Here is a 115,343-nt window from a genome sequence, read left to right as displayed (position 1 = left end):
CTGCCCTATAAAGCATCCTAAATATTTTAATGGCAAAAAGCATAGAGGCTGTACTAAGTATGCTATTATATCTTCTGATTATAGGTCTTCTATTAATAGAGACTCCCTATATTTTAAGGCTGTCTATAGACTAAGAGTAGAATCAGAAAGATATAATTCTCGATTTAAAGCTCTAGATTTTGAAAAGGCTTATGTTAGAAATATTAATTCTGTCAGCAACCTTAATACTTTTGGCCATATTACTTTGCTTACTGTCGCTATTGTAGCTATTAAACTGGGTAAATTTGATGAGTTTAAGTCTCTTGTTGCTTTAATGCAATCGGCTTAACTTTTGCTGAATTTAGCTCATGCCATTTTTTAACATTTGACTTCTACAGGATATTTATGCCCTTCTTTAGCTCCTCTTTTTGTCTTTTCTTTTCCCTTACCACTTCCTTTATGTTTGATTGTCAGTGTTGATTACTATATATTGTATGTCATACATATTTTGGTTTTTGTTCGTGATTATTTTAATTAATTTTGCACATCCCTATATTTATAAAAAGTATACCACAGAAAAGTAAAAATTTTTAGAGGAAAGTTAAGCTAGTTTGTAAATCAGACTTTCTCTAAATCATCAGTTGTTTCTGTTTTCGCTAAAATTAAAGACATAAATACGACTAAAATCATAAATATCAATATAGCTGAAAATCCAATAAAAACTCCAAAAATGTCGTTTAATCTTCCAATTAAAAAATTTGCCAACATATTTATTGTTGAACTTATTGTCAAAATAATGGCGATTATAATAGTTACATGTTGTTTAAATTCTTTCATGACTATAGCAATTGTCGTTGGGAAAATTATTGAATAAAAAAATCCTGCTACTGAAATTAAAAATGCAAAATTTCTTCCGGCCATTCCAGATGCAATAAGTATTGAAGAAACCAAAGAAAATATAAACAAACTTTTTATATAACCAATTCTTTCAACAATAAACCCCCCAACTAATCTGCCAAAAGTGAATGTCGCAAAGAAAAGCCCAAGATAGAGAGAACTTATTGTATTGTCCATTTTATATTGTGCGCTAAAAAATGTGACAGCCCAATTGCCTATGCCAAGTTCAGAGGCAACGTAAAATCCAAGCATACTTGCAAAAAGCCACATGCGTTTGTCACTTAGGATTTGTATGTAATCTATTTTATCTCTCGCAATATGTTTTTCCTCTCCATGCATCTTAATCTCAAGTGCAGCTAACATTAGTATAAAAACTATTGCTCCAACAGTTAAATAAACTTGTTGCCACGAAAAATTGATATGTAACAGTTTTGCTGTCATATTTGGGGAAATAATAGCTCCAACTCCGTAAAAAAAGTGAAGCAAATTCATCATAAGTGCTTGGTTTACTATAAAAACTATTGAAGCAACTGCATTTATGCCAATCTCCAATAGTCCCATCCCCATGTTCATCACAAAAGCAAAAATAAGAAATACAATAAATTTACGAGCTGCAAAAATTCCAAGTATTCCGGCTATTATAAGGATTAGACCACTTATTAATACTGACTTACGGCCTATTTTATCGGCTAAAAATCCTCCTAGAAAAGTTGATAAAATAAATCCAAAACTTCCAGCTGACAAAAATAAGCCCATCATAGTATAGTCAACACCATAAAAAGTCTTGATATTTATTATCAGCGGTCCTTTGACATTTTCTACTATTCCTATTAACATCATTAAAAGGTAAATTATTGCAATTGTATACGCGTTTTTTCTCAACAAAATATCCTCCCCTGTCTTGTTTATCCTGCACATTAATTATACAGAAACAGGGGAGGAAAAACAAATTTGGTTATTTACCATTAACTTCTTTAAACGCATTTACGAATGCTGCAGCTCTCTTTGTTATTTCATCAAACTTTCCTTCCTCGACAAGCTTATTATTTACAAGCTCACTGCCTATTCCTACAGAACATGCTCCAGCTTTTATAAAATCTTTAAAATTGTCAAGATTTACTGCCCCAACTGCCATCATTTCTATTTGCGATAAAGGTCCTTTTAACTGTTTTATATAGTTTGGCCCAAAGACTCCAGCAGGAAACACTTTAACAATCTGCGCTCCATTTTCCCACGCTGTTACTGCTTCTGTAGGTGTCGAAATGCCCGGAACAGGTAGTACATTGTACCTTTGGCATATTTTTATCATTTCTAGATTTAAAGAAGGTGATAATATAAATGATGCTCCTGACAGTATAGCAATTCTCGCAGTTTCAGCATCTAAGACAGTACCTGCACCTACTAATACCTGATCACTATATTTTTCAACAAGTTTTTCTATCATCTTAGCAGCACCAGGGGTATTAAATGCAACTTCAATAGCTTTTATTCCCCCTGCAATCAGTGAATCTGCAATTCTATATAATGAATCAACGGATGTACCCCTTACAATTGCACAAATTCCTACTTCCTTAATCTTATTTAATACCTCATAGCTTTTCATAATCATTCCCTCCTAAAAATTATTCGCCATTAACTATGTGTGCGCCTTGCTTTTTATTTAACACTAGTACAACATTTTTTGCAGCCACAATTCCCATATTAGTAATGGCCTCACATGTGTATCCTCCAATATGGGATGTTATTACAACATTGTCAAGCTGAAGAAGTGGGCTATTAATGGGTGGCTCTTGTTCCATAACGTCAAGTGCAGCCCCTGCTATTTTCTTATTCGCTAAAGCATTGTATAGTGCGCGTTCATCTACAATACCACCTCTTGATGTATTTATCAAGAAAGCAGTTGGTTTCATCATGCCAAGTTCTCTTTCGCCAATAAGACCTTTTGTCTCCGGTGTCAATGGAACATGGATAGTTACAATATCTGACTGCTTCAAAAGTTCCTCAAATGAGCAATAAGTTACTCCATATTCTTCTGAAAATTTTAGATCTGGATAAACATCATAGCAAAGTACATTCATATCAAAACCCTTAGCTCTCTTTGCAACACCTTTCCCTATCTTTCCTAAGCCAATTATGCCCAGAGTCTTTCCGTAGATTTCAGTACCCATTATTCTCTTCCATCCGCCAGATTTCACAATTCTATCTACAGCAAGTAAATTCCTTGCAAGCACGAGCATGAGCCCAATTACCAAATCAGCCACGGAGTTATTATTAGCGTTTCACAGTCATTCCCTTTTAATATATTGAACGGCTCATCACTGCTCTCACCAAACGATCTAGCAGTAATCACAACTTTATACTTAGACATTGTATCACCCCTTGAAAATCCAATGTTATTTACTGTTTAAATTGCTTTTTAATTATCCGATATATGCGTTATTTACTGCTTAATAATATTACCACTCAGCTACCGTTCCATCGTAATTCCTCCACTTTGGGTTAGTCCAATGTAATCCTTCCATATCAACTTTTTTGACTAATTCTTCATCGATTTCAATACCAAGTCCTGGGCCCGTTGGAATATCGACAAAGCCATCCTTATACGCAAAGATTTCTTTATTCTTTACAAAATCAAGTAAATCAAAACCTTGATTATAGTGTATGCCTAAGCTTTGTTCTTGTATAAACACATTAGGTGTACAGATATCTAATTGTAATGTAGCAGCAAGTGCAATTGGACCATACGGAGCATGTGGAGCTACAGCTACATCAAACGCTTCTGCCATAGCAGATATTTTTTTAGCTTCAAGAATACCCCCTGTTAATGCTACATCGGGTTGAATTATATCTACAACACCGCTTTTTAATACATCTTTGAATCCCCACCTAGTATATAATCTTTCACCTGTCGCAATAGGTATGGATGTATGACTTGCTATTTCCTTCAGTGCTTCATTGTTTTCGGGTAGTACAGGTTCTTCTATAAACATCAGCCTGTATTTTTCTAATTCTTTAGCTAAAACTTTAGCCATTGCCTTATGAACACGTCCGTGGAAATCTATCCCTATCTCCATTTCATAACCAACAGCATCTCTTATTGATGCCACTCTTTCAATAACAGCTTCAATTTTTTTATATGAATCAATATAATGAAGTTCCTCTGTGGCGTTCATTTTTATTGCCTTGAAACCTTTATTCTTCCTATCCAAAGCTGCTTCCACTACATCTGAGGGTCTATCTCCACCAATCCATGAGTAAACCATTATTTTGTCTCTTGCTTTTCCGCCCAATAATTCATATACTGGCACATTATAATATTTGCCTTTTATGTCCCATAATGCCATTTCTATGCCTGATAAAATTGTCATATTTATAGGACCGCCTCTAAAAAAAGACCTATACATTACTTGCCACATATCCTCAATTTGTCTCGGGTCTTTATCAATAAGATACTCTCCCATTTCATATGCGCCTGCAACAACTGTTTCTGTTTTAGTACCCGAAATCAATTCACCCCATCCACTAATCCCTTCATCTGTATCTATCTTTAAAAATATCCATCTTGGTTTTACCTTATATACCTTTAATGATGTAATCTTCATCCTTATTTCTCCCCTCCTCATTTTAAATATCTTACTTACGTTGAACCTTTTTATACTTCCTTCTTACTTTTAACTTCTTATAATCTAAGAAATGTTTTATTAGCTTACCATGAACACCAAATCTCTTGATTTCTATATATACACGTTTCTGAAAATCCATATATTTCTGCTTTTGTTAATTTACCATTACATACATCTATTATCTCTTGTAAAAGCATTTCACCACATTCTTTAATGCTTTTTTTCCCTTCAATTATATCCGAAACATCTAAATCAATATTATCCGACATTTTTTCATACGTTTGTTTATTTCCAGTTATTTTAATTAAAGGTATAATAGGATTACCAATAGGAGTACCTCTCCCTGTGGTAAATACACATATCTGCGCTCCTCCAGCTACCATACCCGTAACAGATTCAATATCATAACCTGGTGTATCCATTATAATGAGACCTTTTTCTTTCGGAATTTCTCCATAACGTACAACTTCATTAATAATACTTGTTCCACCTTTCATAATCGAACCTAATGATTTTTCTTCTAAAGTACTCAATCCTCCTTTAATATTTCCCGGTGAAGGATTCGCGCCCCTAACATCTATTCCTAATCTAATAAACTCGTTTTCTAAATTTTTAACTATTGTTAATAAGTTATTCCTAACTTTTTCATTTTTTGCTCTTCTGGCTAATATATGTTCCGCTCCAATGAATTCTGTAGTTTCACCCAAAAATACTGTAGCCCCTTCTTTTATTAAAATATCACTGCAATATCCTAATGTTGGATTAGCAGCTATTCCAGAAGTAGCATCAGAACCTCCACAATTAGTTGCTAATGTTATATTAGAAATGTCAACTTCTTCACGCTCTATTTTTGACATCTCTTCTACCATTTTTCGTGCTAATTTAATTCCCTTCTGTATAGTTTTTAGTGTTCCTCCTTCTCTTTGTATACTTATGACTTCTACTGGTTTATTACTCCTTTTTTAATTTCTTTATATAAATCATAAGCTTGAATAGTTTCACATCCCAATCCAACTATAATGGTTCCATATACGTTAGGATTTAAAGTCAACCCTATTAAAGTCCTGTGCATAAGTTCCACGCTACTTCCAATTTGCCCGCATCCCTTTGGATTATTTATATATGTCGTACCTTGAACTTGTTCTGATATTAATCTCGCTGTTTCATTTGCACATCCTACAGAAGGTAAAATTAAAACTTTATTTCTTATTCCATATTTACCATCTGGTCTTTTGTATGCCTTAATTTTCATTTCTTACCCCTCACGCTCTCTATATTATCTATATGAACACACTGGCCAATTTCTATAGATTTAATAGCTTTACCTATAACCTCCCCATATTTATAAACGTTATTTCCGGATTGAATAGGTACTACTGCGATTTTGTGGTATATTTCTATATCATCTAATGCAATTAGTCTATTAACTGTTTCATTATTATAGATAATATCTACAACATCACCCTTTTGAATCTGTGACAATGCCGTTGCAACACTATCCGCTTTATTTAAAAGAATTGCTTTTTTTATACTAGGCATTTAATATCTCCCCTCATTTACTTTAGCTTAGCTCTAATCAACCAAAACAATATTAGGAGGAGTTTCGCCTTTTAAAACTGCAATTACATTATCAACGGCAGTATTACCCATTCGTTTATTTGATTCAACAGTTGTTCCACCAATATGAGGTGTTAATATAACATTAGGTAAATCAAAAAGAGGCAAATGCATTGGAGGTTCAAAATCATATACATCAGTAGCATACCCCTTTAAAGTTCCATCTATCAAAGAGTTGTAAAGAGCTTCATTATCAATAAGTTGACTCCTAGCAGTATTAATCATAATAGCACCTTTTTTTATTAATTTAAATTTATCTGCATTAAGAATATTTAATGTATCGTTGGTTAATGGTAAATGCAAACTTATAAAATCTGCTTCTGATAAAAGTTCATCTAGCCCCACATACTTTACTCCTAGCTCCAAGGCTAATGGATTTTTCTTGATATCATATCCTAAAATATTCATATCATATCCAGTAGCTCGTTTTGCCACTGCAGTACCTATTGTACCAACTCCGATAATTCCAATAGTTTTTTTGCTTAAACTTATACCAACTGGCTTAATCCACTTACCATTTTTTGTATCAGTATTTGCTTGATAAAGCCCACGAGCAAGCATATGAAGTAATCCAAAAGCTAAATCAGCAACTTCTTCGCTGTTAGTGCCAGGGGCATTAGTAACAACAATGCCTAATTGATTCGCAGTTTTAACGTCGATGCTATCTACTCCTACTCCATGTTTTGCAATAATCTTGAGTTTCTTACATTTTTTGATAACATCCCCTGGAACTTTATCATTTCCTACTATCAGTGCATCCGCATCAGAAGCATATCTTATTATTTCTTCATTTGTAAAAGGTCTTCCAAAAGGATTAAGTACAACTTCACAACCAAATTCTTCGAGACGTTTTACTGGTTCTTTATTAATTTTTCCAAATGTAACTGCTGTACTAACAACTTTCCATTTTTTCATTTGCAGAGTGCCTCCTAATGCTCTATTTTAGATTTGTACATATTTTAAAAAATCTTCATTTAGGCTATTTCAAATAAGGCCTACGTTTCCCCCAGATATTTCTTATATCGATTTTATGAATCTAGCCGAGAAACACTTACAATATTTTTAATACTCTCTCTAAACTTAGCATCAAACTCTTCTTGACTCATTAATCCTGCATACGCTGTTGGTATAATTAATACCTGGGAGTTTAACTCAATGTTAACTGGAGCCGGGCTTATCACAATAGAAAAATTTGAGTCCCAGTTAATTACATCAAAATAATTTATCTCAAAAACATCTGCATCAAAAATATTCAATTTTTCTAAACTACTGTTGACTAGGTTTATTATTCTAGTATTATTAACAATACATGAAGTTTGCACCACAAGTACCCTCAATCTAACCAATGGTATAACCTCCATCCACTGGTAATATAACTCCGGTAATAAAAGACGCTTTATCTGATGCTAAAAAAACCACTGCCTCTGCTATTTCTTCAGGTAATGCATATCTTTTTAAAGGAATTTTATTAATACGCTCTTGTTCTTGTTCTAATAAGCCTTTGTCTTCAAATCTGCTTTTTACTTTTTCTGTTAGGGTAGGTCCTGGTGCCACAGCATTTACACGTATACCATATTTTGCTAGATCCAGTGCGAGAATTTTAGTCATGGTGTGGACGCCAGATTTTGTTATAGTATAGTGCATTTTATCATTTTTTATTTGAAGTGCACTAGAAGATCCAATATTAACTATAGACCCCTTGATACACTTTTCTTTCATATATTTGGCAAAAATTTTTGTACAATAAAATATACTTAAAAGATTGGTTTTTATTGACATATTCCAGAGGTCGTCGGTAATCTCCTCCCACTGTATTTTATTCGTAAATCCGCCTGCATTATTAATCAAGATTTCAGGAATACCTACCTCAGTTACAATGCTATAACTAACTTTTTTGATGTCTTCATAATTACTTACATCGCAAACATATCCGCAAACCTTACCCCTACCATTTGTTGCGTTTTTTATTTTCTTAACCGCGGAATCCAGTTTTTCGGTGTTTCTGCCTATTATAAGAACATTGGCATTCTCTTCTGCAAATTTTTTAGCTATTGCAAAACCTATCCCGCTGCTTCCACCTGTTACAATCACATTTTTACCATAAAACATATTCAACTAAATCACCACCCTTAAATGATTCCAAAAGTTAGATTTTATTTTCCTCAAGTAACTCCTCTAATTGACTCATAATGCTTTCAGGAATAGGAATACCATTTTTTAGACGAATTTCCTTCGTCATATATTCTTTTTCTCCTGGTAACAAAATAAATTCAGTTCCATCAGCAGTTTGACATGATTTAATCTTTCTTCTAAGTTCTTCTATTGAGCTATAAAATTTGTCTGCATCAAGAATTAGAGAGGGATTAAGACACATAAGCAAAAAGCCAACATTTTGCGGTTTATCTATTTGATTGTGCAATGACAAAACTTTATCCAAAAAGCCTGCTCCTGATAATAATCCAGCAAGTATATCTACTATAAGTGCTAGGCCATAACCCTTATGGCCTCCCATCGGTAGCAGAACACCATCCAATGCTTTCTTTGGATCATCGGTTGGTTTCCCTTCTTTATCCAAAGCCCATCCGATTGGGATTTTTTCTCCTTTTTCTATTGCCAAATAGATCTTAGATTTTGCTGCCGCACTGGTAGCCATATCCAATACAATAGGCTTGTCATTTTTTACAGGAATAGCCACTGATATTGGATTTGTCCCTATGAGAGGCTCTTTCCCTCCCCATGGCGGCATGCTTGGTGGTGCATTACATATTGCTATTCCAACCATTCCCTTTTCTGCAGCCAGAGAGCTGTAATAAAAGGCTGGGCCGAACGTGTTACTATTTCTACAAAAAGAAGCAAACAACCCTTTGCTCCTTGATTCTTCTATAGCCTTTTCCATCGCCTTTTTGGCAACTACAGCCCCCAAAGCATTATCTCCATTGAATACACAAAATGAAATACCTTCTTTTTCAATTTTCACATTTGGGTTGGGGTTAGCACCACCATTTCTCAGTCTCTTTAAATATGTAGGCAATATTGCAACACCATGAGTGTCTACCCCTCTTAAATTCGCCTCTACAATTGTATCGGCTATTGTTTCTGCATCATCTTTTGGCACAGACCATTTCATAAGTAACGTAACGCATATTTTACGAAGTTCATTTTCTTTTATTAGAACAGTTCTCATACTCTACCTCACTCACTTTCCTTATATTTAGTATTTAGGTTGACCACACAAAAATGTGTGATCAACCTATTAATCATATAATTATTTAGACTTTCGTCGATTCTGACTTAATATTTTCTCCTGAGTAGTATTTCTTCAACAAATAAAAGCTAATGATTGCTAATACAACTATTATTACTACAACTCCTATATTTTTCTTTGCCATCTCTACAGCGCCCCAAATTATTGGCGATGTTTTTAACCAGGTAATCTGGGATACGTTTTCTGGTATTTGAACTCCCGCTTCTTTTGCAAGCATTGTGAATGAAGGCGCTACTGCACTTGCTCCCCATAAACTAATAGCTAATACAAATACACCTATTATCAACGTCTTAATCAGGTCGCCGCTTGTTATGGCAACTACTGGTGCCATTAAGCACCCAAAGTTTCCTAAATCACCAAATGGCAAAGTAGTGTTACCTGGCAAAATTACTGATAGCAACACAAGTACAGGAATCAATAATATAGCAGAAGTAATTGTTGTTGGATGTCCAGCTAAAATTGGCCAATCAAGCCCGATATAGAATTCTCGGCCAGGATATCTACTTTTCATAAAGTCCGATGCTGCTTCTGATATTGGCATAAGTGCTTCCATAAATATTCCAACAATTCGTGGCAACATTACCATTACAGTAGCGGTTGCAACGCCAAGCTTCAATATATTATCAAATGAATATCCGGCCAAACCTCCAATCAAAAGCCCCATTATTAATCCAATTATCAAATTTTCACCTAAAAATCCAAATTTCTTTTGTATTGCAGCTGGATCTGCTTTTAGTTTATTTAAACCAGGTACCTTATCAAGAAGATATGCTACTGGCGTCACCATTACTAACCATGTTGCACACGCATGTGGAACTGATATTCCAGGTACTCCGCTGACTTCTTGTACCCTCTTAGCAGTTAAATCACCTAATTTCAATTCAATTATTATTATCGCCACTGCCAGAACATATGACCAGAGTAGATTCCCTGTAATTCCATATATTATTGCACCTGCAAAAACTTTTTGCCAAACATTCCACAGGTCTACATTTAATGTCTTAGTAAAGCCAACCCACAAAAGCAATAAATTAAGTAAAATCTGCACAAGAAACATACTTGCTGCGTATGGCCAGGCCCAACTTATTGTAGAAGCTGCCGGCCAGCCTATATCCATTGCAGTTAATTTTAAACCTGTCCGATTAATCATTGCCTGTGCAGCTGGCGCTATCTGTCCAACCAATAACTGAGAAATAAATAGATTTATGGCTGTAAAAGCAACGCCTAATGTTAAACCTGCTCGTAACGCTTTCCCTGGTTTCAATCCAAAAATTAATCCAAGTAGGAACATTATAACTGGAAGAAATACATTGGCACCTAAACCCACTATATATTTAACAATCCCAAGGAGATTCATTTGCTTCCCTCCTCTAAAATCTTAAAAATTTCATCCAAGACATTTTTTTCGCCCACCCCTGTGAGGAATGGCACACCATTCACAACGGGAACATTGTTTACTTTTAACCCCGGTGTTATGCTAATAATCAGGTCGGCGTGTACTATCTCGCCTTGTAACTCACGAAAGGCAATTGGTTTAACCTCTACATCAATTCCCTTCTCTTCACACGCTTTCTTCACTTTTTGAGCAACAATTGTTGAACTTGCAATACCAGATCCACATAAAGTAATTATTCTTTTTTTAGCCATTTAAAATCAGCTCCCTCATTTTTGGTAAATCAAGAATCAACAAAGCCTATCTTTTAATATCGATACTACATATGACCTATCATCGGCGGTCAAAATTTTCTCTATTGTTTGGGAGTCACATATAAACTGAGAAAACTTTGATAAAAATGTTGCTTGCTCTTCCTTCTTGTTCACTGCTAAAGGAAAAACTGTTTTAACGTCTACTGTTTCCTTATCATCCCCCTCAAACCAAGTTTTACTGGTTCTGCTAACATTGCAACTGTTATTGCCGATCCCTTGCAATGTTCAGCATCTGTGTTCGGTAGAGCAATTTTAACCGGTTCCGTAAGCAACCCGGTTAAAAGTCTTTTTTCCTTTCTTTACCACCTCCCTTTTTCCAATAAAAGTTTGCATGTTTTATAATTATTCTTTTTTTGTTTTGTCTCTGTTAAGTAAAATAATTTCTTATCAATTTTCACTGATTTTGTCTTTCCATAAAATTGCCATATATGGAAAGCATGTAGCTATTCCATGAAAGTTTTAATCTTTTCTACAAATTTCTTTGCTCTCTCGGTTACAGATTTGAAATCACCATTTTTAGCTCCCGCGGTTAAAGATCCACCAACTCCAACAGCCACAGCTCCAGCTTTAAACCACTCAATAACGTTATCCAGATTTACACCACCGGTAGGCATCATCGGTACATAGGGAAGTGGACCTTTTACAGCTTTCAAAAACGCAGGTCCAAGAGATTCTCCAGGAAATATTTTTACAATATCTGTTCCATATTCTATTGCCTCTATTATTTCTTTTATTGTCATAGCACCCGCCATAATTGGTATCTGATACCTATTACATAGTTGGACTGTCCTTATATTCAAAGAAGGTGTGACTATATATTGAGCTCCAGACATGATAGCAATTCTCGCAGTTTCTGAATCCAGAACAGTTCCAGCCCCGATCAAAAGAGTGTCCCTATCATATTCATTACTAAGAGTTTCTATTACTTTATCTGCATGTGGTACTGTAAACGTTATTTCTATCGAATGTATCCCACCCTCCAAGCAGGCATCCACTGTTTTTCTTGCTTCTTCAGGATTATCAGCTCTCACTATAGCCACTATACGATCTTTTAATATTCGATTTAAAATAGCTATTTTATTTACCATATATAAGCCCCCATTCTTATAAATTTTTAAGATATTACATATTTGGATGAATGACTACTTTAAGCGCATTTGCCATCTGAGCAATTTCAAACCCTTTTAACGCCTCATCAATTGATAATTCTACAGATATAATATCTGAAACATTTTTTGCCACCGAGCTTAGAAAATCTATCGTTGCATCATAGTCTTTTGGTCCAGAACCATTGGCACCAAATACCCCGATTTGTTTATAGTGTATAAGATTTGTATCCAGCTGTACTATCGAATTATTATGTGGAAGCCCAGCGAAAAAGCTTACTCTACCGCCTTTTCTGACAATTTGAAGAGCCTGTAATTGTGCAGTACCTGAGCTGCAGCTTACAATTACAACGTCAAATCCTTTACCTTTGGTTATTCTATCAGCTTCTTCAAGCGGATTTTTAATAGCCGAATTAACAATAAAATCAATATCAAACTTCTCAGCCATCTTACATCTGTCTTCTGATAAATCAAAAAGTGCAATTTTGCTTGCTCCTCTATAACGCGCTTGAATCGAATGCATTAAGCCGATAGGGCCTCCCCCAATTATTGCCACCGAACTTCCTATAGAGATATTTAGTAAATTTTGTCCGTTATAAACTGCAGTAAATGGTTCAATAAGGCATGCATTTCTTAAGCTCAGGCTATCAGGGATGTGCTTGACATTGCCCATTTTGACGGCAATTTCAGGTACCTTCACATATTCAGCAAATCCTCCATCGAAGTCAAAACCAATTATTTTTCGATTATCACACAGGTTTTGTAGTCCGTGTTGACAGTAATAGCATTTTCCACACGGTATCCCAGGTACTACTATCACCCTGTCCCCTACCTTATAATCACTTATATTTCCACCCACTTTTGCAACTATGCCAGAAAACTCATGCCCCAGGATTCTTTTTCCCTTAATTCTTGGATGACCGAATTTGTATGTCCTTACATCTGTACCACAAATTGAACATGAATCAACCTTAACCAAGATTTCGTTATCATCGATTTCTGGTTCTGGTACATTCATAATGCTTATTTCATTAATACCTTTAAAAACCAATGCTTTCACACGAATCACTCCTTTTTATATCTTCATTTATAGACTTGTGCATAATTTGAAAGCCTTAATTTAAGCCATTCCCAAGATGTACTTTTTTGCTCTCACTCTTAAATTTTTTTATCTTTTATGTAGGATTTCCTCCCTTATTTGTCGAATTATTGTATATACACCATAAAATACTTATAAGGAGGAAATCCCACATGTACCAGCTTCAATTACTCTTAAATATACCTGAACTCTTTACTTCTCAATCTAAAATTTGTTTCTATTCTTCTATGTTTGAAAATCTCGATCTATCTTCAATACCTGAATTCCTTTCCTCTGGCCCTGGCCGTAAGGGTTATTCTCATCATGCAATGTTTAGAGCTTTTATTGTTATGCAAGCTGAAAGATTCGGTACAATTTCTGACCTTTTAGATTATCTCCGCAATAATCTTATCATTGCTTATCTTTGTGGCTTCAACATTTTTAAACCTCTTCCTTCTTATTGGACTTTCCGCCGTTTTATTAATGACTTCTCTCATGATTATTTGACCTCTATCTTTCAAAATCAGGTTAATATCCTCAAAAATATGAGCATTATCTCAGGTGAGTTTATTTCCATGGACTCTACCCCTATTAAAGCTAACACTAAGTTAAATAACCCTAAGTCTTTTTCTAAAAATAAATTCTCTAAAGATAATCAGCCTAAGTCTGATAAGGATTGTAAATTAGGCGTTTATTCTGCTTCTAATGATTCTTCTAATAAACGATATAAGTTTTATTGGGGCTATAAAAATCACATTATTGTTGATGCTATCTCTGGATTGCCTATCGCTGAAACTACTACTCCCGCTAATGTCCCTGATTTTGATGTCGCTTTGTCTTTACTTGCTGATACTAATAAATGATTTAAACTAATTGGTACTAATTTTATCGCTGATAAGGGTTATGATGTTAAGAGACTTTATAATTATGTTAGAAATACTCTTCATGGTCATTGTTTTATTCCTCTTAACAAGCGTAATTCTAAAAATCCCCCACTGACTGATGATGGTTATATCGTTTGTGAAGCGGGTATTAAAATGCTCAAAGACGGCAAGCAATATTTTGATGGTTTTATTAAGCCAAGTTCTGCAATTCTAAAGATGACTCTGCTTGCCCTATTCAGCATCCTAAATATTTTAATGGCAAAAAGCATAGAGGTTGTACTAAGTATGCTATTATATCTTCTGATTATAGGTCCTCTATTAATAGAGACTCCCTATATTTTAAGGCTGTCTATAGACTAAGAGTAGAATCAGAAAGATATAATTCTCGCTTTAAGGCCCTAGATTTTGAAAAAGCTTATGTTAGAAATATTAATTCTGTCAGCAACCTTAATACTTTTGGCCATATTACTTTGCTTACTGTCGCTATTGTAGCTATTAAGCTAGGTAAATTTGATGAGTTTAAATCTCTTAGTGCTCTGATGCAATCGGCTTAATTTTCACTGAATCTAGTTCATGCCACTTTTTAACATTTGACTTCTACAGGATATTTATGCCCTTTTTTAGCTCCTCTTTTTACTTTCCTTTGGATTTTTGTGTTCAACTGAAGTTTTGATGGTAGTATATTACATATAATATATATTTTGGTTTTTGCTTTTGATAATTTTACTTACCTTTGCACATCCCTATATCTTCATTTCTTAATATGTTAAATAGTTTTTAATGTTTAAAATAAAATCTCCTTCCTAACAAATTGTGTAAATGTTTCAATACTATGTGTGTTATACTATATATCTCTCATCTCTGCAACATTTTCAACACCACTTCTCTCTTTATGTCAGCTTGGATTGACAATAAACTAGCAATGATGCATTTCATTACAAGCTTTATATAATATTGCTTATTTGTTGTAATAAGGCACAAAAGCACTTATATATTCCTCACTACTCAAACTAAGAGGTTGAAAGGATACACCTAACAATTTTAAATTAAAAAATTCTTTGGCATTTTCCTCTACATATACAAGCTTAATCAAAGCATCTTCTGCATTTTTTCCTACAGTAACTACACCATGATTCCTTAACAAGCAGCAATCGTATTGTCCTAAAGTTTTTACTACATTATCTGCCAGTTCCTCTGACCCCGGTGGTGCATAATCTGCTACAGGAATCGTTATTGCGCCGTAATGTACAGCTTCTCTACTAACGGGTGGAATCTCTATATTGGCAATTGCAAATGTCGTAGCATATAATGAATGGGAATGGCAAATAGCAAATACATCACTCCTGTTTTGATAAATTTTAACATGCATTAAATATTCAGCTGATGGCTTATACACAGACGAGAGTATTTTACCACTCCCATCTAATACTGAAATTATTTCTGGTGTAAGCTCTTCTCTTGGAATCCAAGAAGGTGTAATATATATATATCCGCTATATTTATCCCGCACACTGAAATTACCTGATTTGTATTTGATAAGTCCATATTTCTCCGCTTCTTGTGCCATTTTCACTACTTCTTGCCTAATATCCATTTTAAATCCCCCTATCTCAATATTTTGTGATTAACTCAATCAAGCTTTAAAAATCTCATTTTTTCGCTAAATTTAAAATAATTGTCAGTTAAGGTTTAAAACCCTACACAGGAAATTTTAAACCTTCAAATAAATTATTCTTTGATAAGCTAATACACCATTATTTAAAATGACCTTGAAGGTGCTGATAAGTTAATCGCTGATATTATTGTCTATGCTCTTAAAATAGATGCCTCCTCTATTAAAATTGGGATGGAGTCTACTTCTAATTTTGGATGGCATCTGCACCTTCATTTAGCCTCATCTTCCAGTCTCCTTGCCTTTAATCCTCTGTTTTATGTGCTAAATCCGAGTGTAGTCAAGGGCTTTAAAAAGTCGTACACTCATTTGCCTAAAACAGATGAAGCTAAGTGTGGCAACTTCTATTTAAGATACTATCTTGTAGAGGCCTCTAATCTACTTAGGATGCATGTAGATGAGTATACAGCCTTTTACTACAAGAAGTATAAAGAAATTAACAGGCATCAGCATAAAAGAGCCCTCGTCCTCACGGCACGTAAACTTTGTCAGGCTGGTCTTTGCATTGCTGAGCAAAGGCCAAAAATATATAGACCGCGAGGTATGGTAACTAACACATAGCATGATTAAACATAGTTAATATTCTCCCAATTATTACCTGTAAGCCTGCGCTGTTTATGGGTTTATTAAGTGTTGCCTTTTTTGGGCTTATTGAGTGCAGTTTTTTTCTTAATTTCCAATTTTGCTACTTGACATTACACCGTATACCATTTATGAAATCTTTCTTTTTAACCTTTTGATTTTTTAATTTTTTATTAAATCATTTTTATTAAATCAATTATTTCCTCACCACCTTTAGCATTTAAAATACTTTTTAAAAAGTTTTTATTTTGAATAAGTTCTACTAATTGTTGCAACATCTCCACTTGACTATGGCTTTCATTTAAAGCTATCATAAATACTATATTTACCTGTACATCTTCTTCTGGATTAGCCATATTTTTAAATACAACCGGTCTGCAGAGTGTCGCTACAGCAATTGCTGGCTTTAAAACGTGTTCCGCATCAGTATGAGGAATTGCTACGTTATTGCCATTAAGAAGCAATCCTGTGGGAAAAGTTTTTTCCCTATTTATAATTCCTTCTAAAAAGCTCTCTTTAACATAGCCATTTTCTAGTAACTTCCTATAAAGTATTTCAAATACTTCTTCTTTACTTTTAGCTTCTAACTTAGTTACGATTAATTCTTTATGAAAAAACTCTGTAAGTTTCATTGAATATTACCTCCTCGTTGAGTCACTATATTTCTCTTGCAAGAGCCGTGCCAACTATCTGACATGTTTTGTGCTATTTTATAATAATATTTTTTATTTCTTGGGAACTTTTAGCTTTTCTTATGGCATTGATGCTTTGTTCTTCAGTTAAAATTTGATACAAATACATAAAGTAATCCTTTGAATCTTCCTTCAGCGCTATCATAAACACCAAATCTGCCTTAAGCTCACCTTCCCAATAAATAGGCTCTTTCAATTTTGCAACAGCTATGGCAGGTTTTGTGACATGTTCTGGGTAACCATGAGGTATAGCAATCCCTCCTTTTAAAATAGTAGCCCCCATTGACTCTCTTTTATATACACTTAGTAAAAACCTTTCATCTACATAGCCTTTATCTTGCAATATCTCCACCAATTTATCTATAACATCACTTTTCATAGAAGTATCTAAATCATGAAAAATAAGGTCTTCCTGTATTACTTCTTTTAAAGGATTTTCTTTCTCTAAATTGACAATTTTTTTGAATTTTTCAATCCCTGTGCCATGTAAAATATCTTCAACAGATATAAAAGGTATACTTTTTATGCCGGGATTTATTGTACCAACAAAAGCTACCACTTCATTTTCTTCTCTTATTTTTGAAATTTCTTTTTCAATATCTTCCTGCCTGAGCATTCCAACAGGTATTATTTTGTAATCATCTTTTAGTTGTGGTAAGACATCTTCAATATATTTCTTTATTTTTAACGCTGTTCCCTCTCCTGTAATACATACAGTTACAATTGCTTTTGGAAGCTTATCTTTACTCTTTATACCTTCAACTCTTCCTATATATGTTTTATCTACGTCTAACGCATCTGCTATTTCATCTAAATTAGTATCCGGTATAATAGCTCTTCTGACAGCTTCCAACACCATAACCGTATCTACTCTTCCTACCACTCTTGTAGGTATCCCTGTCCTTTTGGTTATAATTTCACCAAAGGTAATTAATGAACCCATGTCAACCAAAATAATGCAGCCTTTGCCTTCGTCTATTCTTTTCACTACTTCAATTGTCCTCTCAAGAACAGATTCTGGGCTTTCATCAAGAGCCATATCTATACCGACTGCATGATTTACCCCTAAGAGTTTATTTGCCACCTCTGCCATGCCACTTGCAACATGGCCGTGCGTAAGCACAACTACGCCCACTCTGCCTTTAGTTATTTCTTTGTCCCCTGAGAATGTCCTTAGATACATAGCAATAAAGCCCACTTCTTCATCAGGCAGCTGTATTTCTAATTCTTTGTTAATTTGTTTTGCCATAATTTTAGCAATAGAATACTCAACAGGATATTCTTTCACTATGTTTTCAAGTTGAGGATTAATTATTGGTTTGCCGCTTAATATTCTTTCATAAGCAGCACTTAAGTGTATAGCAAGGGAATAAAAGAGATTATCCTCTAAGTTTTTAAAACTTTTTTTAGCAATCTCGTATGCTTTTTCAACAGCATTTACAATTTTTTCTCCTACTATGTTTGTCAATTCTTTTTTTGAAATTGTTATGTTAGATTTTACATTTACAGCAAATTTCTTCAGCTCCGCCTCTATCTCTTTCCCGAGAATTTTATCTATCTCCTCTTTTGTAAGTCCTTGTCTTTTTAAGTCAATAAACCTTTCTTCTATAAATTGATATATTTCATCAGGCAGCATATATCTATCTTCTTTTGGATATAACTTAATTTCCTTGTCAGGATACACCATAATGTCTTCATTTGAATATCTTTCTATTTCGGGATCTCTTTTATTTACTCTGATTATCCCCATTTTTACGTGGTTAGGTAAATCTGAAAGGTCTATTGTCAATGAAGAGCTTTTACCCCCTAATGAATTTAAAAAGCTCCTCGCACAAGCAACTTGAATATCGCTCCTTAGCTGCCCTATATTCCCCGGACAGTCATAAAGCATAAGAGCTCTTACTGCCTCTTTTTTTACAATAATCGATTTATTAATTCTAAAAGACTCTTTTGAGAAAAAATGATGTATAATTTCATATCTTTCTTGGGGAGGTCTTTCTGAAAGAGAAGGAAGTTCTATCACCATAGGAATTCTTCTCCTAAAAGTAAGTAATAGCGAAGATTCAGGATTTTCAGTAGTAGCAGCAATAAGCATAATTTGTGCCTCTCTAGTACTTTCTGTTTCCCCTAATCGTCTGAATTTTCCTTTGTCCAACAAATAAAAGAGTATCTCTTGTCCTTCACTTGGAAGCCTGTGGACTTCGTCCAAAAACAAAATTCCACCATCAGCTTTTTCTACCAATCCCGCTTTTGCAGTATCAGCCCCTGTGAAAGCGCCTTTTACATAACCAAAAAGTTGCGCCATGAGTAGTTGTGGATTATCCGCATAATCAGCACAGTTAAAAACTACAAAAGGCGCATTTTCATTAAATTTTCCAGACTCTATTGCATAGTTGTACATTGCTTCAGCCAACTGGCTTTTTCCAGATCCTGATGGTCCTACTATTAAAGTATGCAATCCATGGGGAGGATAAAGTACTGCAGCTTTTGCAAGGCTTATCTGCACTTTAAGGCTTCCTTCGCTTCCAATAATCTCTTTAAATGAGAGTAAGCTTTTAGCTGTTTTAGGAGTTTCAAAATTTACATTATCGTTTTTAATAGTACTTTGTTGCACTAAATTATCTGCAATTTTATCTTTTAAAATTTCCTTTTTTATTTGTGTAGCTACAAAACGAGAAATATTATATCCTAAATTATTTAATTGTTTTGTCAAATTTCTATCTGAAATATTTGGGTCCTTTGAAATTATTTTTTTTGCATCTTCTAAAAGGTAAGGTTTTCTTCTTTCTCTTGAGTCAGGAATATTATTTTTCAGTCTAAATTGTGTCACATCTTCTCTTTTAATATTGAGAATTGCGGCTATTTGGTCATCTGTTAAAGGATTCTTTTTATCCTCTTTTTGTATAATTTCAAAAATCCTTTCAATCATAGTGACAAGCCTCCCTTCAATGTATATTATGCAAAAAATATACCATAAATATGGCAGGAATTGTAGCGGAATATTTAGTAAATTGCATAAGTTGTGAACAAAAGTTTTTAGATAAAATAAAAAAGACCTTAATAGGTCTTATGGCATAAAAAGTATGGTAGCATTTGTATTAGTTTTTAATTTAAGCTCTCATTGGATAAAAAATCTTTTGGTGATATTGCTTTATTAGTTATTTTTTGGAATTCCTCATCTCTTGTAATAATCAAATCACCCTTTAACTTTTTCAAACATTGCATTTGTAAAGCATCTTCTAAATCTCTAAACTCCTTAAAATTCATTGCTTTCTTTATATCATGTTTTGTTATACTCACTACTTCTACTATACTTAACAAAGCTTCTAATGCTTTTATGCTTTCATTGTGAGAAAGGTTTTTATTTATGAAATAATATATATCCGTAATTGAAAAAGCAGCTAAATAAGCATTTATCTTTTTTTCTTCCGCTAATTTTAATATGTTATAAGCATCTACGTCAAAGGGAGTTCTTTTTAATAAAACATCAAGAATAACGTTAGTATCAATTAACACTTTCATCATTTAACCTATTATACCCATATTGTTATTTAACGGGTAATCTTCCCTCCCCTTTAATTGTATTTATTTCTTATTCTTTCTTCCCGTATTTGCTCAGCAGATATATTTTTGTTAGGATAGTCAGATAAAATTCCATACAAAAAATCTGCATTTGGAGTACCTTCTTTTTTTGCTGGAATAAGTTTTGCAACTTCACGTCCATTTTTCGTTATAATAATTTCTTCTTTATCAACTAATTCTAAATATTTACCAACTCTTGTTTTGAATTCTGTAGCATTTACTCTCATTCTTACCACCTCTTTCACTATTTTTATTTACTATATTATCATATTATTCAATTTGATTATATTATCCAATATAGAAATAGTCAATATGCAAAAAACATAAATAACCATTTCTTTAACTTATATATTAGAACAAATATCATAAAAGAAAAACTACTTAAGTTCCATAAAAGCTGCCATACTGCCTGTCATGCCTTTGTCTCTTCTATAGGAATAAAATTCACTATTGCAATGGGTGCACATTTGGCTTACTGTAATGTTTTCATCTGGTATGCCAGTATTTATAAGTTCAATGTGGTTGGTAAGCTGTAAATCCAGCATCCATTTGCCCCCCGCCTTTTTCACAAGAACTTTTTCCCATTCATCAATAACATCTTTAATTTTATTCGCAACATCATCACCTACTTCATAGCAGCATTTGTATATAGAAGGGCCTATCCCTACAAGTATATCTTTGGGATTTGAGCCGTATTCTTCTTTCATGGCATTAACTATTTTAGGCCCAATGTAGGCTACTGTGCCTCTCCATCCTGCGTGTGCAAGGGCAATAACTTTTTTGACAGGGTCTAAGAAAAACAAAGGCACACAGTCGGCATAAAATGTAACAAGAGGAATGCCTCTTTCATTAGTCATAAGGGCATCTACACCAGAGATATCACTTCCACCAAAGTTTTTGCGTTTATCTTCGTAAGTCACCTTTTTTATAACATCACTATGAACTTGGTCTGAAAAAACCATATCTTCATATGAAAAACCGCCAATATCACATATTATTTTAAAATTTTCATAGACTTCCTCTTTAGTGTCATATCTTTTTAAGCTTAAATTCAAGGAAGCGTATTTGCCTTTACTTACACCGCCAATCCGAGTAGTAAAAAGGTGTTTGACAAGCCCCGTCCTTTCAAAAGAAGGTATTGTGTAAAAAACTACTCCTTTTACCTCATTCCTTTTAAAACCTATTTCCAAAGTATCAGCCCCTTTTTATGCCATATTAATTATTTTTTTCTTTTTTATCTTTGTCATTTTTCCCTTTTTTCTCATTTTCAATTCCAAAAATTCTATCCGTCCATTTAACAAAAGCTATCAGAACTAATAAAAGCAATATTAGTGTTACCACCGAAATTATGGAAATTATAACAAAATACTTTTCCATTAAATTTCTCTCCTTTATCTCCCGTTGATTTCTCTAATAATATAATACTATAAACGTTGTCAAAAATCATTAAAAATTTTAAAAAAATAGCAGGATTAACCTGCTATTTTAGTTCAATAAGTTCATAATCTCTTGTACCCAAGCCAATTTCTTCGCCGTATTTTAATTGTAGTTCTCCTTTTGTTTCAGGGTGCAAAGCTTTAAATTTGTCTTCTCCAGGATTCATGCCATATCCTGCTTCTTCTAAAGCTGTGCCTTTGTGACCAAATTGCTGATTCACAAGGTCATAGCTTGCCTGATCTATAGCAACAGGGTCAAAGGAAGCTAATATTCCTATATCAGGAACAATAGGAGCATCACTCCAAGGCGTACAATCGCAAAGTGGTGTAACATTCATGACAAAATTTATAAACGCAATTTTGCCTTTTTTTGTAGAATAAGCGCCATATGCGTATTCCGTCATTCTCTCTACAAAAGCATCCATATCAGTTCCCCATTGAGGCTTTATGACACCATATTGACAAATAGACACGCATTCTCCACACCCTATACATATAGAAGGGTCAATATAAGCTGAACCATTGACCAAAGATATCGCATTTACGGGGCAATTCCTGATGCACATTTGACATGCAGTACATCCCTTTCCTACGATAGGCTGCACTGTTGAATGCTGCTGTTGTTTTCCTGCTGCAGGTGCACACCCCATAGCTAAGTTTTTGATAGCTCCTCCAAAGCCAGCCAATTCATGACCTTTAAAGTGTGACATCACAATCATTGAGTTTGCAAAGAAAATATTTGAAGCAATCTTTACAGTGTCAAAATGCTTTTTATCAATTTTCACTTCTACAGAATCTTTGCTTAAAATACCGTCAGCAATTATTATTGGTGCGTTCACAACAGCATATGCGAAACCATTTTCAATCGCTGTCACCAAATGGTCAACTGCATTTGAACGACTGCCTTTGTAAAGAGTATTTGTATCTGTTAAAAAAGGCTTTCCCCCATAACTTTTAATTTTGTCAACCACTTTTCTTACATATATAGGGTTTATGTAGGCGTTGTTTCCCTTTTCTCCAAAGTGAATTTTAATAGCTACCAAATCATTTTTATCAATAATGTTTTTAAAACCCGCTACATCAAAAATTCTCGCTACTTTGGAGGGCAAACTGCTGCTAGCTTTGTTTGCCCTCAGATTGTAAAAATATACTTTTGATTTCATAATACCACCTCATTTACAAAATTAATTTCGTACAAGTTTAGAATTTAGAAATTTTATGCCTTTTTTGAGATAAGAAAAAGCAGACTTATCAGTAACCAATACAATAGTAGAGTAAATTATAGCCCCCACTAATATAGTTATAAACAGGACTATAACCTCATAAATTCTTTTATCTGACGGCATCTTAACAATTAAATTATTATACATAAAATGCACTATCACCCCCATTACAATTGCTGCAAACATTGCCTTTATAAAACTCATAAACATGTATTTCCCGCCTATTTTCCCAAGTTTTCTTTTTAAAGAAGTAAATAAAAGAAAAGTAACAAATATGGCTGCAATAGAAGTAGAAAGTGCAAGTCCACCTAATTTTAAATATCTAACCAAAATTAAATTAAGTGCAATATTTAGTAATACAGCCATAGCACCATTTATCATAGGAGTTTTTGTATCTTTCATAGAGTAAAAACTTCTACTTAAGACATCTCTAAGGCCATACGCAGTCATTCCTATGGCAAAATAAAAAAGGGCAATTGAGGTAAGATATGTCGACCTCTCATCAAAAGCTCCTCTTTCGAATAATACTTTTATTATAGGCACTCGGAGTACCATTGCACCAACTGATACAGGTATTAATACGTATAAAATACCACTTACCGCAAAATTTAAACTCTTTAGAAAGCCTTCTTTGTCGTCCGCTACTGAATGTTTCGATAAAACAGGGTATATAACAGTTGCAATTGCTGTTGAAAAAATCCCCAATGCAAACATGTTAAGCCTATTGGCATAATTCAATGCTGCAATACTCCCATCAGGCAAAAAAGAAGCTATCACTCTATCCACATAAACATTTATAGTCTGTATCCCTGTTCCCATAAGTACAGGCATTGCCAATAAAATGACTCTTTTTACTCCTTCATCTTTAAAATTCACTCTTAACTTGATTTTGTAACCTAATTTGTATAAAACAGGCAACTGCATTAATGCTTGTATGAAAGTAGCAATAATTATAGAATAAGCTACTATCGTAATCCCAAATTTGCTCCCATATAAAATTGCTACTGTTATTACGATAATATTGTAAGGTATACCTATCATAGCAGGAACAGTAAAATGTTCCATCGCCTGAAGAGCACCAGTGAAAATATTAGATGCAGCTATTAACACCATTGTAGGTAATAATATAGTCGTAAGTTTTACTGTCAACTCAAATTTTTCCCCTGTAAAAGCTGGCGCTACAAATTTTACAAGATAAGGTGCAAATATAAAACCCAAGAAAGTTAAAACTACTGTCGCAATTAATACCACACCTAAAAGGTTATTTATAAAATCAAAAGCCTTTTGTTTCCCCTCTTTTTGTAAATATTCGGTAAATATTGGCACAACAGTAGTAGCTATTGAAGCAGTTACTGCTGCAAAAAGTATCATAGGTATGACAATCGCCATATTATATGCATCCATGGAAACAGATGTACCAAATTGGGAAGCTAAAGCCATATCTCTCAAAAATCCAAATACTTTACTCAGTAGAGTTATTATCATTATGACGCTAGCCGCTTTTACAGTTTTTTTAGCCGTCGACATACATACAACTCCTTAATTTTCTTCAGTCATTATAAACATAAGCTCTGCAGTAGCTACAACTTCATCTCCAACTTTTGCAACACCTTTAGCTTTTACAAGCCCCATCTTTATAGAATCTATTAAAACTTCTAAAACAAGTTGGTCACCAGGCCTTACCACTTTTTTGAAGCGACATTTATCAATACCTGTAAAAAGCCCTAATTTACCTTTAAACTCTTCTATATTCATAACAGCAATCCCGGCTACTTGTGCCAATGCCTCAACAATAAGAACTCCTGGCATTATAGGATTGTCTGGAAAATGCCCTTGAAAAAAAGGTTCATTAGCGGTCACATTTTTTATTCCAACAGCTTTTTTACCTTCTTCAATTTCTATTATTCTATCCACTAATAAAAAAGGATATCTATGAGGAAGAATTTTTCTTATGTCTTTATTTTCCACTCTATTCTTCACCTCTTTTTAGCGGAATTTGAAGATATGCCAAAACCGTGGCTTATCATTGATTATATCACAAAAAAATGAAAAATAAAAAGGGCAAGCGCCCTTTCACACTTTCTTAGAAAGTTGATTATATATTTGGTCAGCCAGTCCAAAAGATCCATTTTGAGCCAACATTTCAGCATATTTATCATATAACATAGAAGTAAAAATATCATTTGCTAGGCTATCTCCCGTCAATGGGTCTTCTGGAATTGTCTTTATCATCTCATTTAACATAAGCCCTATAAAAGTTGCCTCTAATTGCTGACATGCTTCTTTAAGCTTTTTACTGTCTTTGTATTTTATCGCCTGTTGTATTATTCGTTCAAAATCACTTCCATCTTTTTGCAAATCAATTTGAAATTTATTTATGTCACTGTTATTTATAGGATTTATTTCCATGCAAGGTCATCCCTTTCAATAAATTATCTTCTCAGATTATTTGCAATTCCCAGCATTTCATCAGCTGCTTGTATAGCTTTTGAATTTATTTCATAAGCTCTTTGTGCGGCAATCATGTCCACCATTTCCTTTACAACTTGGACATTTGAGGTTTCTAAAAATCCTTGCATGACTTTGCCCATTCTTCCTTGAAAGTCATCTCTTGTACCAGGCTGCCCTGAGGCTTCTGTTGGCTCATAGAGATTACTACCCACACTTAAAAGTCCCTGAGGATTGACAAAATTATAGATTCCTAAAGTAGCTACTTCTTGAGTAGTTCCATCAGGATTTTTTACGCTTATTACACCCATTGGCGATACTGATATATCTTTTTCAGTGCTGTCAAAAACTATGGGATTACCGCTGTCATCTAATACAGGATAGCCGTCAGCAGTTACAAGCATTAAAGTGTTACCGTCAGCACTTAATTTAAAACTTCCATCCCTCGTGTAATAAACTTTGTCATCTGGTCCTAACACAGCAAAAAAGCCTTCTCCATCCAATGCCAAATCCAAAGGATTCTCTGTCTGCTGGAGGCTTCCTTCCGTAAAATCTTTTACAATTGCTGAAGGTCTCACGCCTACCCCTACTTGCATATTGACAGGTTTACCTTGTCCACCATATACGTTTTCTCTTTGTAAAGTTTGATATATTAAATCTTTAAATTCGGCCCTATCTCTTTTAAAAGCAGTAGTATTTACATTCGCAAGATTATTCGCGATAACATCTACGTTAAGTTGCTGAGCAGTCATGCCAGTTGCTACAGACCACAATGCCCTCATCATAATTTTCATCCTCCTTATACTTTTCCAACTTCGTTGACAGCTTTTCCAAGAGTCTCATCAAAAGCAATTACAACCTTCTGATTTGATTCATAATTTCTCATCACGCTTATCATATTTACCATTTCTTTAACGGAATTCACATTTGACTGTTCTAAAAAACCTTGCTTTATTTTCCCTGTTGCAGGAATAACTTGTACATTGGCACTGTTATCTATAAAAAATAAATTATTGCCCTCTTTTCTTAAACCATCATAATTATCAAAATCCACAATTCTAAGCCTGTCCACCAATTGACCATTGTTTATAATATTGCCCATCTCATCAACAGAAATGTCTCCTTGTGACAACTGTATAGGCCCATTTTCCCCTTCTACAATATATCCCTCTTGTGTGACTAAATACCCATCTTTGGATAAAGTAAAAGAGCCATCCCTTGTATACCTTTGACCATTAGGGGTATTTACCACAAAAAACCCATTGCCATCTATCGCAAAGTCTAACTTACCATTTGTTTGAGAAAAAGCACCTTCTTCAAAATTTGTATGAAAAGTGTCAACTAACACGCCGTAATCCATTCTTCCAATTTTCCCGTTAGGCGGTGTGTTATCGCCACCATGTCTTGTTACTTCAAAATTTGGGAAAGAGGAAGTAACTACCACATCTCTTTTATATCCTACTGTATTAACATTTGCAAGATTATTCGCCAAAACATCCATTATCTTAGTTTGGGTAATCATCCCCGAAGAGGCAGTGTAAAGCCCTCTTAACATAAAATCACCTTCTTACTTATTGATTTTGTATACGTCTATTACAGTTTCTGATTTTTCTAATAATTCAAGAGAATCCAATGCTTTCCCTGCACCTAAAGCCACACAACTTATAGGGTCATTTGCAAGATATACAGGTGTATTCATCCTTTCCCTTAAAAGCCTGTCCATTCCTTTTAGCAATGCTCCGCCACCCGTGAGTACTATCCCTTTGTCACTTATGTCCGCCGCTAATTCAGGAGGTGTTCTTTCTAATACACTGTGGACAGCTTCAACAATTTCTTCAAGAGGCTCTTTTAATGCTTCACATATTTCACTGGAAGTCACTTCTACATTCTGAGGCAAACCTGACATTAAACTTCTCCCTTTTACTAGCATTTTCTCTTCTTTACCGTCAAAGTAGGCAGTACCTATATTTATCTTTATTTCTTCTGCCATTCTTTCTCCTATTATTATATGATGTTTTTTTCTCATATGCCTTATAATTGCCTCATCAAAATTGTCCCCCGCTACTTTAATATTTTTAGACACCACTGAACTCCCCAAAGAAATTACGGCTATGTCAGTGGTGCCTCCCCCAATATCTACAATCATATTTCCACTAGGCTGTGATATATCTAATCCTGCTCCTATGGCTGCCGCAATAGGTTCTTCGATTAGATAAGCTTTTCGCGCTCCTGCTTGTAATGCTGCATCAATGACAGCTCTTTTTTCTACCTGTGTTACGCCACTTGGAATACAAATCATTATTTTGGGTCTTAATAAAAACCTTCCCCCGCAGGCTTTGTTTATAAAATACCTAAGCATTTTCTCTGTAACGTCGTAGTCAGAAATTACTCCCGCCCTCATAGGCTTCATGGCTAATATATTCCCTGGCGTCCTGCCTACCATTCTTTGTGCTTCTTCGCCAACTGCAAGAATTTTATTAGTATTTCTATCAATTGCTACAACTGATGGTTCTTTTAAAACAATTCCTTCCCCTTTGATGTAGACCAGGACAGATGCCGTGCCAAGGTCAATTCCGATATCCTTAGAGATCGCAAACATCCAAACACACCTTTCTTATGTATTTCGACAAAAATGGCATCCACTTAAATTATCGACATTGATGCCGAAATGTTTAATTTATTATCAATTTATTAATTCGCTACAAATTTACAAAATCCTCTTTTATTTTCTTAAAATTTATTGTTCGTTTTTTGATATTTTATTTTAGTTGCTTTTCCTCCTCTTATATGCCTTTCCGCTTTATTTTTGCTTAGAATCTCTCTCACTTCTTTATATAATTCAAAGTTTATATCTGGAAGCCTTTCTGTCACATCTTTGTGAACTGTGCTTTTGCTAACTCCAAAAACCTTCGCAGCTTCTCTTACAGTTGCTTTGTGTTCTACTATATATTTTGATATTTCTAGTGTTCTCTCTTCTATGTAATCTTTCAAACCCAAAACCCCCTTTAAATTTTTCAAATCTCATTAATATGTATATGCCAAAACAAAGCCATTAGAATATTTATAAAAACAAAAAAGACTTGAATACGGGAAGTATCCAAGTCTTTTTAAGCAGGTGTTCTTATTTAAAATATGCTATTGGATCAACAGGTATTCCATTTTCTAAAAGTTCAAAATGTAAGTGGGGTCCTTCCCCAACTTCAAACTTTGCTGATTCTCCTATTTTCCCTATTTGCTGTCCTCTTACTATTTTTTCTTGTTCCTTTGCTAAAATCTCATCGTCTAAATTTGCATACCGTGTTTCCCATTTTCCATTTTTTATAACAACAGTATTCCCTAATTTTGGATCTTTATATACCTTTGTCACAATTCCATCCATAGCTGACAATACAGGTTCTCCTAAGTTTGATCCAATATCTACACCTTTATGAGTTGTCCATTCTTGAAGGGTTTTTGAAAATACAAGCTTATCTTTAGCAAATTCTAATATTATGTCTCCATTTACAGGCTTCAATAAAACTAACATCGTAGAAGATAAATTACTATCTTTTTTTATTGTGGATGTAGTACTTGCCATAACAGTTGCTACTTTGCTGTTTGTTAAACTATCATTTTTCCCTGAACTTTTAACCTCGTCACTATTTTTTGTTACCGGTTGAGGATTTTCTTTTTTGTCAGATACGTTATTTTCTTGTTGTTGGCTGATAACAGCTGTAGAATTATTTTGCTGTTCTTTTTCTTCCTGAGCTTGCGCTAGTTCTTCTTCATAACCCCAATCACTTTCAATAGCTGAATTAATTTCTTCTTGCTGTGCTTTTCTGAGTTCTTCTAATTTTTTTAAATTATTATTAGTAACATAAACTGATGTAGCGGCTATCACTACTACGGATAAAAATAATACTATGTAAAAACCCTTTCTATCGAAAAATCTTATCAAATTTTCCCTGTTTATTCTCACATTTTTCACCTCCAAATGGTATTTTAACCATTAACTTAATTATTTATACAAAAAATACAGCACTTTATCAGTGCTGTATTTTCAATAAATCTTCAATTTTTACTATTTCTATCCCTGTATAATAATATTTCAATATTTCGTCAAACTTTTTCCCTTGTTTCGCCATTGCATTTGCTCCATATTGACTCATTCCCACTCCGTGACCATAACCTATGACGGTTATTACAATGTTATTTCCTTGTGCCTCAAAGCTAAAATTTGTAGAATTTAAATTAAAAATTTCTTTTATATCTTTACCATTAAAAGTTATATTCCCTATTTTTAAAGTTTTAACGTGCCCAACTTGTGTTCTTTCTACATCTTTTATTTGATTTAAAATATTGCTATTATCCAATTTCAAAGAAGGCTCTTTTTGCTTTAATTTATTTATAAATTCTTCTTTTGACACTATAACAGTAGTTTTATATTTTGATGCTGCCTCTTCTCCAGGAGAAACCACACTTCTTAAATAGGGAATTTTGCTCTGCCATACGTCCTCAGAATTCTCTGTTTTTCCTCCACTTATAGCATGATAAGCTGGCACAATTAAAGCATCATCGTAAACTAATACAAGCCCTTTTGTATCTTCTACTGCTTGAGATATTTTTGCATAGTATTTATCAAAATTTTCTCCCCATTTTTCCTTCAGCTCCCCCTCAGATTGCCATGCTTGGCAATGTTCCGAATCAGTGCACACATCAGCCCCCGGATGTAAATCACAGCCTTTTCCTCCCAAAGCTATTTCTTTCGAGAGCACATAAGTCCTCGCTGCAACAGCTTGTGCCTTTAAAGCTTCCATTTCAAATTCTGCAGGCATTTCTGCAGCAACTACTCCTTTTACGTATTCCTCTAAATCCATTTTCTGGATTTTGTTTTGATTTGTTATAAAGACATTCACGGTATGGTACAAATCTGTATTATCTAAATTGTCTAATTTTACTAGCTTCCCTCCATCAATAAGCTTGACCTCACTCGTAGGCGTTGAGGAAGTTTTGTGAGGATTAAAACCAAAAACTATTACAGAAGGTAAAATTATTAAACTAAAAAATATTAAAGAAATTCCATAAATGGCATATTTCATTTTTCCCCTCCGATTGTGAACTACTAAATAAAATATATGTCCTTATGTATATATTTATTCTATCTAATTAGTTTTCATTGAAAAATGGGGGTCTTAACTCCGCAAAAAATCTAGACTATTCCTCTCTTGGATTTAATCATTTGTAGTATAATAGAGTTGAGTTGTAAAGGGAGGAATAGAAGATGGTGATAATAGAGAACAAGGATTTCAAACAATTGAGTGTATTTGACCAATTGCTCCCAGAATCATATTTAAAATTACAAGGTGAACTAGCAATTGTTGATGAACTATTAAAAGATGAGTCTCTTTTTGCACCTTTTATAGAAAAGTTCAATTCCAAATGTGGAAGACATAGTACTCCAGTTGATACATACATTCGAATGATGTACCTCAAATTCAGATACAATCTTGGATATGAGACATTATGCAAAGAAGTAGGTGACAGTATTACTTGGAGGATATTCTGTCATATACCTATTTGTGGCGAAGTACCTGACTATACTACTTTGGCAAAGCTTACAAAAAGATTTGGGAAAGATACTTTAGAGGAATTAAACTCTCTCATTGTTCAGAAAGCGATAGAGAAAAAACTGATAAAAGCTAGGAAGATAAGGATAGATACCACAGTTATAAAATCCAATATTCATTATCCTACTGATGCAGGACTTCTTTCAGATGGAGTCAGAGTGCTAACTAGGCTGGTTAAAAAGGTAAAAGATACAGGTATTGCAGCAAAGGCAGAATTTCGTGACAGAACAAGGTCAATTAAAAAAAGAATACTAAACATAGTGAAATTTACAAAGAACAGGACGAATGAAGCAAAAGAAAAAGTACATCAAACAGTAAAAGAGCTGGTAGAAATAGCGAAGGATGTATTATGCTCAGCTAAGAAGGTTTCGGAAATAGCAAAGGAAGAAATAAAGAATACACAAAATACTAACAGATCAAGAGATTTCCTTATTCAAAAATTAGAAAATACTATTTCCATAGTAGATAAAGTTATAAGCCAGACCAGTGAAGTATTAAAAGGAACTATTTCAATTTCTAACAGGGTAGTAAGCATATTTGACCAAGGTGCAAGGCCAATAAAAAGAGGGAAGGCAAAAGCGGATATAGAATTTGGCAGAAAAGTAGCACTGGCCGAATCAGAAGAAGGATTAATAATTTGTAGCATTGTGGAAGAAGGTAATCCTGCTGACAAAACACTAGCCGTACCAACGGTAAAGAAAGCTATAAAAGTTTTAAATAAGGTTCCAAAAGAAGTTACTGGAGACAGAGGTTTTTATTCGAGTACGAATGAAAAAGAGATAAGGGAACTTAAAGTAGAGCATGTAGCGATACCCAAGCCAGGCAAAAAAAGTGAAAAGAGAATAAAATTTGAACGACAACACTAGTTTAAAAGACTAATACGATGGCGTTCCGGCGAAGAAGCTACCATTGGTTTACTAAAAAGAAAATATGGTTTTGATATATGCCTGTTTCACGGTAAAAATACAGGCATATGGGTCAATCTGTCCATTTTTGCCCATAATATCAGCAAGTTAGCGAGACTTATGGTGCAAACCTGCTGAAAAATGGGAAGTATTAGGAAATAGATTAGGAGAAATTAGATTGTTAAGGCTCACTAAATAAGAATAAAAATCTAAAATTGCATTTTTCAATGGTAACTAATTAAGCCTCTTATCACCCCTACAAACTAAAAAATCTCTGTCTACAAAAAAACAAGGGATTTCTCCCTTGTAGAGCTTGTTGACAAAGTATAATTTTGATTGGCATTTTGCAAGTTTGCTCCAGCGACAAAGCAGGCTAAACTAGCGCTCGCTCTCAGACTCCGGCGGGGTTCCGACCACATTCGACATCCTTGTCTCAGGTGGCAGCTTCCGCCATCCGTGGCTCCAGCCCCGCCTCCGTCATCACACTTGCTAAGTTTCCCGGCACTCAAGTAAGTATGATTGTTTTTCTATTTTTGCTTTATAAACTTTCTTACTTGAGTGCCGGGCTGCTTTGTCGCGAGTTGCATTACTTTACAAAATGCCAATCTTACAAAATAGTTTGTCTACAGTCTGAACAATAGACTTCTCCCTTGTCTTAATTATGATAATTTAATATCCTCATTACATAATCAAAAGTAAGGTCGTTCATCATAAAATTTATCATCCTCGAAATCATTGAAGCAGCTTCTTCTCGCGTAACATAGCCATCAGGGTTAAACCTTCCATATTCATCGCCTGATATAAGTCCTATCTCCCGCGCCACGTAAATACTCCTTTTTGCCCACAATGGTATAGCGTAGTCATCTAAAAAACCGGTATCAAAATTTCCTGAAGGAGCGAGGTTCTCAAGCCCCAAAGCTCTTATAAATATCACTGCCGCTTGAGCACGAGTAAGAGACCTTGAAGGACTGAACTGATTTGGAGCAGTACCTGAGATAAGCCCTGCATCACTGGCTGCTTTTATATATCCATAATTCGGATCAGTAGTAGATATATCAATAAAAGGTGAAATTTCTATAGCGCTTTTGTTTCTTGCTGAATAAAGCGTACTCTTGGGCGGTTCATACGGTTTTAATCCAATTGCTTTTGCAACTGCAACGGTAAAGTCTGAGCGCAATATGGGAAGTTTAGGACCAAAGTATTCTGAGTCATTAGGAAATACTTCCATGCTCATCAATTTTTTAATATCCTCTTTTCCCCATGTTCCATTTATGTCTTTAGCCTGTGGGACCACCAATCTATCTTCGAATGACACACCATCAAGTTTCAAACTTCCATTTCCTATGTTTCTTCCTATTTCGTTGCCGTTATCATCTAGTTTTGGGAGATTATAAGAGTAATTCATCATGTCACCGCTATTTCGCCTTAAAAGATATCCACCCCTAAAACTTATATATTGAGGGTCATTTTCCACATATTCAATACTGGATTTATCAGTAAAAGATACATTTACATGAGCCTCTCCAACCCATTTTTTTACTTCTCCATTTGACCCCATTGTGCTTTCGATTAAATAATTTATTTGATGTGTATCAGCACTTCCGTATTTATGAATAAATCCTACTGTTTTGTCATCTATAGTCACTTTTACAGTCCCTTTATTGCCATTGACCCTGTATAATTTTACGCCTGAATAGTTACCAGCATAGTAGGTTACACCAGGGTTTATGCTTTTTACTTCAGAGCCTGAGTATATATATCCATTATTTCTGTCTAAAGTGTAAGTATTTCCCCCTATTTTTATGTTTTCAGTATATGTCTTAAGAGTAGTCTGACTAATCACTTGGTTGTATTCAGGTTTTTTTGTTTCTTGGGTAACAAAAGTAAGAGAACGTGTGAGTTTGTCTCCTGAATCGGAAGCAAGGTCATACCTATATGTTGTTGTAGTAGTATCACCTCTTACAGATTGATTAATTTTAAGAACACCACTAAATATAATAGGTTGTCCCGTTATAAATACAACTTCTTTGTATTCTTGCTCATTGGCAATACCACCTTCAAAACCTGCATCATTGGCAAAAACCTGAACAGGAAAAGGAATCAAAAGGGTGAATATTATAACTAACCCTATAATTTTTTTCATTGCAATTCCCCCAATGTTTTTCTTACTTCACCGTTACAATAACAGCAGATGAGCCATTTCTTATAATATAGAGTGAATCTCCCGGATTTATAGAACTTATATTGACTGCCTGTCCATTTTTAATTATTACCGTTTTTGATACATCTACTGTATCAAGAGAGGTATTCAGATTCCAAGCCCCATTTAATTCATTCCAATCATTTACATTATTTAGAGTTAAATTGGTACCATCAATAGATACAACATCAGCAGTAGACACTCTTTCTTGCCCCGTTGAATTCATAATGTTTATTGCAATAGCATTGTCTCCTTGTGATACCACATACACATGGGCAGAGGTGTATTTAGATTTTCCATATTTTACATCCAAAAGTTCTGTGTAGGGAATAACTTTTGAATCTTTATCTCTATTATCAACTATATAAGTTTTATCTCCCACATAGAAAGTTTTTGTGCCTCCTACAATATTCCATTGATTGTTTTGTATAGCATAATACCCATATGCTTGATACCACCAACTTGTATATAAGTTACCAATAGTGATAGAATTTGATGTTGCACTGGTTATAAAACCTTTCGCATAGTAATACTCTGGATATACACTATCAATTACTGAGATGAAATTAGCATATAAGCTTCTATCCGTCTGGGAAAAAGATACATATACTTGTTTATTTCCTATAAGTGAAGTATAGGGTATCTTCATTCCATCTTTTAAAATAATTGTGCCGTCGTTTACAGTTACTTTTCTGCCATCATTTAATGTAAGAATCATCGATTGAGTATCAAAACTTGCAATGCCACTGTAACTCATTGTAAAAGTTGGGGTTATGTTTATAAACGTAATCGAATCTGTTCCAAAGTGCTTCTCAACTGTAGCATATATTTGATTTCCTTTGTAATTTTTAAGGTCTTCTTTGCTGCACTCAAAGCCATTGTAATATATTTTAGCTTCATCTAAAGGATAATAAGCAAAATTATTTGCACTTTGCCATGTACCTTGATAATACTTTTCCACATTGTTTATTGAAATAGAATTGTTGGAAGCCAATAAACTTCCGAGATTTCCTCTTATGATATAGTAGACTTTGTGATATTCATTTTCTACTAATACCTTGATGGGTGCATTTGTATAAGGGTCATCAAAATACAAATTTACATAGTCTCCCTCTCTTATTGAAGACAAAGACACAGTATTTCCCTCTTTTATGATAGGCACATCATAAGCAATAGAATAAAATTGTCCATTGTCTAATTTAATATTTATGCCATTATCTTGTTTATCTATAGCCATTATGCTTCCTGTTACTTGTCTTGAGCCTGTATCGATTTTCCCACTTCCCAAATCTTCATAATCAACATTTATTGCATAAGCCGTGTTACCATTAAGGTATACTGTGACAGTTTGACCATATCGTAAATCTTTTATAGAAGCAGGATAATCATTTATATAGATTTTTGTATTAGGGTTATAAGAAAATACATATTCAACTCCTGATTCAGATGTAAGTGTTATGTTAGAAGCTGATATGTCTTTTATCTCTCCGTACAAAGTACTGTGAAATACAGGTTTTTTTTCAGCAAATATCACATTTTGACCGCTTATATAAAAATTCACATTATCCCCTTTTTCAATAGAATCAGAAAAAGAAGGAACTCCATTGCTAATAGTCAAAAAATCTGAATTATGAACTATTCCTTCTGAAGAATATGTTCGTTGAACCACAATATACTCATTTTGCCCTTTATTATTGAGAAGAACAAAAGTTTTCTTTATACTATTTTTCCTAGCAACCTCTTCGTAAAGTATATCCTGCACTGTAGCATTTATTATTGAATAGCCCATTAAATTATACCCTAAGTTAAAAGCTCTACTCAAAACTGACGCCATCTGCTCTCTGGTTATGTTGTCTTTAGGTCCAAATTTACTATCATTGTAACCTGTCATTATTCCACTTTTTAAAACTGCTTCAATATATGGCATATAATCAGTATTAAAACTTTTAGCATCCGAAAAAGCATAAACTTTTTGTAAATCTTTTCCGTAAATCGGCGCAAGATTCAATCCTTTTGCTATCCAATAAGCAACTTCCTCTCTTGTTGCATTTGCTGTAAAATCCAAAGCCATATCCTCTTTCCTCAAAAGATTATTTTTCGCTGCCACATCAATTATTCCTTGTGCCCACGAATCTACTTTGGGACCTGATTGAGAAGAAGCATTATTTTGCCCAGTCTGATTAGAATTAGCAGTAGGAGGGTTACTCCCCCCTACTGCAGTAGAGGAGGATATAGGTGTTTTTTGTACTTGTTCTTCCAGTCCCATTAGTCTTACAATATATGCTATTGCCTCTTCTCTTTTTAAATAGCTTTTAGGATAAAATTTTTGACTTCCTCCACCTCTAATAACTGAAAGAGCAGTCATTTTCATTATGTCATTTTTAGCAAAACTATCTTTTATATCTTTGAAGGACATATTGTAATAGATGCTTTGCACGTTGTCCGTACCGTAATATACAGGATTGTCCGAAGCATAAGTATAAACACTACTTAAAACAAATAGAATTATTGTAAGTAAAATTGTAAATATCTTTTCCAACCTTCTCACTCCTCAATAAATAACAGCTAACCTGCCAGGATAAGATATATCACCTAATACATTATTCGATGCGCTATCTACCATCATATTTGATATGCCATTATTGCTTATTGACAGCCCCGTACATGGTACACTACTCATGCAAGCCGTTATATACATGAGCTTTGAAAAGCTTATATTCCTGCTGCCAAGTCTATTTTTGTCAACATTTAATGCTACATTCACTTTGTTGTAAAAATATGGATAACTGCTTGTTTTATCGCCGTCAATTTTTTCATAAGTCATGTCATAAATGTCAGATAATATCTTATACCCTTTTGGCATATTTCTTGATATTTCGTCATAAGTCTTATCCGATAGCTTATTTATTGTTATTCTGTCATAATCTCCTGATAGGTAGAGGCTGTTAAGGGTAAATTTTATATTAAATCCAGGCATTATAACCCATATAGTGGTAAAAGTCTTATTTTTATATTTAGATGGTATGTTTATAACCCATTTGCTTATATTTTTATATTGGTTGCCTGTCAAATCAATTTTATAAGTAGTCGTATTTAAAATATCATCTCCTAATGTAATGACCAGCGAGCCGTTTGCTGTTGCATAAGTAGTGTCATTTTTTACTCCTGTAACAGAAGTGTCATATTTGCTGTTAGAAGAAGTATCAGTAGTAGCATAAGTGTATACAAAATCACTGGGGCCCAAATCATTTACAGCTCTCATGGCAAAGGAGTAAGTAGTATTTGGCAAAAGATTTGTCACGTAATACTCCAATTTATCTGTTGCAGCAACGAATTTGTAATCTGCCGAATTAGCTGTCTTACCATAGATTTCATAGTATTTTGCTCCTTTTGCCTCTGACCAATGTAAATATAATGTATGGTCGTTACCGGCTATTGATTCGGCCCAAAAGCCTACTGGATTATCCGGTACTGTTTGCACATAGGTAAAACCTTGAGGCAAAACAGCATTTGCATAATCGGGATTTCTCACAATTACATCTACTTTTCCCTCTGCATGCCCTGGGGTTGTCACGACAATCGTGTTATAACTTTTCACAATTACATTATAAGCTTCCGCATCTCCAAAAAACACCCTTGCTCCTTGTCTAAAGTCATTACCTGTTATGGTTACTGTTTCTCCTCCTTTTGTAGACCCTGTATTAGGAGTAATAGAAGTTATCTTTGGGTTGGACTCTGTAGCGATATACATAAACGCTTCTTTTAAAGTATAACTTCCTCCGTCATCAACATTAAACACTGTCACATCCGCAAGACGGTCTAAGTCTTTCTGCGGGTCTGCGGCAGGAGTGATTACAGTAATAGTATCAGAGGTATTCGCAACTACTTTCGCTTCATAAGCATCAAAATACACTTTAACTTTTTCTCTAAAGTCTTGTCCTTTGATAGTTACATAAGTGCCCCCATTAATACTGCCTTTATTTGGAGTTATAGAAGTTATCAAAGGATGTGAGCTTGGAGATACATACTCTATTTTAAATACAGCAGTTCCTCCATCTGGATTTACCACCTTTAATTCCTTCATGCCTATTTTGTCCACTGGAGGAGCAGTAAATTTTATCATTGTACTGTCTATAACTTTTACATCATGCACTTTAGCTCCATCAATATAAACAGAAGAACCCGGTACTACTAATTTGTCGTTATCATATACAGGAACTGCAAAATCACTTCCTATGATAATACTATAAGTTCCTCCAGCCTTATCAAACTTTGGAGGTATAACTTCTTTAATCTGAGGTTTCGATTGAATATAAGTATATCCATTGTCAATGTACCCAAGCCCTGCATCATAGTTTACAACAGTTACTCTGACTTTTCCAGGCGCGTTAGGAGGTGTAATAACTTTTAAAGTTCCATAATCAATATAAGTAACCTTCTCCGCTTTGACATTTCCAAAATACACTTCGGGGCCTATTGGATTGCCGTTTTCATCTTTTAGTATATTTCCATTTTCGTCTTTAGAAATTCTAAAGTCTTGACCATATATGGTCACTTCTTGTCCTCCATAAGTAGAGCCGCTATTAGGTTCTATCTTTGTAATGACAGGCTGGCTGTTGGGCACAACGTATGTAAACCCGCTTTCCCCCTCATGAACTCCATAAGTGTAATTGCCACCATCATAGTTTACAACAGTTACATAAGTTTTACCTGGAACTCCTGGAGGAGTAGTAGCAGTTATCGTCTTTCCATCAGGACTTACAGTTATGTTTGTAGCTTTGTTGCCTCCTATAAATACTTCTGCACCCCTTCTAAAATCACTTCCTTCAATCAAGATAGAAGTACCACCCTTTACTGTACCAAAGTTCGGATATACAGAAGTTATTATTGGGCTACTTTCTGGTACAAGGAAATGAAACTTTTCGGGAGCCACAGCTTGAGCAGTATCAGGATTTACAACTTTTATATCGTAAAGGCCAGAGTACCTCATGTCAGGTATTATTCCTGTAATTGTCGTGTCATTTATTACATACACATTTTCAAGAACAGTATCTCCTATATAAGCTTTTGCTCCTTCGCTATCCCCAACTTTCAGTGAAAAGTCACTTCCAAAAATGTATATAAGCGTCCCTTTGCCGCCGTAATTAGGAACAACTTTAGTTATCTGGGGCTTTGTTTCAATCAAAAGATACTCAAATCCATCTACTAATGTCGCTGTACCGCCGTCAGAAGGATTTACAACTTGAACAATTTTTTTGCCCAATGTCCCCGGTGGCGTAGTCGCATCTATTTCAGTATTGCCACTTAAGACTTTTGTGACGGTTGCCTGCACTCCATCTATTGTAACTATGCTTCCCTTTTCAAAATTGCTTCCCAAAATTTTGATAGGTGTGCCACCTTTTGTGGGCCCTTTATTAGGGTCAACGGAGGTAATAGTCGGATTCTTTTGAGTATCTTTTATCTCAAAAGCATTTTGCAAAGTCACACTTCCGCCTACAGTACCACTTATGCCATCGTAATTTTGAATTGTCATATCTTGCCATCCAACTGTATAAGGCACTTGTGTTTCAGGTACTATAGCTTTAATCTTTGTACCAATGTTAAGTTTCTTTCCATCTATTATATTGCCATCTTTGTCTTCAACAGAAATTACTTTTAATTGAATATTTCCAATTCTTACATCAGGATATTTAGGCATATACACCCCATCTATGACTGTCTGCCCTACATAAAAATCACTACCTGTTATTGTAATAAAGTTACCACCATATTTTGAACCAAAATTTGTAAAAATATTGCTTATAGAAGGAGCAGTATAGTAATAATAGCCTTTTGAGTAAATTGCAAAGCCTCTATTGGCATCCGCATCCTTATTTACAACTTTCACGTCTACATAACCCAAAGCAGTAGATGGTGGCGAAATAACTGTAAGCACTGACTTATTGTCTCCACCAGTTGTTAAATCTTTAACAGTAGCTAATTTATCCCCAAAGTACACTTTTACACCTGGCCTTATATCAAATCCCTGAATAATCACTGTATCTCCACCGGCACGGCTTCCCGAACCGGGTGATATGCTTAAAATTTGGGGATTTGAAGGCAATGGATTGTAAGTAAATTTTGTAGGTGGAGAACTCTGTTCAGAGTAGTGCATGACTACATTTCCATTAGCATCTTTTATAGTCGTTTCCACTGTAACAACCACATCTACTGGCATATCTTGTCCAGGGGGATTAAGTGTCACACTAGGAGACAACACATTTAAAGTTTGTTGTCCCGTTCCAGGATTGAATATGCTTTTTATCTGGGCTTTGTTACCGCCAAAAGTGACATAAAGTTTTCTTTCCCTGGAACCTTCTACTAAATTGCCAGTAGCAGGGTCTTTGTAAGTGTAATTTGTATTGGTATAAGTTATTTCTGTGTTGTCAGAATTAACAGTGTAAGGGGAAGGGTCATCGCTTCTTTGAAAATTAAATCCCCACAATGTCACATCTGTGTTTCCGCTTTCATATCCGTGGTCGGGATTCATATCAACAACTACCATAGTATCTTCAACAGCAAGGTAGAAAAATCCATTTTGTTTGGTTACAGTATACCCTGTAATAGGGTCAACTAAACTCACATCCACAGGACCGGACTTACTGTAAGGAGGCGTAGTAACTTGTATAGCACGCTGATTTGCTGTAAGACCAGGCAAAGTGATACTTTGTACACTTTTTGCTACAACCCCACCGAATTTTACTATTAAATCTTCTCTTAAATTTTGTCCTACAATTATAACTTTTGTTCCTCCTGATACAGAACCTGCATTTGGAGTAATATTATCTATGGTAATTACAGCAGGTGTAGGTATTATTTTTAAAGCATCAACTAAAGTAGCAGTAGAACCGTCAGCTGCGACAATATCAATATTTTGATACTCAAGTGTCGTATCTTTAGGAGCAGGAACCTTTACAGTCATTTCAGTATCGCTTACTATATTTACATCTGAAGAATTTACAAGATTCGCTCCTACATACACTTTAAATCCGCTACCAAGAGTGGAAAAACCATGACCATATATAGTAATTGTATCTCCTACAATGACAGTATACTGAGATAATCCTGTTATGTCTTGATTTACAGCATAAATATTCGTTTGCACTGTATTAGAACGCCCACGGTATATATTTGTGACATTTACAGTGTATAAAGTTGTAGGGTCTATGTTAATGTTTTGAGGAATAGTCGTAATAAGCACAGAACCGCTTTGCGAAACAACTGAAGCTGTTTCTCCGTTGATCTGAGCTAATCCTATGTCATTTAAATAACTTCCTTCCATTCTTATATATGACTTTGTAGTTCTGCTTATAATATTGCCATTGGAATCTTTGACAAGTGTAATAAAGTTATCAAGAGCTACTTTTGAAATATATGGGTTATTTATATATGTAAAGCCATTAAATATAGCTGCACTCTGTCCGTCACTTCGCTGAACTATTATAGTATAAGGAGTATCTGGGCTAAGACCAATTTTAGACGCTGGGGGAACTTTTGCATAAATTGTATTTTCATTTGCACTTAGTATTGTGAGCTTATTGGAATCTATGGGTGAATCAATGTAAACTGCACTGACAGAAGAGACTACATTGCCATTTGTGTCGTATGTAACAAAACCGCTTCCTGTAATTTTTATGTCAGTGTATTGGTCAACAGGACCTTTAGCAGGAGATGCCATTGTCCCATCTAATCTCAAAGAAGCTACCGATGTTATATTTGGAGAATATGCTCCATATGCTTTCGACATATTTCCCGGGAAAAGTGACAATATCATGCTTACAGCAATAACCAATGACAAAAATCTCTTCATTCGACATGCTCCTCTCATATTTATGAATAAATGGTAAAATGTTCTATGTGAAACAATTCTCAAAACACTCCTTTAACCTTATTTATCGGCATTTTAAAGGCTAAACTTTAGCAAAAACAAAAAAATAGCTGCTTTAAAGCAGCCTATATTGGGTTGGGGGTGCAGAATATATTAAATTTTATGGGGAAAAGGGGAATCATTCTTACAGTTTAAATTATATTACATTATTTTGGTACTTTAAATAGGACTTAAGTCTCATTTTTTGTTATTTTTATATCTTTTTATACATAAATCGACTTTTTTATTTTTCTTGTGCTATCACATATCCTATCATTTTATCTCCATCTAAATAGGCGTCGAACCGTCCTTCAAAAATTTTTACTCCTGTGTCGATATATGCCCCTTTTTTAAACCATTCTTCGTTAAAAATGTTATTTTCATATCCATCAAAAACTGGCATATACAAAATATTGTCTACATCTAAATCAGCAAAAAAGTGTGTACCATAAGAAAGTTCCGGCATAAAATCGCCATTTTTTATTCCAAGTTCTACAATCATAGCGGCATTAGATATTTCGTTGTATATAACAGGTACCCCTAAATAGGGATTGGAGGAACCCCATCTTCCCGGACCTACAAGAATGTATCTATCTCCTATACTTTTATTGAGTCTTCCTATTATTCTCGCAATTTCATGTTTATCTTTATATTGGCTATAAACTTCATGGTCTACGTATACTATATATCTTATGTTTTTCAAGATGCCATTTGTAAGCATCCTATCCCCTTTCAACAAGACACATTTTTTTTCAATATCCTTAGGAATGTGGACTTTTCTGAAACTTTCGTAAGAACTCAATGGTCGTGTTTGAAGAAGATAAAATTCGCCTTTTTTTAAGTCATAAGTGAATTCAATATCAACCGCCATTTCCATCTCTTCTTCGAGATACTTAAATAGTTTAGAAATTATATTAAAAAATCCTTTATGCCTTCTGGGAAAATTTTCAAATGTAAAGATATATTTATTAGAGGCATCACTGCTATTTACCATATTTATGTCAAAAATCGCATTTTCTCTTTTTGAATATATTTGAGCAATATCACCTATTTTTTCATGATAAGCTAAAAATTGAGGTGTTTCATTGATGTTATAAGTATCTACTTCTCCTGTGATTAAATTTAATACATCAAAAGCTTCTTGTGAATTTTTGGCAATTTCTTTAGGATTATTGCCTTCGGGTCGTAAGCGCAAATTAGTTAGAGAAAAAATTCTCGCATATCCTCTACCTGTACACTTTGTCCCTAAGCCAAAAACTAATCTCACAACTCCATCTTCTATTTTAATTCTGTCAGTCCACCGTCTGTAGTTTCGAGAGAAGCCTACTCCAGAAACCTCTGGATAAAAGTACATGCCTTTTTGTGAACCTATCAGTTGTTGCACAATTACCCCCATTAATTCTTTTTGATCAGGAGCATGTTTTCTCCTATATGCGACAGCATCTGGGCCATATACGCTTACATAAATCTCTTTAATAGCTTTTTCTAATTGTTTAAGCCTTTCTCTATCTGTACCTTTGTTAGGAATAAAAGTGGTATAATACTTGCCAGCGAAAGAATATTTTACATTATCTTCCAATAAAGAAGAAGACCTCACAGCTAAAGGATAATACATTTTATTTAAAATCTCTGTCAGCACTTTTTTATATTCTGGAGGAAATTTAGCTTCTCTAAATCTCATTTCTACTTCCTCATAAGGAGTATCTTCCGTTATGTCATTTAAATTATTATAATTTAAAAACATTTGATAATAATCAGTAGCTATAAAAAAGCTTTCAGGTATTTTTACACTTTGCTTAAAAACATCGTTATATTTTTCTAATACTTCTTCTGCAAAACAAAGTCCCGAAGCTTTCCCTCCAATATGCCCTTCTCCAAAAATTCTCTCATTATTTTTTTTATTCAAGCGAGGATCATAATCTTTATATAATAAAGTCCCAGCCATTTTTTCACCGCCTATTGACATTTTAACTTTACACAAATTATAACATGAGATTTTTTAGTAAACAATCGAGTAGGAGCTGAATAATTATTTTATTCAGCGTCCTCTCACACCACCGTACGTACCGTTCGGTATACGGCGGTTCATTAGGAATTATGTACAATTCTTAGTACATCATTTCTTCCATCCCTTGACGCCGATGATATACTATGCACTTCCGTTGTCTTTTGAAATTCCCTTTCTCTATCCAACGGATAGCCTCTTTGTTGAGTTGTCTGCAGTCTTCGCATATCTCTCGAGTTCATAAGATTTCCGAAACCTCCTAATGTTCAGTCCTTCCTTATCTATTCATGTCTAGATAAGTACTATGACCTCTGCTGACTTCTCAAGGTTCAGCCATACATCACTGTATGGGTTGTCACTTCATATTTTACTTCCATGACTTATCCTTGAGACCTCCCCGGGTAAGAACGATTGCTTTCATCTCATATATCTGCCAGATTTACTGTATGGGATTCGGGTAGTGTTGGACTTTGTTTTGATGTGCAAACTCATCCATCCCAATTCAGCCTCTTATCTGGTTCTTGTTCATCAGACCGAGATTTTGCCTTAAGCTTCCTTCAGATTCCACCTCACGATGGACACCCTTGCTCTCGGCTAGTGGTTCCCACTACCAAGCCCACAGCGGACTTTCACCGCCTAGCTATCGCCCATGCCGGGCGCACACAAAAACCTCCCACAAAATTTCTTTGTGAGAGGTAGATATTTTCATTCAGAAAATCTTACTCTTTATCTAAAGCTTCAACAGGATCGACATACTCTAAACCTTGAGCATCTGCAACAGGTTTGTATGTTACCATTCCTTTATAAACATTTAATCCTTTTAATAAAGCTTTATTCTCAAGTAGAGCCTTCTTATATCCTTTATTTGCTATTTCTAAAGCATAAGGCAATGTTACGTTAGTTAAAGCAAAAGTAGAGGTTCTCGGAACAGCTCCTGGAATGTTAGGCACAGAATAATGTACTACTCCATGTTTTATAAAGTACGGGTCTTTGTGAGAAGTCGTTCTATCACATGTCTCTATACAACCACCTTGGTCTATTGCAACATCCACTATTACTGCACCTTTCTTCATCGTCTTTACCATTTCTTCTGTCACAAGCTTTGGTGCTTTTGCTCCAGGTATCAAAACTGCTCCTATTAACAAATCCGCTTTTTTCACACTCTGAGCAATATTAAAACTATTTGACATCAAAGTTGTAACTCGTCCTCCAAATATGTCATCAAGATATGCAAGTCTTGCAGGATTTACATCCAATATTGTAACTCTTGCTCCCATCCCCACAGCTACCTTGGCTGCATTTGTACCTACTGTTCCCCCACCTATTATTACCACTTCTGCTGGCTCTACTCCTGGGACTCCCCCCATTACAATTCCTCTTCCTTCATTTATGTTGGTGAGAAGATAAGCTCCTATTGTCACCGACATCCTTCCAGCTACTTCACTCATGGGAGTCAAAAGAGGAAGAGCTCCATTATCTAGTTGTACTGTCTCATAAGCAATCCCTACCACTTTTTTCCTCAATAAAGCTTCTGTTTGTTGTTTATCAGGAGCTAAATGAAGATAAGTAAAAAGAACCTGTTCTTCTTTGAAATAGTCATATTCGCTTGGCTGCGGTTCTTTTACTTTCATTATCATATCTGCTACATCAAATACTTCTTTTGCAGTAGAAAGTATTTTAGCGCCAGCCTTTGCATATTCTTCATCAGTTATGCCACTTCCCATTCCTGCACTTTTTTCAATATATACTTCATGTCCATTTTTTATAAAAGCTTCCACTCCCGCAGGAGTAATAGCCACACGAGCTTCTGCAGTTTTTATCTCTTTGGGAACACCAATTTTCATATTCTATCTCCCCTTTATCAATCTTTTGCCAAAACCTTTTCAATATATTAATTCTACAAAAATACTAAAAATCCTTCAACAAAAAATAGAAATCATAAAAATTTTTAAGCAAACAACATACTATCTTTTTATTTAGAATGTCCACTCCTTGAAAAATATATCCATCCTCTTCTGTTAAGATATCTTATAAACATTATCAACCTTTCATAAAGAGGCTCAACTTCATCTCCAAATTTTTCTTTTAGTTTTTGCCCTATTTCATAAACATTCCTCTCACCATCTATTAAATTCCATACAGCACTTCCTATTTCATCTAACTCTAAAGTAGTGATCTTTGGCCTTTTAACAAAAAGCCTCACTGTTTTTTCAATCAATTTGTTATGATGAAATATAAACACTACTTTTCCTTTCCTATTTTCCCATTCTACCTTATCACTACGATGAGGTACATAAAGCAAGAAATTGTCGCTCTTTTTTCCTTTGCTTTTCATCTCTTCCACCCTTTACAATCAACACTCCCACTTTAGATGGGAGTGTTGATTTTTTAAGCCTCTTCTTTATCATTCTTACAAGTGTATAAATATAGGAATAATCCAACTAACAAGAACATTATTAATGAAAACCACGGTGCAAACGATGAGGTATTTGTAATCCAATTAGAAGCAAAATCTATATTTATCTTTAAAGCCACAAAAGCAGCAATAATAAGTCCCATTAAGGCATCTCCAGCAACTAGTCCTGAGGCAATGAGAATACCTTTTTCCACTTTTTCTTTTTGCAATTTTTCGTTTTTCCTGTAACGTTGATCAACTATCCATCTTATTATACCACCAACTGCAATAGCGGCACTTAATTCAAAAGGCAAATAAAGTCCTAATGCAAATGGCAGTACAGGAACGTGCATCATCTCCGCCATTATCCCCATAAAAACACCTGCTATTATAAAGGTCCAAGGCAAGTCACCTGTCATAATGCCTTTTACAACCATTGACATGATGGTAGCTTGAGGTGCTGGAATATCTTTTGAGCCGAAACCGTAAGCATTATTTAAAAGTATTAAAATTAATCCAGCAAATACTGAGGCGGCTATTATACCAACATAGGTAAATATCTCAACATATTTGGGAGTTCCACCTATAATAAAAGTAGTCTTCAGAGATTGTGCATTTGCTCCAGCTATAGCAGTAGCAACACATACTATACCCCCAATGGTAATAGCTATTACCATCCCTTCGTTTCCAACAACCCCAATAAGTTTCAAAGCAGATGTTACAATGAGCAATGTAGCTATTGTCATACCAGACACAGGATTGTTAGAAACTCCTACCAGTCCTGTAATTCTTGCGGATACAACTGCAAAGAAGAAGGCAAACAATATTGCTAACAAACTTCCTAATGCAGTAACACCAAGAGAAGGTGCTAACCATGCTACAAAAAATACAAAGGCCGCTCCAAATATTACCCACGTTAAGGAAACATCAATATCTGTCCTTTTAACATCTTTGCCTTTCATTCCTAACCCTACCATTGATTCTCTAAAAGCTTTTACTATCGTAGGAAGAGCTTTTATTAAACTTATGAAACCTCCTGCTAAAACGCCACCTGCACCTATATACCTAATATATTTACTCCATATGGCACCCGCAGACATATCTTTAATAAGGTCCGTAGCAGGGTATACTGGGGTGGTAAGTCCTGCCCCAAAGAATTTTATAAGAGGTATTAACCCTAACCAAGCAAGAACACTACCAGCCAACATGTAAAGTGCTACATCCAAACCAACAATAAAGCCAACACCCATTAAAGAAGCAAGTACATTTACACCTACTTCCGTACTTTCAAACCTCTTTATAACCCAAGAAGGGTTTTCTGACCATATTCCAAAGCCACCAGATAAAAGCTTGTAAATTCCACCTACTAACATGCCTGATAAAACTGTCATAAAGCCTGTTCCACCCTGATTGCTGGTCACAAGTACTTCAGCAGCAGCCATTCCTTCAGGATAGATAAGTTTGCCATGTTCTTCAACTGTCAAATATCTTCTTAAAGGAATTACAAATAAAGCACCTAAAAGTCCACCTACTAAAACGACAAAAACAATTCTAATTAAAGTAAATTGGTCCTCGAATCCCCACAAAATAATAGCAGGAAGAGTAAATATGATGCCACCCGCCAGGCTTTCACCTGTTGCAGCAATAGCCATCACTAAGTTTGACTCTAATATGCTATCTCGCTTAAAAACACCTTTTAATAAAGCCGTTGCTAATACTGCAGCCGGGATAGCGGCACTAATTGTCATACCAGCTTTTAAACCTAAGTAGGCATTTGCAGCAGCAAAAAGTATAGCAAATAAGCTGCCAACTATGACTGCCACAGCTGTAAGTTCTGGAAGTGCTTTATCTGCCGGTATAAAGGGAATATATTCACTACCATGCACTCCACCGTAAGCATCATGAGACAATTTTCTCTTTTCTGAACCTTGTGCTTTGGCCATTTTAATCCTCCTATTCAAAATGATTTTGAACAAAATTTAACAAATTTTGTCCTTTTATGTCATCCCCCCTCTATTTGTGTCTAATTAAACATTTACATTTAAAAACTATACACAATTTATACTACACTATATTATTCTTCAAAATATAAAAAAATCCTTCTATTTCTTAAAAATTTTTTGCATACAAAAAAGGCGCCAATATGACGCTTCCAGTTTGTTGACAAAGTCAAAAATTTTTAAAATAGGATATTTTGCATCGTCACTCCGATGTTCCAAAGCGACAAAACTAAACTCGACCTTCGGGTTCCGGCAGGGTACCGGGCACATTCGACATCCTTGTCTTAGTGCCCGCCTCCGCCTTCCTTGGCTTCGGCCCTGCCTCCACCCTTGGTCTTGTTAAGTTTTGTTGCCGCTTTGTCACAAGTCGTTCCTTATGCAAAATATCCTATTTTCGAAAGTTTGTCTACAGTCTGAATGCGTCAATATGACGCCTCTATTTCCTATATATTATTGCTCCAAGATTTTTTAACTTTTCTTCCATTTTTACATAACCTCTGTCAATATGATAAATATCATTTATTTCAGTTTTACCTTCTGCAATAAGTCCAGCCAATACTAAGGCTGCTCCCGCTCTTAAATCCGTTGCTTTAACTTCTGCACCTGTCAAATGTTCTACTCCTGTAACAACAGCACTTCTTCCTTCTATCTTTATATTTGCCCCCATACGCTTTAGCTCATCCACATGCATAAATCTATTTTCAAAAACTGTTTCTATTATAACGCTTGTCCCTTTTGCCACTGTCATCATAGCCATCATTTGAGCTTGCATATCTGTAGGAAAGCCTGGATAAGGAAGAGTTTTTATGTCCACCGCTTTATAATTTTTAATTCCTTTGACTCGCAGTCCTTTAGGTTCTTCTGTTATCTTAATTCCGCATTCTGTTAATTTCGCAATTATAGACCTGACGTGATCCACTATGACATTTTCTATAAGAACATTTCCTCCAGTCATTGCAGCTGCTACCATAAAGGTCCCCGCTTCAATTCTATCTGGTATGACAGTATGCTCAGCCCCTTTTAGCTCTTTTACTCCTTCAATTCTTATTGTATCTGTACCAGCACCCTTAATATTCGCTCCCATCTTGTTGAGAAAATTGGCAAGGTCAACAATTTCCGGCTCTTCCGCAGCATTTTCTATTATAGTAACTCCTTCTGCAAAAACTGCCGCCATCATGATGTTTTCTGTAGCTCCAACGCTTGGAAAATCTAAATAAATTTTTTTGCCTGTCAATTTTTTAGCTCGTGCTTCTACATAACCATGTCCTATAGTAATATCTGCTCCCAAAGTTTGAAATCCTTTCAAATGCAAATCTATTGGGCGAGAACCAATAGCACACCCACCTGGCATAGAAATTTTAGCATGCCCAAGCCTAGCAAGTATAGGTCCCATCACCAAAAACGATGCTCTCATTTTTTTTACTAAATCATAGGGGGCTTCTATATCTTTAATATCTACTTTTACTTTTAATTTCTCATTCTCAAAGTCACATATAGCACCAAAATGCTTAATTAACTCTATCATGACATTAACATCTTCTAAAGTAGGTATGTCGTCTAGCACTATTTCTCCTGATGATAATAAAGAAGCGGCAATTATAGGTAATACAGAATTTTTAGCTCCACTTATTTTTACACTTCCTTTAAGGGGTGGACTTTTTTCAACAATAAATTTCGTTTTTATCACCCTCTTTTAATATTCTATAGCTATAATAGGTGTTGCAACCCACAAATAAGTCTTATCATCAAAAGAACTATATCTTATTGCTACGTTTAAATTTATTTTTTCACTTCCTAATTTAATATATTCTTTTAATTTGCTCGAATAAGCAGAAACACTTATTATGTTTTCATCTTCCATTCCTTCTACTTTTTGTGCATGTAATTTGTCAAGTACTAATTTAACTATACTACTATTTTTTTCTTTATTCAACTTACCTTTAAAAGTTCCGACAAAACATACTGTTACCTTAGGTTTTAGCTTGAATATTTTAAAAGTATTATTTATAAGTGCCTTCTCTTTTAAAGCATTGTCATAACCGTTAATAAGATATTCGTCTATTAACATATAAGTTTCGCTATTTGAACCATTCTTTAAACTTTGAACTGCTATGTTTATATGTCTAGTGTTTTCCGTATATTCCACTTCCACTTGTCTAAAATTGTTTTCTTCAATGCGAGATATTTTGGTTTTTTGCTTATTGATATTCATGTTTTTTATCGCTATTTCGACATATTCATTTATTTTGTAAAAAGATGTAAAATCATTGTTAATCTTTGCCCATGCGTTTATATTTGCATATTCATATTTTGCACCCGTATTTAAGAAAGTCATCTTTACAAGTTCTACATTATCATCAAAAGAAAGAAAAGCTTGTCTTTGGACACTCAATGAAAATAAAACTGTAAAAATTATTATTCCTATAATTATCCTCTTAACCATACCTCATACCTCCATATATACTTTCTTAAAGAGAAAAGGCGGTAAAATTATCAGCGAATCCACAAGGGGGAGAATGGATCCGCCGTTTTTACCGCCCTTCTATTTTTAATTATTAACGGAAATAACAAGATTTATTCATCAATCTAAAAAATTTCATTATTTACATAATAGGAAAAACGGACATCTATTAGAAATAATTAGATAAAAAGAGAATAAGTCAGAAAAGGTCAGATATGTGTAGATAAATTTTCCTGGTGAACTTTTTTAGTCAAATAAGGTCAAAAATCAAATTTGTTTTATAATTTTTATAAAGTAAAATTATAAGTGGAAGGAAAAATCTCTCAAAAAGGAGGTGTAGTATATGTTCTGGGTAACACTTATTGTAGTAGGACTTATATCTAGTCTTGTATTTCATCCTTTGTTCAATTCCAAAGCTGGAGAATCTTACGGCGAAAAGCTAAATAAAATCTACGGAACATACTGGGCAGCACTAGTTGCACATCTAATAGGAGCATGGCTTGGCGGCGCTTATCTTGGCAAATGGGGCTGGATAGTCGCTGATTACAACGTAATAGGTGGATTCATTGGGGCAATAGTAATTGGTTATTTGTGGTACCTAATCGCTAAAAGTCAAACAAAAGCAGAAGCTAATAAATAAAATAAATTCATAAAAGCGGGGTTTACTCCCCGCTTTTATATTCCTCTGGCTTTGTGTCACTCAAGTTAAACGCATATTTTATCGCCTGAATTATTCTCAAAGAGGCTTTACCATCACCATAGGGATTTACCGCATTAGCCATTTTATCATATTCTTCCTTGTTTTCAAGAAGCAATGTTCCTTCATTGTATACAACTTCCTGTTCTGTTCCAATTACTTTTACTGTCCCTGCTTCAACAGCCTCCGGTCTTTCTGTAACATCTCTCAAAACAAGCACGGGTTTGCCCAGAGAAGGTACTTCTTCCTGTAAGCCCCCCGAATCAGTCATCACCATATGGCATTTTGCCATGAGATTGTGCATTTCGTCTGTATCAAGAGGGTCCAAAAGAAGCACATTGCCAAGTTCCCCCAACATGCTAAATACAGTTTCTCTCACTACAGGGTTTTTATGGACAGGATATACTATATAAACATCCTTGTAATTTTGAGCAATCCTTTTGAGGGCATTGCATATATTTTCAAGAGGTTTACCCCAATTTTCTCTTCTATGAGCTGTAACTACAATAACTTTTTTATCATTGTAATCAATTTGGTTGAGCCGTTCATCCCTAAATACATAATCTTTCTTTACAGTATATGCCATTGCATCTATGACAGTATTGCCTGTAACAAAAATGCTTTCTTCACTTACTCCTTCTTTTAAAAGATTCAATTTTGCCCTGCTTGTAGGAGCAAAGTGTAAATCTGTCAAAACTCCTGTAAGCTTTCTGTTTATCTCTTCGGGATATGGAAACCATTTGTTAAAAGACCTCAGCCCTGCTTCTACATGTCCCACCTTAATTTTGTGATAAAAAGCTGCTAATGCAGCAGCAAAAGTTGTTGTAGTATCTCCGTGTACAAGTACAAGGTCCGGTTTTTCGCTATTAAAGACTCTTTCAAGCCCTATAAGGGCAGAAGTAGTAATTTCAGATAATGTCTGTTTTTCTTTCATGATGTTCAAATCATAATGCGGAGTAATATTAAAAAGCCTCAGCACCTGATCGAGCATCTCCCGGTGCTGGGCTGTAACGCAAACTTTTGATTCAAAATCTTTTTCTCTTTCCAAAGCTTTAATAAGAGGTGCCATTTTAATAGCTTCAGGTCTTGTCCCAAAAACAGATATGATTTTTAATGTCATAATTTTACACTCCTTAATATGTTGCAATTATCAACGAGCTTGTGTACCTTTTTTTGCCTTTCTAAAAGCTCAAGTTTATCTGCACCCCACATTACAAGCAAAATTGAAATCAAAAGGATTATCAGTCCTTTTAATTCGCTACTGAAAGATATCAATATAGCACTTATTCCTAGCAACAGACTTACGCCGTACATTATAAGCACAGCCTGTTTTTGTGTAAGGCCTTTTTCTAAAAGCCTGTGGTGCAAATGTCCTTTATCTGCTTCCATAATTGGTTTGCCGTTTATTAATCTTCTAATAATTGCAAAGGCTGTGTCAAATATCGGAACTCCTAAGGCAAGAATTGGCACTGCAATGGCGATTGCCGCTGCTGATTTTACTGCTCCTTGTATGGATATAGCTGCCAGCACAAATCCTAAAAACATAGACCCTGTATCTCCCATAAAAATTTTTGCAGGATTAAAATTGTAAGGCAAAAAACCTAAAGCAGCACCAGCAATAGCGATTGAAATAACAGCGGTTGCAAATCTGCCATTTAAAAGAGAGACTATAAAAAGAGAACCCGATGATATGACTGCTATTCCTGCTGCCAGTCCATCAAGGCCATCGATGAGATTCATAGTATTTGTAATCCCTACTACCCAAAAAAGCGTAAGAGGAATGGCTACCCAGCTTTTCAGATATATCATTCCATCTCCCAAAGGATTAGAAAGCCAATCTATTCTCACACCACTTATTATTAGTACTACGGCTGCTACAACTTGTCCTAAAAGTTTAATTTTTGCACTAAGACTGTACTTATCGTCAAACAATCCCAAGACTGCAATTATTGTGGCTCCTAAGACTATACCAATGGTTTCAGAAGTTTTGGGCAAAAAGAGTAATATGCTTATTATCGTACCAGAAAATATAGCCAATCCACCTAATCTGGGTATAGGTTTTGTATGGATGCGTCTTTCTTCATCAGGTATATCAATGGCTCCAATCGCAAAAGCCAATTTTTTCGTTATGGGAGTAGCAATAAGTGACACTATAAATGCCACAATAAAAGATAGGAGGTATACCTTCATTTTTTAACACTCCTTGAGAGTTTTTCACTCTATCTTATTCATTTGATTTAATATACACCACTATTATTTTATCTCTCAATTTTTACTAAGTCAACATTTGCTTCCTTTAAAAGCCTAAAAGCTAATTCATCGGGATACTCCTCTTCATATACAATTCGCTTAACTCCCGCATTGATTAACATTTTAGCGCATATGACACAAGGACTGGCACTTACATAGAGAGTAGCCCCTTTAGTACTTACCCCATGCAACGCTGCTTGTATAATCGCATTTTGCTCTGCATGTACACCTCTACAAAGCTCTGGCCTTTCTCCCGACGGTATCCCTAATTGCTCTCTCAAACAACCTGTATCTTCGCAATGGGCGAGTCCTGTAGGAGGACCATTATACCCTGTTGAAATTATGTGTTTATCAACTACTAAAATAGCTCCTACCTGTCTTCTCAGACAAGTAGAGCGGGTTTTTACAACATCTACAATTTGCATAAAATATTCATCCCATGAGGGTCTCATTTGTACATCCCTCGCCATCACTTTGTGCCAAAAAGTCTATCACCTGCATCTCCTAAACCCGGTACAATATAACCATGTTCATTTAAACCCTGGTCTATGCTGGCCACGTAAATTGGAACCTCTGGATGGTCTCTGTGAACTGCCTCAATTCCTTCTGGAGCAGCTATTAAATTCACCAGTTTTATGTTTTGTGCGCCTCTTTCTTTGAGAAAGTGTATAGCAGCACAAGCCGAACCTCCTGTCGCAAGCATTGGGTCTACCACAATGAGGTCCCTTTCTGCAATGTCAGAAGGCAGTTTGCAATAATATTCTACAGGTTTTAAAGTTTCAGGGTCCCTATAAATTCCTATATGTCCTACTTTAGCAGCTGGAATGAGTTTTAACATTCCATCTACCATGCCAAGTCCTGCTCTTAATATAGGGATTATTCCTAATTTTTTTCCTGCAATCACTTTTGTCTTTGCCACTGCCACTGGAGTTTTTACCTCTATCTCCTCAAGAGGCAAATCTCTTGTGACTTCATATGCCATGAGCATTGCAATTTCTTCTACTAATTCTCTAAATTCTTTAGAACCTGTATTTTCATCACGTATTAGGCTTATTTTATGTTGAATAAGCGGATGGTCAATGACAAATACATTTTTATACATTTTTTACCTCCTGTAAGTTTAAAATTTCTTTTCTATTAAAAATTAATATCATTTGCTATACTTTTTCTCAATTTCCGTTATTTTATCAATCCTTCTCTGATGACGTCCTCCTTGGAAAGTTGCATTTAACCATTCTTCCACCATCATTACGGCAAGTCCTGGTCCTGTAATTCGTCCTCCCAAGCACAAAATATTAGCATTGTTGTGTTCTTTAGCAGCTTTTGCTGAAAAAACATCTTCTGCATGAGCAGCTCTAATTCCTGGCACTTTATTTGCTGCTATCGAGATACCAATGCCTGTCCCACAGACTAAAATTCCTTCGCTGCACTCCCCAGAAGCAACAGCTTCCGCTACTTTAAGGGCATAATCTGGATAATCGACAGATTCTGTACTAAAAGTTCCAAAATCTTTATAGGCTATTCCTTTTTCATCTAAATATTTTTTTATAGCTTCTTTAAGTTCATAGCCACCATGGTCAGCTCCTAATGCAATCACCGTTTTCCCCATCCTTTCTTGTGAAATTTTTGTTATGATCTTTGAAATTAAATCCTCTAACTCTCGAGCTGTCTCTCTATACACCTCTATAGGCATGCCGTAAGGGTCCTCAACCTCTCCCTCTAGCCCTACAAATTCTTTTATAGTAAAAACTTTATTGGAATATTCTGGGTACTTAGAAAGTATGCTCTGTTTATGAGAATTCGACATAGCTAAAATTAAATCAGCCTCTTCTAAATCTTGACGTCTTAAACTTTTTGACCTGTGGTTTGAAATATCTATATTATAATCCTGTTTTAATACTTCTATTGCTTCTTGTGAAGCTGGAAAACCTTCTGGAGCAAATACTCCAGCAGATTTTGCTTCAAAGTCCTTACCGAAAGCTTTCGCTTTGTCATTAAAAAGTCCCTCTGCCATAGGGCTTCTACAGGTATTCCCAGTGCACACAAATAATACTTTCATGGCAATTCTCCTTCAGCACTTATTTCTTTATAACCGGCAGCTTTTTCTAATCTATTCATAATAGCAAGTCCAATGTTGTCATATTCAAAACTTTCAGCAAAAATGACATCTACTCCCTTTTTGTCAAATTGTCGTAAGACTGCAAAAAGATTCTTCGCTATCGTCTCTGGTCTATTTCTATCCCCTACGACAATAATTTCTCCTTTTTCATATTGTGTCGAAGTTTGTACCGTTGCCATTATACCAACTTTTTTACCATATTTCAATTGTTCTTCTGTCAATTCTTGAATTTTTTTTACAACTTTCTCGAGGTCTCCTGTCACTATATAGACCTCCGCGTTAGGAGAATAATGCTTGTACTTCATGCCAGGAGACTTAGGCTTTAAATCTTCCTTTGGCTTTTTTAAAAGTGAAGGATCCACTTCAACATTTCCTATCACTTCTTTAAGCATTTCCAAAGTAACTGCTCCCGGTCTTAAAATGACCGGCACCTTTTCTGTCAAATCCAAAACAGTAGATTCTACGCCAACATCACATTTTCCTCCATCTATTATTACATCTACTTTTCCATACAAATCTTCAATAACATGAGAAGCATCAGTAGGACTAGGCTTACCTGAAACATTAGCGCTGGGAGCAGATATAGGTACTTCTGCCCTTTTGATTAAAAGATGAGCAATCGGATTTGAAGGCATCCTTATAGCTACAGTATCCATGCCAGCCGTATTAACATAGGGTACTTTTTCTGATTTTTTAAAAATAAGTGTTAAAGGGCCTGGCCAAAATTTCTTCATAAGAGTTTTAGCTTTTTGAGGTACATCTTCGACAAGGTCATAAATCTGCTTTAGTTCTGCGATATGAACAATAAGAGGGTTATCTTGAGGCCTTCCCTTTGCTATAAATATTTTTTTTACAGCCTCTTCATTAAAAGAATTAGCTCCAATTCCATAAACTGTCTCTGTAGGAAAAGCCACAAGTCCCCCTTCTCTTATCACATTTGCTGCAAAATCAATAAGCTCAATTTCTGGATCATTTTTATTAATGCGTACTATTTTTGTCATTTAAGGCACTCCTTGTAGAATTAAAACTTACAAATGCTTTGTTATTATTATACCACCTATAATACCTAATATCATCCCCAAAATAGAAATTTCTCCTTTATAAATATTTCTGGCTTCAGGAATTATATCACCACAGGTCACATACAACATAGCCCCTCCTGCTATACCTAAATTAAGTCCAATAAAATAAGGGGATATACCACCCGTCAAAACTCCAATTAAAGCCCCTATTCCTGTAGGAATCCCAGCTAATACGGTGTATATTACATTTTTATAAGGAGGTATGCCGCCTGCAGAAAATGGCGTTGCCATTGCTAAACCCTCAGGAAAATCGTGCAAAGCAATAACCAATGCGATGTTAATACCTAATGACTGAGATACCATAAAACCAGAGCCCACTGCAAGTCCCTCAGGAAAATTATGTAAAGCAATTGCAATTCCTAATAATACACCTTCTTTTATGAAGCCTCCAGCGATATCCATATTTTCTATTATCATGTCAAAAAAAGAAATCAAAATAGCTCCTATTAATATCCCAATTGTCCCCAATGCAAGACCTGCTATATCAAAAGCATGAGGCAACAGGTCAAAAACTACAATAGAGAGCATCAAGCCCGCAGTAATCCCCATAATTCCACTAAAAAATCTAGCAGAAGGGTTTTTGAAAAAATATGTAGCTGCTCCCCCCAGCCCTGTGCCAATCACTCCAACCAAAGAGCCTATTATCATAGCATTGAAGGTAGACATAAAAACATCCCCTTAATTTTTAAATCTACTTCAAATGTATTAAATCGTTATTGAAGTTATGCTTAGCACAAAAAAATTCGCTCGAAGGTAGGAGGACCATCGAGCGAATAAAGCGTCCTCTATAGAGGACAGCTGGGGGGCAATGTTAAATTGTATGTATTTTGTCACATACTGCTATTTCTTAGTTTAACTTAATAAAGTGTTTTTTTATAATTATAATTTATAACGATTATTTAGTCAAGCACAAAAATTTAAATTATACCTATATTTTTTGATAATACACACTTCATATCCTTTTAAGGAATAAAAAAGAACAGGTTTCCCTGTTCCTTTAATTTAGATTCATATTCTTAAGTTTTTCTGCCTGGTCATTTAAAATTAAAGCATCTATAATTTCATCCAAGTCCCCATCAAGAACTTCCTGTAATCTATATAAAGTTAAGCCTATTCTGTGGTCAGTGACTCTACCTTGTGGAAAATTGTAAGTTCTTATCCTCTCGCTCCTTTCCCCAGTACCTACTTGGGATTTCCGTGTCTCAGCAATTTCTCTTTGTTGTTCTTGTAGAGCCATTTCATAAAGCTTTGCTCGCAAAATTTTAAGAGCTCTTTCTCTATTTTGAATCTGTGACCTTTCATCTTGGCAAGTTACGACAATTCCTGTTGGAATATGGGTAACTCTGACTGCGGAATCAGTCGTATTTACACTCTGCCCTCCATGACCACCTGACCTAAATACATCTATCTTTATATCACTTGGATTTATCTCTACATCAACTTCCTCGACTTCAGGCAAAACTGCCACTGTAGCGGTAGAAGTGTGAATCCTTCCCCCGGCTTCAGTGGTTGGAACCCTTTGAACCCTATGAACACCACTTTCGTATTTTAACCTGCTGTAAGCCCCTTTTCCAGAAATATTCAAAATTACTTCTTTAAACCCTCCGATATCTGTTTCATTGGAGCTCATTATTTCTACTTTCCAACCTTTTTTCTCTGCATACATGGAATACATCCTAAAAAGGTCATGGGCAAAAAGAGCTGCCTCTTCTCCTCCTGCTCCTGCCCTAATCTCCATTATGACGTTTTTCTCATCATTTGGGTCTTTTGGTATTAAAAGAATTTTTATCTCCTCTAATAATTTTTCTTTTTTTCTTCTAATTGAGAAAGTTCTTCCTCTGCCATCTCTTTAAGTTCTTCATCATTTGAAGACAACAACTCTTTTGTAGCCTCTATATCTTCCAAAACTTTTTTGTATTCTCTGTATTTTAACACAATATCTTCAATAGCCGCATGCTCTTTTACATACTTTCTCCATTCATTTACATTTGAAATAATATTAGGGTCACTTATTTTTTGACTTAATTCTACATATCTATCTTCTATTGCTTGCAATTTATCAATCATTATCTCACCTCAAAGATCGATTATACCACATATTATCTTTTGTGAAAACTATAACTTATACTTCGCTATTATCACTCTGTCAATACCCGCCAAATCTTTAATTATTTCAATATCCTTAAATCCATCTTTTTCTAAAAAATTAGTTATTTCTTCTTTTTGGCCATATCCTATTTCAAAGCCAATTTTTCCGCCTGATTTCATATAAAAAGGAGCTTCTTTTATAATTTTTTTGTAGAAGAAAAGTCCGTCTTCTCCTCCATCTAACGCGACAATAGGCTCTTTTTTTACTTCTTCCTGCAGTAGCTCAATTTCATTTCTTTTAATGTAGGGAGGATTTGACACAATAAAGTCAAACTTTAAATTTGGCGGAAGATTACGAAAGAGGTCACTTTCTATAAAGAATATCCTATCTAAAACTCCTTGCTTTTCAGCATTGTACTTTGCAACTTCAATAGCTTTTTTGCTGATGTCAACTGCGTACACAGTACAATCTGCAAAATATTTAGATATGCTTACAGCTATAGCACCGCTACCAGTACCTATATCCAAAATTACATTTCCTCTTTCCACCCTTTTTAACACTTCTTCTACAAGAATCTCTGTCTCTGGCCTAGGAATTAACACGTTCTCATCTACAAAAAACTCTAATCCCATAAAATGCTGCTTTTTTACAATGTACTGATAAGGAATGTGAGATTTTCTCATATTTAAAAGTCCTAAAAACTTTGCTAACTCCCCTTCCTCCACTTCATCTTCTCTTTTAATTATTAGATTTATCCTATCCATCCCCAAACAGTAAGCAAGGAGCAGTTCCGCTTCAAGTTTAGGATTTTCGCAAATATTTTTAAGTTCTTTTGCCCCCAAATTTATTGCCTCATATATTTTCAAATTCACGTCCTCCCTCATCTTCTAAAACACTTTTTAGTGATGCAATAGCAACTTCTAATTGACTGTCATCAGGCTCCCTTGTGGTAAGCTTTTGTAATAGCAAGCCAGGATATACAAAAGCCGTTATTATTTTATTGTCACTTCGCCCCGCTAATTTTATTATTTCATAAGATATACCAGCAACTACAGGAAGCAAAAGAATTCTACTAAGTATCCTTATATAAAGAGTAGGCCATTTTAAAAAAGAAAAAACTATTATAGAAACTATCATGACTATGAAGAGGAAATTTGTCCCACATCGAGGGTGTAAAGTAGTATATTTGCGAGCATTTTCCACTGTCAATTCCTCTTCATGCTCAAGGCAATGAATAGCTTTATGCTCTGCCCCATGATATTCGAATATTCTTCTTATATCTTTCATCTGTGATATTAATACAAGATACAAAATAAAAATAGCAACTCTTAACAATCCTTCGACAAAATTTATAACTACAGTATTTTTTGTAAATAATTTGATATAATCGGCTACATATGTCGGCCCGATAAAAAATATGATAATTGATAAAATTAAAGATATTGCGACAGAAAAATACATCAAAACATCATCTAACTTATCTCCAAAAATTTTTTGTAAAAATGAATCAAATTTTGAAATATTTTCTTCATCTTCTTCTTCAAAAAGTTCTGCAGAATAAGTAAGGCTTTTTATACCTATGATAAGAGAATCAAAAAGAGCAAAAGTACCTCTTATAAAAGGCAATGAAAAAAATTTATTCCTTTTAGTCAAGGGTTTTACATACTCTTTATTTATAATTATTTCATCTCCTTTTCGTACAGCTGTCGCTACGCTATTGTGTCCTCTCATCATAATTCCTTCAATTACTGCTTGACCACCTATATCGGTTTTCTTCATCTCTACACCTCTTTTCTATGTACGAGGAACTTCATGGCATTTTCGACACCTTGCTTCATAGGTTTCATGGGCCCCTACTAAAATGATTGGGTCATCGTATTTTGCAGGTTTCCCATTGATAAGCCTTTGAGTGCGAGTAGCAGGATTGCCACATTTCACACATATAGCCGTCAGTTTATCTACAGACTCCGCAATTGCCATTATATCAGGAGTAGGGCCAAAAGGTTCCCCCCTAAAGTCCATATCTAAGCCAGCACAAATGACTCTTTTGCCTAGATCTGCAATTTCTCTTACAACATCCACAATCGAATGGTCAAAAAACTGAATTTCATCAATTGCGATAACCTCTGTGTCTTCTTCTAAAAGCTCAATTATTTCAGAAGCCTTTACTACACTAATAGCATTTATATTAGTGCCATTGTGAGATACCACCTTGTCAATAGAATATCTATCGTCAATAGCCGGTTTAAAGACTTGTACTTTTTGTTTGGCAATTTGGGCTCTTTTAATCCTTCTTATGAGTTCTTCACTTTTACCGCTAAACATAGGACCAACTATAGCCTCTATAAAACCATGATCCAAAGAACCGTATATCATAAAAACCACCTTTCTTAATGTCAAATTAAAAACAAAAGGTTAGAGTCTTCACCACTCTAACCCCCAAATTATTTTTCTTCTAAATTAAATCTCTTTCTAAATCTCTCGACTCTTCCACCTGTATCTACAATCTTCTGCTGGCCTGTAAAGAAGGGATGGCATTTGGAACATATTTCTACTCTAATTTCTTTCTTTGTAGAACCTGTTATAAAAGTATTTCCACATGCACACCTTACAACCGCATCATGATAATAGGTAGGATGTATATTCGGTTTCACAGCTTTCACCTCTTTCAACCAAAACTCATACGGAGAAATTATAACACAAGTTATACACAATATCAAGATTTATATAATTGTGCCCTTATCATATTTATAAACTCCGCATTAGATTTAGTTCGTATTAATTTTTCAATTAACATCTCTGTAACCTCTGTAGGCGGTAAATTTGACATAGCTTTCCTTAATATCCACATGGCCTCCAATTCTTCTTTTGTAAGCAGCAATTCTTCTTTTCTTGTACCCGATTTGTATATATCAATAGCAGGGAATATCCTTCTTTCTTGTAATTTTCTGTCAAGATGAAGTTCCATATTGCCTGTTCCTTTAAATTCTTCAAATATAACTTCATCCATACGGCTTCCCGTTTCAATCAAAGCAGTAGCAAGGATAGTTAAACTTCCACCCTCTTCTATATTCCTAGCTGCTCCAAAAAATCTTTTCGGAGGATGTAATGCAGAAGGGTCAATGCCACCAGAAAGAGTTCTTCCTGAAGGAGGTGTAATAAGGTTATAAGCTCTTGCCAGCCTGGTAATACTATCTAAAAGAATTACCACATCCTTTTTATACTCCACAAGTCTTTTAGCGTGCTCTAATACCATTTCAGCCACTTTAGTATGGTGTTCTGGGAGTTCATCAAAAGTAGAATATACTACTTCTCCTTTTATAGAACGTTTCATGTCAGTTACTTCTTCAGGGCGTTCATCAATTAAAAGCACAATGAGAATAACTTCTGGATGGTTTTGTGAAATGCTATTGGCAATTTGCTTAAGTAAAGTGGTTTTTCCTGCTTTTGGCGGTGCAACAATCATACCCCTTTGCCCTTTACCTATAGGAGCAATGATATCTACCAATCTCATGGAAAATTCTGTAGGTGAAGTCTCTAATCTCAATTTTTCATTTGGGAAAATAGGAGTTAATTCATCAAAGGGAATCCTTTTTTTGGCATTTTCGGGATCTTCACCATTTATAGATTCCACATAAAGAATTGCAGAATATTTTTCCCCTTCTCTAGGAATCCTTGTAATACCTCTTACTTTGTCGCCAACTTTTAAGCCAAAGCGCCTTATTTGCGATTGAGAAATATATATATCTTTGGGCCCTTGGACAAAGTTTTCCACTCTTAAAAATCCGTAACCATCTGGCAAAATATCAAGAATGCCTTCTGCCACTACATCTCCTTGTGTCTGTATAAGTTCTTTCAACGGATCGGAAAGTTCTTTAGCAATTGGCAAGTTCCCTTTTGAAGAAGTTGATTGAGCTTGTAAACCATTTGCGCTATTTTCAGTAACAATAGACTTTGCATAACCATTTTTCGATATGTTAGAATTAGTATTTGAAGTATCATCTGTACTTTTCTCTATCGTACTTTCTTGTAATCCTTCTGTTTGCCCTTCATTTAAACCTTCCTCTTTTTTGTTATCCTCTTGAATTAAATTTTCTCCATTTAATTGACTAGCTTTTTCCAAAATTTTTTCTCTCAGTTCTTGTTTTCTGTATTTCGTAATACTTTTAATGCCTAGCTCTTTTGCAATTTCTCTTAGTTCCATCAAACTCAAATTTTCCAAAGTATTAATATCAAAACGCAAAGGTACACCTCCCAAAAGTAGAATTTTAACAAACTAAGTCCTCATTACCTCATTTTTAAAAAAGTATAAGAGGGAACTTACCTGGAGGATAAAAATGAGAATTTCTGCACAACACACTTCTCGCAAAGGATACTATTAAAAAGCACAAAAAGAAAATGCTAAAAGAAATGAATACGTATAATCTTACTCTATTTTATTTATATTTTTTTGGAATGTCAAGTAGTTATTTTCAGTCCCAAAATTTATAATTGACAATTTATAGAAAATTTATACATAAAATATAAAAAGCGGGTGAAACCCCGCTTTAACTTATGCTTTTCCTGCTGCTCCAAATAAAATCATCTTTTGTTTAATTACTTCTTTCATCGCATCTTTGCAAGGACCTAAAATTTTTCTTGGGTCGTATACTTCTCTATCTTTTTCTAACAAATCTCTTAGCCTTCGTGCAAAAGCTTGTCTTATATCTGTATCTATGTTTATCTTATTTATGCCAAGGCTTACAGCTTTTTTTATAGCCTCTTCAGGAACTCCTGAAGCTCCATGTAAAACTAAAGGAATATTGAGCATTTCTTTTATCTTTTTAAGTCTATCAAAGTCCAGCTTAGGTTCCCCTTTGTAAGGTCCATGAGCCGTCCCGATAGCTATAGCTAAATAATCTACTCCTGTTTCTTTTGCGAATTTTAAAGCTTCTTCTGGATCTGTCATGGCCGCTTCTCTTTCATCTACTGTGATATTATCCTCCGTACCACCGATTTTTCCGATTTCAGCTTCAACAGAAACTCCCATTCCGTGAGCAATTTGCACCACAGTTTTCGTCACTTTTATATTTTCTTCGAGAGGCAATTTAGAAGCATCCATCATTACAGAAGTCCAGCCATTTCTCAAGCATTTCATGACTGTATTGAAATCTGTACCATGGTCAAGGTGTAGAGCAATTGGAACTGATGCCTTTTCAGCCATTGTCCTGACGATCGCAGAAATCGTCTCAATACCAGCGTATTTCAATCCTCCCTCACTAACTTGTATTATGACTGGTGATTTAGTTTCTTCTGCCGCCTCCACAATGGCTTGGGTAATCTCTAAATTACTGGTGTTAAAAGCTCCAACTGCATATCCTTCTTTGTGGGCTTTTTCTAATATCTCTATACCTGTTACTAACATTGCCAACAACTCCTTTATTATAACTGGTTTTCAAAATACTACCTATATTATGTAACTTTTCTCTTTCATTATAACATTTGTTTAAAGTTAGCTCAAGGAAATTATAAAAAAAGGTACAAACGTACCTTTTTACACAGCCATTTCTTGCCTTAGATTATCATAAACTAAATTTTTTAGCGCTGTTATGTCAAAAGGTTTAGATATAAAAGGAAATTCCGTAAAAGGCTCTTGTGGCTCTTCCGCTGACATTATAATACTCTTCATATTGGGATAAATTTTTTTAATCTTTCTGATAATTTTTAACATATCGCTTGCCATGTGTAAATCAAACAAGCCTATATCAGGTCTAAATTTTTCTATCTCTTTGTCAAAATGGCTAATATCACTGTAAGTTCTCACTTCATGTCCATCCATCGTGAAAATTTCTTCTATTAAATTACAGATTCCCTTATTATCATCTAAAACTAAAATTCTACTCATTTTATGCCACCTTTTACACCCATAAATCTTTCTTTAGCACACACAATAATTAATATTCTACAAAAAAATAAATATTCCTCTTTTTAAATTAAAAATTTATTAAAAAATTTATGAATTAGTTTCCCCACTTACTTTAAATTCCTGTCTATCTCCTTCCATATTTCTCATCAAATTCCTCTTTTAATATGCTCATTATATACTCGTCGTAATATTTGCCATCTCTAAAAAGTCTCTGCCTCAACACACCTTATATCTCCTGTCCTACAAGCAGTTTAGCATATCCTAGGAAGCAGTTCCCCTATAGGTCTATCTATAATTCTCGAAGTTCCATAAACTGTATTGATTGTGACAAGTTTTGAATCATTCACTTCACCTATTATCGCTGCATTTTTTCCATATTTGTCTGATTTCATGATTTCTAGAGCTTCCTCCGCATATTTCCTGTCAACAACCGCAATTAACTTTCCTTCATTTGCTAAGTGCAAAAAGTCAAATCCCATCAAATCACAAGCAGATTTTACACTTTCTTTTACAGGCAACTTATCTTCGTATATTTTAATACCAACACCACTCATTTTTGATATCTCATAAAGAACTTCCGCAACGCCACCTCTTGTAGGGTCCCGCAATACCTTAACGGCTTTCCCCAAAGTCATGAGCTTTTCTATCAACTTGTTAAGAGGTGAAACGTCCGACAAAATAGGAGGGTCAAATTGCAATTCCTCTCTCGCACTCATAATAGCCATCCCGTGGTCTCCTATTGTTCCAGAAATTAACACTACATCTCCAGGTCTGGCATTTTTAATTGACACATCTACATTTTCATACACTACACCTATACCAGAAGTGTTTATAAATACCCCGTCAATTCCACCATTTTCTACTACCTTTGTATCCCCTGCAACTATTTTCACACCTGCTTCTTCTGCTGCTTCAGCCATAGATTTTACTATTCTCTTCAAATCCTCTATAGGATAACCTTCCTCTATTATAAAAGCTGAAGTCAAATATAAAGGCTTTGCTCCTCTCATAGAGGCATCATTCACTGTACCACACACTGCAAGCCGCCCTATGTCTCCGCCGGGAAAGAAAATAGGTTTTACTGTAAAGCTATCAGTAGTAATGGCAATGTTTCCAAAGAGCAATGCTGCATCTTCCATTGCATTTATATGCTCATTGTCAAAGGCTTTGGCAAAAACTTCTTCAATTAATCTTTCCATCATTGTTCCGCCGCCACCATGGGACAGCAAAACTTTATCCATACTTCTCATCCTTTCTTAAGCCCCGTACTTATAAAAAGCCGCACAAGAGCCTTCTGAAGAAACCATACATGGTCCCGCAGGATTTTCTGGAGTACATACTCTTCCAAAAAGAGGACATTCATTAGGATATATATTCCCTTTTAAAACATCGCCACATCTGCAACCTTTTATCTCGATTTCTTCTCCAATCGGTCTTATATCAAATTTTAACGCTGCATCAAAGTCCTTATACTTATCTCTTATCTTAAGTCCTGAACCTTTAATCTCTCCAAGACCTCTCCAAGTGCTGTCACAAGGTTCAAAAATCTCCTCAATTATTTTTTGTGCTTCAAGATTTCCTTCTTTTCTTACCACTCTTTTATACTGAATTTCAATAGCAGGATTTTTATAATTTTTAAGAAGCATTATAATGCTCATCAGAATATCCATTGCTTCAAAGCCAGAAATTACACCACCAACGCCAAATTCTTTAGGCAAAAATTCATATATTTTACTGCCCGTTATTGCACTCACATGTCCTGGAAGCAAAAATCCTTGAACATTTGAACCCCCTTCAAGAAGTGCTCTTAAAGCTTCAGGCATTGTCTTATGAAGGCAGTATACACTGTAATTTTTTATATTTTTCTCCCTTGCCTCTTTTATAGTCACAGCAACTGTTGGAACAGTGGTTTCAAAGCCAATGCCTATAAAAACTACCTCTTTACTTGGATTTTCTTCAGCGTATTTCAAAGCATCTAAAGGAGAATAAAATACTTTTACCTCTTTACCAGCTGCTCTTTCTGCCTGAAGTGAAGACCTATTGCCTGGCACCCTTATAAGGTCTCCAAAAGTGGCAATTACAACATTTTTATTGGCAAGTTCTATTACACTGTCTATTTCGTTCTGAGCAGTAACACACACAGGACATCCCGGGCCTGAAATAAGCCTTATATTTTTAGGCAAAAGCTGTCTTAATCCAAATTTTGAGATAGCCATTGTATGGGAACCACATACCTCCATGATATTAAAAGGACCACCCGGATTTAAAGCTTCAATTGCTCTTTTTGCCTTTTCAATCATTTCTGTCTGCTGCATCATTTAAAACCTCCATAAGCTCTTCCCAAAGCTCCCTTTCCATCTCCGCTTCTTCTTTATCCACAATGCTTATAGCAAGACCTGCATGAACCATTACATAATCTCCCACTTTGACCTCTGGCACCATCTCTATTGATACCTTTCTGATGACACCGCCTAACTCTGTCTCTGCAACTTTACCTTCAATTTTTATCACTTTTGATGGAACTGCAATGCACATTTTTATCCCTCCAACTTTTTATTCGCAATAACAGCCTGACCTAAGGAAATCCCTCCATCATTGCAGGGAACTTTACTATTAGAAAAGGCTTCAAACCCTGAAGCAGTAAGCTTAGCCAGTAGTTTTTTTAATAAATACCTGTTTTGGAAACTTCCACCGCTTAATACTACTTTATTTATACCAAATTCCTTTCTCAACTCCAATGCCAAATAGTGTGTAAACTCTACAATAGAATTATGAAATTTTGTCGCAATTATTTTTCTGTCAATTCCCTTTTTATAATCTTCATAGAGTTGGTGCAATATTACTTCTGGATTTATTATATATTCCCTATCTCGATAAACTTCAAAATCATAAAAATCATCATTCTCAACTATTAAGCTTTCTAATTCCATTGCACCCTGTCCTTCAAAAAGTACTTGGTCTCTCAGGCCAAGTAAAGAAGCTGCCGCATCAAAAAACCTTCCCATACTAGACACATAAGGTGTATTAATCTTTCTCTCAATTTGCTTTAAAATTATATCAATCTCTTTAGAATCAAATTTTTCTACAAAATCTTTATAAAAATTTATATCCTTTGAAATAAACCCCAAAGCTGTTCTGTATATCTTTTTTATTGCCAGTTCACCGCCGGGAAGCGGTTTATATTCTAAATGCCCTACTCTTAAAAAATCCTTTAAATCGCATATCAAAAATTCGGCACCCCATATGTTGCCGTCTGTGCCATATCCAGTCCCATCATAAGCTATTCCTATAACTTTTTCCTCAAGATTGTACTCAGCCATACAGCTGACAATATGGGCATGATGGTGTTGGACCTCAACTCGGGGCAAGTCACATGACAAGGCGTACTGAGTAGAAAGATAACCTTTATGCATGTCATGAGCTATTACCTCAGGATTTACTCTAAAAAGCCTCTTATACCTTTCTATTTGCTCTTTATAATATTCAAAAGCTTGTTCATTATCCAAATCTCCAATGTGGTGGCTTATAAAAGCATAATGTCCGTGAGTTATGCAAAAAGTGTTTTTGTAAAAGCCACCAACTGCCAGTACATTTACTTTGGCATCTTTTTTCAATAAAATTGGCTGAGGAGCATATCCCCTCGCCCTTCTTATAATCCTCTCAGCACCTCCATTAAAAGAAGTAACTGAATCATCTATTCTATTGACTATGTCTCTATTATTTAAAAGAAAAGCATCAGCTATATCCTTTAATTTTTCTAAAGCCTCTTCATTGTCTTTGCAAATAGGCTCTTCACTAACATTTCCACTTGTCATCACAATAGGAAAATCAATTTGATCCATTAAAAGATAATGAATTGGAGCGTATGGAAGCATTACTCCTAAAGTATCTAAGCCATCAGCAACGCCTTTCGCAAGTTTTTCTCCTTTTTTCTTCAAAAGCACAATCGGCCTTCTCTGGCTTAGAAGAAGCTTTTTTTCTTCATCACTTACAAAACAATACTTTTCTACTTGATTTATGTCTTTCATCATAACAGCAAAAGGCTTTCCATATCTTTTTTTTCGGCTTCTCAAAGTAAAAACAGCCTCATCACTTAAGGCATTTACTGCTAAATGAAAGCCTCCGATTCCCTTAATAGCTACAATTTTACCTCTTTTGAGAGCATCAGCAACACACTTTATTTCATCCTCTTCGCAATTTCCTCCTACAAATTCCAGTTTGGGTCCACAGTCAAAACAAGCAACTGGCTGTGCATGAAATCTTCTGTCATGAGGGTCGTTGTACTCTTTTTCACATTTTTCACACATAGGAAATACCTTCATAGAAGTCTTAGGCCTGTCATAGGGAATATCCTCTATTATAGAAAATCTAGGGCCACAATTAGTACAATTTATAAAAGGATATTTGTACCTCCTGTCATTTGGGTCATTCATTTCTCTCAAGCAGTCCTCGCAAACTCCCATGTCAGGAGATACAGGTACAAATCCATCATTTTCTTGACTGGATATAATTTTGAAATCCTCATAATTCTTAATTTCTAAATCTTTCACTTTTATTTCATCTATGACGGCAAGTGGAGGAGGATTATCTTTCAGTTCCTTTATAAAACTATTTATATCCCCCTCTTGCCCCTCCACTTCTATATAAACTCCCGAAGAGGTATTATAGACTATACCCCTTAAATTGTATTTTTGTGCAGTTGTAAATACAAAAGGGCGAAAACCTACGCCCTGTACAATACCAAATATATCTATTTGTTTTGCCTGAATTTTTGATACTCTTCTTCTAACCATTTTGCAAACTCACCAAATCCTTCTCCAGTCCTTGCAGAAACTTCAAAAATTGGTGCATCCGGATTTAAAGCCCTTATCCCATCATAGAAGAATTTCTTATCAAATTCAAAATAAGGAAGCATGTCAATTTTATTCAAAACTACAGCTTTCGCTTTAGTAAAAAGTGCTGGATATTTATAAGGTTTATCATCACCTTCTGGAACGTTAGCCATTGCCAATTTGAAGTCTTCGCCTAATTCAAATTCTGACGGACATATAAGGTTACCCACATTCTCAATAAACACTATGCCATTGTCAAAAGATAAACTCTGAAGCGCTCTGTTTACTGAGCCAGCATTTAAATGACAAGAGCCTCCTGTATTTATTTGAACGACAGGAATTTTTTCTCCGCCATCTTTTTAGCGTCAATGTCTGAAGTGACATCTCCTTCAATAACACCACAAGGTACTTTGAGATGTTCTATTGCTCTTAAGATAAAGCTGGTTTTCCCTGCTCCTGGTGAACCTATTATGTTCACCATCAAAATATTTCGCTCATCTTTTATAGCTTTGTTCTCACTGGCAACATTGTTGTTTGCCTCGAGAACATCTCTAATAATTACAATTTCCTCCATACTACTCCACCTCTATACTTTCTATATAAAATTCTTTTCCCTTGTCCACTAATACCCCTGTTGCACCGCATACAGGGCAATTAAAAGTAAAATTTGTACGTTCAAAAATATTGCCACACTGTCTGCATTTAAATTGTGCCTTTATCATTTTAAATACTAATTCAGCTCCCTCTGCCACTGTGTTTTCAGAAAGTACATCAAAGTAAAACCGTATGCTTTCACTTTCAAGTCCTGTAAGCTCTCCTATCACAACAGTGACTTTTGTAACTTTTTTTACATTTCTTTTTTGTGCTTCTTCTAGCAAGATGTCTACCAAACTTTGAGTTACAGATAATTCATGCACTTTTATGCCCCTTCCTTTTTATCCTTATTAGGAGGGTTTTGTACCTCTTTTTTCTGCACTATTTCATACTTTTCATTAGAAATAGGTCTATATTCTTTTGCCATAGTCAAAGACTTTGTAGGACAACTTTCAACACATACACCACAAATTATGCACTCAAAGGGTTGAAAAGCCCACGTACCCTCTTTTCTGTTAACCTGTATGCAATTGGAAGGACAAACTCTTTGGCATATACCACATAAAATGCATTTGTCTATATCATTCTTTATATGTCCTCTTGCTTTTTCAAAGGGCTCTCGCTTTTCAAAAGGGTACTTCCTTGTAACAGGTTTGTGGGTAAGATTGCTGACAACATTTTTGAGCATATCTAACACCTATACCACCTACCTTTCAGTACAACTTATACAAGGGTCAATAGTTAACACTAACACTGGCACATCTGCAAGAGTACTGCCTGGCAGCATGTGCAAAAGGGATGCCAAATTCGCAAAGGTAGGAGTTCTTATTCTAAGTCTATCTAAGTTCTTGCCTCCACTAGATTTAATGTAATAAAACACCTCTCCTCTTGGCTGTTCTACCCTTGTTATAACTTCTCCAGCAGGTAGATTTGGTTTTACTTTTACATTTATTTCACCTTCTGGCATTTTATTTAGAGCCTGTCTCACAAGGTCTATGGACTGGAACATCTCTCTAACTCTAACAATCGTCCTCGCATAGGTATCTCCGTCAGTCTCTACAACTGGCTCAAAGTCTAAATTTCCATAAGCTGCATATCCTGTCGTTCTCATATCTATAGGAACACCACTTCCTCGTAATGTAGGCCCTACTGCTCCAAACATATAAGCATCTTCTTTAGAAAGTACACCAATTCCTACTGTCCTTTGCTTAATTGTATAATTGTTTTTTACTATTTTTTCTAATTCCTTTAACCCTTCTTCAACTTCCTTAAGTTCATTTAAGAGCCATTTTGCTTGTTCAGTGTCTATATCTCTTCTCACACCACCAACGATGTTTACAGAGATAATAACCCTGTTCCCTGCAGTAGCCTCAAGTATATCCATAATTTTCTCTCTTATTCTCCAAGACAACATAAAGAGATTTTCAAAGCCAAAAGCATCTGCTAAAAGACCAAACCAAAGTAAATGGCTGTGGATTCTGTGAAGTTCAGCCCAAACAACTCTCAAATATTTTGCTCTCTCTGGTACATCAATGCCAATCAATTCTTCTACTGCTTGGCAGTACGCCTGACCATGCATTGCACTGCAAATACCGCAAATATGATCAACAACATAGACCATTTGATTAAAATCTTTTTTCTGAACTAACATTTCAAGTCCTCTGTGAACAAATCCAAAAGAAGGATATGCTTCTACCACTTTTTCATCTTCAACAACAAGTTTTAGATGTATAGGTTCTGGCAAAACTGGGTGTTGTGGCCCAAACGGTATAGTACTTTTGTCACTCATTCTTATCACCTTTATCCCTTCTCATAATTTCTATACTCGCTTGCGGAGATATAGGAGCGTATTCTCCTAAAAATAATAATCCTTCAAAATCTATAGCCAAGTTTTTAAACTTGACGCCAAACAACTCTTGTATCTCATTTTCTACTAAAAGTGCAGCAAAGTATATTTTTGAAATGCTAGGCACTTCTTCTGCAGGATTTACATATACGTGGAAATTCTCCAATTCATCTCTTTCAAAAGTATAAATTATTTTGAATTTACCATCTTCTTCAAGGCATGTTTCTGTAACAAATCTATAACCATTGTCATAATAGTATTTTGCTTCTTTTTCAATCTCATCAACTTTTACTTCTCTACTGTTAATCATTTTAACACCTCTTCAGCTTTTCCCATTTTCTCATATTTTTCTTTTAAAATTTCCGCAGCTTTATACAATCCATCTATTATTGCCTCCGGTTTTGCAGGACAGCCTGGCACATAGACATCTACGGGAATCACCTTATCAATACCGCCTAGCACATTATAAGCCTCTCTGAAAATGCCTCCTGTAGCAGCACAAACTCCAACAGCTACTACCACTTTAGGTTCAGGCATTTGGTCATATATATTTTTCAAGACCTCTTTATTTTTGTGGTTCACAGTGCCTGTAACTACTAAAATATCCGCATGTTTTGGATTTCCTACATTTACCATTCCAAACCTCTCCATGTCATAGAGAGGAGTCATACAAGCTAAGATTTCAATATCACAACCATTACAACTGCTGCAGTTGTAATGCAAAACCCACGGTGACTTTTTAAAAGATTTTTCTACAAATTCTTTTAAACCCATACCAATCATCTCCTAAAATATATATAAGCTATATTCACAATTGTAAATAGAATACTTATACTCCAGCTAAAAGCTAACATCCATTTTACTGTCATTCTTGCTGTTATATTATCTATGACTATATCCACAAAGAATGTCGCCAAAGCAATAAGAGCACCTATTACAAGATTTTGAGACCATAATATAGCAATCATAGCTAATATCAAAACCAACTCATACCAATCAGCAATATGAATCAAAGCAAGGTAAGGACCTGAATAGTCCGTCAAAATGCCTCGTACCAACTCTTGATGAGCGTGTTCTGAAGCTGATAAGTCAAAAGGTGATTTCTTTAACTTGATTGTCAAAACCAAGCCCAAAAGTATAAACATCAAAGGCAAATCTAAAAGCAATTTGCCATGGGTCATTATTTGAGCTAAATTAAAGCTTCCGGTCACATTGTAGACTGCTATAGCAAAAAATATCAACATCGGTTCATATGCTAACATCTGCATAAGCTCTCTTTGAGCCCCAACTTGGCTGTAAGGAGATTTTGTTGAAAGAGCTCCCGCTATATAGAACACAAGTCCTACAGACATTATAAACAAAATCATCAAAAGGTCTGCTTTTATAGCAAAAAGCCCCACAGAAAGAATCGCTGATAAAAGATACATATAGGCAGAAAACACTTGAAAGTCATTTACTAATAGTCTTTGCTTGTATAAAAGTTTTATTACATCGTAAAAAGGCTGCCAGATGGGAGGCCCATATCTTCCTTGTATAAATGCTGTTAGTTTTCTGTCAATCCCTGATAAAAAACCGCCGATTAAAGGAGCTAAAATCACTGCAACAACAAATATCCCAATTTCTTTTATCATAGGATAGCACCTCCCAGAATCACAGCAATTAAAGCAACAGAAATATAATTAAAATATTTTGTCAATATCCCTTCAGTTGCAAAAGTCGTGAGATAGTAATTTTTTACATCATACCCATCCTCTTCTACATAAGTAAGTCCTGCTGTATAAGGAGTAGTTTTTACAGCAACTCGTGTAGATTTTCTTATGGAAATTAGTGATAACACTATCGCTATACCAATTGTTATGAAAATAGGATAAATGGTAAATCCTCCGTTTGAAGTATATAAATAGCCTTTAACAGCTTTGAGAGCCACATCCATTTTCATATTCAATATTTGAGGCATTACTAACATATTATATAAAGTTGAAATTGCAAAACTTAATACAATAGCTATTGCTGTTAAGCTGTAGAGAGAAATACCAATTGTGGTATTCATATGCTCCTCTGAGCGCTTACTAAAATACGTTCCCGATAAAAGATTTCCTATCCATCTGGTGTAATAAAGTACTGTCAAAGCACTTCCTATCGCTAATATGACAGAGATCCATATTTGATTAGCTGCTACTTCTATTATAAGCCATTTAGATACAAGCATTCCAAAGGGTGCTGCCATAAGAGTTAAAATTCCTATAAAAGTTATTGCCGCTGTTACAGGCATCCTATTTACCAAACCCTTCATATCTTCAATATCTCTACTTCCAATATGTTGCTCTATCGTTCCAACGCACAAGAACAACAAAGCTTTAGACACTGCATGGAATATCAAAAGCAATATAGCTGCAGCAATAGCACTTGAAGTATTAATTCCAATGCTTGCTATCATAAGCCCTAAATTTGATACAGTAGAATATGCCAGTATCCTCTTGGCATTGCTTTGACTTATAGCAAGGAAAGCTGTAGCTAGAAAAGTAAACGCACCGTATATCGCTATAAAGTCGCTTAACAATGTACTCCTAAAAAGCGGTGAAAATCTCAATAAAACGTATATACCTGCTTTAACCATTGTACTGGAGTGCAAAAGCGCAGAAACCGGCGTGGGAGCCACCATTGCCCCAAGAAGCCAACTCTGGAAGGGCAGTTGCGCAGATTTTGTAAAAGCTGCAAATGCTATAAAGAACATTGGCAAAAGTATATACGCAGTATCTTTTATGCTTAATACATCAACTAAAGATATAGTGTTGTAGTTAGTGTAAATAAATATTATCCCCAGTAAAAGTGCAAAACCACCCATCATGTTAATCCATAAAGCTCTTGCTGCATTTCTAATAGCTTCTTCTGTTTGGTCATGGCTTATCAGCATGAAGGAACTTAATGTAGTTACTTCCCAGAAGAAATACATCCACATCAAATTATTAGAAAATACTACTCCATTCATTGCCCCTAGGAATATAAGTATAATAGCAAAAAATCTCGGCTGTCTTGTAGGTGATACATGTTTCTCTTCTTCATGATGGTCCATGTATCCAAAGGCATAAAGAGCTATTAGAGAACCAACAATTGATATAATCAAGTTCATTATAATAGACAGTTCATCTACTAAAAACATTGCAACTTCGTGTTCCTTTAACATAAAAAACTCAAAGTATATTAAAGGAACAAGTTGTAATACTGCAAAAAAAGTCGCTCTCCATTCTTTAATTTTAAAAGAAATATAAAGAACATAAAGCAAAAGAGCAAAGTCCCCTATCTTGATGGCCACATCCATACCATTGTAATAAGCCGGGGAATTAAAAATATCAGGTACTTTTAAGGTCGCCAACATAATTAAAGATAGTAAAACGATTACACCTAAAGATGCAGCAATAAAAGCCTTTCTAATAGAAGATTGCCTCAAAAAAAGAACAATAATACCCGCTATAATAGGAAATATAATGCTTAGCAGTAATAAATTTGACTGCATAAAAACACCTCTCTTAAAAATTTAACTAACTGCAACTTACATATTGTATACAGAATCCTAATTAATTGATAAACCTTCTACAATGATTATACGGTTTCATGTGTATAAAGTCAATAACAATAGATAATATTTATCATGAAATAATGATAATTTTTTCTGTTATTATTTTAACAAATTAGGCTTCTTCCTTTCTTAACTGTCTTTTAAATCTCCACTTATTAGAATTCATAATACTCTTATTTTTTTCTTATAATTCGTTTTATTTTTATCATATAAAAGAAGCGCCTTTTATCAGACGCTTCTTTTATACAAATCAAGCTATAGCAACTTCCTTTTCACCTATCAGTTCTCTTAGTTTCTCTCCTGATATAGTTTCTTCTTTTCTTAAAATATCTGCAATCGCTTTTAATACTTCCAGTTTTTCCTCTAAAATTTCTTTTACTTTTCCTTCTTGGACCTGAATAATTTTATTTACTTCCTCATTGACCTTTTCCTTAGGAACATCTTCTTTACTTACTATCCCTAAATCGGACAATCCAGTGTATACCATCTTCTTTGCAATATCAACCGCCTGTTCAAAGTCATTAGCAGAACCAGTACTTCTATTGCCCAAAACCAAAAGCTCAGCTACTGTACCACCTAAAGCCACCATTATATCTTTTTCCAACTGTTCTTTTGTATAAATGAGCATGTCTTCTTTGTCTGTCTGCCTCACAAATCCAAGTGCTTTACCTCTTGGTACAATTGTCACAGTCGCAACAGAACCTGGATTTACTGTTTCGCTTATTATAGCATGTCCCGATTCATGAACAGAAACTCTAAATATTTCTTCTTCTGTAGGTTTTCTATCACTTTTTTCTCCCAATATAACTTTATCTACAGCCTCTTTAAAATGCTTTTGTAAAATAACTTCTGAATTATCTCGCATAGCAAGAATTGCTGCCTCATTGCAAAGGCTCTCTAAATGAGCTCCAGAAAAACCAAAAGTATCTTCAGCTATTTCTTCAAGATTAACATCTTCCCCCAAAGGCTTATTCTTTGTATGAATTTTTAAAATCTGCAGCCTTCCACTTTTATCAGGCAAGTCCACAACTACTTGCCTGTCAAATCTGCCAGGTCGCAAAAGAGCAGGATCTAATAAATCTGGCCTGTTTGTTGCAGCAATTACTAAAATATTTATTTCTCCATCGCTTTTAATCCCATCCATTTCCACTAGCAATTGATTAAGGGTTTGGTCGTATTCATGATGGCTTTCATTAGTTCCTCTTTTAGCACCTAATATGTCAATTTCATCAATAAATATTATTGCACTGTTTTTGCCTTCTTTTCTAGCAAGATTTTTTGCTGTTTCAAAAAGATTTCTAACTCTTTGAGCACCTACTCCTGCATACATTTCTATAAATTCACTACCTGAAGTAGCTATAAAGCTGGAATTTGTATATTTTGCAGCTGCTTTAGCTAATAAAGTCTTACCAGTTCCAGGAGGTCCTGTCAGTAATATGCCCTTGATAGGCCGTATACCCATTTTAGATATTTTCTCCCTATTTATTACAAAATCCAAGGCTTCTTTTAACTCAGAAATAGCAGTATTTTGTCCTCCAATATCTTCAAAGGATATTTCCGATTCGGGTTTTATAATATTTTTGCTCCCTGGTATTAACCCTTTATTTTCCATAATATAATTAAAAAGCAAAAAAGCACCTGCCAGAAAGAGTAAAGGAGTAACATTTATACTTAGAAAAGCTGCAAATATTCCAAAAGCAATAACTACCCCTAATAAAATTTCTTTAACCATTTAGCTTTCCCCCTTGTAAGCCTCACGCGGTATTATTTTATATAAATAATGAGAACCATCTCTTAAATCTAAATAGATGTTTTGCTTATCAATATATACATAAGATATTACATTATTTTTACTTGAAATCTCTTTTATTGTATCATACATCTTCATATAATCGCCTTTTTGTATGCCTTCGTAAATTGAAAACTGAGAGTTATAATAAACATTATTTAACTTCTCATTAGGATTGTCAATAAGTAAAATATTTATTTTAACAGGATATTTATTTACCTTATTTTCTATTTCTTTATAAGTTTCCATCAAATTTTCTACTTTTCCTAATTTAACCTTTATAATATATTCATTGGTATCAGTTGAAATTGTTACCGTTTTAACAAATTTAACCGTACTTACATCTCTTGAAATCTTATCGGGCAGAATTTTATTTTGATACAATTGAAAGCTGGCAAATAAAAATCCAAAAACTACCACAAAAGTTATCAAAACAATCTGCCATTTTATCCCCTTGAGCAAAACTCTCACTCCTTGTCTATGATATACTGTATTATATCATAGAATATATATCGAGTACAATATTAAAAATTTTGTTTTTCTATTTAGAAGGAATATAATTAAATTATACTTTAAATTAAATTATACTTTAAAGAAGGAGGCAAATTCGTATGAGAATAGCTGCTACAATAACAAAAGAAGGCTATATTGAAAAACTTCCCGACGGGCCATATATAATTATTTTTGATACACAAAAAGAAAATACTGAAAAGTACGATAATCCGGGATACTTTCTAAAAGAAGGAAGAAGAAGTGCTATTGTAGATTTTCTCCTTGACCAAAAAACCGATGTAGTAATAACTGTGCCTGAAGCTTTTTGCAGTCTTTCTTATGGAAAGGCAAAGCAAAAAGGGCTAAAATTTATACGTCTTGAGAAAAGTTTGCCTTATGAAGAAGTTATACAAAACCTCTCAAAATATGTTGAAAATTTAACTGATACAATTCCTGAAGATGAACTTGCCAAATAAAAAAGCCTCACAAAGAGGCTTCAGTTTGTCGACAAAGTTATTTTCTTTGAAGGAGGCATTTTGCATTGTTCGCTCCAGAGTTACAAAGCGACTAAACATAAGCTTCCCCTCGGACTCCGGCAGGGTTCCGGGCACATTCGGAATCCATGCCTTAAGGTGCCCGCCTCCGCCCTCCTTGGCTTCGGCCCTGCCTCCGTTCCTCGGTCTCGCTAAGTTTAGTTGCCGCTTTGTAACAAGTCGCTTAGCCTATGCAAAATGCCTCCTTTATAAAAAGTTTTGTCTACAGTCTGGCGCCTTACAAAGAGGCTTTTTATTTGATAGGCCTTACTTTCTCCACAACTTTTTCCGCCAGTTCAATATAGGGCAATCCCTCTGGTCCATCATCAAGAGCAGGTGGTATACCTACATCGCTTAATTCTCTGACTTTAACCGTCATTGGAATCTTTACAAGTATTTCCGTTCCTAAATCTTGCGCCAATTTTTCTGTTTCTCCTTCGCCAAAAATATTATACCTTTGATGGCAGTTAGGGCATTCAAAATATGACATGTTTTCCACAATACCTATAACTTCTAAATTAACTTTTTTAGCCATATAGCCAATTCTTCCCGCTACGTGAGATGCTGAAGCTTGTGGAGTTGTCACAAGCACAAATTTTGACTCAGGCAATTTTTGCATCACTGTAAGAGGTATATCTCCTGTTCCTGGAGGTAGATCCAATACTAAATAATCTAATTCTCCCCAATATACATCATTGAAAAACTGATCAAGAACTCCTGACAAAAGTGGACCTCTCCATATTAAAGGTGTATCTTCGTCAGTAAAATTACCCATTGAAATCACTTTTATCCCGAATCTTTCTAATGGCAAAATAGTATGCTCATCCAATGCGTAAGGTCTTTCATCCACAATCCCCAAAAGCCTTGGAACACTAAATCCCAACACATCCGCATCCAAAAGCCCTACTTTAAAGCCTAATCTGGCAAGAGCTACAGCTAAATTAACTGCAACAGTGGACTTGCCTACTCCACCTTTCCCACTACCTACTACTATTACTCTCGTATTTTCAAATATAGGTTTTCTGCCACCGCTAAGCTTTCTTGCTAAATTTTGTCTTTCTTCTTCTGTCATGCTACCTAAATTTACTATTACTTCTGAAACTCCTTCAAGTTTGGATACTTCCTCGATAGCATCTTTTTTAATAGTATCTTGAAGAGGGCAACCTTTCACAGTAAGGTTTATGTCAATTGTAACTTTATCCCCTTCAATTTGAATATTTCTCACCATATCAAGGTCAACTATACTTCTTCCTATTTCTGGGTCATATACCTTTCTTAGAGCGTTTAATACTTGTTCTTGTGTAAGCAACTCTATACCTCCCATTGGTATTTTTTTGTTGACATTTATATTATAATATATAATCATTATTAATAGAATACCCTCAAAAAAATTAACCCATTCGAATAATATAATGGGGTGGTTAAGTTGGATATAAACGACAGAGTATACGCAGCTAAAAAAGACCCCTCCGAGAGAGAAAAATTAATTGAGGAATATACCCCCTTTATCATAAAGCAATTGTCTTTATTTACAAACAAATACATAGATGAAAAAAATAGTGATGAATTAAGCATAGGACTCATAGCTTTTAACGAAGCCATAGACAGCTTTGATGATACAAAAGGCTCATTCTTAAGCTTTTCAAGTTTGCTTATTAAAAGGCGACTTATAGATTTTTTACGGCAAAATCAGCAAAATACTATTCCTTTAGAACTATATGTAGAAAAAAGCACTGATTATGAAGCGGAAAATAGAAAACTAGAAATGATTTCTTTTGTAAACTTGCTAAGTCTTTACAACATAACTTTAGATGATTTAGTCAAACAATCTCCCAAGCACGCAGACACAAGAAAAATAGCTACAAAAATTGCTTATACAATTTTTGAAAATAGGGGCTTACTGGAATATTTAAAAAGCAAAAAGAATCTTCCTATAAAAGATTTAGTAAATATTTTAAAAGTAAGCCGCAAGACTATAGAAAAACACAGAAAATACATAATAGCGCTAGTAATAATCATTTCTGAAGACTTGCCTCTTTTAAAACAATACATAAGCCCCGAAAGTGAGGTGTCAAAAATATGAAGGCCGTTGTAGTTCAAAAAGAAAAAATAAAACTTATGTAATGACTGAAAAAGGGGAATTTAAGTGTTTGAAAAATTTGCAAAATGTAGATATAGGTGAAACTATCGAACTTAATGAAAACTTTTTAGCTTTAAGGCATACTGCTAAAATTTTAATAGCTGCTTCTCTTCTTCTCGCATTAATATTTACTATTATTAATTTTAAATCACCAGAAGTTTACGCCTATGTGTATATAGATATAAATCCAAGTATTGAAGTTTTAATAGATAAAAACGCCAAAATAATAAGTGCCAATCCTTTAAATGAAGATGGAAAAAAAATCTTAAAAAATCTCTCTTATAAAGGCCTTGACATTACAACGTTTATAAATCAAACAGTAAAAGAATCACAAAAACTTGGTTTTTTGAAAGAAGAAGATACCATAGTAATAACTACCGTTAACATAAAAAATTCACATGTTATAAATGAAGATATACAAAAAGCCATCAATGACATAAAAAAAACAAATGCTAAAATTCAAATAGAAACTTTGAAATCCAATGAAGTACAAAGAGAAGAGGCTAAAAAAGAAAAAACATCACCTGGCAGGCTTATCCTCTGGGAAAAAGCTAAAAATGAAGGAATAAACATACCAAAAGATAAATTAAATAGTCCCGAATTTTTTAAAGAACTAAAACAAGCTTATACAAAAATAAAAGAAAAACAGGATGAAAAAAAGATGAATACTACCTCTCAAGATTCTAAAGATAAAGATATTCCTAAAGTTAAAATTACCACTGATAAACCTGCTAAAATAAATACAAAAGACCTTTATAAAGAAGAACCTACTCAAACTATAAAAAATGTAAAAAAAGAAGAAGCAAAAAATCAAAACAAATCAACTAAAAAAGATGAGAATATTGATAATAAACCTACACAGAAAGATAGCGGAGCCACAGAAAATACAGAATCAAAAAAAAGCAACACCAATAATGTTTTTGATCAAAAAGAAGAAAATAAAGTAAAAACCAATTCTGATAATAAAGAATTGAATAATTCTGATAAAAGTCTTGATAAAAGCTTTGATAAAAATCCTTACAAAAATGTAAAAGAAATTGAAAACTACGCCCAAAAAGATGACAAAAATAGCGAAAAATATAATGAAAAAATGAGGGAGGTGAAAGATTAAATGCTAAAAAAATCTCGTTTTTTTATTTCAGTAGTTTTAATCTTTTTACTATTGTTTTCCACGACAGCATATGCAAAACCGCAGCCAAAATACTCTTTTGACGACATTCAACAATTCACATGGGCAGTAAAAGCAATTGAAAAAATGTATGCAAAAGGTTTTATAAAAGGAGTTGGAGATAAAAAATTTAACCCTTCAAAGCCTGTCACTCACTTAGAGGCATTAGTAATGATTTTACGGGCGATGGGTTATGAAGAACAAGCTAATAAAATAACTGAGCTACCTAAAGAGTACAAAGGCCCAAAACTTAGTTGGGGAAAAGGCTTTATTACGCTGGCATACCAAAAGGGCATATTAACTTATGACGAGTTAAAAAGGTTTAATCCAAATGAAAAGGCAAAAAGATACGAAATAGCAAAATATTTAGTTCGCGCTTTAGGCTTGGAAAACCAAGCTCAGCAAAATATGAATAAAGTTTTGAACTACAAAGACTGGGATAAGATCCCTAAAGATGCTATAGGTTATATGTACGTAGCTGTAGAAAAGAACCTCATCAAAGGAGATGGAGAAAAGCTCAAGCCAAACGATCCAGTCAGAAGAGTAGAAATGGCTGTTTTATTGGAAAGGCTTGACGAAAAGGTACAAAATAACCTCAATGGCCGTGATGTCGTTGCTACTGTTTATGCTATAGATAACAATACTATAACTGTAAAAGTCAATGGTGGACTAAAGACTTTCAATATATTAAAAAATGTGCCAGTTTACAACGAAAATGAGTATGTCGGAATAGATTATCTAAAGCCCGGCTATCAAATAAGATTAATATTAGATTTCAAAAATAATATAATATTTGTGGAAGTGTTAAACAATAAAAGTGAGGAAGTGATTCCTATAGAACTTAAAGATGTTAAAAATCCTCCTGAAAAAGTATCATCAGCTGTGGAAGCTATTAAAAATAAGCCTGCTGTTAAACTAGTAGAAGAAAATGGAATATATTATGTAATCGCAACTCGCGGTATGATGCGAACAGGTGGATATATCGTAAATATACAAAAGGCTCAAATAATAAAAACGTCAAAAGATACCATATTAGAAGTTGAAGTAAAATATATAGACCCTTCTCCCGATGCAATTGTGACACAAGCTATAACTTATCCATATGACATAAAAAGTTTTACTTACGATGGTAAAATTACACAAATAAGTGTTAAAACAGATAAAAATATAAATGTTTCTGTTGATATTGATTTAGCCTCAGATGTTAAGTAAAATCCCTCATTGGAGGGATTTTACTTTTGAAAACAATTACTAAAATAAGCATAAAATTTTTGTGAAAAAAGCTAATTGATAAAAGTCCACAAATCATATACGATAAAGTTAAATCCATAAAAGGGGGAATTATCCGTGAAAGAAATAAAAGTAAAATTAACTACAATTGAAAGTGTCAAAAATTTTGTAGAAAAAACTTCAAAATATCCTTTTGACATAGACGTGACTTCTGGTCGTTATGTAATAGACGCAAAATCAATAATGGGCCTTTTTAGCCTTAATTTAGAAAATGTCCTTACAGTAATACCTCACACAACTGATGAAGAAAGCTTGAAAAAATTAGAAGAAGATTTAAAAGAATTCATAGTATAATAGTATAAAAATAAAAGCGTAGAGACTACGCTTTTATTTTTATATCAAAGGCGGTGGAGTTGGTTCTATAGGCACAGCAATTTGTCCTGTCTTTGCATCAATATGCAAAATCCAATATCCCTCATCCCTCGCGCCTCTTAAATTTTCTTTAACTGGCTTCCAAACTACAAACCCTGTCATACCACCAAAAGGCTGGTCTGCAAGAGTAAAAAATCCTGGCATTCCATACACAATGTATTTTAATTCACCCTTCTCATCATTTACAAATCCCACAAGATAATGGTCAAAGCTTCCCTCCCCGTAACCCGTTTTAACTTTCCACCACCTATAACCTTCAAAATTTTTTTCAAAAGGCTGAACTTCCTCCAAAAAACTCACTATATTGTTAACATACTCTCTTAAATATTTTATATATCCTTCCTCTACTTCCTCCTCAAACTTAAAAGAAGTTTTCTGTTGTTGAGTATCAGAAGAATACATCAATGGCTTAGGAGTTTCTTCAGGGGCAGAAATATAAAAATTGGTTTCAAATTGAGTCTCTTCCGAAACATTTTGTAAAGTTTCATCTTTTTTAGTAAATTCATTTTTAATATTTTCATCTTCCGCACTTTCATAGTCTTGGGGTATCGCAGTTTCAGTTTCCTCCTGCTTAATTCCCCTATCATTCTTATCACTCTTCTCTGTTAATGTTTCTTCTTGTTTTACCTTTAACAGATATTTTTTATAAGCAGCCTTCCAGTTTGTAGTTTTCTTGTTTATAACAGATGCCAAAGGTACTAAAGTTTTTATGCCATCATGGGCTTCTATAAATGCTACAGAAAATTCCTCCCAACTAATTCCCGAATCTTTTACATTCTCTACATTAAAAGTCCATTCTCCTCCACCGCGTCCTTTATCATCTACTTTTATTGCTCCAAAATCTACAACAGCAACTTCTCCCTCGCCTTTTAGCAATTTCACATTATAGGAATACGTGGGATTAAGATTTTGCAAAGCCGCTGTTATTCTTCCTCTGCTTCCTCTAAACTCCACTTTTAAATAACCTGTCACTTCTTTTCCTTCAATAGAACATCCCTTGTCTTCTTGATTAAAGACAATATAAAACCTTTTATATATATTTATTGGCATTTATTCTTCCCCCTCATTTATCTTAAATATAACTTTGCAATATATATTATGAAAAGAGGGGGATTATTATTACTGCTTTGTCAAATCATAAATAACATTTGCCAAAGCAGCAAACTCCTCTATACTAAGAGTTTCTCCTCTCCTTTGAGGTGATAAGTTTGAAAGAGTAAAAGCTTTATCTATAATTTCTTTTGGAAGTCCTAAAGTTTTTAAAGCATTGGACAATACTTTTCTCCTTTGTCCAAAAGCAGCTTTTACCACGTTAGAAAATAACCTTTCATCTTTTACCTCAACTAAAGATTTATCAAGTATCTCTAATTTAACCAAAGAAGAATCTACCTTAGGTGGAGGAACAAAAACACTTGGTGGTAGATTAAAAAGTTTCTTAGGCTTTGCTTTAAAATTTATAAAAACTGTAAGTATCCCATAGTCCTTAGTACCCGGCAGAGCACAAATTCTTTCAGCAACTTCTTTTTGCACTAGCACAGTTATCTCTTTTACAAATTTACACTCTAAAAGCATCATTATTATAGGAGAAGTTATGTAATAAGGAAGATTAGCAACTACTTTAAAAGGCTTCCCTTCAAAATATTCATTAGCTATTTTATTTAAATCTACCTTCATTATATCTTCATTTATGATAATCACATTGTTATAAATGTTAAGTTTTTCTTTTGTTGCTTCATAAAGCTCTCTGTCAATTTCAAAAGAAATTACCTTTTTAACCATTTTAGCTAGTTCTTCTGTCAAAGTCCCTAATCCTGTTCCAATTTCTAGTACAAAATCTTCAGAAGCAACTCCCGAAGCAGTCACAATTTTTGCTAAAATATTTTTGTCAAATATGAAATTTTGTCCCCATTTTTTCTTTACATTAACCCCTTTTACTTTCATAGCTCCACCTCAAAAAATAAGACAGGGAAACCCTGTCTATTTTAAAATATAAACTTTCACGTATCTTCTTCCCCATTTAATTGTTTCCTCAAGAGTCGGGAAAAAAACATCAATTTTATCCCCTTTAATAGCTCCACCTGTATCTGCAGCAATTCCAAATCCATATCCTTCTACGTAAAGTCGTGTGCCCAAAGGTATAACCCTTGGATCTACAGCTATTACTCCCCTTGTAGCTTTCGTACCAGTAGCAGTTATCCCATAATTGGGATCTCCTGGTTTTTTACCGGTATCTGTTACGCTATTAGTATAAGCAGTAGCAACCATAGTTCTAATTTCCCTATACCTAAAAGTCTCTCCTCTTGAAGTAGTAAAAACTCCTAGTGTTCCAACATGCACAATTTGGTTTATCGGATTTTTTATTATCTTTTCCTCTATTATATTTTTTGCTACCTCTTTGCCGTTTTCATAAGTAACTTTCATCACAATTTGTTTTTTCCCAACTTCTCCTTGTTGAACTACTCTTACTTGTCCTCTTTCCATATTGTCATTCTTTACTGTCTCTGTTTGATATGGTATATCTACTTCTTGAGTAACAATTTTTTCTGTTACTTTTGTAACGTCGATGTACATGTACCTAAACACAGGCGTATCTAAACTCATATTCACTTTGTCTTGTGGTCCTAAAGTTATACTATTTTGTTGAAATACTTCTTTTACATTAGATGCAGTAGTGTAAATATCTTTTGCTTTTCCACCCACACAGATAGTGATAGGAACTGCTCTTTTGATAGTCACCTTCATGCCATTTTTTAAAGCAGTGTCTAAAGAAGGCGTTACTACATCTTCTTTTCTTAGCTTAATTCCTTTCTCTTCTAACAAATCCTTAACTGTTGATTTAAATGTTGTAACAACCATTTTTTTATCTTCATCCTGAAGGGTTATTTCCTTTTTTAAGCTTGCGTATGTTATAGCTCCGACAATCAATAGGAATACTGCAGCCAACGTTAGAAGAGCAACTGGTTTTTTAACTATTTCACCAAGTCGCTTTCTAAACTTGTCTGTATCCATCCCATAACCTCCTGTTAAAAATTTAATTTAGGGGAGTCGTAAGTAATTTTAATCCAATTAAATTGATTTGTCAAATTTTTATACACAATTTTTCATTTATGGGGAAACCAAACTCAATGATATTATACGCATTTTTTTGACTTTTGATACCTCCCCTCAAAACAGGAGGTTGTTTTTTAAAACTTTTATTTGAGAGGGATGTTAAAAAGTTTTATAGCATTTTCAGCAGTAATCCTACAAACCTCCTCATAAGGCATCTCTCTTAATTCTGCAATTTTTTTCGCTACAAATTTCACATACACCGGTGTATTCCTTTTTCCTCTATAAGGCTCAGGAGTAAGATAAGGGCTATCTGTCTCAATTAAAAGTTTTTCAATGGGAACAGCTTTTGCTACTTCTTTAGGTTTTTTTGCATTTTTAAATGTCACAGGCCCTCCTAAAGAAATGTAAAAATTCATTTCAATTACTTGAAAAGCCATTTCAACACTTCCCGAATAACTGTGAAAAACCCCTCTTAAATCTTTTGTCCATTCCTGTTTTAATATATCTAGTATATCTCCATGAGCATCCCTATCGTGTATTATTATTGGAAGATTTAGCTTTTTCGCAAGCCTTATTTGTTTTATAAAAATCTCTTTTTGAAACTCTTTGGGAGGGTCGTCGTAATAATAATCTAACCCTATTTCTCCTATTGCTACAACCTTTTCCTGTAAAGCTAATCTCTCTATTTCTTCCACTTTGTCAAATTCCCTTTGTGCATCATGGGGATGAATTCCAACAGAAGCATATATAAAGTCATAGTTATGAGCTAGCTCAATAGACTGTTTAGAAGTTAAGAGGTTAGACCCCACATTTATTAAAAATGTGAGGTCTTTTTTACATTCTTCAATAACTTTTTCTCTATCTCTATCGTATTTCTCATCTTCAAGATGAGCGTGAGAATCTACCAACAATTTTATCACTCCTTAGCTTATCTTTGCCCCACTTTCTATATCCCTGTCCACTGTAAGAAGAGACATTTTTCCTTCGGTAGATGCTGCTAAAAGCATTCCTTGAGACTCAATACCCTTTAGTTTCTTTGGCTCCAGATTATATACAATAATTATTTTCTTTCCTATAAGCTCTTCAGGAGTGTAATAACGAGCAATTCCTCCTACAATTTGCCTTGTCTCCTCTCCCACTTTAAGCTTCATCTTTATAAGCTTGTCAGAGCCTTCCACTTTTTCGGCTTCCAAAATCTCTGCAACCCTAAGCTGAATTTTTGCAAAATCCTCAATAGTGATATAATCTATCTTTTTCTCTTCCTCCTCTGCTTTTTCTTCTATAGCACTCAGTTCCTTATTTACATCTATTCTCGGGAAAATAATTTCTCCTCTTTTTACTTTTGTACCTTCTTTTAACAAACCAAACTTTAAGCTCTCCCAAGTCGTCAAATCTTTTTCTATTCCTAATTGTTCAAACATTTTTTGCGGGGTATTTGGCATAAAAGGAGATATAAGTATTGCAATAAATCTCAAAGCTTCCGCTAAATTATACAAAACAGTACCCAATCTTTCCTTTTTGCTTTCATCTTTCGCTAAAATCCAAGGCATTGTTTCATCAATGTACTTATTAGCTCGTCTTACTAATTTCCATATTTCAATTAAAGCGTTGGAAAACTGAAGTTTATCCATGTACTCTTCAACAGTTTTAGGTAGATTCTGTGCAGTATTTATAAGGTCATCATCTACTTCTTCTTTTTGTGAAGGCTTTGGCAGAATGCCCTCAAAGTATTTTTCAATCATTGTAACAGTCCTACTCAGCAAGTTTCCAAGGTCATTAGCAAGGTCTGAATTTATTCTGTTTATCAAAGCTTCATTAGAAAACACTCCATCCGCCCCAAAAGGCACTTCTCTCAAAAGAAAATATCTTACAGCATCCACGCCATATTTCCTAACCAGCTCTTTAGGGTCTACTACATTGCCTTTAGATTTTGACATCTTGCCTCCTTCCAGTATAAGCCAACCGTGTCCAAACACTTTTTTAGGAAGGGGCAAGTCAAGAGCCATAAGCATTGCTGGCCATATTATTGTGTGAAACCTCATTATCTCTTTTCCAACCAAATGAACATCTGCTGGCCAGTATTTTTTAAAGTCGTCGTCATGGTCTGTAGAATATCCTAAAGCAGTTATGTAATTTGACAAAGCATCTATCCAAACATAAATCACATGTCTTGGGTCAAAAGGTACCTTTATACCCCAGTCAAACGAACTCCTTGAGACAAACAAATCCTCCAAACCTGATTTTATAAAGTTTATCATCTCATTACGCCTTGACTCAGGCTGTATAAAATCAGGATGTTCATCATAATATTGTAACAGCCTATCCCCATATTTAGACAATTTAAAAAAATACCCTTCTTCTTTTACCCTTTCTACTGGTCTACCACAGTCTGGGCATTTCCCATCTACAAGCTGGCTTTCTGTCCAGAAAGATTCACAAGGAGTACAGTACCATCCCTCATATTCGCTTTTGTATATATCTCCTTTTTCATACAATTTCGTGAATATTTTTTGTACTATTTCCTCATGATATTTATCGGTTGTGCGAATAAATTGGTCATTACTTATATCCATTGTCTTCCATAAATCTTTTATCCATTCAACTATCCCGTCTACATATTCTTTAGGAGACATCCCTTTTTCTCTTGCTATTCTTTGAATTTTTTGCCCATGTTCATCAGTACCGGTCAAAAACTTGACATCATATCCGGTAAGCCTTTTAAACCTTGCCATCGCATCTGCAGCAACTGTAGTATATGAATGACCAATATGTAATTTATCACTGGGATAATAGATAGGTGTCGTAATGTAAAAAGTCTTTTTCATATCCATCCTCCTCTTTTTTTGTAAATAAAAAACTCGCCTCCACATAAGGGGCGAGATTGTCGCGGTACCACCCTTCTTCACATGCGCCTCACGACGCATGCCTCACAGAGTGCTAACACACTCCTACCCTGTAACGGGAGTTCCCGGTAAAACCTACTAGCCTTCGGCAGTACGGCTCCGGAGCCATCTTCAAAAGCCCAAACTTTATCGGTTCGCACCTCGCCCGACTCTCTGTGAAAGTTCAAGCTTTTTACTCTTTCCTTCATCGCCTTTTACTATATCTATTTATTCTTTAATATACCCTTTATAAAAAGTATTGTCAACTACCTTTTTAGTATATTTTCTGCATTAGTATAGCTTTTACAATTACACTCGTCGCAATATATCACATTTATGAAATCAAACCTCAAAAAAATGAACAACTTTTTGATATAGAAGCCGCTTCAGATGTAAAATATTTTACAAAAAGTAAAAACTATTCTTTTGATGTTTTAATCGAAATAGGTAAGGGTCAAAAAAATCCAAAAGAAAAAAGCAATTATACAAAAATAAAAGCTTTTTCATTTTCCTCTCTATCCCAAAAATGCTAACAATATTATATAATTGATTTTTAGTAATTGTCATCATAAATTTTTCTTATAATTTGGTTTCTTACACAAAAAAGTGTTAAAATAAATATCGAGAACATCAAAAAAATATAGAAAGGAAGGATTGCAATGCCTTTTATAACAATTGAAGGACCTGACAATTTAAGTAAGGAAACAAAAGCAAAACTTATTTCTGAACTTACAAAAGCAGCTTCACAAGTACTCAATATTCCTATAAATGCATTCTCAGTGATTATAAAAGAAAATAATCCAGACAATATAGGCGTAGGAGGAACCCCTCTCTCTGAACTACATAAAAAATAACTCTTATAAAAAAGAGATGCAGCGAAAATTTTTGCATCTCTTTTTAAATTATATTTTCTCTATTTTCATTCTTTCTTTTACAAACTCTACAGCATCTTCTTTATCTTGAATTTCTCCGTAAAATCTATTTTTCCTTATTTCATATAAAATCTGTCCTAATTTTTTCCCATCTTTTACATCAAAATTTATTATTATATCCAGCGGCGAAAGTAATGGTTTTTCTGTTTCTTTAAATTCTACATATCTTTTTAAAAGCTTGGTAATATAATCTGTAAACTTTGGTATCTCTTCCTCTTTACCTAAATTAAGCCTTGTAGCAGTAAAATCAGCCTGAGATAAAAGTAGAATCGCTATTGAATCATCCTTAAGTTCGGAAAAAAATCTAAAAAGAGATTTATTCGTTGGTCCGCCATTTACATAGTACATTAAAGGCTTCATGTGATAAAGGACAAGCTTCTTTAGCAAAGAAGACTCTTTTTTGGGCATTTTCATCCTTGATGCTATCTTTTTTACGATTTCTGCTCCTTTTGTCTCGTGGTTGTAAAAATGTACTCTATTTTCAGTATCAATGTATATGGATTCTGGTTTGCCTATATCGTGAAAAAGAGCTCCAAGTTTTATTATGTCCTTTACTTTGTTGTCAGAAGAAAGCTTTCTATCTAAATACTCCGAAACTATATCATATACGTCTTTGGGAAATCTCATAGAATTTATGATATTTTCGTATTCTTCTACAGTTTTTAGTGAATGTATCCAAGCATTTGTAAGGTGATAATAGCACTTTCCTACTTCTTTCATTTTAGCAACTTCTTCAAATATATTTTCCATAAGCTTTAAATCTTCCATCATTCTTAAATATTTGTGAGAATTCTTTTCTTTTAATATTATAAAAATTTCATTCATTATTCTCTCTGGCGCTACTTGTTTTATTAAGGCCGCTTCTTCTCTTATTTTAGCCTTTGTACCCTCATCAATATCAAATTTGTAAGTCGCAGCAAATCTTACGGCCCTCAAAGCCCTTAAAGGGTCTTCTTTAAAGGTCATCACACCCACATGCTTTATTTTCCTGTTTTTTATGTCCATCATGCCACCAAAAGGGTCAATAATATATTCAAATTCAAAATAATCCGTCAGTTTTATAGCCATAGCATTCATTGTAAAGTCTCTATGAGCTAAATCTATGTATATGTCTTCACCTCTTAAATTAGTAAAATCTAATATTTCATCTCCTACAGCAACCCTATATGTGCCTTTTTCCGCCATAAAAGGCACAAAAGTACCCCCTAATTTTTCTGCCGCTAATTTGGCGATTTTCTCTGCATCTTCCTGAACTACAAAATCATAATCTTTAGCTTCTCTATTTAAAATCCTGTCCCTTATGTATCCCCCAACAATATACAAATTATATGCTTCTTTTCCTAATTTTCTTATTAATTTTGGTATTGTTGCCACAAAAAATCATTCCTTTCCTTTTAAAAGGCAAAAACAACATTACACTATATAGTATAACAAAAGTGAAAAAGTGTACAAGTATTAAAAAAATAATCTGCTATAAAATACACAAGAAAGTATTGCAACAATATCTGCAAAAATTCCAGAGATAACAGAATGTCTCATCTTTTTTATTCCCACTGCCCCATAGTAAACAGCAAGAACATAAAAAGTGGTCTCAGTAGATCCATACATAGCAGAAGCCATTTTCCCGGTTAGAGAATCGGCACCATGAGTTTTTATAATCTCAGTCGCAATCCCCAAAGCACCACTTCCCGAAAGGGGTCTTATTAAAGCAAGAGGCACAAGTTCCTGTGACATGCCTATTTTATTTGTAAGAGGCATTAAAAATTTCCCTAACAAGTCAAGGGCTCCTGACGCTCTTAATACGCCTATTGCCACAAGCATCGCTACAAGAGCTGGAAATATTTTTACAACTACAGAAATTCCTTCTTTTGCCCCATCAACAAAAACTTCATACACTTTGACATTTTTTATGATTCCATAAAAAGGAATAATAAAAACAAGTATGGGGATAATCCATTCAGATATAATTTTAATCATTATTATTTTCACTCCTTAAATATAGGCATTTTTTCAAGGTATTTATTCAAAATAAGACCAGCTACAAGAGCAGTGCTAGTTGAAAGTACGCTGACAATCACAAAATCCGCAGGATTTTTAGCTCCCAAAGAAGCCCTTATTCCAATCATCACTGCAGGTATAAGCTGTATTGAAGCTGTATTTATCACTAAAAAGCGGCACATAGCATTTGAAGCACTGTCTTTTTTGTTGAGCTCTTGAAGGTATTCCATAGCCTTAATCCCAAAAGGTGTTGCTGCATTACCTAATCCCAACATATTAGCTGATATATTCATTATCATCGCTGAAATAGCTGGGTGGTCTTTTGGCACATCAGGAAAAAGCCTTATAATTGTAGGTTTTAGTAATTTTGCGATAATATCTGTAAGGCCTGACTTATCTGCAATTTTCATTATTCCAAGCCATAAAGACATTACACCAACTAACCCTATCGAAATAGCAACAGCAGTCTGTGCTGAATCAATTATAGCTTTGGATACTTCTGCCATTCTGCCATTTATTATTCCTACTAAAACTCCTATCGCTATCATAAAAAACCATATGTAATTTATCATGGTATAGCCCTCCCAAATTACCAAAAAAACTTCGTTTATGCTTTTCTTCTTATGTAATAAAATTTATGTTATTAACCTTAAAAAATTCCAAAAAAGGTGTTGACTTATTTTTCAAAACTTGGTATTATTATAAGTGAAGTTTAGTTGTCGAATTTTGTAACTCAGGAGGGGAGAAAAATGTTGAAATCCACAGGTATTGTAAGAAAAGTAGACGAATTGGGAAGGGTAGTAATACCAATCGAGCTCAGGAGGACACTTAACATAGCAGAAAGAGATGCTCTTGAAATCTATGTTGATGGGGAACAAATAGTCCTCAAAAAGTATGAGCCTGCTTGCATTTTCTGCGGCAACGCTGAGAATGTAATAAACTACAAAGGCAAAAATATATGTAAAAATTGCCTTGAAGAGTTAAAGAAATCTGTAGACTAATAGCAGGATAAATAATAGGAGGGTGTGTCCTCCTATTATTTATCCTCTTCTTTTTTTCTTTCCGGTTCTACATGGATTATCACATGGGAATCAGGGAATTTATCAGTTATTTGTTTTGAAACCTTATGGGACAATTCATGAGCGTCTACTATGTTGTAATTTCTGTCCACTCTCAAATGAACGTCTATTTCTCTTCGAGGCCCCGATTTTCTCGTTCTCAATTTGTGAAAACTTGTAATTTCAGAATTTGATTTTATTATATTCTCTATTTCTTTAACTTCCTCTTCTGGAAGACTAGTGTCTGTCAAATCTTTTAAAGCTTCCTTTGTCAACTCAATTGATGCTTTTATAATAAGCAATGCAACAAAAATAGCTATGATTGGATCCAAAATATCCAATTTAGTGACTTTTATGGCAACAAGTCCTAGTGTAACTCCCAAAGACGTAAATACATCAGTTAAAAGGTGCATTGCATCTGCTTTTAAGGCAATAGAATTTTCTTCTTTAGATACTTTAAACAAAAAATATGATACTACTCCATTTACAAAAGATGCAAAAAGCATGACAATAATGCCCATTCCTAAATTTTCTACATAAGTACCAGTAATTATTCTTCGCACTGCCTCATATATGATAAGTATAGCTGCAAAAAAAATTAAAATAGCTTCCACAAAGCCAGAAACGTTCTCATATTTGCTGTGTCCAAAAGGGTGGTCCTCATCTGCGGGTTTTACTGCTACTCGTATGGAGAAAAAGGCAATTAGACTAGCAATTAAATCAATTGAAGAATGTATGGCTTCAGAAATTACCCCTACTGAATGCATTAGTATACCTGCCAACAATTTTATAGCTATCAATACACTGTTAGAAACCACAGATAGCAAAGCTGCGTTTTGTTTATTCATAACATCCTCCATATTCTCAATTGAAATTTCACTGTTGATATATATTATAGTTTATTGGTGAAAAATATGCAAATATTTTTAATTTGGGATATTGAAAATCAAATTCAATTGATAATAACTATTATTTCCAACTTCTTTACTTTTTTCCTATAGTAAGTTTATACACTTGACTTTTGGGTATTCCCAATTCCTTAGCAACTTTTTTAATAACCTCTTTTTTATCCATTCCTTCCTCAAGGTATTTTTGAATTAATTTTTCTGGTTTTTCTTCAACTTGTTGTTTTTGTGCTCCTTCAATAATTAGTACAATTTCACCTTTTATTTCATCCCCCAGTTTCGTTAAAACCTCATCTATTGTCCCTCTTATAAATTCTTCATGAATTTTAGTAAGTTCTCTTGCTATGACAATCTTTCTTTCAGCTACATAAGATTTCAATTTGTGGAGAGTTTCTTTTAAACGATGAGGTGCCTCATAAAGTATGACAGTTCTCTCTTCTTTTGAAATACGGTTTAGCCTTTCTTCTCTTTCTTTATTTTTTGTCGGCAAAAAACCTTCAAAAACAAAGGAAGAAGTATTTAATCCTGAAGCAACTAAAGCGGTAATTGCAGCAGTTGGACCAGGCAATGACACAACTTTTATGTCTTCTTCTATGCAAAGTTTCACAAGGTCTTCCCCAGGGTCTGAGATTGCAGGTGTACCTGCATCTGTAACTAAGGCAATTGACTTCCCTTTTTTTAATTCCTCTATAAGTTTTACCCCTTTTGTCCTTTTGTTATGTTCATGGTAACTGGTAAGAGGTTTTTTTATGTCAAAATGATTTAAAAGTTTAAGAGTTTGCCTCGTATCTTCGGCAGCTATAATATCAACTTCTTTTAAAGTTTTTAAAACTCTTAAAGTTATATCTTCTAAATTACCAATAGGAGTGGGACATAAATATAATACCCCATAATTTTCCATCTTTATTCCTCCTCTAATTGCGTTTTAGAGTATATTTCTATAATTTCTTTTGTATACTCTCCACTTTTTTCATACACATAAAGGGGAGCCAATATGTTTAAACCTGGCTGAGAACCTTTTTTTGATTCTATTAGCAAAAGATTGGGTTTACTATCTACATAAGGATGCACAAATCTCAATTTTTTAGGTTCTAAATTGTATTTTCTCAAAAAATACAAAATGTCAACTAATCTTTCTGTTCTATGAATCATAAAAAATTTTCCTCCAAATTTTAAAAGTTTCGAAGCAGCCTTTATAAATTCCTCAAGTCCTCCATATATTTCGTATCTCGCGATATTTTCTGACTTTTGTTTTTTATCAAATCCCGTTTTTACTAGCATATAGGGAGGATTTGAAGTCACTATATCAAATTTTTCATATCCTAATATCTTTTCTAATCCTCTTACATCGCCTTTTATTATTTTTATTCTTTCTTCCATTTTATTAATAACTACACTTCTTGTAGCCATATCCGCCATATCTTCTTGTATCTCAACACCGTAAATAAAGGTATCTTGAGTTTTAGCAGCAATTAAAATAGGTATTATGCCAGACCCACATCCTAAATCTACAATTTTATCTCCTTTTTTAGCAGTAACAAAATTAGCAAGCAATACCGCATCCATTCCGAATTTAAATTTATCCTTGTGTTGAATTATAACTAAATCTTTCAAGTTTAATTCATCTAATCTTTCCCCATCTCTTAACATTTTATCACCTCTATAATATTCTTGATTTATTTTATCACAATTGCCAAAAGTTTTTATTAACTTTTTAAATACGTATTGAAAATTGAAGTAGTGCACAGTATACTATATAAAGAATTTAAACATTAGGAGGATGAAAAGTTGACAAAAGTAGTTACTGCTCCCCGCGTAAATTCAGAAATAAATAAATTAAAAACAACGATTTTGCACAGGCCAGGGAAAGAATTGGAAAGATTGACCCCTCAAAATTTATCCGAGCTTCTTTTCGACGATATCCCTTGGGTTAGAAGGATCCAAGAAGAACACGACAACTTTGCAAGAGTATTGCAGCAAAATGAAGTCCAAGTACTGTATTTACAAAATCTCTTAGAAGAAATATTAAAAGAAGAAGATGTAAAAGAAAAATTTATTGAGGAATTACTTCAAGTAAATGGAGTTACCTCTCCAAAAATCAATAACTATTTAAAAGAATTCCTTAAAGAAAAATCTTCAAACGAAGTTGCCGAAATAGCAATTGCAGGTTTGGCTCTAAATGAAATAAAGATAAAAAAATCTATGATGGGTTTAGCAGAATACATATACCAAGATAATTATTTTTATATAAAGCCCTTACCAAACCTTTATTTTACAAGAGACCCCGGAGCAATGATAGATGGCGGCTTAATGATAAGTTCTATGAAAACAGCAGCGCGAAAACCAGAAACTTTAATATTAAAATACATTTATAAATATCATGAAATTTTTAGAAAAAATAATATTCCTTGGTGGTACGATGATAGCTATCCTCATTCCATAGAGGGCGGAGATGTGCTGGTATTAAGCGAAAAAGTAATTGCAGTAGGATGTAGTGAAAGAACAACTCCTCAGGCAATAGAACAATTAGCCCATAATTTATTTGAAAAAGGTTCCTCTGTCGAAAGAATATTGGTAGTGCAAATCCCTATAAACCGTTCTTATATGCATTTAGATACAGTTTTCACCATGGTTGACACAAACAGATTTGTTTTTTATCCAGGAATAAAAAACGAGTTGAGAGTATTTAGCATCATAAAAGAGGAAAAAGGTTTCTCTATACATCAGGAAAAAGATTTGCAAACAGCATTAAAAAATGCGCTAAATCTCTACACAATAGATATAATACCAACTGGCGGGTTAAATGCAATAACTTCTGCAAGAGAACAATGGAATGACAGTACAAACACTTTAGCTATCGCTCCGGGAGTTATTGTAACCTATTCTAGAAATGAAATATCTAATAAAATAATGGAAAAAGAAGGAATAAAGGTAATCCCTATTGAAGGGTCGGAACTTTCAAGAGGAAGAGGCGGTCCTCGTTGTATGACTATGCCCCTTTTAAGAGAATAAATTAAATCACAGTCCCCTTTTTATGCATAAATTTAAAGCATAAAAAGGGGATTTTTTAATTTGCATTGAAAAGTTATTAACAAATTAACAGATTTAACCTTTCTGTTGTTAATAAATTTTTAATAATTTAATGGTATAATGTTTGGGTGTCAATTTACTAACTGAAAAGGAAGGATAATCTATGAAAAAGTTTTTTGCAATTTTTTTATGTCTTGTGTTTATTTTCTTTGCAGTTTCCCCTTCAATTTCTTTTGCATCTCCAACAAAGAATAAAATAGCAGTGCTCTTTATTTTAGATAGGACAAGTATTAATGACCTTGCTAAATACAATCTTCCAAATATAAAAAAGTTATTAGACATAGGTTCCTTAGCACTTATGAATACAAGAGCAGCCGGAAGTTATTCAGAACCTTCTTCTTATCTCACCATAGGAACAGGTACCCGAGCTTCGGCTGGTGAAATGGGTAGCTTATGTTTTAACAAGGATGAAGTTTATGGCTATACTTCTGCAGAAAAATTATATCACCTTTACACTGGGAAACTTCCACAAGAAGGTAATATAGTTAACTTAGGAATACAAGATTTAATAAATCAAGCTTCTACTTTAAATTATACTGTTACGCCGGGATTGTTAGGTGAACTTTTAAAAAGAAATGAAATTAACGTGTACGTATTAGGGAACTCTGACATAAAGACTCTCTCAGGAATATCCTATAAAAGATATGCCCCTTTAATTGGCATGGACAAAAACGGGATATCTGAGGGAGATATTAGCGAAGATTTATTAGTAAAAGATGATAATAGTCCTTACATGGTAAAAGCCGATTATGAAAAACTTTACAATAAATTTGTAGAATACAGTAAAAATGGTGGCCTCATTATTATAGACCCTGGAGATATTTTAAGGGCAGATGTATTTCCTAAATATACTTCCCCTTCCTTGGCTCAGCGTTACAGAGAAAAGGCATTATATGAATCTGATAAACTTATAGGTAAAATATTATCTGATTTGGATTTGTCTAAAGATTTATTTATTGTCGTGACTCCTTATCCTTCTAATCAAGATATACAAATTAACAATTTAATTACCCCTGTAATAATAGCAGGTCCTTCTTATTCACAAGGCTTTGCGACTTCTAATACTACAAAGCGCCAAGGAATTATTACAAATTTAGACATAGCACCAACAATATTATCATACTTTAACATAGAACCCCCTGTAGAAATGTTGGGACATCCAATTGAAAGCATCAAATACCAAAACGCCCTTGGTTATCTTATCAACGCAGATAAAATGATAGTTTCTGTCCACAATGCTAGACCATTGGTATTGAAAAGTTACGTTTTGTTTTTAGTCATTGTGCTAATACTTTATATAGGCCTATTGTTCTTGAAAAAAGAATATTTAAAGTATTTGACACCTATAATTTTAGGAGTAATGACTGTTCCTCTGACATTTTTAATTCTGCCTTTATTAGGCCCCTTATCTCTTTACTTAAACATTGTGGCTGTTGTTGTTTTAACTGGATTAATTGACGGGTTAATCATGTATTTTGTAAAAAATGATTTAGATAGACTAATGGTAATAAGTTTGGTAACCACAATCACAATAATAATAGATTTGTTACTTAATTCTCCTTTGATGAAAAACTCTATATTAGGATATGACGTCATAAGCGGAGCTAGGTTCTATGGAATAGGAAATGAATACATGGGAGTCTTGATAGGTTCTTCAATTATGGGAACTATGGCATTAATTGAAAAATATAAAACCAAGAGCGTAAAAATTTTAGGCTTTACCCTTTTTACTGTTGCATTTTGGTTAATGGTTCTACCACAATTTGGAGCAAAAGTCGGTGGATTTATAACTGGTTTTATGGCTTTTGGTTCCACAATTTTGATGCTCTTTGGAGTAAAAATAAATAAAAAGACCTTTTTAATAATGTTTATCTCTATGGTAATATTACTATTTTTGATGTTTATAGCTTCAATGTTTTTTGGAACCACTACCCATATGGCCCAAACAGCTATTATTGTAAAAAGTGAAGGTATAAATTCTTTGTTCCAAATTTTTACAAGAAAGCTTCAAATGGAGCTTAACCTTATAAGATACACTATATGGTCATGGGTACTTATAATATCTATTTTAGTACTATTTATACTATCTTATAGACCAACGGGAGTACTTAAAAACATCTTCAAAAATTATAAATACGTGTATTACGGATTTTTTGGCAGTATCGTAGGTATGCTTTTTGCTCTTGCCTTCAACGATGCTGGCATTGTAGCAGCAGCCACTACCTGTATATACGCAATACCTCCTATTTTACTACTCCTTCAAAGGAATGTATAATAAATAATCACTGTAGCGATAGTGTAAAATTATCGTAGGATTTTTAAAGTGAAAAAAACAAGAGACAACCCCTGTGATAAAATAGAACTTGGAAACAAAACATCACAGAAAGGGGTGTCTCTTGTGAAAAAATATATTTTTGAAGATATTATACTACAAAATGCTCTAAATTTCACTAGAGAAGTGATAGAAATTTTTGGTGATTTATTAAACGAAGGAATGGATATTACAAGACTTGTAGCAAGAATAAAGGAAATCACGGACAAACTAGGTAGTGAAGTAATAGAAGCCTTTATATTTGGCTCCTTTTAAAGGGTATGTTATAATTGTTATTGTAGCAATTGACCCAACAAAAACAAGGAGATGATAATGTGGTTTTAACCTCTCTAGAAATTCTCGCCTTTTCTTTTATAGCAGGAATTTTTGGAGCCCTTTTAGGATTAGGAGGAGGAATAATTGTAATTCCAGCTCTTACTTTGTTATTAGGTGTAGATATCAAATACGCTATAGGTGCAAGTATAGTTTCAGTCATCGCAACTTCCAGTGGGGCAGCAGTTGCATATGTGAGAGACAAAATTACAAATTTGAGAATAGGGATGTTTTTGGAAATCGCTACAACTACAGGAGCTATAACAGGAGCTTACATTGCAGGATTGATAAGCCCAAAATATCTTTATATAATTTTTGGCATTGTGCTTTTGTATTCGGCTTTAGCTATGCTTAGAAAAAGGCATGAAGAATTGCCTCAAAATGTCGTATCTCACCCTTTAGCTAAAAAATTGAAATTAGAAGGGTCCTATTTTGACAAAGTGTTAAATAAAGAAGTAAAATACAAAGTAGCGGGAGTTTACAGCGGTTTTGGAACAATGTATGTAGCTGGCGTTTTATCAGGACTTCTAGGAATAGGAAGTGGTATTTTTAAAGTTATGGCAATGGATTTATTTATGAAATTGCCTATGAAGGTCTCTACCGCTACAAGCAATTTCATGATTGGAGTGACTGCTGCAGCCAGTGCAGGTGTGTATTTAATGAGAGGTTATATAGACCCAAAAATAGCCGGTCCAGTAGCTTTAGGAGTTCTATTAGGAGCAATGTTGGGAACAAGAATAATGGAAAAACTTAAAAATACTACTATAAGGAAAATATTTATACCAGTGCTCGCCTATATTTCTATTCAAATGCTTATAAAAGGCTTGGGGGTGTAAAACCATGGAAAGAGAAAGTAATAAAGATTTAATGTTAAAAAGAGAAAATAAAGAAAATGAAAAAATAATGGCTATGGAACTTATAATAAGCAAGGCTTTAAATATAGGGGTTACCACCAGCGCAATTGTCATTCTTATAGGCCTTTTAATGCTTATAATAACAGGGAAAAGTGGATATCCTATTGGTTATTATCCCACTTCACCAGGTGAAATTTTAAAAGGTTTCATCTCTTTAAAGCCTTATGCTATCATCCTTACAGGACTTTTATTACTTATATTAACACCTGTATTTCGGGTGGCCGTATCTATAATTACTTTTTTGTACGAAAAAGATTATTTGTATGCGGGTATCACTACACTCGTTTTTATAATTTTAATAATAAGCTTCATACTTGGAAAAGTAGAATAAAAATAGAGGAAATTTATTCCTCCATTTTTTCTAAGTCCTCCTCAAATAGTTCATCCTCGTAGGTTCCTTCAATTTCTTCTCTTTCTTCTATAACTTCCACTTCTTCAGGATCGTACTCTTTTATTATCTCTATTCCTTCTACATTTTTCATTTTTACTTTGAGTTTTCGTCTAATCACATCTACTTCTGCAATCTTCATTTCTTTATCTCCAACTCTTATTATGCTGCCAACCTTAGGAAGCTCTGCTCTAATTTTTTCATACATCTCCTGTTCATACTTTAAGCAGCACATCAATCTCCCGCAAATACCCGATATTTTGGTGGGATTTAAAGATAAATTTTGGTCTTTAGCCATTTTGATAGAAACAGGCTCAAATTCCCCTAAAAAGGCGGTACAACATAGAGGCCTTCCACAAGGTCCTAAACCTCCTATGATTTTTGCCTCATCCCTTACTCCTATTTGCCTTAGTTCTATTCTCATCCTAAAAACTGCAGCCAAATCTTTCACTAATTCTCTAAAGTCTACTCTGCCTTCTGCAGTAAAATAAAATATGACTTTGGTGTTATCAAAAGTGTACTCTACATCAATTAAATTCATTTCCAAACCATGCTGTTGTATCTTCTGAAGACATATTTCAAAAGCCTCAGCTTCTTTTTTCTTGTTTTCATAATAATGTTCTACATCTTCTGGTGTCGCAATCCTTATTACTTTTTTTAAAGGAGCCACAATCTCTTCTTCTGGCACCTCTTTTATACCGACAACTACTTCGCCAAATTCTATCCCTCTTATTGTTTCAACTATAACTTTATCTCCTACTTTTATTGGCAAATCCCCTGGGTCAAAATAGTATATCTTCCCTGCTTTTTTAAATCTCACACCCACAACAGTAACCAAAATTATAAACCTCCCGCCATATCTAAAAGTAGATTCTCTACTGCTAATTGATAGTTTATATTTGAATTAATCTGTGAATTAAACTGCTCTATTCTATTAATTATATTATTAAGCTTATTGATAGTCAATCGAGATTCCATTTTCTGTATTCTATTTAAAAAATCTATATTTTTTATGAAAGAGGCATCTTTTGTAGCCTTAAAAACTAACAAATCTCTCATATAGGAAAGTAGAATTTTTAAAATTTCTTCTATATTGTCTTTATTCTTATCAAAAAACTCAAACTCCTCTATCACTTCAAATCCCTTCGTAGCAAGAATTTTTTCTATTTCTTGTATTGCCTCTCTTCTAAAATTTAAATATTCCTTATTAGCTAATTTGTTAGCTTGAGCAAAATTACCATCAGCAATATGAGCTAACACTTCCGCTTCTTTTTCAGGAATATTGTGTTCAAACATTAAATAGTTCTTTATCGTATTTTTATTTTCCTTATTAAAACGAATTATATTACAGCGAGAGACAATCGTAGGCAAAAGCTCTTCTTGTTGTGGTGCAATCAATATAAAAAGGCCATATAAGGGAGGTTCTTCTAAAGTTTTGAGAAAGGCATTTTGAGCTGCTACAGTCATTTTATCAGCTTGGTCTATAATAAAAATCTTTTTGTTAGCTTCATAGGGTCTTATATTGATTTCATTAGTTATATATCTTATAGTATCTACTTTTATAGAATTCTCCTCCGGCTCTATAAAAAACACATCTGGATGATTTTTATCCATTATCTTTAGGCAAGAACTACACCTAAAGCAAGGCTTTGCAGTTTCCCCTTTGCAATTTATCATCATGGCAAAATACTCTGCCATAAATCTTTTCCCTAATCCTTCTTCTCCTACAAACAAATAAGCATTTGAAATTTTATTTTGAGATATTACATTTTTAAAAATATTTAATACGGCTTCATGCCCATAAATCCTATACACGCTATCACCTATGAATATATGTCTATTAATAATCCTCTTATATCATCTATCATTTTCAAAAGTTCCAAGTGCTTGGAATCTTTTAAAAACTCCTCTGTAAGCTTTTCTAGTTTGTCATTTACTTTTTCCACTAGAGAATAAATTTTCTTCCTACCTCTTAAGTCGACGTATTCTTTTTTGGTGTATTTTAACATGCCATTTGTCGCTTCCTGTAAAAACTTCTTTACAAGTTTTTTGTAATTAATTAAGTCCTGCAAAGTTAAATTTTCTTTTAATTTTTGTGCTGCACTGTCTATCTCTGATAAAATCCCATTCAATTTATCTTGATGAAATTGCTCTAATTCTTCGTCAAAGGTATCAATAAATTTTTTAGAAACTCTATAAGACTTATTGTACTCACTTTTTATATCAGATGAAATCTTTGGAGATTTTACCTCTTCAATTCTCATGTCAAACACCCTAAATCCTAAGGAATTTTTCTACATTTAATACAAAAACTGTAGCTCCACCAATTGTAACTTCAACGGCTTGTGGCAGGAAAATGTCTGTAGCACCACCCATAGGTGTAGGAGAAGTAATTATTCTATCGCGAGTTTTACATTTTTTCTCTATTATGCTGATAACATCATTTAATTTTTCGTCTTCTACACCTATTATCAAAGTTGTATTGCCAGACCTTAAAAATCCACCAGTAGATGCTATTCTCGTAAAGCTAAATCCCCCTTCAGTCAGGCCATCCATAAGTCTTCTTACATCCTCGTCCTGCACAATAGCTAACACTAATTTCATGTTATTGCCCTCCTTATAAATATTTTTTTACTACATCAATTATGTCTTGGTGCACTTTCATAAGCTCTTGCATTCCATCTATAAATACAAACCTTTTAGGAAATTCTTTAACTAATTTAATATACCCCTCTCTCACTTTTTTGTGAAACTCCCAACTTTCTTTTTCTAATCTGTCTGCTTCTCTTTTTCCTCGCCTTTTCATTGCTTCTTCAGGAGTAATGTCTATATAAATTGTTACATCAGGCAAAATCCCCATTGTAGCTATTTCATTAACTAACTTAACTTTTTCTATCCCTAAACCTCTTGCATATCCCTGATACACATATGAACTGTCTACAAAGCGGTCTAAAATTACAATTTGGCCTTTTTCAAGGGCGGGCAAAATTTTCTCCTCCACTAGCTGAGCCCTAGAAGAAGCGTATAAAAGCATTTCTGTAACTGGAGAAATAAAATTATTTTTATCTAATAAAATATCTCTAACTTTTTCTCCAACTTTTGTGCCTCCAGGCTCCCTTAATACCAAAATATTATAACCCTGTTTTAAAAGATACTCCTCCAGAAATTTTATCTGAGTAGTCTTACCGCATCCATCTATTCCTTCAAAGCTTATAAATTTTCCTCTCATATTTCACACACCAATAGGCTGTTATTTTTAAGACCTAATATCTTAATACCTTTATTATATAATACATTTATATATTTTACCATATCTTTTTTTATGCGCTCTCCCGGACAAATAAGTGGAACACCTGGAGGATAAGGGATAATAAAGTCTGCAGAAACACGGCCTTCTGCTTCTTCTAAAGATATTAATTTAGTCTTTTGCCTTACTGCTTCAGAAGGTTTTAAAACCATTTCTGGAGTATCAGGATAAGCTGCTACTTCTTCAGCTGTTTTTTTATCTTTTTTTACATTTGCAAGCCCTTTTATCCCCTTTATTAAAAGGTCAACCTTTTCTTTATCATCCGCTAATGTAACCATAGCAAGTATATTAAAAGTATCGGCCATCTCTACCTGTATATTAAAATTCTCTCTCAAAAACTTTTCTGCTTCAGGCCCTTTTATACCTAAGTTCTTTACACTTATAGTAAGTTTGGTTTTGTCAAAGTCAACAATGGCGTATTTGCCTACTATTTCTTTACCTAAACATCTTATTCCCTCAATGGTGTTTATCTCATATCTTGCATAATCAGCAAGAATAATCGCTTTTTCTAATCTATTTTTACCTTCTTTCTCCATGTAATCTCTTGCAATGTCAAGGGAGGACATGAGAATATAAGAAGGAGATGTTGATTGAAAAAGGCTTAAAGAATATTTTAGTCGATTTGTATCTACTCTATCAGAATTCAAATGAAGTATAGAGCTTTGAGTAAAAGAAGACAAGGTTTTGTGTACACTCTGTACCACAATATCTGCTCCTGCCTGTATAGAAGAAAGAGGCAAATTATTAGAAAAAGGAAAGTGAGCTCCATGGGCTTCATCTACAATTAAAATTTTATTGTATTTATGAACAATGTCAGAAATTCCTGTGATATCGCTACAGAACCCGTAATAATTGGGATAAGTCATCACAACTGCTTTTATAGCCTCATCTTTTTTTAAATATTCTTCCAATTTGTTTATGTCAATTCCCATTGGAATACCGTCTTCATAATCAATTTCCGGGTTTATATAGACAGGCACTGTTCCTGTCAATACAAGGCCATTGTACACAGATTTGTGAGAATTTCTCATTATAAGTATTTTATCGTCAGGATTTAACACTGCATACATCGCTGCATATATGCCGGATGTCGTCCCATTTACAAGAAAAAAAGACTCTCTTGCCCCAAAAGCTTTTGCTGCAAGTTTTTGTGCCTCAAGTATGGGACCTTCAGGGTTGTGAAGATTGTCAAGTCCTGGTACCTCTGTTAGATCAATCTTTGCCAAATTAACAAGATATTCTCCTGGAAAAGTCCTTCCTTGTTTATGACCTGGCATGTGAAAAGGTATAATTTGGTTTTTTGCATAATCCATAAGTGCTTCATATAATGGAGCTGTCATACAATACCTCCGTATAATCATAATTTTTCGTTATTTTGATTATACCATAAAAATATGAAAACCGGATTCATATCCGGTTTTCATATTTTATGTCTTTCATATAGCCTTCCCATATGTCTATCATTTTTTGCCTGTAAAAATCATAACCTTCATCAAAAGGAGATAAGTTTATCAATTTTTCTTGGCAATTTGTACAAAGAAATTTTCCTAACACTTCTATTCCATCTTGTGATTCCTGTTCGCATATAAAGCATTTCCTTTTCGTTGCTATGCTTTCCATATGCAACACCATCTTTCAAAATTTTCTAATGTAATTATTCCCTTTTGTGCAAAAATATATTCACCCTTTTTTGTATTTCCTAATTTCATTATATTTTTTCGTAAAAGAAAAAAAGCAAGTCTCAATGCAAATTGCACCAAGCCCTGCCTGTATTATTTAAAAGTCTCAACTAACTCCTTATATCTAAAGCAACTTATTAAATGATCATTTACTATTCCAACCGCCTGCATATAGGAATATATAATAGTAGAACCTATAAAAATAAATCCTCTCTTTTTAAGGTCTTGGCTGATTTTATCTGATAATTCAGTTTTAGAAGGTATATCTTCAATTTTTTCCCACGCATTTATTATAGGTTTATAATTTACAAAACCCCAAATATATTGATCAAAACTTCCAAATTCCTTTTGTATTTCTATAAACCTTTTTGCATTGTGTATTGAAGCCTCTATTTTCTTTCTGTTTTTTATAATTCCACTATTTTTTATGAGTTCTTCTACTTTCTTTTCGTCATATTGTGACACTTTTATAGGGTCAAAGTCAGCATAGGCCTTTCTGTAATTTTCTCTTTTTCTTAAAATAGTAATCCAACTAAGACCTGCTTGTGCCGATTCTAAAACCAAAAACTCAAAATGTTTTTTATCCTCATGAACAGGCACTCCCCATTCTTCATCATGATATTTTATGTAAATGTCGTCACTAAGACACCAAGGACACCTATTCATATTTCACCTCTTATAAAAGTAATGCTGCCGCTCCTAAAACACCCACGTTTTCTCCAAGCTCTGCTTTTACTACTTCACATACTTCGGCATTAGGCTTTAAAGCTTTTTTCTTTATTGTTTCCATCATTTTATCATAAAGCATCTCCCATTGAGTGGATACGCCACCACCTATGGCAATTCTTTTTGGATTATAAAAAGCCATGATATTTGAAATTCCCACTCCAAGATAAAAAGCTTCATTGTCAACCAATTCTTCCGCAAACTCATCTCCCAATTTTGCCGCTTCAAATACATGTTCCGATTTTACTACTCCATCTTTGGCTAAATCCCTTATCATTGTATCTTTCCCATTTTGAATTCCTTCTTGAGCAAATCTCGCAATAGCCGTACCAGAAGCAAAAGCCTCAAAGCACCCATAATTTCCGCAATTACATAGAGGCCCATTAAAATTTATAGTATGGTGCCCAATCTCAGCTGCATTAGAATTTTCTCCGCTATAAAGTTTTCCTTGAATTATCACGCCACCACCAATCCCAGTACTTACAGTTATATAAACAAAATTGTCTATACCTCTTCCTGCGCCAAATAAATGTTCTCCAATAGCTGCAGCATTTGCATCATTCTCTAATTTTACTTCAACTCCCAGCTTATGAGATAAAATATCCACAATGGGAACATTGTCCCAACCTGGAAGATTAGGTGGGCTTATAACTACCCCCCTTTTGGCATCAAGGGGCCCTGGAGATCCAATCCCAACTCCTTTTAAATCAGATATTTTTAATCCTGCTTCTTTTAAAACGTCATAAACACTTTGTTCGATTCGCTTAATTACTTCTTCTGGCCCTTTTTCTGCCATAGTAGGTATTTTGATGCTCTTTATGATATTGCCCTTCTCATCTACAAGCCCTGTACTTATCTTTGTCCCCCCTAAGTCCACACCGCATAGGATTTTCACCATTTTTATCCCTCCATTGCCATATTCTTACCTTTAAAGAATTATATATACCATTCTGGATAAAAAACCTTTAAATAATTATAGCATTACTAAAATTATTAATAAAGTCAATCGAGTAGGAGCTGAATAATTATTTTATTCAGCGTCCTCTCACACCACCGTACGTACCGTTCGGTATACGGCGGTTCATTAGGAATTATGTACAATTCTTAGTACATCGTTTCTTCCATCCCTTGACGCCGATGATATACTATGCACTTCCGTTGTCTTTTGAAATTCTATTTCTCTATCCAACGGATAGCCTCTTTGTTGAGTTGTCTGCAGTCTTCTCATATCTCTCGAGTTCATAAGATTTCCGAAACCTCCTAATGTTCAGTCCTTCCTTATCTATTCATGTCTAGATAAGTACTATGACCTCTGCTGACTTCTCAAGGTTCAGCCATACATCACTGCATGGGTTGTCACTTCAGATTTTACTTCCATGACTTATCCTTGAGACCTCCCCGGGTAAGAACGATAACTTTCATCTCATATATCTGCCAGATTTACTGTATGGGATTCGGGTAGTGTTGGACTTCGTTTTGTTACGCAAACTCATCCATCCCAATTCAGCCTCTTATCTGGTTCTTGTTCATCAGACCGAGATTTTGCCTTAAGCTTCCTTCAGATTCCACCTCACGATGGACACCCTTGCTCTTGGCTAGTGGTTCCCACTACCAAGCCCACAGCGGACTTTCACCGCCTAGTTATCGCCCATGCCGGGCGCACGCACACAAAAAAAGAATGCCCTTTCAGGCATTCTCTTTTATCCTTTTTCCAATAATTTCTTGTATTCTTCGGCTGTCATTAAATCCTCAAGTTGTGATTTGTTTTTAAGTTCTACTAATACAAGCCAACTACCATAAGGATCACTGTTTACTAGAGAAGGGTCATCAACAATATTGTTGTTTACCTCAACCACTTTTCCATCCACTGGTATATAAACGTCAGAGGCTGCTTTTGCTGATTCTAGAACTCCAAGTACATCGCCAGCAGTGAATTCCGTCCCTACTTCTGGCAATTCAATGTATTCTATATCTCCTACAGAATCCTGTGCATAGTCAGTTATTCCTATATATGCTTTATCTCCCTCTATTTTGAGCCATACATGGTCTTTCGAATAGTACAATCCTTCCAAAACTTCCACTTTGGAAAACCTCCTATTTCATGAAATATTTTGTCCCTTTAAAAAACTACCAAACTTTAGTTTTTAACAATAGTTGTATTTAAGAAAATTACACTTTGTGTATAAACTCCCCAAAGATGTCCTTAACAGCTTCCATAATAGTTTCACTTCGGGTAGGATGGGCATAAACCGCTTTCTTCAAAGCTTCTGCATCCACACCTTCTTGACAAGCCGTTGAAAGTATGTGAATAAGTTCAGAAGCTCCACTGCCTACTACACATACACCAACTACTTCTCCATTTTCATTTGAAATTATCTTTGCAAAGCCTTCTGTTTCTCCATAAGTTTTAGCTCTTCCATTGTGTTTGAAATCAAATCTTCCTACTTTTATTTCTTTAAATTTCTTTCTCGCTTCTTCTTCGGTATAACCAAAATATCCAATCTCTGGCTCCGTAAACACTGCTGCAGGTATTTTCATATAATCTAAAGTAGATGATTCGCCAAAAATATTATCTACCGCAACTTCTGCTTGTGCTGAAGCAACATGAGCCAGCATCATTTTGCCTGTGACATCACCTACTGCATAAACTCCTTCTACATTTGTCTTCATGTGCTCATCAACTTTAATAGCTTTTCCTTCAAATTCTAATAGTTCTACAATTGGACCAATATCCGTATTTAACTTCCTCCCTATAGACACAAATACCTTGTCTGCGTATATGCGCTTTATATTTTCACCATTTTTAACTGTTACTATACTCCCACCGTTTTCTTCTTCATCTATTCTCTCAACCGTTGAAGAAGTATATATCTTGATTCCTCTTTTTTGTGCAACGAATTTAATAGAGGAACTTATCTTTTTATCAAGTGTAGGAAGAATATTAGGCATCATTTCAACAACTGACACTTTTACTCCAAATTGATTCATTATAAAAGCAAATTCCATGCCTATTACTCCACCACCTATAATGCATAAACTTTGTGGCAAAGAGGTCATTTCAAGAATAGTATCACTATTCATGACATTTTTAGAATTAATGCCTTCAATAGGAAGTTCAGCAGGTGATGACCCAGTTGCAATAATAATGTTTTTCGCTTTAATTTTATTTTCTCCAAATAGTACATTCTTTTCTTTGTCAACTTTTGCTTCAGCATTAAAAACATCTACTCCATTAGCCTTCAGCAAAGCATTAATGCCTTCAACAAGCTCTCCTACAATACCATCTTTTCTCTTTACAACTTGAGTATAATCAAAAGAGTTCACTTTTACATCAAATCCAAATTCTCCAGCTCGTTTTAAAATGTCATACACTTCTGCAATTCTTGCATAAGCTTTTGTCGGTATACATCCTCTGTTTAAACAGGTACCACCTAATTTATCTTTTTCAAATAAAGCTACTTTTGCACCTTTTTTAGCAGCTTTAATAGCAGCAACATATCCTCCAGGACCTGCCCCTATTACAGCTAAATCATATTCCTTGACATCTGAGAATTCAGCCACTTTTATCTCTCCATTCATTTGACATACCTCCAGCGTGAGAGCCAATCATACCTCTAAGAAATTATTTTTTCATCCCTTTCTATAAGATCAGCCCATCCCTCATAATCTATCAAAGGAATTTGGCTTTCACTCTCTTCAAATCCTCTTGCAATAAAATCTTCCTTAAGCGCGAAGAGCTCAACCCCTTCTTTTACAAGGCCCTTTAGATTTTTTTCAATTGCAAAAATGACCCCATCCTGTATGAAAATAACTTTATCCTGCGGCAGTGCAAGTTTCAACAAAAATTCTGAAAGTTTATCAGCTGGACTTTTCTTAACAATTATTAACGCCATATCTTTTCCCTCCTAAAAGAATACTACCTTATCGAAAGAATGTACAAACTCTGGAAGTTCTTCTTTTATTATCGTCTTTAAATTCCAATGAGGTTCAATTTCATTTTCTTTTATGCTATATTTTTCAAGGTCTTCTTTTACTGCATATACTTGAGTATTGTATTTCTCCAAATATTTAAATGTAATAGAGAGCGGTAAACATCCAATTATTTCTGGTTTGCATTGTTTACGAACTGCAAGAACTGCTTCGTTTACAAAAAGTACAACCGGTTCAAGGTCTTCTCCATACATGCCAAAAGCACTTCTGAAAGCCTCATTTATCCAGATGCTCCCAACAGGCGAATTGTACACTGCAAATAAAACTTTTTTCATTCTTTACACCTCCTATGGCAGTAAATTGATGTATCTATCGGAATTGTAAATAAGTGCTGCCATCTCCGGCACTCCGGAAAAATCTGCACCTTCAATTTTCATATCTTCTGTAATTCCCCTATACTGCGCACAAAGGCCGCAAATGTGAACCTCTATCCCTTTAACGGAAAGTTCTTGAAGTTTTAACGGAATATTCCTATCAATTTTCATGGGCTTTACCAGTTTATTTGTTGCAAGAACAGAATCAGCAAACAAAAATATTGAAACTTTATGCCCCCTATTCACAAGGGTTTGCGCTAAATTAATGGCTGTATCCATATCCTCATTTGTATAAGGTGGTACATTTACCTGTATTGTTATATGCATATTTATCCCCTCCTCTTAAAATTTCGTGGGAAGGGCAAAGCCCTTCCACAATTTATCTTCTTTCAAAAAGATACCACACCATAAACCAGTTTCCGAGCACTGCAAATACCGCAAAAACAATTGAGCTTATAGCTAGATGGGGAAGTCCAGAAAGAATGTGCCCTATATTGCATCCTCCTGCACTTCCTGCACCAAGTCCCATTAGAACGCCACCTATTGCAACTTGTACAAAAGTTTTTGGGTCTTTTGGAGCTCTTAATCTAAATTCTTTTGTAAGAAGAGCCGCTATAAATGCACCAATTATAATCCCTAATACTTCCATTCCTTCCCAGTTGTACGGAATTGGTTCTGTTGGATTAATATTTGCAGTTGTAGTTCTAAAAAGATTTACCCAACCCCCAGTAATTCCAAGAGCATAAGTTTTTTGTGAAATATATCCTATAGTTCCTACAAGGCCAAGAGCAATGCCACCTGTAATCCAATCAAGTCCTGACACTTTTCTCTCTGTTGTTTTCCACACAATAACTATGATCAAAAGTATTACTGCAAAAATGATTGCAACAATCCATGGATTAATATTAAGCAGATTTGCAACAGTTAGATTTACAGCTCCATCTTTTGCCCCATACAATCCACCGGGATTGTTAGTGGTAGTGATAGGCTTCCCCAGCCAATTGTTTACAAATGATAGAGGACCACCTTTTACAGCTGCTGCAGTGATTCCGTAGAAGACTGCTGCAATAAATGCTGTTATATATCCCTCGCCTATCCTATAAGTAACACCGCTGGCACAACCACCTGCTAGAACCATGCCCATACCAAATAAGAAACCGCCTATGATCTGAGCGAGAGGAATCAAAGGTTTTGGATTTAATTTAATCCAACCCAGTTGCGCCGCCAGATGAAAGCCAATCGTCTCTACAAGTATTGCAACCAGAGCCATTTTCATGAGATAATTATCTTTTGTCATTTTGACATCCCTAATAGCAGAGTTAAAACACATCCTACCTCTTTGCAAAACAATTCCAAAAAGAATCCCAACTAAAAGCCCCTGTAACCTCGGATCCATAAAATCTCCCCCTCAACTTATCAAAGCTTTTTAATGAGAATTCTCCACTCACTGGGTCCAATTTCCTCAATAGAGATGACTTCCCCTCCTACTTCTTTAACTCCAGCTGGGATTCTTTCTTTGGAAAGCGCATAGTCAATAAGCACTTCAAGAATTTCCCCTGATTTCATCTCCTTAAGCTTCCTTCTCGTGTCTACATCTGGAACTGGACACACTTCACCTCTTTCGTCTAAAGTATAGGTAGGTTTAACATCATTACCCATTTTACATTCCTCCTCACTTTGTTATCATTTTAACATTCTAGTTTCATTATACTATAAAATTTTCTTCTCATATCATTTGAAATTCTTATGTAATATTAGTTTTACTTATAACAAACTTTGTAGTATAATAAAACTTAACGAAACGAAACGTTGTATTGCGATAGCTTTTTAACAAACAGGGGGGGTATTGTGAATATTGAAAATTTAAGAGCATTTTATAAAACCGTATACTACAAGAGCATTTCTTCCGCAGCAAAAGAATTGTATCTCTCACAACCTGCTATAAGTCAACAAATAAAAGCGTTAGAGAAAGACTTAAAAGTTACTCTTTTAAAGCGCAGTAACAGAGGAGTCATTCCTACCCCAGCTGGGGAATTGGTGTATCAGTATGCAGAGAGGATATTAAATCTATGCGATAATATGATTAAGGACTTAGAGTGCTGCGAAAACGACTGCATAAATAGGCTTACAATTTCTTCTTGCCCCACTATTGGCCAATATGCTCTCCCTTGCACTCTTCACGAATTTAAGAGAAGGTATAAGAATGTGACAGTTCATGTAGAACACAATTTCACACCAGAAGTAATCTATAACATCAAAGAAGGAGGAATAGATATTGGGTTTATAGAAGGCTGTTATGTCGATGAAAATATTTCCTGTATACCTTTGGGAGAATTCAAAATGCATTTTGTTGCAAGCGGTAATTGGGAAGAAAAAAGCTTGTTAAAAAACAAATTATTACGTTATAATTTTTTTATAATACACAAAAAGTGCGCTCTAAGAAAAGTAATTGAAGAAACACTTCTAGCCAATGGAATTGACATCAAAAAACTAAAAATTGAAATTGAATCTCCCTCTATTGAGTCGATAAAGTCCTCTGTAGCAGCAGGACACGGTCTGTCTATTTTACCTTATATAGCCATAAAGAAAGAATTATATACTAAGACCTTGTCCATAGTTCAGGTTGAAGACATAGAATTTAATTACACTTATTCAATCATATACAATAAAAAGATTTACAAAAAATCCAAGTCTGATTTCATCGACTTTATAAAAAACAGCGGTAAAAAATTTTTCTGCTAAAGGTGATGCAAATGGTTCATGAAATCATGTGTATGGGGGAAATCTGTCCTTTGCCTCTTTTAAAAACCAGAAAAAAATATGAAGAAATGAAAGAAGGGGATGTATTAAAAGTAGTTGTAGACCATCGCTGTAGTTTGGACAATATAGAAACATACTTTTCTAAAATAGGTTGCACTTTAAAAATAGAGGAAGTGTTAACTGGCGTCTGGGAAGTATATATAAAAAAATAAACTCCTTTACAGGAGTTTCATAAAGGGGGCTTTATAAAATTTTACCGGCAGCGACCTACTCTCCCGCGAAAGCAGTACCATCGGCGCTGGAGGGCTTAACTTCCGTGTTCGGAATGGGAACGGGTGTTTCCCCTCCGCTATCGCCACCGGAAATCTAGACCCTCAAAACTGCACAAAGCCTTCTCGGTCAAGTCCTCGACTGATTAGTACCGGTCAGCTAAGAGTGTTTCCACTCTTACACCCCCGGCCTATCTACCTCGTGGTCTTCGAGGTGTCTTACCCCTTACGGGTGGGAAACCTAATCTTGAGGCGGGCTTCACGCTTAGATGCTTTCAGCGTTTATCCCCTCCGAACTTGGCTACCCAGCTGTGCACCTGGCGGTGCAACTGGTACACCATCGGTTCGTCCACCCCGGTCCTCTCGTACTAGGGGCAGTGCCTCTCAAGTTT

General features: G+C 34.6%; 113 protein-coding genes, 2 rRNA genes, 7 pseudogenes and 1 other annotated feature (2 of these 123 cut by a window edge). Of the genes and pseudogenes, 19 read left to right on the top strand and 103 right to left on the bottom strand.

What is annotated here, in order from left to right; translation table 11 throughout:
• On the top strand, nucleotides 1–328 hold the 3' end of the coding sequence (locus THEWI_RS01065; protein WP_014062090.1) for a transposase. It extends 950 nt beyond the left edge of the window; 328 of the gene's 1,278 nt are visible here — the last part of the coding sequence; its start codon lies beyond the left edge, outside the window; its stop codon occupies nucleotides 326–328.
• A gap of 269 nt (nucleotides 329–597) precedes the next feature.
• On the opposite strand, the gene THEWI_RS01060 is transcribed toward THEWI_RS01065, so the two are convergent.
• The 15 genes and pseudogenes from THEWI_RS01060 to THEWI_RS00995 all read right to left on the bottom strand — a co-directional run bounded on the left by THEWI_RS01060 (nucleotide 598) and on the right by THEWI_RS00995 (nucleotide 13,254).
• Entirely contained in the window at nucleotides 598–1,758 is a 1,161-nt protein-coding gene (locus THEWI_RS01060; RefSeq protein ID WP_003868262.1) for an MFS transporter, read from the bottom strand.
• 73 nt (nucleotides 1,759–1,831) lie between these two features.
• Entirely contained in the window at nucleotides 1,832–2,479 is a 648-nt protein-coding gene (locus tag THEWI_RS01055; protein ID WP_003868263.1) for a bifunctional 4-hydroxy-2-oxoglutarate aldolase/2-dehydro-3-deoxy-phosphogluconate aldolase, read from the bottom strand.
• Between the two features lie 19 nt (nucleotides 2,480–2,498).
• Complete coding sequence (locus THEWI_RS01050) at nucleotides 2,499–3,137, bottom strand: phosphoglycerate dehydrogenase (protein WP_244262273.1); 639 nt, start codon at nucleotides 3,135–3,137, stop codon at nucleotides 2,499–2,501.
• 195 nt (nucleotides 3,138–3,332) lie between these two features.
• Complete coding sequence (dgoD, locus tag THEWI_RS01045; protein ID WP_014062089.1) at nucleotides 3,333–4,478, bottom strand: galactonate dehydratase; 1,146 nt, start codon at nucleotides 4,476–4,478, stop codon at nucleotides 3,333–3,335.
• Nucleotides 4,479–4,582: 104 nt separating this feature from the next.
• Nucleotides 4,583–5,751: pseudogene (locus THEWI_RS01040) on the bottom strand (UxaA family hydrolase).
• Nucleotides 5,748–6,038, bottom strand: a complete 291-nt coding sequence (locus tag THEWI_RS01035) for a UxaA family hydrolase (protein WP_004399938.1) — start codon at nucleotides 6,036–6,038, stop codon at nucleotides 5,748–5,750. The pseudogene THEWI_RS01040 and the gene THEWI_RS01035 overlap by 4 nt, the downstream one beginning before the upstream one ends.
• A gap of 33 nt (nucleotides 6,039–6,071) precedes the next feature.
• On the bottom strand, nucleotides 6,072–7,031 hold the full coding sequence (locus tag THEWI_RS01030; RefSeq protein WP_003868993.1) for a phosphoglycerate dehydrogenase: 960 nt from the start codon (nucleotides 7,029–7,031) through the stop codon (nucleotides 6,072–6,074).
• A 113-nt stretch (nucleotides 7,032–7,144) separates the two neighbouring features.
• Nucleotides 7,145–7,462, bottom strand: a complete 318-nt coding sequence (locus THEWI_RS01025; protein WP_014062087.1) for a hypothetical protein — start codon at nucleotides 7,460–7,462, stop codon at nucleotides 7,145–7,147.
• The gene (locus tag THEWI_RS01020) at nucleotides 7,455–8,225 is read right to left on the bottom strand and encodes an SDR family NAD(P)-dependent oxidoreductase (protein WP_244262341.1); all 771 of its coding nucleotides are present in this window, start codon (nucleotides 8,223–8,225) and stop codon (nucleotides 7,455–7,457) included. Before THEWI_RS01020 ends, THEWI_RS01025 begins: the two co-directional genes overlap by 8 nt.
• A 37-nt stretch (nucleotides 8,226–8,262) precedes the next feature.
• Complete coding sequence (locus THEWI_RS01015; RefSeq protein WP_014062085.1) at nucleotides 8,263–9,300, bottom strand: Ldh family oxidoreductase; 1,038 nt, start codon at nucleotides 9,298–9,300, stop codon at nucleotides 8,263–8,265.
• An 85-nt stretch (nucleotides 9,301–9,385) separates the two neighbouring features.
• Entirely contained in the window at nucleotides 9,386–10,738 is a 1,353-nt protein-coding gene (locus THEWI_RS01010; protein WP_014062084.1) for a PTS galactitol transporter subunit IIC, read from the bottom strand.
• Nucleotides 10,735–11,028 (bottom strand): PTS sugar transporter subunit IIB, encoded by a 294-nt coding sequence (locus tag THEWI_RS01005; protein WP_014062083.1) that lies wholly within the window; start codon nucleotides 11,026–11,028, stop codon nucleotides 10,735–10,737. The genes THEWI_RS01010 and THEWI_RS01005 overlap by 4 nt, the downstream gene beginning before the upstream one ends.
• Before the next feature lie 36 nt (nucleotides 11,029–11,064).
• The gene (locus tag THEWI_RS13725; protein WP_083820882.1) at nucleotides 11,065–11,310 is read right to left on the bottom strand and encodes a PTS sugar transporter subunit IIA; all 246 of its coding nucleotides are present in this window, start codon (nucleotides 11,308–11,310) and stop codon (nucleotides 11,065–11,067) included.
• Nucleotides 11,311–11,531: 221 nt separating this feature from the next.
• Nucleotides 11,532–12,176, bottom strand: coding sequence for a bifunctional 2-keto-4-hydroxyglutarate aldolase/2-keto-3-deoxy-6-phosphogluconate aldolase (locus tag THEWI_RS01000; RefSeq protein ID WP_014062082.1), 645 nt, complete (start codon nucleotides 12,174–12,176; stop codon nucleotides 11,532–11,534).
• A gap of 34 nt (nucleotides 12,177–12,210) precedes the next feature.
• Nucleotides 12,211–13,254 (bottom strand): zinc-dependent dehydrogenase, encoded by a 1,044-nt coding sequence (locus tag THEWI_RS00995; RefSeq protein ID WP_014062081.1) that lies wholly within the window; start codon nucleotides 13,252–13,254, stop codon nucleotides 12,211–12,213.
• A gap of 191 nt (nucleotides 13,255–13,445) precedes the next feature.
• Here THEWI_RS00995 and THEWI_RS00990 point away from each other — a divergent pair.
• Nucleotides 13,446–14,710: pseudogene (locus tag THEWI_RS00990) on the top strand (transposase).
• Nucleotides 14,711–15,114: 404 nt separating this feature from the next.
• Here THEWI_RS00990 and THEWI_RS00985 read toward each other — a convergent pair.
• Complete coding sequence (locus tag THEWI_RS00985) at nucleotides 15,115–15,750, bottom strand: class II aldolase/adducin family protein (protein ID WP_014062080.1); 636 nt, start codon at nucleotides 15,748–15,750, stop codon at nucleotides 15,115–15,117.
• 408 nt (nucleotides 15,751–16,158) lie between these two features.
• On the opposite strand from THEWI_RS00985, the pseudogene THEWI_RS13720 reads away from it, so the two are divergent.
• Nucleotides 16,159–16,378 (top strand): annotated as a pseudogene (locus THEWI_RS13720) (IS110 family transposase); the annotation flags it as partial.
• Between the two features lie 205 nt (nucleotides 16,379–16,583).
• On the opposite strand, the gene THEWI_RS00975 reads toward THEWI_RS13720, so the two are convergent.
• The 16 genes from THEWI_RS00975 to spoIID all read right to left on the bottom strand — a co-directional run bounded on the left by THEWI_RS00975 (nucleotide 16,584) and on the right by spoIID (nucleotide 30,869).
• Nucleotides 16,584–17,042 (bottom strand): PTS sugar transporter subunit IIA, encoded by a 459-nt coding sequence (locus tag THEWI_RS00975; RefSeq protein ID WP_014062079.1) that lies wholly within the window; start codon nucleotides 17,040–17,042, stop codon nucleotides 16,584–16,586.
• A 73-nt stretch (nucleotides 17,043–17,115) separates the two neighbouring features.
• Nucleotides 17,116–20,031, bottom strand: coding sequence for a sigma 54-interacting transcriptional regulator (locus THEWI_RS00970; protein ID WP_014062078.1), 2,916 nt, complete (start codon nucleotides 20,029–20,031; stop codon nucleotides 17,116–17,118).
• A 176-nt stretch (nucleotides 20,032–20,207) separates the two neighbouring features.
• Nucleotides 20,208–20,624, bottom strand: a complete 417-nt coding sequence (locus tag THEWI_RS00965) for a type II toxin-antitoxin system VapC family toxin (protein ID WP_006569931.1) — start codon at nucleotides 20,622–20,624, stop codon at nucleotides 20,208–20,210.
• 53 nt (nucleotides 20,625–20,677) lie between these two features.
• Nucleotides 20,678–20,911 (bottom strand): type II toxin-antitoxin system Phd/YefM family antitoxin, encoded by a 234-nt coding sequence (locus THEWI_RS00960; RefSeq protein WP_003867285.1) that lies wholly within the window; start codon nucleotides 20,909–20,911, stop codon nucleotides 20,678–20,680.
• A 150-nt stretch (nucleotides 20,912–21,061) separates the two neighbouring features.
• On the bottom strand, nucleotides 21,062–21,874 hold the full coding sequence (pgeF, locus tag THEWI_RS00955; protein WP_014062077.1) for a peptidoglycan editing factor PgeF: 813 nt from the start codon (nucleotides 21,872–21,874) through the stop codon (nucleotides 21,062–21,064).
• Between the two features lie 25 nt (nucleotides 21,875–21,899).
• Nucleotides 21,900–22,061 carry a hypothetical protein gene (locus THEWI_RS14330; RefSeq protein ID WP_003868986.1) on the bottom strand — a complete coding sequence of 54 codons (162 nt, stop codon included), beginning with the start codon at nucleotides 22,059–22,061 and terminating at the stop codon, nucleotides 21,900–21,902.
• A gap of 103 nt (nucleotides 22,062–22,164) precedes the next feature.
• The gene (locus THEWI_RS00950; RefSeq protein ID WP_014062076.1) at nucleotides 22,165–23,283 is read right to left on the bottom strand and encodes a DUF362 domain-containing protein; all 1,119 of its coding nucleotides are present in this window, start codon (nucleotides 23,281–23,283) and stop codon (nucleotides 22,165–22,167) included.
• Nucleotides 23,284–23,304: 21 nt separating this feature from the next.
• The gene (gene murJ, locus THEWI_RS00945) at nucleotides 23,305–24,870 is read right to left on the bottom strand and encodes a murein biosynthesis integral membrane protein MurJ (protein ID WP_014062075.1); all 1,566 of its coding nucleotides are present in this window, start codon (nucleotides 24,868–24,870) and stop codon (nucleotides 23,305–23,307) included.
• A gap of 12 nt (nucleotides 24,871–24,882) precedes the next feature.
• On the bottom strand, nucleotides 24,883–25,311 hold the full coding sequence (gene fabZ / locus THEWI_RS00940; protein WP_004399949.1) for a 3-hydroxyacyl-ACP dehydratase FabZ: 429 nt from the start codon (nucleotides 25,309–25,311) through the stop codon (nucleotides 24,883–24,885).
• Between the two features lie 105 nt (nucleotides 25,312–25,416).
• Nucleotides 25,417–25,752 (bottom strand): rod-binding protein, encoded by a 336-nt coding sequence (locus tag THEWI_RS00935; RefSeq protein ID WP_014062074.1) that lies wholly within the window; start codon nucleotides 25,750–25,752, stop codon nucleotides 25,417–25,419.
• 23 nt (nucleotides 25,753–25,775) lie between these two features.
• Nucleotides 25,776–26,576 (bottom strand): flagellar basal-body rod protein FlgG, encoded by an 801-nt coding sequence (gene flgG, locus THEWI_RS00930; protein WP_014062073.1) that lies wholly within the window; start codon nucleotides 26,574–26,576, stop codon nucleotides 25,776–25,778.
• A 14-nt stretch (nucleotides 26,577–26,590) separates the two neighbouring features.
• Entirely contained in the window at nucleotides 26,591–27,346 is a 756-nt protein-coding gene (flgF, locus tag THEWI_RS00925; protein WP_006569925.1) for a flagellar basal-body rod protein FlgF, read from the bottom strand.
• Between the two features lie 12 nt (nucleotides 27,347–27,358).
• Nucleotides 27,359–28,390, bottom strand: a complete 1,032-nt coding sequence (mreB, locus tag THEWI_RS00920; RefSeq protein WP_003868977.1) for a rod shape-determining protein — start codon at nucleotides 28,388–28,390, stop codon at nucleotides 27,359–27,361.
• Nucleotides 28,391–28,521: 131 nt separating this feature from the next.
• Nucleotides 28,522–28,782 (bottom strand): sporulation transcriptional regulator SpoIIID, encoded by a 261-nt coding sequence (gene spoIIID, locus THEWI_RS00915; RefSeq protein ID WP_003868976.1) that lies wholly within the window; start codon nucleotides 28,780–28,782, stop codon nucleotides 28,522–28,524.
• A gap of 130 nt (nucleotides 28,783–28,912) precedes the next feature.
• Nucleotides 28,913–29,749 (bottom strand): M23 family metallopeptidase, encoded by an 837-nt coding sequence (locus tag THEWI_RS00910; RefSeq protein WP_012269759.1) that lies wholly within the window; start codon nucleotides 29,747–29,749, stop codon nucleotides 28,913–28,915.
• Nucleotides 29,750–29,816: 67 nt separating this feature from the next.
• A complete protein-coding gene (gene spoIID, locus THEWI_RS00905) occupies nucleotides 29,817–30,869 on the bottom strand; it encodes a stage II sporulation protein D (protein ID WP_014062072.1) in 1,053 nt (350 codons plus the stop codon).
• Between the two features lie 182 nt (nucleotides 30,870–31,051).
• On the opposite strand from spoIID, the gene THEWI_RS00900 reads away from it, so the two are divergent.
• On the top strand, nucleotides 31,052–32,263 hold the full coding sequence (locus THEWI_RS00900; protein WP_052877843.1) for an ISNCY family transposase: 1,212 nt from the start codon (nucleotides 31,052–31,054) through the stop codon (nucleotides 32,261–32,263).
• A gap of 694 nt (nucleotides 32,264–32,957) precedes the next feature.
• Here THEWI_RS00900 and THEWI_RS00895 read toward each other — a convergent pair.
• The 10 genes from THEWI_RS00895 to THEWI_RS00850 form a co-directional block, all read right to left on the bottom strand.
• Nucleotides 32,958–34,445, bottom strand: coding sequence for an S-layer homology domain-containing protein (locus THEWI_RS00895; protein WP_014062071.1), 1,488 nt, complete (start codon nucleotides 34,443–34,445; stop codon nucleotides 32,958–32,960).
• A gap of 22 nt (nucleotides 34,446–34,467) precedes the next feature.
• Complete coding sequence (locus tag THEWI_RS00890) at nucleotides 34,468–37,041, bottom strand: S-layer homology domain-containing protein (RefSeq protein ID WP_014062070.1); 2,574 nt, start codon at nucleotides 37,039–37,041, stop codon at nucleotides 34,468–34,470.
• Between the two features lie 12 nt (nucleotides 37,042–37,053).
• A complete protein-coding gene (locus THEWI_RS00885; RefSeq protein ID WP_014062069.1) occupies nucleotides 37,054–42,351 on the bottom strand; it encodes an IPT/TIG domain-containing protein in 5,298 nt (1,765 codons plus the stop codon).
• Nucleotides 42,352–42,652: 301 nt separating this feature from the next.
• Nucleotides 42,653–44,353 (bottom strand): PEP/pyruvate-binding domain-containing protein, encoded by a 1,701-nt coding sequence (locus tag THEWI_RS00880; protein ID WP_014062068.1) that lies wholly within the window; start codon nucleotides 44,351–44,353, stop codon nucleotides 42,653–42,655.
• Between the two features lie 143 nt (nucleotides 44,354–44,496).
• A complete protein-coding gene (locus THEWI_RS14090; protein ID WP_014062067.1) occupies nucleotides 44,497–44,655 on the bottom strand; it encodes a hypothetical protein in 159 nt (52 codons plus the stop codon).
• A gap of 477 nt (nucleotides 44,656–45,132) precedes the next feature.
• Nucleotides 45,133–46,257, bottom strand: coding sequence for an alanine dehydrogenase (gene ald, locus THEWI_RS00870; protein ID WP_003868969.1), 1,125 nt, complete (start codon nucleotides 46,255–46,257; stop codon nucleotides 45,133–45,135).
• 128 nt (nucleotides 46,258–46,385) lie between these two features.
• Nucleotides 46,386–46,748 (bottom strand): PqqD family protein, encoded by a 363-nt coding sequence (locus tag THEWI_RS00865; protein WP_014062066.1) that lies wholly within the window; start codon nucleotides 46,746–46,748, stop codon nucleotides 46,386–46,388.
• Between the two features lie 53 nt (nucleotides 46,749–46,801).
• Nucleotides 46,802–48,751, bottom strand: a complete 1,950-nt coding sequence (locus tag THEWI_RS00860; protein ID WP_003868967.1) for an OPT family oligopeptide transporter — start codon at nucleotides 48,749–48,751, stop codon at nucleotides 46,802–46,804.
• A gap of 493 nt (nucleotides 48,752–49,244) precedes the next feature.
• Nucleotides 49,245–50,495, bottom strand: coding sequence for a UDP-N-acetylglucosamine 1-carboxyvinyltransferase (gene murA, locus THEWI_RS00855; RefSeq protein WP_004399967.1), 1,251 nt, complete (start codon nucleotides 50,493–50,495; stop codon nucleotides 49,245–49,247).
• A 6-nt stretch (nucleotides 50,496–50,501) separates the two neighbouring features.
• Nucleotides 50,502–51,251 (bottom strand): YwmB family TATA-box binding protein, encoded by a 750-nt coding sequence (locus THEWI_RS00850; RefSeq protein ID WP_006569917.1) that lies wholly within the window; start codon nucleotides 51,249–51,251, stop codon nucleotides 50,502–50,504.
• Between the two features lie 361 nt (nucleotides 51,252–51,612).
• On the opposite strand from THEWI_RS00850, the gene THEWI_RS00845 reads away from it, so the two are divergent.
• A complete protein-coding gene (locus THEWI_RS00845; RefSeq protein WP_003868964.1) occupies nucleotides 51,613–51,909 on the top strand; it encodes a hypothetical protein in 297 nt (98 codons plus the stop codon).
• A 22-nt stretch (nucleotides 51,910–51,931) separates the two neighbouring features.
• Here the strand turns inward: THEWI_RS00845 and wecB are convergent, their stop codons facing one another.
• The 30 genes and pseudogenes from wecB to THEWI_RS00695 all read right to left on the bottom strand — a co-directional run bounded on the left by wecB (nucleotide 51,932) and on the right by THEWI_RS00695 (nucleotide 78,511).
• Entirely contained in the window at nucleotides 51,932–53,086 is a 1,155-nt protein-coding gene (wecB, locus tag THEWI_RS00840) for a non-hydrolyzing UDP-N-acetylglucosamine 2-epimerase (protein ID WP_014062065.1), read from the bottom strand.
• Nucleotides 53,083–54,156: a glycosyltransferase family 4 protein gene (locus THEWI_RS00835; protein ID WP_014062064.1), complete on the bottom strand. Its 1,074-nt coding sequence runs from the start codon at nucleotides 54,154–54,156 to the stop codon at nucleotides 53,083–53,085. The genes wecB and THEWI_RS00835 overlap by 4 nt, the downstream gene beginning before the upstream one ends.
• A gap of 68 nt (nucleotides 54,157–54,224) precedes the next feature.
• The gene (locus THEWI_RS00830; protein ID WP_014062063.1) at nucleotides 54,225–54,668 is read right to left on the bottom strand and encodes a deoxycytidylate deaminase; all 444 of its coding nucleotides are present in this window, start codon (nucleotides 54,666–54,668) and stop codon (nucleotides 54,225–54,227) included.
• Nucleotides 54,669–54,685: 17 nt separating this feature from the next.
• A complete protein-coding gene (upp, locus tag THEWI_RS00825) occupies nucleotides 54,686–55,318 on the bottom strand; it encodes a uracil phosphoribosyltransferase (protein ID WP_003867307.1) in 633 nt (210 codons plus the stop codon).
• 48 nt (nucleotides 55,319–55,366) lie between these two features.
• Entirely contained in the window at nucleotides 55,367–55,813 is a 447-nt protein-coding gene (gene rpiB, locus THEWI_RS15735; RefSeq protein WP_041589283.1) for a ribose 5-phosphate isomerase B, read from the bottom strand.
• 51 nt (nucleotides 55,814–55,864) lie between these two features.
• A pseudogene (locus THEWI_RS15730) lies at nucleotides 55,865–56,275 on the bottom strand (low molecular weight protein arginine phosphatase); the annotation flags it as partial.
• Entirely contained in the window at nucleotides 56,272–57,336 is a 1,065-nt protein-coding gene (locus tag THEWI_RS00810; RefSeq protein ID WP_003868959.1) for an L-threonylcarbamoyladenylate synthase, read from the bottom strand. The gene THEWI_RS00810 and the pseudogene THEWI_RS15730, both read right to left, overlap by 4 nt.
• 27 nt (nucleotides 57,337–57,363) lie before the next feature.
• Nucleotides 57,364–58,083 (bottom strand): ZIP family metal transporter, encoded by a 720-nt coding sequence (locus THEWI_RS00805; protein WP_004399974.1) that lies wholly within the window; start codon nucleotides 58,081–58,083, stop codon nucleotides 57,364–57,366.
• A gap of 331 nt (nucleotides 58,084–58,414) precedes the next feature.
• Nucleotides 58,415–59,484: pseudogene (gene prfA / locus THEWI_RS00800) on the bottom strand (peptide chain release factor 1).
• A gap of 48 nt (nucleotides 59,485–59,532) precedes the next feature.
• Nucleotides 59,533–60,372, bottom strand: coding sequence for a peptide chain release factor N(5)-glutamine methyltransferase (gene prmC, locus THEWI_RS00795; RefSeq protein WP_003868956.1), 840 nt, complete (start codon nucleotides 60,370–60,372; stop codon nucleotides 59,533–59,535).
• The gene (locus THEWI_RS00790; RefSeq protein WP_014062060.1) at nucleotides 60,359–61,285 is read right to left on the bottom strand and encodes a DUF1385 domain-containing protein; all 927 of its coding nucleotides are present in this window, start codon (nucleotides 61,283–61,285) and stop codon (nucleotides 60,359–60,361) included. The genes prmC and THEWI_RS00790 overlap by 14 nt, the downstream gene beginning before the upstream one ends.
• A gap of 15 nt (nucleotides 61,286–61,300) precedes the next feature.
• A complete protein-coding gene (locus tag THEWI_RS00785; RefSeq protein ID WP_003868954.1) occupies nucleotides 61,301–61,882 on the bottom strand; it encodes a thymidine kinase in 582 nt (193 codons plus the stop codon).
• Between the two features lie 68 nt (nucleotides 61,883–61,950).
• Complete coding sequence (gene rpmE / locus THEWI_RS00780) at nucleotides 61,951–62,160, bottom strand: 50S ribosomal protein L31 (RefSeq protein ID WP_003867319.1); 210 nt, start codon at nucleotides 62,158–62,160, stop codon at nucleotides 61,951–61,953.
• Nucleotides 62,161–62,222: 62 nt separating this feature from the next.
• A complete protein-coding gene (rho, locus tag THEWI_RS00775; RefSeq protein ID WP_003868952.1) occupies nucleotides 62,223–63,749 on the bottom strand; it encodes a transcription termination factor Rho in 1,527 nt (508 codons plus the stop codon).
• A gap of 309 nt (nucleotides 63,750–64,058) precedes the next feature.
• On the bottom strand, nucleotides 64,059–64,910 hold the full coding sequence (locus THEWI_RS00770; RefSeq protein ID WP_003868951.1) for a class II fructose-1,6-bisphosphate aldolase: 852 nt from the start codon (nucleotides 64,908–64,910) through the stop codon (nucleotides 64,059–64,061).
• Nucleotides 64,911–65,039: 129 nt separating this feature from the next.
• Nucleotides 65,040–65,390, bottom strand: a complete 351-nt coding sequence (locus THEWI_RS00765) for a response regulator (RefSeq protein WP_003868949.1) — start codon at nucleotides 65,388–65,390, stop codon at nucleotides 65,040–65,042.
• A 272-nt stretch (nucleotides 65,391–65,662) separates the two neighbouring features.
• The gene (gene hypE / locus THEWI_RS00760) at nucleotides 65,663–66,652 is read right to left on the bottom strand and encodes a hydrogenase expression/formation protein HypE (protein ID WP_014062059.1); all 990 of its coding nucleotides are present in this window, start codon (nucleotides 66,650–66,652) and stop codon (nucleotides 65,663–65,665) included.
• A 15-nt stretch (nucleotides 66,653–66,667) separates the two neighbouring features.
• Entirely contained in the window at nucleotides 66,668–67,729 is a 1,062-nt protein-coding gene (gene hypD / locus THEWI_RS00755; protein WP_014062058.1) for a hydrogenase formation protein HypD, read from the bottom strand.
• Complete coding sequence (locus tag THEWI_RS00750; protein ID WP_004399982.1) at nucleotides 67,704–67,946, bottom strand: HypC/HybG/HupF family hydrogenase formation chaperone; 243 nt, start codon at nucleotides 67,944–67,946, stop codon at nucleotides 67,704–67,706. The genes hypD and THEWI_RS00750 overlap by 26 nt, the downstream gene beginning before the upstream one ends.
• 2 nt (nucleotides 67,947–67,948) lie before the next feature.
• Nucleotides 67,949–70,204, bottom strand: a complete 2,256-nt coding sequence (gene hypF, locus THEWI_RS00745; RefSeq protein ID WP_014062057.1) for a carbamoyltransferase HypF — start codon at nucleotides 70,202–70,204, stop codon at nucleotides 67,949–67,951.
• Nucleotides 70,162–70,817: pseudogene (gene hypB / locus THEWI_RS00740) on the bottom strand (hydrogenase nickel incorporation protein HypB). Before hypB ends, hypF begins: the two are co-directional and overlap by 43 nt.
• Nucleotide 70,818: 1 nt before the next feature.
• Entirely contained in the window at nucleotides 70,819–71,160 is a 342-nt protein-coding gene (gene hypA / locus THEWI_RS00735; RefSeq protein ID WP_004399985.1) for a hydrogenase maturation nickel metallochaperone HypA, read from the bottom strand.
• A gap of 2 nt (nucleotides 71,161–71,162) precedes the next feature.
• Nucleotides 71,163–71,534, bottom strand: coding sequence for a 4Fe-4S binding protein (locus THEWI_RS00730; protein WP_014062055.1), 372 nt, complete (start codon nucleotides 71,532–71,534; stop codon nucleotides 71,163–71,165).
• A gap of 9 nt (nucleotides 71,535–71,543) precedes the next feature.
• On the bottom strand, nucleotides 71,544–72,626 hold the full coding sequence (locus THEWI_RS00725) for a hydrogenase large subunit (protein ID WP_041589281.1): 1,083 nt from the start codon (nucleotides 72,624–72,626) through the stop codon (nucleotides 71,544–71,546).
• Complete coding sequence (locus THEWI_RS00720) at nucleotides 72,619–72,993, bottom strand: NADH-quinone oxidoreductase subunit C (RefSeq protein WP_014062053.1); 375 nt, start codon at nucleotides 72,991–72,993, stop codon at nucleotides 72,619–72,621. Before THEWI_RS00720 ends, THEWI_RS00725 begins: the two co-directional genes overlap by 8 nt.
• Nucleotides 72,990–73,457 carry an NADH-quinone oxidoreductase subunit B family protein gene (locus THEWI_RS00715; protein ID WP_004399989.1) on the bottom strand — a complete coding sequence of 156 codons (468 nt, stop codon included), beginning with the start codon at nucleotides 73,455–73,457 and terminating at the stop codon, nucleotides 72,990–72,992. The genes THEWI_RS00720 and THEWI_RS00715 overlap by 4 nt, the downstream gene beginning before the upstream one ends.
• Nucleotides 73,458–73,462: 5 nt before the next feature.
• Nucleotides 73,463–74,314, bottom strand: a complete 852-nt coding sequence (locus tag THEWI_RS00710) for a respiratory chain complex I subunit 1 family protein (RefSeq protein ID WP_014062052.1) — start codon at nucleotides 74,312–74,314, stop codon at nucleotides 73,463–73,465.
• Nucleotides 74,311–76,197, bottom strand: coding sequence for an NADH-quinone oxidoreductase subunit 5 family protein (locus THEWI_RS00705; RefSeq protein WP_014062051.1), 1,887 nt, complete (start codon nucleotides 76,195–76,197; stop codon nucleotides 74,311–74,313). Before THEWI_RS00705 ends, THEWI_RS00710 begins: the two co-directional genes overlap by 4 nt.
• Before the next feature lie 313 nt (nucleotides 76,198–76,510).
• Nucleotides 76,511–77,992: an AAA family ATPase gene (locus tag THEWI_RS00700; protein ID WP_014062050.1), complete on the bottom strand. Its 1,482-nt coding sequence runs from the start codon at nucleotides 77,990–77,992 to the stop codon at nucleotides 76,511–76,513.
• Nucleotides 77,993–78,511 carry a hypothetical protein gene (locus THEWI_RS00695; protein WP_014062049.1) on the bottom strand — a complete coding sequence of 173 codons (519 nt, stop codon included), beginning with the start codon at nucleotides 78,509–78,511 and terminating at the stop codon, nucleotides 77,993–77,995.
• 149 nt (nucleotides 78,512–78,660) lie between these two features.
• On the opposite strand from THEWI_RS00695, the gene THEWI_RS00690 reads away from it, so the two are divergent.
• Nucleotides 78,661–79,017, top strand: a complete 357-nt coding sequence (locus THEWI_RS00690) for a NifB/NifX family molybdenum-iron cluster-binding protein (protein ID WP_014062048.1) — start codon at nucleotides 78,661–78,663, stop codon at nucleotides 79,015–79,017.
• Between the two features lie 310 nt (nucleotides 79,018–79,327).
• On the opposite strand, the gene THEWI_RS00685 is transcribed toward THEWI_RS00690, so the two are convergent.
• Nucleotides 79,328–80,440: an Mrp/NBP35 family ATP-binding protein gene (locus THEWI_RS00685; protein ID WP_014062047.1), complete on the bottom strand. Its 1,113-nt coding sequence runs from the start codon at nucleotides 80,438–80,440 to the stop codon at nucleotides 79,328–79,330.
• Between the two features lie 60 nt (nucleotides 80,441–80,500).
• Here THEWI_RS00685 and sigI point away from each other — a divergent pair, with 60 nt between their 5' ends.
• From sigI to THEWI_RS00665, 4 genes are all read left to right on the top strand, one after another.
• The gene (gene sigI, locus THEWI_RS00680) at nucleotides 80,501–81,157 is read left to right on the top strand and encodes an RNA polymerase sigma factor SigI (protein ID WP_014062046.1); all 657 of its coding nucleotides are present in this window, start codon (nucleotides 80,501–80,503) and stop codon (nucleotides 81,155–81,157) included.
• Between the two features lie 40 nt (nucleotides 81,158–81,197).
• A complete protein-coding gene (locus THEWI_RS00675; protein ID WP_014062045.1) occupies nucleotides 81,198–82,325 on the top strand; it encodes an anti-sigma-I factor RsgI family protein in 1,128 nt (375 codons plus the stop codon).
• Nucleotides 82,326–83,594 (top strand): S-layer homology domain-containing protein, encoded by a 1,269-nt coding sequence (locus THEWI_RS00670; RefSeq protein ID WP_003868930.1) that lies wholly within the window; start codon nucleotides 82,326–82,328, stop codon nucleotides 83,592–83,594.
• Nucleotides 83,595–83,729: 135 nt separating this feature from the next.
• Nucleotides 83,730–83,966 (top strand): HPr family phosphocarrier protein, encoded by a 237-nt coding sequence (locus THEWI_RS00665; protein ID WP_003867338.1) that lies wholly within the window; start codon nucleotides 83,730–83,732, stop codon nucleotides 83,964–83,966.
• Between the two features lie 39 nt (nucleotides 83,967–84,005).
• Here THEWI_RS00665 and THEWI_RS00660 read toward each other — a convergent pair whose 3' ends face one another.
• From THEWI_RS00660 to metG, 5 genes are all read right to left on the bottom strand, one after another.
• Nucleotides 84,006–85,094 (bottom strand): hypothetical protein, encoded by a 1,089-nt coding sequence (locus THEWI_RS00660; RefSeq protein WP_014062044.1) that lies wholly within the window; start codon nucleotides 85,092–85,094, stop codon nucleotides 84,006–84,008.
• 69 nt (nucleotides 85,095–85,163) lie between these two features.
• Nucleotides 85,164–85,985: a 16S rRNA (adenine(1518)-N(6)/adenine(1519)-N(6))-dimethyltransferase RsmA gene (gene rsmA, locus THEWI_RS00655; protein WP_014062043.1), complete on the bottom strand. Its 822-nt coding sequence runs from the start codon at nucleotides 85,983–85,985 to the stop codon at nucleotides 85,164–85,166.
• 36 nt (nucleotides 85,986–86,021) lie between these two features.
• On the bottom strand, nucleotides 86,022–87,053 hold the full coding sequence (locus THEWI_RS00650) for a ubiquitin-like domain-containing protein (RefSeq protein WP_014062042.1): 1,032 nt from the start codon (nucleotides 87,051–87,053) through the stop codon (nucleotides 86,022–86,024).
• A 185-nt stretch (nucleotides 87,054–87,238) separates the two neighbouring features.
• Nucleotides 87,239–88,006: a TatD family hydrolase gene (locus THEWI_RS00645; protein WP_003868926.1), complete on the bottom strand. Its 768-nt coding sequence runs from the start codon at nucleotides 88,004–88,006 to the stop codon at nucleotides 87,239–87,241.
• Nucleotides 88,007–88,018: 12 nt separating this feature from the next.
• A complete protein-coding gene (gene metG / locus THEWI_RS00640; RefSeq protein WP_074592786.1) occupies nucleotides 88,019–89,965 on the bottom strand; it encodes a methionine--tRNA ligase in 1,947 nt (648 codons plus the stop codon).
• Nucleotides 89,964–90,195: a binding site (T-box leader), on the bottom strand. (Overlaps the previous gene by 2 nt.)
• 441 nt (nucleotides 90,196–90,636) lie before the next feature.
• On the opposite strand from metG, the gene dmpI reads away from it, so the two are divergent.
• Nucleotides 90,637–90,831, top strand: a complete 195-nt coding sequence (dmpI, locus tag THEWI_RS00635; RefSeq protein WP_003868924.1) for a 4-oxalocrotonate tautomerase DmpI — start codon at nucleotides 90,637–90,639, stop codon at nucleotides 90,829–90,831.
• Nucleotides 90,832–90,879: 48 nt separating this feature from the next.
• Here the strand turns inward: dmpI and THEWI_RS00630 are convergent, their stop codons facing one another.
• From THEWI_RS00630 to THEWI_RS00620, 3 genes are all read right to left on the bottom strand, one after another.
• The gene (locus tag THEWI_RS00630) at nucleotides 90,880–92,283 is read right to left on the bottom strand and encodes a CCA tRNA nucleotidyltransferase (protein ID WP_014062041.1); all 1,404 of its coding nucleotides are present in this window, start codon (nucleotides 92,281–92,283) and stop codon (nucleotides 90,880–90,882) included.
• Between the two features lie 81 nt (nucleotides 92,284–92,364).
• Nucleotides 92,365–92,886, bottom strand: coding sequence for a spore maturation protein (locus tag THEWI_RS00625; RefSeq protein WP_014062040.1), 522 nt, complete (start codon nucleotides 92,884–92,886; stop codon nucleotides 92,365–92,367).
• Between the two features lie 8 nt (nucleotides 92,887–92,894).
• Complete coding sequence (locus tag THEWI_RS00620; RefSeq protein ID WP_003868921.1) at nucleotides 92,895–93,479, bottom strand: nucleoside recognition domain-containing protein; 585 nt, start codon at nucleotides 93,477–93,479, stop codon at nucleotides 92,895–92,897.
• Between the two features lie 177 nt (nucleotides 93,480–93,656).
• Here THEWI_RS00620 and THEWI_RS00615 point away from each other — a divergent pair, with 177 nt between their 5' ends.
• Nucleotides 93,657–93,908 carry an AbrB/MazE/SpoVT family DNA-binding domain-containing protein gene (locus tag THEWI_RS00615; RefSeq protein ID WP_003867347.1) on the top strand — a complete coding sequence of 84 codons (252 nt, stop codon included), beginning with the start codon at nucleotides 93,657–93,659 and terminating at the stop codon, nucleotides 93,906–93,908.
• Nucleotides 93,909–93,943: 35 nt separating this feature from the next.
• On the opposite strand, the gene THEWI_RS00610 is transcribed toward THEWI_RS00615, so the two are convergent.
• From THEWI_RS00610 to THEWI_RS00600, 3 genes are all read right to left on the bottom strand, one after another.
• The gene (locus THEWI_RS00610; RefSeq protein WP_003868920.1) at nucleotides 93,944–94,813 is read right to left on the bottom strand and encodes a cation diffusion facilitator family transporter; all 870 of its coding nucleotides are present in this window, start codon (nucleotides 94,811–94,813) and stop codon (nucleotides 93,944–93,946) included.
• Nucleotides 94,814–94,949: 136 nt separating this feature from the next.
• The gene (gene rsmI, locus THEWI_RS00605) at nucleotides 94,950–95,771 is read right to left on the bottom strand and encodes a 16S rRNA (cytidine(1402)-2'-O)-methyltransferase (RefSeq protein ID WP_014062039.1); all 822 of its coding nucleotides are present in this window, start codon (nucleotides 95,769–95,771) and stop codon (nucleotides 94,950–94,952) included.
• 2 nt (nucleotides 95,772–95,773) lie between these two features.
• Nucleotides 95,774–96,520, bottom strand: a complete 747-nt coding sequence (locus THEWI_RS00600; protein WP_014062038.1) for a tRNA1(Val) (adenine(37)-N6)-methyltransferase — start codon at nucleotides 96,518–96,520, stop codon at nucleotides 95,774–95,776.
• Nucleotides 96,521–96,658: 138 nt separating this feature from the next.
• Here THEWI_RS00600 and arcA point away from each other — a divergent pair, with 138 nt between their 5' ends.
• The 5 genes and pseudogenes from arcA (at nucleotide 96,659) to THEWI_RS00575 (ending at nucleotide 101,849) form a co-directional block, all read left to right on the top strand.
• A complete protein-coding gene (gene arcA, locus THEWI_RS00595) occupies nucleotides 96,659–97,882 on the top strand; it encodes an arginine deiminase (protein WP_014062037.1) in 1,224 nt (407 codons plus the stop codon).
• A 181-nt stretch (nucleotides 97,883–98,063) separates the two neighbouring features.
• Nucleotides 98,064–100,235 carry an alkaline phosphatase family protein gene (locus THEWI_RS00590; RefSeq protein ID WP_014062036.1) on the top strand — a complete coding sequence of 724 codons (2,172 nt, stop codon included), beginning with the start codon at nucleotides 98,064–98,066 and terminating at the stop codon, nucleotides 100,233–100,235.
• Between the two features lie 123 nt (nucleotides 100,236–100,358).
• Nucleotides 100,359–100,532, top strand: a pseudogene (locus tag THEWI_RS14085) (ISLre2 family transposase); the annotation flags it as partial.
• Nucleotides 100,533–100,606: 74 nt separating this feature from the next.
• Nucleotides 100,607–101,440, top strand: coding sequence for a sulfite exporter TauE/SafE family protein (locus THEWI_RS00580; RefSeq protein ID WP_003868914.1), 834 nt, complete (start codon nucleotides 100,607–100,609; stop codon nucleotides 101,438–101,440).
• A 4-nt stretch (nucleotides 101,441–101,444) separates the two neighbouring features.
• On the top strand, nucleotides 101,445–101,849 hold the full coding sequence (locus THEWI_RS00575) for a DUF1634 domain-containing protein (RefSeq protein WP_014062034.1): 405 nt from the start codon (nucleotides 101,445–101,447) through the stop codon (nucleotides 101,847–101,849).
• Between the two features lie 13 nt (nucleotides 101,850–101,862).
• Here THEWI_RS00575 and THEWI_RS00570 read toward each other — a convergent pair whose 3' ends face one another.
• From THEWI_RS00570 to THEWI_RS00490, 17 genes are all read right to left on the bottom strand, one after another.
• On the bottom strand, nucleotides 101,863–102,744 hold the full coding sequence (locus THEWI_RS00570; RefSeq protein WP_014062033.1) for a PSP1 domain-containing protein: 882 nt from the start codon (nucleotides 102,742–102,744) through the stop codon (nucleotides 101,863–101,865).
• 2 nt (nucleotides 102,745–102,746) lie between these two features.
• Nucleotides 102,747–103,721, bottom strand: coding sequence for a DNA polymerase III subunit delta' (gene holB / locus THEWI_RS00565; protein WP_004402257.1), 975 nt, complete (start codon nucleotides 103,719–103,721; stop codon nucleotides 102,747–102,749).
• A gap of 8 nt (nucleotides 103,722–103,729) precedes the next feature.
• Nucleotides 103,730–104,170, bottom strand: coding sequence for a YaaR family protein (locus tag THEWI_RS00560; protein WP_003868910.1), 441 nt, complete (start codon nucleotides 104,168–104,170; stop codon nucleotides 103,730–103,732).
• Nucleotides 104,171–104,180: 10 nt separating this feature from the next.
• Nucleotides 104,181–104,510: a cyclic-di-AMP receptor gene (locus THEWI_RS00555; protein ID WP_003868909.1), complete on the bottom strand. Its 330-nt coding sequence runs from the start codon at nucleotides 104,508–104,510 to the stop codon at nucleotides 104,181–104,183.
• A 13-nt stretch (nucleotides 104,511–104,523) separates the two neighbouring features.
• On the bottom strand, nucleotides 104,524–105,135 hold the full coding sequence (gene tmk / locus THEWI_RS00550) for a dTMP kinase (protein WP_004402260.1): 612 nt from the start codon (nucleotides 105,133–105,135) through the stop codon (nucleotides 104,524–104,526).
• Nucleotides 105,132–106,553 carry an aminotransferase class I/II-fold pyridoxal phosphate-dependent enzyme gene (locus tag THEWI_RS00545; RefSeq protein ID WP_003868907.1) on the bottom strand — a complete coding sequence of 474 codons (1,422 nt, stop codon included), beginning with the start codon at nucleotides 106,551–106,553 and terminating at the stop codon, nucleotides 105,132–105,134. Before THEWI_RS00545 ends, tmk begins: the two co-directional genes overlap by 4 nt.
• Before the next feature lie 67 nt (nucleotides 106,554–106,620).
• Nucleotides 106,621–106,845 carry a sigma factor G inhibitor Gin gene (locus THEWI_RS00540; RefSeq protein WP_003871545.1) on the bottom strand — a complete coding sequence of 75 codons (225 nt, stop codon included), beginning with the start codon at nucleotides 106,843–106,845 and terminating at the stop codon, nucleotides 106,621–106,623.
• A 140-nt stretch (nucleotides 106,846–106,985) separates the two neighbouring features.
• On the bottom strand, nucleotides 106,986–107,558 hold the full coding sequence (locus tag THEWI_RS00535) for a DNA-3-methyladenine glycosylase I (protein WP_003871546.1): 573 nt from the start codon (nucleotides 107,556–107,558) through the stop codon (nucleotides 106,986–106,988).
• A gap of 10 nt (nucleotides 107,559–107,568) precedes the next feature.
• Nucleotides 107,569–108,516: an ROK family protein gene (locus tag THEWI_RS00530; protein WP_014062032.1), complete on the bottom strand. Its 948-nt coding sequence runs from the start codon at nucleotides 108,514–108,516 to the stop codon at nucleotides 107,569–107,571.
• 186 nt (nucleotides 108,517–108,702) lie between these two features.
• Nucleotides 108,703–108,861 carry a hypothetical protein gene (locus THEWI_RS14325; protein WP_014062031.1) on the bottom strand — a complete coding sequence of 53 codons (159 nt, stop codon included), beginning with the start codon at nucleotides 108,859–108,861 and terminating at the stop codon, nucleotides 108,703–108,705.
• Nucleotides 108,862–109,318: 457 nt separating this feature from the next.
• A complete protein-coding gene (gene gcvH, locus THEWI_RS00520; protein ID WP_014062030.1) occupies nucleotides 109,319–109,699 on the bottom strand; it encodes a glycine cleavage system protein GcvH in 381 nt (126 codons plus the stop codon).
• A gap of 88 nt (nucleotides 109,700–109,787) precedes the next feature.
• Nucleotides 109,788–111,197 carry a dihydrolipoyl dehydrogenase gene (gene lpdA, locus THEWI_RS00515; protein WP_014062029.1) on the bottom strand — a complete coding sequence of 470 codons (1,410 nt, stop codon included), beginning with the start codon at nucleotides 111,195–111,197 and terminating at the stop codon, nucleotides 109,788–109,790.
• A 35-nt stretch (nucleotides 111,198–111,232) separates the two neighbouring features.
• Nucleotides 111,233–111,511: a sulfurtransferase complex subunit TusB gene (tusB, locus tag THEWI_RS00510; RefSeq protein WP_003871393.1), complete on the bottom strand. Its 279-nt coding sequence runs from the start codon at nucleotides 111,509–111,511 to the stop codon at nucleotides 111,233–111,235.
• A gap of 12 nt (nucleotides 111,512–111,523) precedes the next feature.
• Nucleotides 111,524–111,883, bottom strand: a complete 360-nt coding sequence (locus THEWI_RS00505) for a DsrE family protein (RefSeq protein ID WP_003871394.1) — start codon at nucleotides 111,881–111,883, stop codon at nucleotides 111,524–111,526.
• Nucleotides 111,884–111,895: 12 nt separating this feature from the next.
• Nucleotides 111,896–112,249, bottom strand: coding sequence for a DsrE/DsrF/TusD sulfur relay family protein (locus THEWI_RS00500; protein WP_003871395.1), 354 nt, complete (start codon nucleotides 112,247–112,249; stop codon nucleotides 111,896–111,898).
• A 52-nt stretch (nucleotides 112,250–112,301) separates the two neighbouring features.
• A complete protein-coding gene (gene tsuA / locus THEWI_RS00495; protein ID WP_004402267.1) occupies nucleotides 112,302–113,318 on the bottom strand; it encodes a thiosulfate transporter TsuA in 1,017 nt (338 codons plus the stop codon).
• A gap of 20 nt (nucleotides 113,319–113,338) precedes the next feature.
• Nucleotides 113,339–113,581 carry a sulfurtransferase TusA family protein gene (locus THEWI_RS00490; RefSeq protein WP_003871397.1) on the bottom strand — a complete coding sequence of 81 codons (243 nt, stop codon included), beginning with the start codon at nucleotides 113,579–113,581 and terminating at the stop codon, nucleotides 113,339–113,341.
• A 189-nt stretch (nucleotides 113,582–113,770) separates the two neighbouring features.
• Here THEWI_RS00490 and THEWI_RS00485 point away from each other — a divergent pair, with 189 nt between their 5' ends.
• On the top strand, nucleotides 113,771–114,664 hold the full coding sequence (locus THEWI_RS00485) for a LysR substrate-binding domain-containing protein (RefSeq protein WP_003871398.1): 894 nt from the start codon (nucleotides 113,771–113,773) through the stop codon (nucleotides 114,662–114,664).
• A gap of 11 nt (nucleotides 114,665–114,675) precedes the next feature.
• Nucleotides 114,676–114,894, top strand: a complete 219-nt coding sequence (locus tag THEWI_RS00480; RefSeq protein ID WP_003871399.1) for a sulfurtransferase TusA family protein — start codon at nucleotides 114,676–114,678, stop codon at nucleotides 114,892–114,894.
• A 42-nt stretch (nucleotides 114,895–114,936) separates the two neighbouring features.
• Here the strand turns inward: THEWI_RS00480 and rrf are convergent.
• Together rrf and THEWI_RS00470 are read right to left on the bottom strand one after the other, a co-directional pair.
• A 5S ribosomal RNA gene (gene rrf, locus THEWI_RS00475) occupies nucleotides 114,937–115,045 on the bottom strand.
• A gap of 32 nt (nucleotides 115,046–115,077) precedes the next feature.
• A 23S ribosomal RNA gene (locus tag THEWI_RS00470) occupies nucleotides 115,078–115,343 on the bottom strand; it runs 2,617 nt beyond the window's last position.

Origin of the sequence: Thermoanaerobacter wiegelii Rt8.B1, assembly GCF_000147695.2 — a bacterium.
GTDB lineage: Bacteria > Bacillota > Thermoanaerobacteria > Thermoanaerobacterales > Thermoanaerobacteraceae > Thermoanaerobacter > Thermoanaerobacter ethanolicus.
This window is presented reverse-complemented; position numbering and strand designations above follow the sequence as displayed.

Coding starts and splice junctions, on each gene's coding strand:
- THEWI_RS01055 (WP_003868263.1), bottom strand. CDS start 2,479: ATGAAAAGCTATGAGGTATTAAATAAGATTAAGGAAGTAGGAATTTGT.
- dgoD (WP_014062089.1), bottom strand. CDS start 4,478: ATGAAGATTACATCATTAAAGGTATATAAGGTAAAACCAAGATGGATA.
- THEWI_RS01035 (WP_004399938.1), bottom strand. CDS start 6,038: ATGCCTAGTATAAAAAAAGCAATTCTTTTAAATAAAGCGGATAGTGTT.
- THEWI_RS01030 (WP_003868993.1), bottom strand. CDS start 7,031: ATGAAAAAATGGAAAGTTGTTAGTACAGCAGTTACATTTGGAAAAATT.
- THEWI_RS01020 (WP_244262341.1), bottom strand. CDS start 8,225: ATGTTTTATGGTAAAAATGTGATTGTAACAGGTGGAAGCAGCGGGATA.
- THEWI_RS01015 (WP_014062085.1), bottom strand. CDS start 9,300: ATGAGAACTGTTCTAATAAAAGAAAATGAACTTCGTAAAATATGCGTT.
- THEWI_RS01010 (WP_014062084.1), bottom strand. CDS start 10,738: ATGAATCTCCTTGGGATTGTTAAATATATAGTGGGTTTAGGTGCCAAT.
- THEWI_RS01005 (WP_014062083.1), bottom strand. CDS start 11,028: ATGGCTAAAAAAAGAATAATTACTTTATGTGGATCTGGTATTGCAAGT.
- THEWI_RS01000 (WP_014062082.1), bottom strand. CDS start 12,176: ATGGTAAATAAAATAGCTATTTTAAATCGAATATTAAAAGATCGTATA.
- THEWI_RS00985 (WP_014062080.1), bottom strand. CDS start 15,750: ATGGATATTAGGCAAGAAGTAGTGAAAATGGCACAAGAAGCGGAGAAA.
- THEWI_RS00975 (WP_014062079.1), bottom strand. CDS start 17,042: ATGAAACTTACAGAGTTTTTTCATAAAGAATTAATCGTAACTAAGTTA.
- THEWI_RS00970 (WP_014062078.1), bottom strand. CDS start 20,031: ATGATTGAAAGGATTTTTGAAATTATACAAAAAGAGGATAAAAAGAAT.
- THEWI_RS00965 (WP_006569931.1), bottom strand. CDS start 20,624: ATGAAAGTGTTAATTGATACTAACGTTATTCTTGATGTTTTATTAAAA.
- THEWI_RS00960 (WP_003867285.1), bottom strand. CDS start 20,911: ATGAGAGTAAATGCTACAGAATTCAAAACAAGAGTTGGTAAATATTTA.
- THEWI_RS14330 (WP_003868986.1), bottom strand. CDS start 22,061: ATGGAAAAGTATTTTGTTATAATTTCCATAATTTCGGTGGTAACACTA.
- THEWI_RS00950 (WP_014062076.1), bottom strand. CDS start 23,283: ATGAAATCAAAAGTATATTTTTACAATCTGAGGGCAAACAAAGCTAGC.
- murJ (WP_014062075.1), bottom strand. CDS start 24,870: ATGTCGACGGCTAAAAAAACTGTAAAAGCGGCTAGCGTCATAATGATA.
- THEWI_RS00935 (WP_014062074.1), bottom strand. CDS start 25,752: ATGGAAATAAATCCTATAAATAACAGTGACATAAATAAATTTCAAATT.
- flgG (WP_014062073.1), bottom strand. CDS start 26,576: ATGATGAGGGCATTGTGGTCTGTAGCAACTGGCATGACTGCTCAGCAA.
- flgF (WP_006569925.1), bottom strand. CDS start 27,346: ATGTTAAGAGGGCTTTACACTGCCTCTTCGGGGATGATTACCCAAACT.
- mreB (WP_003868977.1), bottom strand. CDS start 28,390: ATGTTTGCGATCTCTAAGGATATCGGAATTGACCTTGGCACGGCATCT.
- spoIID (WP_014062072.1), bottom strand. CDS start 30,869: ATGAAATATGCCATTTATGGAATTTCTTTAATATTTTTTAGTTTAATA.
- THEWI_RS00900 (WP_052877843.1), top strand. CDS start 31,052: ATGGTGATAATAGAGAACAAGGATTTCAAACAATTGAGTGTATTTGAC.
- THEWI_RS00895 (WP_014062071.1), bottom strand. CDS start 34,445: ATGAAAAAAATTATAGGGTTAGTTATAATATTCACCCTTTTGATTCCT.
- THEWI_RS00885 (WP_014062069.1), bottom strand. CDS start 42,351: ATGAAGAGATTTTTGTCATTGGTTATTGCTGTAAGCATGATATTGTCA.
- THEWI_RS00880 (WP_014062068.1), bottom strand. CDS start 44,353: ATGGCTGGGACTTTATTATATAAAGATTATGATCCTCGCTTGAATAAA.
- THEWI_RS14090 (WP_014062067.1), bottom strand. CDS start 44,655: ATGAACTCGAGAGATATGCGAAGACTGCAGACAACTCAACAAAGAGGC.
- ald (WP_003868969.1), bottom strand. CDS start 46,257: ATGAAAATTGGTGTTCCCAAAGAGATAAAAACTGCAGAAGCTCGTGTG.
- THEWI_RS00865 (WP_014062066.1), bottom strand. CDS start 46,748: ATGAAAAGCAAAGGAAAAAAGAGCGACAATTTCTTGCTTTATGTACCT.
- THEWI_RS00860 (WP_003868967.1), bottom strand. CDS start 48,751: ATGGCCAAAGCACAAGGTTCAGAAAAGAGAAAATTGTCTCATGATGCT.
- THEWI_RS00850 (WP_006569917.1), bottom strand. CDS start 51,251: ATGGTTAAGAGGATAATTATAGGAATAATAATTTTTACAGTTTTATTT.
- THEWI_RS00845 (WP_003868964.1), top strand. CDS start 51,613: ATGTTCTGGGTAACACTTATTGTAGTAGGACTTATATCTAGTCTTGTA.
- wecB (WP_014062065.1), bottom strand. CDS start 53,086: ATGACATTAAAAATCATATCTGTTTTTGGGACAAGACCTGAAGCTATT.
- THEWI_RS00835 (WP_014062064.1), bottom strand. CDS start 54,156: ATGAAGGTATACCTCCTATCTTTTATTGTGGCATTTATAGTGTCACTT.
- THEWI_RS00830 (WP_014062063.1), bottom strand. CDS start 54,668: ATGAGACCCTCATGGGATGAATATTTTATGCAAATTGTAGATGTTGTA.
- upp (WP_003867307.1), bottom strand. CDS start 55,318: ATGTATAAAAATGTATTTGTCATTGACCATCCGCTTATTCAACATAAA.
- THEWI_RS00810 (WP_003868959.1), bottom strand. CDS start 57,336: ATGACAAAAATAGTACGCATTAATAAAAATGATCCAGAAATTGAGCTT.
- THEWI_RS00805 (WP_004399974.1), bottom strand. CDS start 58,083: ATGTCTACCTTCAATGCTATGATAATAGGCTCTTTGGTTGGAGTGATT.
- THEWI_RS00790 (WP_014062060.1), bottom strand. CDS start 61,285: ATGAAGAAAACCGATATAGGTGGTCAAGCAGTAATTGAAGGAATTATG.
- THEWI_RS00785 (WP_003868954.1), bottom strand. CDS start 61,882: ATGATATACGGTTCTTTGGATCATGGTTTTATAGAGGCTATAGTTGGT.
- THEWI_RS00770 (WP_003868951.1), bottom strand. CDS start 64,910: ATGTTAGTAACAGGTATAGAGATATTAGAAAAAGCCCACAAAGAAGGA.
- THEWI_RS00765 (WP_003868949.1), bottom strand. CDS start 65,390: ATGAGTAGAATTTTAGTTTTAGATGATAATAAGGGAATCTGTAATTTA.
- hypE (WP_014062059.1), bottom strand. CDS start 66,652: ATGGATAAAGTTTTGCTGTCCCATGGTGGCGGCGGAACAATGATGGAA.
- hypD (WP_014062058.1), bottom strand. CDS start 67,729: ATGATGCAGCAGACAGAAATGATTGAAAAGGCAAAAAGAGCAATTGAA.
- THEWI_RS00750 (WP_004399982.1), bottom strand. CDS start 67,946: ATGTGCATTGCAGTTCCATCAAAAGTGATAAAAATTGAAGGTAAAGTT.
- hypF (WP_014062057.1), bottom strand. CDS start 70,204: ATGGTTAGAAGAAGAGTATCAAAAATTCAGGCAAAACAAATAGATATA.
- THEWI_RS00725 (WP_041589281.1), bottom strand. CDS start 72,626: ATGAGTGACAAAAGTACTATACCGTTTGGGCCACAACACCCAGTTTTG.
- THEWI_RS00720 (WP_014062053.1), bottom strand. CDS start 72,993: ATGATTAACAGTAGAGAAGTAAAAGTTGATGAGATTGAAAAAGAAGCA.
- THEWI_RS00715 (WP_004399989.1), bottom strand. CDS start 73,457: ATGGGTTTAAAAGAATTTGTAGAAAAATCTTTTAAAAAGTCACCGTGG.
- THEWI_RS00710 (WP_014062052.1), bottom strand. CDS start 74,314: ATGATAAAAGAAATTGGGATATTTGTTGTTGCAGTGATTTTAGCTCCT.
- THEWI_RS00705 (WP_014062051.1), bottom strand. CDS start 76,197: ATGCAGTCAAATTTATTACTGCTAAGCATTATATTTCCTATTATAGCG.
- THEWI_RS00700 (WP_014062050.1), bottom strand. CDS start 77,992: ATGGTTAAAGAAATTTTATTAGGGGTAGTTATTGCTTTTGGAATATTT.
- THEWI_RS00690 (WP_014062048.1), top strand. CDS start 78,661: ATGAGAATAGCTGCTACAATAACAAAAGAAGGCTATATTGAAAAACTT.
- THEWI_RS00685 (WP_014062047.1), bottom strand. CDS start 80,440: ATGATTATATATTATAATATAAATGTCAACAAAAAAATACCAATGGGA.
- THEWI_RS00675 (WP_014062045.1), top strand. CDS start 81,198: ATGACTGAAAAAGGGGAATTTAAGTGTTTGAAAAATTTGCAAAATGTA.
- THEWI_RS00670 (WP_003868930.1), top strand. CDS start 82,326: ATGCTAAAAAAATCTCGTTTTTTTATTTCAGTAGTTTTAATCTTTTTA.
- THEWI_RS00660 (WP_014062044.1), bottom strand. CDS start 85,094: ATGCCAATAAATATATATAAAAGGTTTTATATTGTCTTTAATCAAGAA.
- rsmA (WP_014062043.1), bottom strand. CDS start 85,985: ATGAAAGTAAAAGGGGTTAATGTAAAGAAAAAATGGGGACAAAATTTC.
- THEWI_RS00650 (WP_014062042.1), bottom strand. CDS start 87,053: ATGGATACAGACAAGTTTAGAAAGCGACTTGGTGAAATAGTTAAAAAA.
- metG (WP_074592786.1), bottom strand. CDS start 89,965: ATGTGGAGGCGAGTTTTTTATTTACAAAAAAAGAGGAGGATGGATATG.
- dmpI (WP_003868924.1), top strand. CDS start 90,637: ATGCCTTTTATAACAATTGAAGGACCTGACAATTTAAGTAAGGAAACA.
- THEWI_RS00625 (WP_014062040.1), bottom strand. CDS start 92,886: ATGATTAAAATTATATCTGAATGGATTATCCCCATACTTGTTTTTATT.
- THEWI_RS00620 (WP_003868921.1), bottom strand. CDS start 93,479: ATGATAAATTACATATGGTTTTTTATGATAGCGATAGGAGTTTTAGTA.
- THEWI_RS00615 (WP_003867347.1), top strand. CDS start 93,657: ATGTTGAAATCCACAGGTATTGTAAGAAAAGTAGACGAATTGGGAAGG.
- THEWI_RS00610 (WP_003868920.1), bottom strand. CDS start 94,813: ATGAATAAACAAAACGCAGCTTTGCTATCTGTGGTTTCTAACAGTGTA.
- rsmI (WP_014062039.1), bottom strand. CDS start 95,771: ATGGAAAATTATGGGGTATTATATTTATGTCCCACTCCTATTGGTAAT.
- THEWI_RS00600 (WP_014062038.1), bottom strand. CDS start 96,520: ATGTTAAGAGATGGGGAAAGATTAGATGAATTAAACTTGAAAGATTTA.
- THEWI_RS00590 (WP_014062036.1), top strand. CDS start 98,064: ATGAAAAAGTTTTTTGCAATTTTTTTATGTCTTGTGTTTATTTTCTTT.
- THEWI_RS00575 (WP_014062034.1), top strand. CDS start 101,445: ATGGAAAGAGAAAGTAATAAAGATTTAATGTTAAAAAGAGAAAATAAA.
- THEWI_RS00560 (WP_003868910.1), bottom strand. CDS start 104,170: ATGAGAATTGAAGAGGTAAAATCTCCAAAGATTTCATCTGATATAAAA.
- THEWI_RS00555 (WP_003868909.1), bottom strand. CDS start 104,510: ATGAAATTAGTGTTAGCTATTGTGCAGGACGAGGATGTAAGAAGACTT.
- tmk (WP_004402260.1), bottom strand. CDS start 105,135: ATGAGAGGAAAATTTATAAGCTTTGAAGGAATAGATGGATGCGGTAAG.
- THEWI_RS00545 (WP_003868907.1), bottom strand. CDS start 106,553: ATGACAGCTCCATTATATGAAGCACTTATGGATTATGCAAAAAACCAA.
- THEWI_RS00540 (WP_003871545.1), bottom strand. CDS start 106,845: ATGGTGTTGCATATGGAAAGCATAGCAACGAAAAGGAAATGCTTTATA.
- THEWI_RS00535 (WP_003871546.1), bottom strand. CDS start 107,558: ATGAATAGGTGTCCTTGGTGTCTTAGTGACGACATTTACATAAAATAT.
- THEWI_RS00530 (WP_014062032.1), bottom strand. CDS start 108,516: ATGGTGAAAATCCTATGCGGTGTGGACTTAGGGGGGACAAAGATAAGT.
- THEWI_RS14325 (WP_014062031.1), bottom strand. CDS start 108,861: ATGAACTCGAGAGATATGAGAAGACTGCAGACAACTCAACAAAGAGGC.
- lpdA (WP_014062029.1), bottom strand. CDS start 111,197: ATGAATGGAGAGATAAAAGTGGCTGAATTCTCAGATGTCAAGGAATAT.
- tusB (WP_003871393.1), bottom strand. CDS start 111,511: ATGGCGTTAATAATTGTTAAGAAAAGTCCAGCTGATAAACTTTCAGAA.
- THEWI_RS00505 (WP_003871394.1), bottom strand. CDS start 111,883: ATGAAAAAAGTTTTATTTGCAGTGTACAATTCGCCTGTTGGGAGCATC.
- THEWI_RS00500 (WP_003871395.1), bottom strand. CDS start 112,249: ATGCATATAACAATACAGGTAAATGTACCACCTTATACAAATGAGGAT.
- tsuA (WP_004402267.1), bottom strand. CDS start 113,318: ATGGATCCGAGGTTACAGGGGCTTTTAGTTGGGATTCTTTTTGGAATT.
- THEWI_RS00490 (WP_003871397.1), bottom strand. CDS start 113,581: ATGGGTAATGATGTTAAACCTACCTATACTTTAGACGAAAGAGGTGAA.
- THEWI_RS00480 (WP_003871399.1), top strand. CDS start 114,676: ATGGTTCATGAAATCATGTGTATGGGGGAAATCTGTCCTTTGCCTCTT.